At 46.4% G+C, this 110,360-nt stretch carries 131 protein-coding genes, 1 tRNA gene and 2 pseudogenes (2 of these 134 cut by a window edge); 109 read left to right on the top strand and 25 right to left on the bottom strand.

Going from position 1 to position 110,360, the window contains the following annotated elements; genetic code table 11:
* Positions 1 to 1,657, top strand: the 3' portion of a protein-coding gene (locus ACQ4MX_RS12320) for an NAD(P)H-hydrate dehydratase (protein ID WP_431090882.1). Its footprint begins 77 nt before the window's first position; 1,657 of the gene's 1,734 nt are visible here — the last part of the coding sequence; the start codon falls outside the window, past its left edge; it ends in the stop codon at positions 1,655 to 1,657.
* Here the strand turns inward: ACQ4MX_RS12320 and ACQ4MX_RS12315 are convergent.
* The gene (locus ACQ4MX_RS12315) at positions 1,641 to 2,150 is read right to left on the bottom strand and encodes a hypothetical protein (protein WP_431090881.1); all 510 of its coding nucleotides are present in this window, start codon (positions 2,148 to 2,150) and stop codon (positions 1,641 to 1,643) included. The two genes, ACQ4MX_RS12320 and ACQ4MX_RS12315, sit on opposite strands and share 17 nt — an antisense overlap.
* A 177-nt stretch (positions 2,151 to 2,327) precedes the next feature.
* Here ACQ4MX_RS12315 and ACQ4MX_RS12310 point away from each other — a divergent pair, with 177 nt between their 5' ends.
* On the top strand, positions 2,328 to 3,164 hold the full coding sequence (locus tag ACQ4MX_RS12310; RefSeq protein ID WP_044646294.1) for an HAD hydrolase-like protein: 837 nt from the start codon (positions 2,328 to 2,330) through the stop codon (positions 3,162 to 3,164).
* 442 nt (positions 3,165 to 3,606) lie between these two features.
* Here the strand turns inward: ACQ4MX_RS12310 and ACQ4MX_RS12305 are convergent, their stop codons facing one another.
* Positions 3,607 to 4,551 (bottom strand): beta-ketoacyl-ACP synthase III, encoded by a 945-nt coding sequence (locus tag ACQ4MX_RS12305; protein ID WP_431090880.1) that lies wholly within the window; start codon positions 4,549 to 4,551, stop codon positions 3,607 to 3,609.
* Between the two features lie 246 nt (positions 4,552 to 4,797).
* Between ACQ4MX_RS12305 and ACQ4MX_RS12300 the strand changes: the two genes are divergently transcribed.
* Positions 4,798 to 5,478 (top strand): MarR family transcriptional regulator, encoded by a 681-nt coding sequence (locus ACQ4MX_RS12300; RefSeq protein WP_134911420.1) that lies wholly within the window; start codon positions 4,798 to 4,800, stop codon positions 5,476 to 5,478.
* Positions 5,479 to 5,593: 115 nt separating this feature from the next.
* Positions 5,594 to 6,400: a patatin-like phospholipase family protein gene (locus tag ACQ4MX_RS12295; protein ID WP_431090878.1), complete on the top strand. Its 807-nt coding sequence runs from the start codon at positions 5,594 to 5,596 to the stop codon at positions 6,398 to 6,400.
* Between the two features lie 83 nt (positions 6,401 to 6,483).
* On the opposite strand, the gene ACQ4MX_RS12290 is transcribed toward ACQ4MX_RS12295, so the two are convergent.
* A complete protein-coding gene (locus ACQ4MX_RS12290; protein ID WP_431090877.1) occupies positions 6,484 to 7,515 on the bottom strand; it encodes a ribonucleotide-diphosphate reductase subunit beta in 1,032 nt (343 codons plus the stop codon).
* 23 nt (positions 7,516 to 7,538) lie between these two features.
* A complete protein-coding gene (locus tag ACQ4MX_RS12285; protein WP_431090875.1) occupies positions 7,539 to 9,872 on the bottom strand; it encodes a ribonucleoside-diphosphate reductase subunit alpha in 2,334 nt (777 codons plus the stop codon).
* Between the two features lie 471 nt (positions 9,873 to 10,343).
* Between ACQ4MX_RS12285 and ACQ4MX_RS12280 the strand changes: the two genes are divergently transcribed.
* Entirely contained in the window at positions 10,344 to 10,691 is a 348-nt protein-coding gene (locus ACQ4MX_RS12280) for an MTH1187 family thiamine-binding protein (RefSeq protein ID WP_192512528.1), read from the top strand.
* A 73-nt stretch (positions 10,692 to 10,764) separates the two neighbouring features.
* Positions 10,765 to 10,836 (top strand) — tRNA-Thr (locus ACQ4MX_RS12275).
* A 93-nt stretch (positions 10,837 to 10,929) separates the two neighbouring features.
* Here ACQ4MX_RS12275 and ACQ4MX_RS12270 read toward each other — a convergent pair.
* Together ACQ4MX_RS12270 and ACQ4MX_RS12265 are read right to left on the bottom strand one after the other, a co-directional pair.
* Positions 10,930 to 12,093 carry a tyrosine-type recombinase/integrase gene (locus tag ACQ4MX_RS12270; RefSeq protein WP_431090873.1) on the bottom strand — a complete coding sequence of 388 codons (1,164 nt, stop codon included), beginning with the start codon at positions 12,091 to 12,093 and terminating at the stop codon, positions 10,930 to 10,932.
* A 136-nt stretch (positions 12,094 to 12,229) separates the two neighbouring features.
* Positions 12,230 to 12,943: a hypothetical protein gene (locus ACQ4MX_RS12265; protein ID WP_431090872.1), complete on the bottom strand. Its 714-nt coding sequence runs from the start codon at positions 12,941 to 12,943 to the stop codon at positions 12,230 to 12,232.
* Positions 12,944 to 13,054: 111 nt separating this feature from the next.
* Between ACQ4MX_RS12265 and ACQ4MX_RS12260 the strand changes: the two genes are divergently transcribed.
* Positions 13,055 to 13,426 carry a LytTR family transcriptional regulator DNA-binding domain-containing protein gene (locus tag ACQ4MX_RS12260; protein ID WP_431090871.1) on the top strand — a complete coding sequence of 124 codons (372 nt, stop codon included), beginning with the start codon at positions 13,055 to 13,057 and terminating at the stop codon, positions 13,424 to 13,426.
* Positions 13,427 to 13,698: 272 nt separating this feature from the next.
* On the opposite strand, the gene ACQ4MX_RS12255 is transcribed toward ACQ4MX_RS12260, so the two are convergent.
* Positions 13,699 to 13,923 (bottom strand): helix-turn-helix transcriptional regulator, encoded by a 225-nt coding sequence (locus ACQ4MX_RS12255; protein WP_431090870.1) that lies wholly within the window; start codon positions 13,921 to 13,923, stop codon positions 13,699 to 13,701.
* Positions 13,924 to 14,099: 176 nt separating this feature from the next.
* Positions 14,100 to 14,546, bottom strand: coding sequence for a helix-turn-helix domain-containing protein (locus ACQ4MX_RS12250; protein WP_431090869.1), 447 nt, complete (start codon positions 14,544 to 14,546; stop codon positions 14,100 to 14,102).
* A 286-nt stretch (positions 14,547 to 14,832) separates the two neighbouring features.
* Here ACQ4MX_RS12250 and ACQ4MX_RS12245 point away from each other — a divergent pair, with 286 nt between their 5' ends.
* Entirely contained in the window at positions 14,833 to 15,015 is a 183-nt protein-coding gene (locus tag ACQ4MX_RS12245; protein WP_431090868.1) for a helix-turn-helix transcriptional regulator, read from the top strand.
* A 207-nt stretch (positions 15,016 to 15,222) separates the two neighbouring features.
* Here ACQ4MX_RS12245 and ACQ4MX_RS12240 read toward each other — a convergent pair whose 3' ends face one another.
* The 3 genes from ACQ4MX_RS12240 to ACQ4MX_RS12230 all read right to left on the bottom strand — a co-directional run bounded on the left by ACQ4MX_RS12240 (position 15,223) and on the right by ACQ4MX_RS12230 (position 16,300).
* A complete protein-coding gene (locus ACQ4MX_RS12240) occupies positions 15,223 to 15,429 on the bottom strand; it encodes a hypothetical protein (protein WP_431090867.1) in 207 nt (68 codons plus the stop codon).
* Between the two features lie 39 nt (positions 15,430 to 15,468).
* A complete protein-coding gene (locus ACQ4MX_RS12235) occupies positions 15,469 to 15,645 on the bottom strand; it encodes a hypothetical protein (RefSeq protein ID WP_431090866.1) in 177 nt (58 codons plus the stop codon).
* 334 nt (positions 15,646 to 15,979) lie between these two features.
* On the bottom strand, positions 15,980 to 16,300 hold the full coding sequence (locus tag ACQ4MX_RS12230) for a helix-turn-helix domain-containing protein (protein WP_431090864.1): 321 nt from the start codon (positions 16,298 to 16,300) through the stop codon (positions 15,980 to 15,982).
* 112 nt (positions 16,301 to 16,412) lie between these two features.
* Between ACQ4MX_RS12230 and ACQ4MX_RS12225 the strand changes: the two genes are divergently transcribed.
* Positions 16,413 to 16,628 (top strand): helix-turn-helix domain-containing protein, encoded by a 216-nt coding sequence (locus ACQ4MX_RS12225; protein WP_431090862.1) that lies wholly within the window; start codon positions 16,413 to 16,415, stop codon positions 16,626 to 16,628.
* On the top strand, positions 16,629 to 16,856 hold the full coding sequence (locus ACQ4MX_RS12220; protein WP_431090860.1) for a hypothetical protein: 228 nt from the start codon (positions 16,629 to 16,631) through the stop codon (positions 16,854 to 16,856).
* Here ACQ4MX_RS12220 and ACQ4MX_RS12215 read toward each other — a convergent pair.
* Positions 16,840 to 17,103 carry a hypothetical protein gene (locus tag ACQ4MX_RS12215; protein ID WP_431090858.1) on the bottom strand — a complete coding sequence of 88 codons (264 nt, stop codon included), beginning with the start codon at positions 17,101 to 17,103 and terminating at the stop codon, positions 16,840 to 16,842. The genes ACQ4MX_RS12220 and ACQ4MX_RS12215 overlap by 17 nt on opposite strands.
* A 95-nt stretch (positions 17,104 to 17,198) precedes the next feature.
* Here ACQ4MX_RS12215 and ACQ4MX_RS12210 point away from each other — a divergent pair, with 95 nt between their 5' ends.
* From ACQ4MX_RS12210 to ACQ4MX_RS12060, 31 genes are all read left to right on the top strand, one after another.
* Positions 17,199 to 17,393, top strand: a complete 195-nt coding sequence (locus ACQ4MX_RS12210) for a helix-turn-helix transcriptional regulator (RefSeq protein WP_431090857.1) — start codon at positions 17,199 to 17,201, stop codon at positions 17,391 to 17,393.
* Positions 17,394 to 17,526: 133 nt separating this feature from the next.
* Positions 17,527 to 18,042 carry a helix-turn-helix domain-containing protein gene (locus ACQ4MX_RS12205; RefSeq protein ID WP_431090856.1) on the top strand — a complete coding sequence of 172 codons (516 nt, stop codon included), beginning with the start codon at positions 17,527 to 17,529 and terminating at the stop codon, positions 18,040 to 18,042.
* A 9-nt stretch (positions 18,043 to 18,051) separates the two neighbouring features.
* The gene (locus ACQ4MX_RS12200; RefSeq protein ID WP_431090855.1) at positions 18,052 to 18,279 is read left to right on the top strand and encodes a hypothetical protein; all 228 of its coding nucleotides are present in this window, start codon (positions 18,052 to 18,054) and stop codon (positions 18,277 to 18,279) included.
* Positions 18,276 to 18,512 (top strand): hypothetical protein, encoded by a 237-nt coding sequence (locus ACQ4MX_RS12195; protein ID WP_431090854.1) that lies wholly within the window; start codon positions 18,276 to 18,278, stop codon positions 18,510 to 18,512. The genes ACQ4MX_RS12200 and ACQ4MX_RS12195 overlap by 4 nt, the downstream gene beginning before the upstream one ends.
* A gap of 242 nt (positions 18,513 to 18,754) precedes the next feature.
* On the top strand, positions 18,755 to 18,994 hold the full coding sequence (locus tag ACQ4MX_RS12190; protein ID WP_431090852.1) for a hypothetical protein: 240 nt from the start codon (positions 18,755 to 18,757) through the stop codon (positions 18,992 to 18,994).
* Positions 18,995 to 19,094: 100 nt separating this feature from the next.
* Complete coding sequence (locus tag ACQ4MX_RS12185; RefSeq protein ID WP_431090851.1) at positions 19,095 to 20,042, top strand: YqaJ viral recombinase family protein; 948 nt, start codon at positions 19,095 to 19,097, stop codon at positions 20,040 to 20,042.
* Positions 20,043 to 20,052: 10 nt separating this feature from the next.
* Positions 20,053 to 20,934 carry a recombination protein RecT gene (recT, locus tag ACQ4MX_RS12180; protein WP_431090849.1) on the top strand — a complete coding sequence of 294 codons (882 nt, stop codon included), beginning with the start codon at positions 20,053 to 20,055 and terminating at the stop codon, positions 20,932 to 20,934.
* Positions 20,931 to 21,134 (top strand): hypothetical protein, encoded by a 204-nt coding sequence (locus ACQ4MX_RS12175; protein ID WP_431090848.1) that lies wholly within the window; start codon positions 20,931 to 20,933, stop codon positions 21,132 to 21,134. Before recT ends, ACQ4MX_RS12175 begins: the two co-directional genes overlap by 4 nt.
* 62 nt (positions 21,135 to 21,196) lie before the next feature.
* Entirely contained in the window at positions 21,197 to 21,709 is a 513-nt protein-coding gene (locus tag ACQ4MX_RS12170) for a replication protein (protein WP_431090847.1), read from the top strand.
* Positions 21,710 to 21,728: 19 nt separating this feature from the next.
* Positions 21,729 to 22,214: a DnaD domain protein gene (locus ACQ4MX_RS12165; protein WP_431090844.1), complete on the top strand. Its 486-nt coding sequence runs from the start codon at positions 21,729 to 21,731 to the stop codon at positions 22,212 to 22,214.
* Positions 22,180 to 23,466 carry a replicative DNA helicase gene (locus ACQ4MX_RS12160; RefSeq protein WP_431090842.1) on the top strand — a complete coding sequence of 429 codons (1,287 nt, stop codon included), beginning with the start codon at positions 22,180 to 22,182 and terminating at the stop codon, positions 23,464 to 23,466. Before ACQ4MX_RS12165 ends, ACQ4MX_RS12160 begins: the two co-directional genes overlap by 35 nt.
* A gap of 13 nt (positions 23,467 to 23,479) precedes the next feature.
* Positions 23,480 to 23,647 carry a DUF6906 family protein gene (locus tag ACQ4MX_RS12155; protein WP_431090839.1) on the top strand — a complete coding sequence of 56 codons (168 nt, stop codon included), beginning with the start codon at positions 23,480 to 23,482 and terminating at the stop codon, positions 23,645 to 23,647.
* Positions 23,648 to 24,001: 354 nt separating this feature from the next.
* Positions 24,002 to 24,526, top strand: a complete 525-nt coding sequence (locus ACQ4MX_RS12150) for a crossover junction endodeoxyribonuclease RuvC (RefSeq protein WP_431091318.1) — start codon at positions 24,002 to 24,004, stop codon at positions 24,524 to 24,526.
* Between the two features lie 2 nt (positions 24,527 to 24,528).
* Positions 24,529 to 25,506 carry a hypothetical protein gene (locus tag ACQ4MX_RS12145; RefSeq protein WP_431090837.1) on the top strand — a complete coding sequence of 326 codons (978 nt, stop codon included), beginning with the start codon at positions 24,529 to 24,531 and terminating at the stop codon, positions 25,504 to 25,506.
* A 110-nt stretch (positions 25,507 to 25,616) separates the two neighbouring features.
* Positions 25,617 to 26,000, top strand: a complete 384-nt coding sequence (locus tag ACQ4MX_RS12140; protein ID WP_431090835.1) for a DUF5348 domain-containing protein — start codon at positions 25,617 to 25,619, stop codon at positions 25,998 to 26,000.
* A gap of 73 nt (positions 26,001 to 26,073) precedes the next feature.
* Complete coding sequence (locus ACQ4MX_RS12135) at positions 26,074 to 26,637, top strand: hypothetical protein (protein WP_431090834.1); 564 nt, start codon at positions 26,074 to 26,076, stop codon at positions 26,635 to 26,637.
* A gap of 25 nt (positions 26,638 to 26,662) precedes the next feature.
* Complete coding sequence (locus ACQ4MX_RS12130) at positions 26,663 to 27,223, top strand: hypothetical protein (protein ID WP_431090832.1); 561 nt, start codon at positions 26,663 to 26,665, stop codon at positions 27,221 to 27,223.
* Entirely contained in the window at positions 27,220 to 28,023 is an 804-nt protein-coding gene (locus ACQ4MX_RS12125) for a DNA adenine methylase (RefSeq protein ID WP_431090830.1), read from the top strand. Before ACQ4MX_RS12130 ends, ACQ4MX_RS12125 begins: the two co-directional genes overlap by 4 nt.
* A 28-nt stretch (positions 28,024 to 28,051) precedes the next feature.
* On the top strand, positions 28,052 to 28,288 hold the full coding sequence (locus ACQ4MX_RS12120) for a hypothetical protein (RefSeq protein ID WP_431090828.1): 237 nt from the start codon (positions 28,052 to 28,054) through the stop codon (positions 28,286 to 28,288).
* Between the two features lie 25 nt (positions 28,289 to 28,313).
* Entirely contained in the window at positions 28,314 to 28,637 is a 324-nt protein-coding gene (locus ACQ4MX_RS12115) for a VVA0879 family protein (protein WP_431090826.1), read from the top strand.
* Positions 28,634 to 28,840: a hypothetical protein gene (locus tag ACQ4MX_RS12110; protein ID WP_431090825.1), complete on the top strand. Its 207-nt coding sequence runs from the start codon at positions 28,634 to 28,636 to the stop codon at positions 28,838 to 28,840. The genes ACQ4MX_RS12115 and ACQ4MX_RS12110 overlap by 4 nt, the downstream gene beginning before the upstream one ends.
* Positions 28,821 to 29,108: a DUF3850 domain-containing protein gene (locus ACQ4MX_RS12105; protein ID WP_431090823.1), complete on the top strand. Its 288-nt coding sequence runs from the start codon at positions 28,821 to 28,823 to the stop codon at positions 29,106 to 29,108. The genes ACQ4MX_RS12110 and ACQ4MX_RS12105 overlap by 20 nt, the downstream gene beginning before the upstream one ends.
* Positions 29,101 to 29,400 carry a hypothetical protein gene (locus ACQ4MX_RS12100; RefSeq protein ID WP_431090822.1) on the top strand — a complete coding sequence of 100 codons (300 nt, stop codon included), beginning with the start codon at positions 29,101 to 29,103 and terminating at the stop codon, positions 29,398 to 29,400. Before ACQ4MX_RS12105 ends, ACQ4MX_RS12100 begins: the two co-directional genes overlap by 8 nt.
* Positions 29,401 to 29,714: 314 nt before the next feature.
* Complete coding sequence (locus tag ACQ4MX_RS12095; protein ID WP_431090820.1) at positions 29,715 to 30,206, top strand: hypothetical protein; 492 nt, start codon at positions 29,715 to 29,717, stop codon at positions 30,204 to 30,206.
* A gap of 173 nt (positions 30,207 to 30,379) precedes the next feature.
* Entirely contained in the window at positions 30,380 to 30,637 is a 258-nt protein-coding gene (locus ACQ4MX_RS12090; RefSeq protein WP_431090819.1) for a hypothetical protein, read from the top strand.
* A 330-nt stretch (positions 30,638 to 30,967) separates the two neighbouring features.
* Positions 30,968 to 31,480, top strand: a complete 513-nt coding sequence (locus ACQ4MX_RS12085) for a hypothetical protein (RefSeq protein WP_431090818.1) — start codon at positions 30,968 to 30,970, stop codon at positions 31,478 to 31,480.
* Positions 31,481 to 32,088: 608 nt separating this feature from the next.
* Complete coding sequence (locus tag ACQ4MX_RS12080) at positions 32,089 to 32,274, top strand: hypothetical protein (protein WP_431090817.1); 186 nt, start codon at positions 32,089 to 32,091, stop codon at positions 32,272 to 32,274.
* A 275-nt stretch (positions 32,275 to 32,549) separates the two neighbouring features.
* Positions 32,550 to 33,299 carry a hypothetical protein gene (locus ACQ4MX_RS12075; RefSeq protein ID WP_431090815.1) on the top strand — a complete coding sequence of 250 codons (750 nt, stop codon included), beginning with the start codon at positions 32,550 to 32,552 and terminating at the stop codon, positions 33,297 to 33,299.
* 35 nt (positions 33,300 to 33,334) lie between these two features.
* Positions 33,335 to 34,087, top strand: a complete 753-nt coding sequence (locus ACQ4MX_RS12070) for a ParB N-terminal domain-containing protein (RefSeq protein WP_431090813.1) — start codon at positions 33,335 to 33,337, stop codon at positions 34,085 to 34,087.
* Positions 34,087 to 34,638: a DNA-methyltransferase gene (locus tag ACQ4MX_RS12065; RefSeq protein WP_431090811.1), complete on the top strand. Its 552-nt coding sequence runs from the start codon at positions 34,087 to 34,089 to the stop codon at positions 34,636 to 34,638. The genes ACQ4MX_RS12070 and ACQ4MX_RS12065 overlap by 1 nt, the downstream gene beginning before the upstream one ends.
* A gap of 137 nt (positions 34,639 to 34,775) precedes the next feature.
* Positions 34,776 to 34,994 (top strand): hypothetical protein, encoded by a 219-nt coding sequence (locus ACQ4MX_RS12060; RefSeq protein ID WP_431090809.1) that lies wholly within the window; start codon positions 34,776 to 34,778, stop codon positions 34,992 to 34,994.
* Here ACQ4MX_RS12060 and ACQ4MX_RS12055 read toward each other — a convergent pair.
* On the bottom strand, positions 34,991 to 35,575 hold the full coding sequence (locus ACQ4MX_RS12055; RefSeq protein ID WP_431090808.1) for a hypothetical protein: 585 nt from the start codon (positions 35,573 to 35,575) through the stop codon (positions 34,991 to 34,993). The genes ACQ4MX_RS12060 and ACQ4MX_RS12055 overlap by 4 nt on opposite strands.
* Positions 35,576 to 35,668: 93 nt before the next feature.
* On the opposite strand from ACQ4MX_RS12055, the gene ACQ4MX_RS12050 reads away from it, so the two are divergent.
* From ACQ4MX_RS12050 to ACQ4MX_RS11910, 29 genes are all read left to right on the top strand, one after another.
* Positions 35,669 to 36,553, top strand: coding sequence for a phage terminase small subunit-related protein (locus tag ACQ4MX_RS12050; RefSeq protein ID WP_431091317.1), 885 nt, complete (start codon positions 35,669 to 35,671; stop codon positions 36,551 to 36,553).
* Positions 36,547 to 38,235 (top strand): DNA packaging protein, encoded by a 1,689-nt coding sequence (locus ACQ4MX_RS12045; RefSeq protein ID WP_431090806.1) that lies wholly within the window; start codon positions 36,547 to 36,549, stop codon positions 38,233 to 38,235. The genes ACQ4MX_RS12050 and ACQ4MX_RS12045 overlap by 7 nt, the downstream gene beginning before the upstream one ends.
* A gap of 3 nt (positions 38,236 to 38,238) precedes the next feature.
* Positions 38,239 to 39,735: a phage portal protein gene (locus ACQ4MX_RS12040; RefSeq protein ID WP_431090805.1), complete on the top strand. Its 1,497-nt coding sequence runs from the start codon at positions 38,239 to 38,241 to the stop codon at positions 39,733 to 39,735.
* Entirely contained in the window at positions 39,728 to 40,558 is an 831-nt protein-coding gene (locus ACQ4MX_RS12035; RefSeq protein ID WP_431090804.1) for a phage minor head protein, read from the top strand. Before ACQ4MX_RS12040 ends, ACQ4MX_RS12035 begins: the two co-directional genes overlap by 8 nt.
* A 25-nt stretch (positions 40,559 to 40,583) precedes the next feature.
* Positions 40,584 to 41,822 carry an XkdF-like putative serine protease domain-containing protein gene (locus ACQ4MX_RS12030; protein WP_431090803.1) on the top strand — a complete coding sequence of 413 codons (1,239 nt, stop codon included), beginning with the start codon at positions 40,584 to 40,586 and terminating at the stop codon, positions 41,820 to 41,822.
* 21 nt (positions 41,823 to 41,843) lie between these two features.
* Positions 41,844 to 42,776, top strand: coding sequence for a major capsid protein (locus ACQ4MX_RS12025; protein ID WP_431090802.1), 933 nt, complete (start codon positions 41,844 to 41,846; stop codon positions 42,774 to 42,776).
* On the top strand, positions 42,776 to 43,138 hold the full coding sequence (locus tag ACQ4MX_RS12020; RefSeq protein ID WP_431090801.1) for a Rho termination factor N-terminal domain-containing protein: 363 nt from the start codon (positions 42,776 to 42,778) through the stop codon (positions 43,136 to 43,138). Before ACQ4MX_RS12025 ends, ACQ4MX_RS12020 begins: the two co-directional genes overlap by 1 nt.
* The gene (locus tag ACQ4MX_RS12015; protein ID WP_431090799.1) at positions 43,107 to 43,493 is read left to right on the top strand and encodes a hypothetical protein; all 387 of its coding nucleotides are present in this window, start codon (positions 43,107 to 43,109) and stop codon (positions 43,491 to 43,493) included. Before ACQ4MX_RS12020 ends, ACQ4MX_RS12015 begins: the two co-directional genes overlap by 32 nt.
* Positions 43,490 to 43,816 (top strand): hypothetical protein, encoded by a 327-nt coding sequence (locus tag ACQ4MX_RS12010; protein WP_431090797.1) that lies wholly within the window; start codon positions 43,490 to 43,492, stop codon positions 43,814 to 43,816. The genes ACQ4MX_RS12015 and ACQ4MX_RS12010 overlap by 4 nt, the downstream gene beginning before the upstream one ends.
* Positions 43,803 to 44,297 (top strand): HK97 gp10 family phage protein, encoded by a 495-nt coding sequence (locus ACQ4MX_RS12005; protein WP_431090796.1) that lies wholly within the window; start codon positions 43,803 to 43,805, stop codon positions 44,295 to 44,297. The genes ACQ4MX_RS12010 and ACQ4MX_RS12005 overlap by 14 nt, the downstream gene beginning before the upstream one ends.
* Positions 44,297 to 44,791, top strand: a complete 495-nt coding sequence (locus ACQ4MX_RS12000) for a hypothetical protein (RefSeq protein ID WP_431090795.1) — start codon at positions 44,297 to 44,299, stop codon at positions 44,789 to 44,791. The genes ACQ4MX_RS12005 and ACQ4MX_RS12000 overlap by 1 nt, the downstream gene beginning before the upstream one ends.
* Entirely contained in the window at positions 44,788 to 45,036 is a 249-nt protein-coding gene (locus ACQ4MX_RS11995) for a hypothetical protein (RefSeq protein WP_431090794.1), read from the top strand. Before ACQ4MX_RS12000 ends, ACQ4MX_RS11995 begins: the two co-directional genes overlap by 4 nt.
* Positions 45,017 to 46,369: a phage tail sheath subtilisin-like domain-containing protein gene (locus tag ACQ4MX_RS11990; protein ID WP_431090792.1), complete on the top strand. Its 1,353-nt coding sequence runs from the start codon at positions 45,017 to 45,019 to the stop codon at positions 46,367 to 46,369. The genes ACQ4MX_RS11995 and ACQ4MX_RS11990 overlap by 20 nt, the downstream gene beginning before the upstream one ends.
* 3 nt (positions 46,370 to 46,372) lie before the next feature.
* Complete coding sequence (locus ACQ4MX_RS11985; RefSeq protein WP_431090791.1) at positions 46,373 to 46,819, top strand: phage tail tube protein; 447 nt, start codon at positions 46,373 to 46,375, stop codon at positions 46,817 to 46,819.
* A 66-nt stretch (positions 46,820 to 46,885) separates the two neighbouring features.
* The gene (locus ACQ4MX_RS11980; protein ID WP_431090790.1) at positions 46,886 to 47,305 is read left to right on the top strand and encodes a hypothetical protein; all 420 of its coding nucleotides are present in this window, start codon (positions 46,886 to 46,888) and stop codon (positions 47,303 to 47,305) included.
* 11 nt (positions 47,306 to 47,316) lie between these two features.
* Entirely contained in the window at positions 47,317 to 47,442 is a 126-nt protein-coding gene (locus ACQ4MX_RS11975; protein ID WP_431090789.1) for a hypothetical protein, read from the top strand.
* Between the two features lie 72 nt (positions 47,443 to 47,514).
* On the top strand, positions 47,515 to 51,717 hold the full coding sequence (locus tag ACQ4MX_RS11970) for a tail tape measure protein (protein ID WP_431091316.1): 4,203 nt from the start codon (positions 47,515 to 47,517) through the stop codon (positions 51,715 to 51,717).
* A 3-nt stretch (positions 51,718 to 51,720) separates the two neighbouring features.
* A complete protein-coding gene (locus tag ACQ4MX_RS11965) occupies positions 51,721 to 52,368 on the top strand; it encodes a hypothetical protein (RefSeq protein WP_431090788.1) in 648 nt (215 codons plus the stop codon).
* A gap of 5 nt (positions 52,369 to 52,373) precedes the next feature.
* Positions 52,374 to 53,354, top strand: a complete 981-nt coding sequence (locus ACQ4MX_RS11960; protein ID WP_431090785.1) for an XkdQ/YqbQ family protein — start codon at positions 52,374 to 52,376, stop codon at positions 53,352 to 53,354.
* Between the two features lies 1 nt (position 53,355).
* Entirely contained in the window at positions 53,356 to 53,781 is a 426-nt protein-coding gene (locus ACQ4MX_RS11955) for a hypothetical protein (protein WP_431090784.1), read from the top strand.
* Positions 53,774 to 54,217: a DUF2634 domain-containing protein gene (locus ACQ4MX_RS11950; protein ID WP_431090783.1), complete on the top strand. Its 444-nt coding sequence runs from the start codon at positions 53,774 to 53,776 to the stop codon at positions 54,215 to 54,217. Before ACQ4MX_RS11955 ends, ACQ4MX_RS11950 begins: the two co-directional genes overlap by 8 nt.
* Positions 54,214 to 55,038 (top strand): baseplate J/gp47 family protein, encoded by an 825-nt coding sequence (locus ACQ4MX_RS11945; RefSeq protein WP_431090782.1) that lies wholly within the window; start codon positions 54,214 to 54,216, stop codon positions 55,036 to 55,038. The genes ACQ4MX_RS11950 and ACQ4MX_RS11945 overlap by 4 nt, the downstream gene beginning before the upstream one ends.
* A complete protein-coding gene (locus ACQ4MX_RS11940; protein ID WP_431090781.1) occupies positions 55,035 to 55,787 on the top strand; it encodes a putative phage tail protein in 753 nt (250 codons plus the stop codon). The genes ACQ4MX_RS11945 and ACQ4MX_RS11940 overlap by 4 nt, the downstream gene beginning before the upstream one ends.
* A gap of 10 nt (positions 55,788 to 55,797) precedes the next feature.
* On the top strand, positions 55,798 to 56,187 hold the full coding sequence (locus ACQ4MX_RS11935) for a phage tail protein (RefSeq protein ID WP_431090780.1): 390 nt from the start codon (positions 55,798 to 55,800) through the stop codon (positions 56,185 to 56,187).
* Between the two features lie 17 nt (positions 56,188 to 56,204).
* Positions 56,205 to 57,023 carry a phage tail protein gene (locus ACQ4MX_RS11930; RefSeq protein ID WP_431090779.1) on the top strand — a complete coding sequence of 273 codons (819 nt, stop codon included), beginning with the start codon at positions 56,205 to 56,207 and terminating at the stop codon, positions 57,021 to 57,023.
* A 124-nt stretch (positions 57,024 to 57,147) separates the two neighbouring features.
* The gene (locus ACQ4MX_RS11925; protein ID WP_431090777.1) at positions 57,148 to 57,525 is read left to right on the top strand and encodes a hypothetical protein; all 378 of its coding nucleotides are present in this window, start codon (positions 57,148 to 57,150) and stop codon (positions 57,523 to 57,525) included.
* Between the two features lie 225 nt (positions 57,526 to 57,750).
* On the top strand, positions 57,751 to 58,239 hold the full coding sequence (locus ACQ4MX_RS11920; protein ID WP_431090776.1) for a phage holin family protein: 489 nt from the start codon (positions 57,751 to 57,753) through the stop codon (positions 58,237 to 58,239).
* On the top strand, positions 58,196 to 58,960 hold the full coding sequence (locus tag ACQ4MX_RS11915) for a M15 family metallopeptidase (RefSeq protein WP_431090775.1): 765 nt from the start codon (positions 58,196 to 58,198) through the stop codon (positions 58,958 to 58,960). Before ACQ4MX_RS11920 ends, ACQ4MX_RS11915 begins: the two co-directional genes overlap by 44 nt.
* The gene (locus ACQ4MX_RS11910; RefSeq protein ID WP_431090774.1) at positions 58,960 to 59,166 is read left to right on the top strand and encodes a hypothetical protein; all 207 of its coding nucleotides are present in this window, start codon (positions 58,960 to 58,962) and stop codon (positions 59,164 to 59,166) included. Before ACQ4MX_RS11915 ends, ACQ4MX_RS11910 begins: the two co-directional genes overlap by 1 nt.
* 205 nt (positions 59,167 to 59,371) lie before the next feature.
* Here the strand turns inward: ACQ4MX_RS11910 and ACQ4MX_RS11905 are convergent, their stop codons facing one another.
* Both ACQ4MX_RS11905 and ACQ4MX_RS11900 read right to left on the bottom strand, forming a co-directional pair.
* Positions 59,372 to 61,744: a S8 family peptidase gene (locus ACQ4MX_RS11905; protein ID WP_431090773.1), complete on the bottom strand. Its 2,373-nt coding sequence runs from the start codon at positions 61,742 to 61,744 to the stop codon at positions 59,372 to 59,374.
* Positions 61,737 to 62,843 carry an AAA family ATPase gene (locus ACQ4MX_RS11900; protein WP_431090772.1) on the bottom strand — a complete coding sequence of 369 codons (1,107 nt, stop codon included), beginning with the start codon at positions 62,841 to 62,843 and terminating at the stop codon, positions 61,737 to 61,739. Before ACQ4MX_RS11900 ends, ACQ4MX_RS11905 begins: the two co-directional genes overlap by 8 nt.
* Positions 62,844 to 63,095: 252 nt before the next feature.
* Here ACQ4MX_RS11900 and ACQ4MX_RS11895 point away from each other — a divergent pair.
* Together ACQ4MX_RS11895 and ACQ4MX_RS11890 are read left to right on the top strand one after the other, a co-directional pair.
* Positions 63,096 to 63,350 (top strand): annotated as a pseudogene (locus tag ACQ4MX_RS11895) (aminotransferase class V-fold PLP-dependent enzyme); the annotation flags it as partial.
* 423 nt (positions 63,351 to 63,773) lie between these two features.
* Positions 63,774 to 64,256: a hypothetical protein gene (locus tag ACQ4MX_RS11890; protein WP_431090771.1), complete on the top strand. Its 483-nt coding sequence runs from the start codon at positions 63,774 to 63,776 to the stop codon at positions 64,254 to 64,256.
* A 257-nt stretch (positions 64,257 to 64,513) separates the two neighbouring features.
* On the opposite strand, the gene ACQ4MX_RS11885 is transcribed toward ACQ4MX_RS11890, so the two are convergent.
* Positions 64,514 to 64,717: a hypothetical protein gene (locus tag ACQ4MX_RS11885; RefSeq protein WP_431090770.1), complete on the bottom strand. Its 204-nt coding sequence runs from the start codon at positions 64,715 to 64,717 to the stop codon at positions 64,514 to 64,516.
* Between the two features lie 264 nt (positions 64,718 to 64,981).
* Here ACQ4MX_RS11885 and ACQ4MX_RS11880 point away from each other — a divergent pair, with 264 nt between their 5' ends.
* The 4 genes from ACQ4MX_RS11880 (at position 64,982) to ACQ4MX_RS11865 (ending at position 67,073) form a co-directional block, all read left to right on the top strand.
* Positions 64,982 to 65,170: a DUF3850 domain-containing protein gene (locus ACQ4MX_RS11880; protein WP_431091315.1), complete on the top strand. Its 189-nt coding sequence runs from the start codon at positions 64,982 to 64,984 to the stop codon at positions 65,168 to 65,170.
* Positions 65,167 to 65,457: a hypothetical protein gene (locus tag ACQ4MX_RS11875; protein ID WP_431090768.1), complete on the top strand. Its 291-nt coding sequence runs from the start codon at positions 65,167 to 65,169 to the stop codon at positions 65,455 to 65,457. Before ACQ4MX_RS11880 ends, ACQ4MX_RS11875 begins: the two co-directional genes overlap by 4 nt.
* A 47-nt stretch (positions 65,458 to 65,504) precedes the next feature.
* Entirely contained in the window at positions 65,505 to 65,969 is a 465-nt protein-coding gene (locus ACQ4MX_RS11870; RefSeq protein ID WP_431090767.1) for a hypothetical protein, read from the top strand.
* A gap of 1,020 nt (positions 65,970 to 66,989) precedes the next feature.
* Positions 66,990 to 67,073 (top strand): phage terminase small subunit-related protein, encoded by an 84-nt coding sequence (locus tag ACQ4MX_RS11865; protein WP_431091314.1) that lies wholly within the window; start codon positions 66,990 to 66,992, stop codon positions 67,071 to 67,073.
* An 80-nt stretch (positions 67,074 to 67,153) separates the two neighbouring features.
* Here the strand turns inward: ACQ4MX_RS11865 and ACQ4MX_RS11860 are convergent, their stop codons facing one another.
* Positions 67,154 to 68,170 (bottom strand): SPRY domain-containing protein, encoded by a 1,017-nt coding sequence (locus ACQ4MX_RS11860; RefSeq protein WP_431090766.1) that lies wholly within the window; start codon positions 68,168 to 68,170, stop codon positions 67,154 to 67,156.
* A 487-nt stretch (positions 68,171 to 68,657) separates the two neighbouring features.
* Between ACQ4MX_RS11860 and ACQ4MX_RS11855 the strand changes: the two genes are divergently transcribed.
* Positions 68,658 to 68,876, top strand: coding sequence for a hypothetical protein (locus ACQ4MX_RS11855; protein ID WP_431090765.1), 219 nt, complete (start codon positions 68,658 to 68,660; stop codon positions 68,874 to 68,876).
* Positions 68,877 to 68,966: 90 nt separating this feature from the next.
* Positions 68,967 to 69,179: a hypothetical protein gene (locus ACQ4MX_RS11850; RefSeq protein ID WP_431091313.1), complete on the top strand. Its 213-nt coding sequence runs from the start codon at positions 68,967 to 68,969 to the stop codon at positions 69,177 to 69,179.
* 289 nt (positions 69,180 to 69,468) lie between these two features.
* Here ACQ4MX_RS11850 and ACQ4MX_RS11845 read toward each other — a convergent pair whose 3' ends face one another.
* The gene (locus ACQ4MX_RS11845) at positions 69,469 to 70,122 is read right to left on the bottom strand and encodes an acetylglutamate kinase (RefSeq protein ID WP_431090763.1); all 654 of its coding nucleotides are present in this window, start codon (positions 70,120 to 70,122) and stop codon (positions 69,469 to 69,471) included.
* Between the two features lie 238 nt (positions 70,123 to 70,360).
* Between ACQ4MX_RS11845 and ACQ4MX_RS11840 the strand changes: the two genes are divergently transcribed.
* Positions 70,361 to 71,176 (top strand): DUF2935 domain-containing protein, encoded by an 816-nt coding sequence (locus tag ACQ4MX_RS11840; RefSeq protein ID WP_431090761.1) that lies wholly within the window; start codon positions 70,361 to 70,363, stop codon positions 71,174 to 71,176.
* 162 nt (positions 71,177 to 71,338) lie between these two features.
* Here the strand turns inward: ACQ4MX_RS11840 and ACQ4MX_RS11835 are convergent, their stop codons facing one another.
* On the bottom strand, positions 71,339 to 72,031 hold the full coding sequence (locus tag ACQ4MX_RS11835) for a DUF2278 family protein (protein ID WP_431090760.1): 693 nt from the start codon (positions 72,029 to 72,031) through the stop codon (positions 71,339 to 71,341).
* Between the two features lie 145 nt (positions 72,032 to 72,176).
* Between ACQ4MX_RS11835 and ACQ4MX_RS11830 the strand changes: the two genes are divergently transcribed.
* The 12 genes from ACQ4MX_RS11830 to ACQ4MX_RS11775 all read left to right on the top strand — a co-directional run bounded on the left by ACQ4MX_RS11830 (position 72,177) and on the right by ACQ4MX_RS11775 (position 85,146).
* Entirely contained in the window at positions 72,177 to 73,061 is an 885-nt protein-coding gene (locus tag ACQ4MX_RS11830) for a C1 family peptidase (protein ID WP_431090758.1), read from the top strand.
* Between the two features lie 16 nt (positions 73,062 to 73,077).
* A complete protein-coding gene (locus ACQ4MX_RS11825; RefSeq protein ID WP_044646518.1) occupies positions 73,078 to 73,392 on the top strand; it encodes a protease inhibitor I42 family protein in 315 nt (104 codons plus the stop codon).
* Positions 73,393 to 73,916: 524 nt separating this feature from the next.
* Positions 73,917 to 75,656, top strand: a complete 1,740-nt coding sequence (locus ACQ4MX_RS11820; protein WP_431090756.1) for a PrpR N-terminal domain-containing protein — start codon at positions 73,917 to 73,919, stop codon at positions 75,654 to 75,656.
* A 248-nt stretch (positions 75,657 to 75,904) separates the two neighbouring features.
* Positions 75,905 to 76,792: a 4-hydroxy-tetrahydrodipicolinate synthase gene (gene dapA / locus ACQ4MX_RS11815; RefSeq protein WP_431090754.1), complete on the top strand. Its 888-nt coding sequence runs from the start codon at positions 75,905 to 75,907 to the stop codon at positions 76,790 to 76,792.
* Positions 76,793 to 76,802: 10 nt separating this feature from the next.
* A complete protein-coding gene (locus ACQ4MX_RS11810) occupies positions 76,803 to 77,972 on the top strand; it encodes an iron-containing alcohol dehydrogenase (RefSeq protein WP_431090752.1) in 1,170 nt (389 codons plus the stop codon).
* Between the two features lie 13 nt (positions 77,973 to 77,985).
* Entirely contained in the window at positions 77,986 to 79,263 is a 1,278-nt protein-coding gene (locus ACQ4MX_RS11805) for a four-carbon acid sugar kinase family protein (protein WP_431090750.1), read from the top strand.
* 2 nt (positions 79,264 to 79,265) lie between these two features.
* On the top strand, positions 79,266 to 80,261 hold the full coding sequence (gene pdxA, locus ACQ4MX_RS11800) for a 4-hydroxythreonine-4-phosphate dehydrogenase PdxA (RefSeq protein WP_431090749.1): 996 nt from the start codon (positions 79,266 to 79,268) through the stop codon (positions 80,259 to 80,261).
* 120 nt (positions 80,262 to 80,381) lie between these two features.
* Positions 80,382 to 81,800 carry a sodium:solute symporter family protein gene (locus tag ACQ4MX_RS11795; protein ID WP_431090747.1) on the top strand — a complete coding sequence of 473 codons (1,419 nt, stop codon included), beginning with the start codon at positions 80,382 to 80,384 and terminating at the stop codon, positions 81,798 to 81,800.
* 18 nt (positions 81,801 to 81,818) lie between these two features.
* Entirely contained in the window at positions 81,819 to 83,006 is a 1,188-nt protein-coding gene (locus tag ACQ4MX_RS11790; protein WP_431090746.1) for a sialidase family protein, read from the top strand.
* A 29-nt stretch (positions 83,007 to 83,035) separates the two neighbouring features.
* A complete protein-coding gene (locus ACQ4MX_RS11785; protein ID WP_431090744.1) occupies positions 83,036 to 83,494 on the top strand; it encodes a YhcH/YjgK/YiaL family protein in 459 nt (152 codons plus the stop codon).
* A 39-nt stretch (positions 83,495 to 83,533) separates the two neighbouring features.
* Positions 83,534 to 84,283: an SDR family NAD(P)-dependent oxidoreductase gene (locus ACQ4MX_RS11780; RefSeq protein ID WP_431090742.1), complete on the top strand. Its 750-nt coding sequence runs from the start codon at positions 83,534 to 83,536 to the stop codon at positions 84,281 to 84,283.
* A gap of 89 nt (positions 84,284 to 84,372) precedes the next feature.
* Positions 84,373 to 85,146 (top strand): hypothetical protein, encoded by a 774-nt coding sequence (locus tag ACQ4MX_RS11775; protein WP_431090740.1) that lies wholly within the window; start codon positions 84,373 to 84,375, stop codon positions 85,144 to 85,146.
* A gap of 4 nt (positions 85,147 to 85,150) precedes the next feature.
* Here the strand turns inward: ACQ4MX_RS11775 and ACQ4MX_RS11770 are convergent, their stop codons facing one another.
* The gene (locus ACQ4MX_RS11770; protein WP_431090738.1) at positions 85,151 to 85,858 is read right to left on the bottom strand and encodes an ArsR/SmtB family transcription factor; all 708 of its coding nucleotides are present in this window, start codon (positions 85,856 to 85,858) and stop codon (positions 85,151 to 85,153) included.
* A gap of 143 nt (positions 85,859 to 86,001) precedes the next feature.
* On the opposite strand from ACQ4MX_RS11770, the gene ACQ4MX_RS11765 reads away from it, so the two are divergent.
* The 3 genes and pseudogenes from ACQ4MX_RS11765 to ACQ4MX_RS11755 all read left to right on the top strand — a co-directional run.
* Positions 86,002 to 86,613: a flavin reductase family protein gene (locus ACQ4MX_RS11765; RefSeq protein WP_431091312.1), complete on the top strand. Its 612-nt coding sequence runs from the start codon at positions 86,002 to 86,004 to the stop codon at positions 86,611 to 86,613.
* Between the two features lie 152 nt (positions 86,614 to 86,765).
* Complete coding sequence (locus ACQ4MX_RS11760; RefSeq protein ID WP_431090737.1) at positions 86,766 to 88,058, top strand: homocysteine synthase; 1,293 nt, start codon at positions 86,766 to 86,768, stop codon at positions 88,056 to 88,058.
* 227 nt (positions 88,059 to 88,285) lie between these two features.
* Positions 88,286 to 90,258 (top strand): annotated as a pseudogene (locus ACQ4MX_RS11755) (CoA-disulfide reductase); the annotation flags it as partial.
* 165 nt (positions 90,259 to 90,423) lie between these two features.
* Here the strand turns inward: ACQ4MX_RS11755 and ACQ4MX_RS11750 are convergent.
* Positions 90,424 to 90,801 (bottom strand): VOC family protein, encoded by a 378-nt coding sequence (locus ACQ4MX_RS11750; protein WP_431090736.1) that lies wholly within the window; start codon positions 90,799 to 90,801, stop codon positions 90,424 to 90,426.
* 170 nt (positions 90,802 to 90,971) lie between these two features.
* Here ACQ4MX_RS11750 and ACQ4MX_RS11745 point away from each other — a divergent pair, with 170 nt between their 5' ends.
* The 7 genes from ACQ4MX_RS11745 to ACQ4MX_RS11715 all read left to right on the top strand — a co-directional run bounded on the left by ACQ4MX_RS11745 (position 90,972) and on the right by ACQ4MX_RS11715 (position 97,450).
* Positions 90,972 to 91,265, top strand: a complete 294-nt coding sequence (locus ACQ4MX_RS11745) for a hypothetical protein (protein WP_431090735.1) — start codon at positions 90,972 to 90,974, stop codon at positions 91,263 to 91,265.
* Positions 91,266 to 91,604: 339 nt separating this feature from the next.
* On the top strand, positions 91,605 to 91,727 hold the full coding sequence (locus tag ACQ4MX_RS11740) for a hypothetical protein (protein WP_262384859.1): 123 nt from the start codon (positions 91,605 to 91,607) through the stop codon (positions 91,725 to 91,727).
* A gap of 103 nt (positions 91,728 to 91,830) precedes the next feature.
* Positions 91,831 to 92,139: a hypothetical protein gene (locus ACQ4MX_RS11735; protein WP_431090734.1), complete on the top strand. Its 309-nt coding sequence runs from the start codon at positions 91,831 to 91,833 to the stop codon at positions 92,137 to 92,139.
* 901 nt (positions 92,140 to 93,040) lie between these two features.
* Positions 93,041 to 94,543 carry an HD-GYP domain-containing protein gene (locus tag ACQ4MX_RS11730; protein ID WP_431090732.1) on the top strand — a complete coding sequence of 501 codons (1,503 nt, stop codon included), beginning with the start codon at positions 93,041 to 93,043 and terminating at the stop codon, positions 94,541 to 94,543.
* 174 nt (positions 94,544 to 94,717) lie between these two features.
* Positions 94,718 to 96,163, top strand: a complete 1,446-nt coding sequence (locus tag ACQ4MX_RS11725; protein WP_431090730.1) for an ATP-binding protein — start codon at positions 94,718 to 94,720, stop codon at positions 96,161 to 96,163.
* 54 nt (positions 96,164 to 96,217) lie between these two features.
* A complete protein-coding gene (locus ACQ4MX_RS11720) occupies positions 96,218 to 96,937 on the top strand; it encodes an NAD(P)H-binding protein (protein ID WP_431090729.1) in 720 nt (239 codons plus the stop codon).
* A 132-nt stretch (positions 96,938 to 97,069) separates the two neighbouring features.
* Entirely contained in the window at positions 97,070 to 97,450 is a 381-nt protein-coding gene (locus ACQ4MX_RS11715; protein WP_014279543.1) for a RidA family protein, read from the top strand.
* An 84-nt stretch (positions 97,451 to 97,534) separates the two neighbouring features.
* On the opposite strand, the gene ACQ4MX_RS11710 is transcribed toward ACQ4MX_RS11715, so the two are convergent.
* On the bottom strand, positions 97,535 to 98,296 hold the full coding sequence (locus tag ACQ4MX_RS11710) for a tryptophan-rich sensory protein (RefSeq protein WP_431090727.1): 762 nt from the start codon (positions 98,294 to 98,296) through the stop codon (positions 97,535 to 97,537).
* Positions 98,297 to 98,506: 210 nt separating this feature from the next.
* On the opposite strand from ACQ4MX_RS11710, the gene ACQ4MX_RS11705 reads away from it, so the two are divergent.
* The 3 genes from ACQ4MX_RS11705 to ACQ4MX_RS11695 all read left to right on the top strand — a co-directional run bounded on the left by ACQ4MX_RS11705 (position 98,507) and on the right by ACQ4MX_RS11695 (position 101,521).
* Positions 98,507 to 99,454, top strand: coding sequence for a bile acid:sodium symporter family protein (locus ACQ4MX_RS11705; protein ID WP_431090726.1), 948 nt, complete (start codon positions 98,507 to 98,509; stop codon positions 99,452 to 99,454).
* Between the two features lie 244 nt (positions 99,455 to 99,698).
* Positions 99,699 to 100,823 (top strand): NADH-dependent flavin oxidoreductase, encoded by a 1,125-nt coding sequence (locus ACQ4MX_RS11700; RefSeq protein ID WP_431090724.1) that lies wholly within the window; start codon positions 99,699 to 99,701, stop codon positions 100,821 to 100,823.
* 110 nt (positions 100,824 to 100,933) lie between these two features.
* Positions 100,934 to 101,521 (top strand): GNAT family N-acetyltransferase, encoded by a 588-nt coding sequence (locus ACQ4MX_RS11695; RefSeq protein WP_431090723.1) that lies wholly within the window; start codon positions 100,934 to 100,936, stop codon positions 101,519 to 101,521.
* Here ACQ4MX_RS11695 and ACQ4MX_RS11690 read toward each other — a convergent pair.
* Both ACQ4MX_RS11690 and ACQ4MX_RS11685 read right to left on the bottom strand, forming a co-directional pair.
* A complete protein-coding gene (locus ACQ4MX_RS11690; protein WP_431090721.1) occupies positions 101,451 to 103,112 on the bottom strand; it encodes a response regulator in 1,662 nt (553 codons plus the stop codon). The genes ACQ4MX_RS11695 and ACQ4MX_RS11690 overlap by 71 nt on opposite strands.
* Before the next feature lie 6 nt (positions 103,113 to 103,118).
* Entirely contained in the window at positions 103,119 to 104,933 is a 1,815-nt protein-coding gene (locus ACQ4MX_RS11685; protein WP_431090720.1) for a sensor histidine kinase, read from the bottom strand.
* Positions 104,934 to 105,140: 207 nt separating this feature from the next.
* On the opposite strand from ACQ4MX_RS11685, the gene ACQ4MX_RS11680 reads away from it, so the two are divergent.
* The 3 genes from ACQ4MX_RS11680 to ACQ4MX_RS11670 all read left to right on the top strand — a co-directional run bounded on the left by ACQ4MX_RS11680 (position 105,141) and on the right by ACQ4MX_RS11670 (position 108,380).
* Positions 105,141 to 106,022, top strand: a complete 882-nt coding sequence (locus ACQ4MX_RS11680; RefSeq protein ID WP_431090718.1) for a carbohydrate ABC transporter permease — start codon at positions 105,141 to 105,143, stop codon at positions 106,020 to 106,022.
* A complete protein-coding gene (locus tag ACQ4MX_RS11675; protein WP_431090716.1) occupies positions 106,023 to 106,859 on the top strand; it encodes a carbohydrate ABC transporter permease in 837 nt (278 codons plus the stop codon).
* Between the two features lie 222 nt (positions 106,860 to 107,081).
* Complete coding sequence (locus tag ACQ4MX_RS11670) at positions 107,082 to 108,380, top strand: ABC transporter substrate-binding protein (protein ID WP_431090715.1); 1,299 nt, start codon at positions 107,082 to 107,084, stop codon at positions 108,378 to 108,380.
* Between the two features lie 82 nt (positions 108,381 to 108,462).
* Here ACQ4MX_RS11670 and ACQ4MX_RS11665 read toward each other — a convergent pair whose 3' ends face one another.
* Positions 108,463 to 109,005: a dihydrofolate reductase family protein gene (locus ACQ4MX_RS11665; RefSeq protein ID WP_431091311.1), complete on the bottom strand. Its 543-nt coding sequence runs from the start codon at positions 109,003 to 109,005 to the stop codon at positions 108,463 to 108,465.
* A 104-nt stretch (positions 109,006 to 109,109) separates the two neighbouring features.
* Between ACQ4MX_RS11665 and ACQ4MX_RS11660 the strand changes: the two genes are divergently transcribed.
* Both ACQ4MX_RS11660 and ACQ4MX_RS11655 read left to right on the top strand, forming a co-directional pair.
* The gene (locus ACQ4MX_RS11660; protein WP_431090713.1) at positions 109,110 to 110,060 is read left to right on the top strand and encodes a helix-turn-helix transcriptional regulator; all 951 of its coding nucleotides are present in this window, start codon (positions 109,110 to 109,112) and stop codon (positions 110,058 to 110,060) included.
* A gap of 144 nt (positions 110,061 to 110,204) precedes the next feature.
* Positions 110,205 to 110,360, top strand: the 5' end (the start) of a protein-coding gene (locus tag ACQ4MX_RS11655; protein WP_431090712.1) for a DEAD/DEAH box helicase. The gene runs 2,970 nt beyond the window's last position; only the first 156 of its 3,126 coding nucleotides appear in the window; the start codon lies at positions 110,205 to 110,207; the stop codon falls past the right edge of the window.

Below are 110,360 nucleotides of genomic sequence, written 5' to 3'. Positions count from 1 at the left end.
CTTGATGGAAAATGCCGGGCGTGCGGTAGCTGACGAGGTATTGAAGCTCTACGCTGTGGAAAGTGGATGGAGCCATAAGAGCTTCTCGGAAAGCCACGTGGATTCAGCATACGGTACGGAACGCAGATATATAGTGGGGCAAGATGCTGCCAAGCAAGGATATGATGAGGGTCCAGCCTATGGTGAACAGGTTGGGGATACACCGGGACATGGCGGTGTTATTCGGACGGAGCCTTGGAGCCACGGGCGACATGCCGTGTGGGAACGGGAGCATTGGTATATTCTCATCGGCAAAGGCAACAACGGCGGCGACGGTCTGGTGGCGGCCCGTCATCTAACGGATGCGGGCCTGCGCGTCACCGTTGTGTACGCTGAGTCGCCGGACTCGCTGCGCGGCGAAGCAGCGGTGCAACGCGATACCATCGCGGCTCTGCACATCCCGACCCAGGTCTACGGCCGGGATGCTCTCGACCTGCGCGGCGCCTCCGGCATCGTAGATGCCCTGCTGGGCACGGGCACACAAGGCCCGCCGCGCGAACCCTACGCCTCGCTGATTCGCGAGGCCAATACCAGCGGCGTGCCGCTTGTGTCGGTAGATGTGCCTAGCGGCCTCGATGCCGACACAGGTGCGCTGCACGAGCCGTGCATTCGCGCACGCGTCACCGTATGCCTCGCCTACTTGAAGTGTGGGCTCGTCCAATACCCGGGCGCGGGGAATGCAGGCGATGTAGTGGTACGCTACATCGGCATCCCGCCCGGGCTTGCCCGTGAGCACGGCGTGCAGCTACGGCTCCTGACCCGCGACACGCTGCGCGAAGCGCTGGGCGTGGACGTGAGCCGCAGCCGTGTTCCGGATGGGCACAAGGGCACCTACGGCCACGTCCTCGTCGCCGCGGGAAGCCTGCGCATGAGCGGCGCGGGCTTGCTGGCCGCACGTGCTGCCCTGCGCATCGGCAGCGGCCTTGTGACGTGGGCGGTGCCCGAAGCGCTGCTGCCGCGCCTCATCGGAGCCGCGCCGGAGCTGATGCTCGCTGCCGTAGCCGCAGGTGGAGACGGCGAGTGGAACGCCGACTCCGCGGACGAGCTGCTTCAGCTCGCGCAGGCGCGCGATGTGCTGGCCGTCGGCCCTGGCCTCGGCCGTTTCGCAGGAGACACCGGCTGGCTGCGCCGCCTGTGGGAAGAATACGGCGGCCCGCTCGTACTCGATGCGGACGCTCTGAACATCCTCGCTGCAGCGGGGCCAGAGCTTGATGCCTGGAAGCCGAGAAGCGCGGCGGTTGTACTGACGCCGCACCCCGGCGAGATGGCCCGTCTGCTGGGCATATCGACGGCCGAGGTGCAGCGTGACCGCATCGCTCATGCCCGGCAGTACGCCCGAACACGCGGGGTGACGCTGGTGCTCAAGGGAGCGCGTACCGTCATTGCGTGCCCGGACGGAACGGCTTATGTCAACACGACAGGCCACGCCGGGATGGCGACAGGCGGTGCAGGTGATGTGCTGACAGGCATCATTGCAGGCTTGCTGGCGCAGGGCTTGAGTGCTTCGCAGGCAGCAGCCTTTGGAGTATACCTGCACGGCAGGGCTGGAGAAACAGCCGCGCGTCATCGCCAGCATGCCGCCTCGGTCATTGCGGGTGACATTATTGAAGCCCTATAGCCCATAATAGTAAGGGCAGGAGGAAGGCCAAGATGATCTGTACCCCAAATTCACGGCTCTGCCAGGGTCTTCCTGCATAATGCCTTCCCCGGTAATATAGTAATGTGATCACTGTACCCGCGATGCCGTTACTCCATGAGACTCCCGTTCCTTCGGGCGATATAAAAGAACCGAGCAGGAGGAAGATACTGAATCCTGCGGCAAGGTACAGGGTGAGCAGCTCCGGCTTTCGCAGCCAGGGCAAGAGATCGTGCAGTGCATCGGCGACAAGAGCGGCCGGTAGGGCAAAACCATATGCCCATAGCTGCGCGGTCAGCTCACCGCTATTACCTGCTATGGTTACAGGAATTCCCGTAATTGCCTCTGCTATATAGCAATAGGCCCATAACAGGCCGAACACCAGTCCTCCGCAAGCCAGTTTGTTCAGCGCATAACAACCCAGCTCCATTCGCCAAGGCATCTTGGGATTATATTCATTCCATGGATGTCTCATGTTGCGATTCCTCCTTAGCACACTTCATCACAATCAGTAATCCGCAACCAATCAAGGAATTTATTTTCAATTACACTCCGCTGATGCTTTACGGCACTTCATTTTACGTTAGCTGTGTATCATGGTCCTAAGAAATAATGACAGCGGATAGCCGCGTTACGGAGAGGCGGGGATTGCATGATACAAGCGGTTATTTTTAATCTCGAAAGTACATTGTTGGACCCCGGAGGACGAGGCTTAATCCAGGGAATACGTGATATTTTCAGATGGAAGGGTGTACAGGTAACCGAAGAACAAGCATCTCATGGGCGAGGATTACCGATCCGTGATCATATTGCGAATGTGCTGGCACTTTCAGAGGTTCGGAAAAAATGGCTGGATTGCTTCGGTACGCATCCTGGGAGAACGGATATTGAGCATATTTATCTTGAGCTTGTGCCTGTTCTCCGTTCTTTGATTCAAGGAGCTGAGCCCACCTTCGGTATCGATAAAGCACTGAATGAGTTGCAGGATCGTCGGATTCAGTCAGGCGCTACCGCATCTTGCCCAATGGAGATGCTGGGCAACGTTTTTACGCCTGCACAGTCCCCATATGCACTGGATTGTACAGTAGCTCCCTGTGAAGTTTCGCAAGGGCGCCCTTATCCATGGATGATCTATGAGATTGCACACCGCTTACAGGTTTTCCCGCTTAGCGATATTGTGAAAGTAGGAGATACGGCAGCTGATATGCAAGAGGGCAGAAATGCCGGTGTGTGGACAATAGGTGTACTGAATCATAGCGAAGGTGCGCTGACCACGTCGCAAGCAACTAGCCGTGAATCCGACGACAGAGTGGCTGAGGAACGGCGCAGACAGAGCGTATACGGATTAAAAAGAGCAGGAGCCCACATTGTCATGAACTCGGTCGCTGACTTGCCGCGTATTTTGCGTGAAATCGAAATGCTCCAGCATACGGGCGGCTATCCTTCCTATACAAAGCAAGTAAAAACAGCGTTAATGCCTCCATCGTGAGCAGCGTTGATACACTGTGGGGCTATGGATTGGATTACACGGTTCTAGGGTATATGTATGCACCACATCGGACGAAGGTGAACTTCTCAGGTTCTGGGCATGCGACTATTTTAAAATTGTCAGATAGGATCGTCAGATTGTGGGATACTTCGGACAACTATCTTATTTTCATCAGCTTGGCGGTGTTGGTCACGAGAGCTTCGTTATTTTGCTGCAAGGTGGATAAGGATGCGTTCTCGATGGAATGTTTGGTGGTCCATAAAATAAAGCCGCTGATGACAATCAAAGGGATAAGCAGAATGATATAAGAATGAATAGATAATCATATATTTGATTGATTTTTTATGCAAAAAGGCCTTAGCCTGTTTCTGTTGAACCCATCCCTAAAGGGCAAAGCTGGTTCATAGAACTGGACCAAGGCCTTTTCTGTCAAGTAGAGAATTCATGCGATCTGAATGACTTGTACGCCCCATGCCAAACCCGCGCCGAATCCGACCAGCATCACAATATCACCGGCATGAACGCGCTGTTGTTCCATGGCTTCCGCAAGCGCAATGGGAATAGAAGCCGCTGACGTATTTCCGTAATTTTCGATATTCACAAAAAATTTATCCATATTCATCTTGCCAGCGGCACTCTCGATGATTCGAATATTGGCTTGATGTGGAATGATTAAAGCAATATCATCAATGCTTAATTTCAATGTTTCCAGAGCTTTAGTTAGCATAGATTCCACAATACGCACCCCAAACTTGAAAACCTCTCGACCTTGCATGGTGATAGGGCCTGTGACCGGGGATGTCAGCGCTTCTGCCCCACGTTCTTCCGAGCCTAGCAAGGAGAAACACGGGAAAGCACCAGGACGAGATTGAAGGACGACAGCGCCTGCCCCATCTCCAAACAGGACAGCAGTATTACGGTCCTGCCAATCTATGATTTTGGAGAACTTGTCCGCTCCAATCACCAGAACGTTGTGGTAGGCACCTGATTTCATCATGTCGCTGCTGACCGAAAGGGCGTACACAAAACCGGAGCAGGCTGCCGATAAGTCGAATGCAGGTGCGCGGCTTCCGAGCTTTTGCTTGACCAGCATGGCTGTGGAGGGGAAGGCATAATCAGGAGTTGAAGTCGCCACAACAATGAGATCCACGTCTTCCGGGGATAATTGGGCACGGCTTAAAGCCTGGGTTGCAGCAACGACGGCAAGGTCAGAGGTGTCCGTGGATGCTTCTGCAATATATCGCTGACGGATGCCTGTTCGTTGGCTGATCCATTCATCGGATGTGTCCAGAGATGCGGCTAATTCCAAATTGGTTAACAGGGATGTCGGAACGTAGAATCCGGTACCTGTAATTGTAACCCCGTTCATGTTGAGAGCTGATTGCATTTATGTTTCCCTCCAATGAAATAATCACACAAAAGACCGTAAAGACCAAAAAAACCAAAAAACAGTATGGATAAAAATATAACACAGGCGGATGAAAAAGAAAATATGCAAAGAGCAGCTTGCTGCACGGAGGAATCTGGAGTGAGCCTGCTGCTTGATTATATAGATATTCAGTGCTAAGATTTAGACACAAAAAACCCAAGAACGTATTCGCAGGGGATACACAGGGAGGTATACAACGCTACCGTGTCACTTACTAAACGTCGTCTGCAATTTCTGCATACATTAGTGGATTTGTATCAAAAGACGAATTTACCTATTCATTACGAAGCCTTAGCTAAATCATTAGGCGTTAGCAAATGGACGGCTTATGACATGCTGAAAGAAATTGAAAAGCTCGGTTTTATTACGCGCAGCTACGAGGTGAATGCCAAGGTAACCGGACGATCTCAGGTCGTATTTGTGCCTACGGATAAAGCTTCGGATTTGTTCAACCAGTCCCGGAATGAATTAGTGGATCTGGTGGATTGGAAAAAAACCGTCGAGAACATCTCGGGACTGCTCAAGGATTTGAACAACACAAGTCCCAATGATGCGGTCCGAAAAATTTGGGCTGAAATTCCTGAAGCCAGTGTCAGGATCAATTTTTGCGCCTATATTATAGGGCTGCTTTTGATGTACTTGAAGAAGCTGGGAGATAAAAGAGGTCCCTGGATTCAGCAGATTGTCCTTACAGCGCCAAGCAAGGAAATGGGCATGACCATGTTTGTTGGCACTGTGTTGGGTATGGCCGTACAAACGATGAACGATGAACTGGGCCTTGAAATTACGGAGCTGGTTTCCCGTTTTCTGCAATCCATTTCGGATCTTTCTGACGAGGAAAAAGGGTTGCTTTCCGATTTTCTAAGCGAGGCTTTTTATTTTTGAATATAACAGGAATGAGTCATTCGTGAGGAGAGGAAGCTGGCCTCCTTACGCTTGGTTTTTGGGTCTTTTGTGTGTTTGGACGGATGCAGTAAATACATGTAAAGGGGTTGCGTATATGCCGAAGGTAGGATTGGTTTTGGGTGGGGGAGCAGTCAGAGGACTTGCTCATTTGGGGGTACTGAGAGCGTTCGAAAGACATGGGATTCAGGTCGATTGTATCGTCGGTACGAGTATGGGCGGCATTGTTGGCGGACTTTATGCGGTGGGTGTTCCTGCGGATGCTCTATTGGATTGTATTAAAAAGACACCTAAATACCGCCTGTTGGATATCGGCATACGCCATCGTGGTTTAATTGCCGGTAACAGCATGAATACGGTGGTGAATGAGTTGCTGCAACAGCATGGACAGCATACGCAGAAGATTGAGGATCTTCCTATCCGTTTTAAAGCTGTTTCTGTCGATTTACTGGAAGGCAAGCAATTCATTTTTGAACAAGGTGATTTGGTGACAGCACTGCGGGCTACGATGGCGTTTCCCGGCTTATTCGCTCCTGTGATGCATGAAGGCAAGGTGCTAGTCGACGGAGGGGTATTAAACAATTTGCCTGTAGAAGAGATGAGTCGGGAAGCAGATTGTTTAGTGATTGCTGTTGATGTGGCACGGGGACATGAAAAGAAGCCGCCGCGCAATATGTTGGAAGTTGTATACCGCTCTTACAGCTTGATGACCGCTGAACGAAAGCATAATAGTCTCCGGCTAGCAGACGTCGTCATTCGCCCTGAAGTCGGACATATTGCGGCGTTTGATTTTACAAAATGGCCTGAATGTGTCGAGGCTGGCGAGGAAGCGGCCGAATGCATCATGGATGAGCTGAAGCTGCAAATAGCCAATCATGGGCAACCAGCACAGATGCATGTTTAGTTTGAAAAAGAAAAGAAGTGTCTCTAACCATAGATGGCTTGTGAGACACTTCCGTATTTTATACTTATGATCTGCAGCTATTCTTACAAATCGTCAAATCCGTTGTCGTCTCCGACCTTGCCGTAATTGCGCGATTTTGCTTCAAAAAAGTCTGTTTTTGTCGCGTTCAGCGCTTCATCCGAGAACGGCTTGATCCAAGGCATACAATTTACGTCTACCCCTTCGTAGGCTTTGTCCATACCGAGCAGTCTCAGGCGCATGTTTGCCATGTATTTGATATAATCGCCCAGCTCGTTCAAGTCGATGCCGCGAACCTCTTTGAGTGTGTAATGCGCCCAGTTTGTTTCCAGCTCGACCGCACGGTCGATCATGCGGTATACATAATTTGTATTTTCTTTCGTGTCCAGCTCAGGGAAATCAGACAATAATTGCTTGAACACTTCGGCAAAAAAGTAGCAATGCTGATTTTCATCCCGCTGGATATAGGAGATCATTTGGCTGGTCGCCATCATCTTCTGGTCACGGGCCAAATTATAGAAGAAAGCGAACGTACTATAGAAGAAAATGCCCTCTAAAATCAAGTCCGCCACCATCGCCTGGAAAAAGGTTTGCGGATTTTGCTCATCACGGAACTCCTGATAAATGTCTGAGATGAACGTGTTACGCTCCAGCAGTACAGGATCATTTTTCCAGTATTCAAAAATTTCCTTCTGCTCCTGATCCGATACCAGAGAGGACAACACATAGGAATAGGATTGATTATGCACGACTTCCTGCTGCCCGATAATGGCCGACACCGCTTCCAGTGAAGAATCGGTAAAGTAGCGTTTTACATCCCCGACAAACATCGTTTGCATGGAATCCAGCACGGCCAGCAGGCCGATGTTGATTTTGAACGTGCGCTGTTCTTCGGCATCCAGCGTAGGAAATTGAGATGCGTCCTTGGACATCGGGATTTCATCCGGAATCCAGTGGTTGAGCAGCAGCACCTTGTACAGCTTGTACATATGCGGCATCCGAATATCATTCCAGTTCAGAATGCCGGAGTTTTCGCCTTCAATAATGCGGGTAGAGCGGTTAGGCGCTTCCGTGTTAAAAATCTTTTGTAACTGCATGGGAGATTCTCTCCTTCTTTATATTAGGATGCACAGCTATCGCATTCTTCAATCGTCAGTGCGCGACTGCGTACATAATAGGTTGATTTCATACCTGATTTCCAGGCATGGATGTGCAGTTCCAGGAACTCCGTAGCTTTGATATCCGGGCGCACATACAGGTTAAAGCTTTGGCCTTGATCAATATGGCGCTGACGGGCAGAGGCCATGTTGATCGAAGCATGCTGATCCAGCAGGAAAGCTGTTTTGTAGTACCAGATCGTTTTTTCGTTCAAGTCTGGTGCAGGGTTAGCGATCTTGTAGGTTGTTTTCTCTTCATAGGAAAGCAGCTCATACAATGGATCAATGCTGGCCGTAGAACCTGCGATGATGGAGGTGGAACCGTTAGGCGCAATGGCGAACAGCCATGCGTTGCGAACACCGTTTTGTTTAACTTCTTCCGCAAGTTCACTCCACTCGGACGTGGTGACAAATTGGCCTTCATGCGTACCGTCCGTATAGCCACGGGATGTGAAATAATGCCCGGTAGACCAGTCAGAGCCTTCAAATTTGGCATAACGGCCTTTTTCCTTCGCCAGCTCCATGCTCGATTTTACAGCCAAATAGTTAATTTTTTCGTATAAATGATCGTTATAGGTTACCGCTTCATCGGATTCCCAACGGATGCCTTCGAGTGCGAGCAGATGATGGAGTCCGAACGTACCCAGACCGACTGCGCGATATTGGCTGTTCGTATATTGTGCTTGCAGCACTTCAATATTATTAATATCAATAACGTTATCCAGCATACGTACCTGAATCGGTACGAGACGATCCAGCACACCTGCCGGAACAGCGCGAGCCAGATGGATGGAGTTCAGGTTGCAGACGACAAAGTCGCCAGGAATTTTGGAAATGACAATGCGTGTTTGTCCGTCCTTGGTGACTAATTCTTCTTTTTCCACCACGGTCGCCGATTGGTTTTGCATAATTTCCGTACACAGGTTGGAGGAATATACCATACCATGGGCGCGGTTCGGGTTCGCACGGTTTACTGTATCGCGGTAGAACATGTACGGCGTACCTGTTTCCAGCTGCGATTTCATCAGGCGCTTCATGATGTCGATAGCAGGCACCGTAATGCGGGAGAGAATTGGATGCTGTGACGCTTCCTCATACTTCTCGCGGAAGGAGCCTGTACCAAAGGCTTCATCGTAAAAATCCTCCAGTCCCAGTGGACGGCCGTTGTCATCTTTCCAGCCCATGACCTTCTTCACTTCATGTGGGCAGAACAGGTTCCATTCGCCACGTGCTTCCACCCGCTCCATGAACAGATCGGGCAGACATACGCCGTGGAACACGTCATGCGCACGCATGCGCTCGTCACCGTTGTTCAGCTTCAGATCGAGGAACGCAAGAATATCTTTGTGGAATACATCCAGATAGACGGCAATCGCGCCTTTACGTGTACCCAGTTGGTCTACGCTGACCGCTGTATTGTTCAGCTGGCGAATCCACGGGATGACGCCGGAGCTTGTATTTTTGTGTCCACGGATGTCGGAGCCACGTGCCCGTACTTTACCGAGGTATACGCCAATGCCGCCGCCCATTTTGCTGAGACGGGCTACATCGGTGTTGGAATCGAAAATGCCTTCCAGCGAGTCGTCTACGGTGTCGATGAAGCAGCTGGAGAGCTGTCCGGCGACCTTTTTCCCGGCATTGGACATGGTTGGTGTAGCCGCCGTCATGTACATGTTGCTCATCGCCCAGTAAGCTTCCTTCACCAGCTCCATCCGCTTGTCGGCAGGCTCCTTGTGCATCAGGTACATCGCGATGATCATGTAGCGTTCCTGCGGCAACTCCATTACGCGTCCGTCAAAATCGTTCGCCAAATAGCGCTCGGACAGCGTCAACAGCCCGATGTAATCGAACAGCAGGTCATTTTTCGGCAAAATGGATGCACCCAGCTCGTCAATTTGCTCCTTGGTGTAGTAGTCGAGCAGTTCTTGACGGTAAATTCCTTTTTGGATCAAATCGGTAATCAGTGGATAAAAAGCGCCGTAAGGCTCGTCCGCATAGGATTTGTAACGGCGGTGAGTGGCCGCTTTTTTATATAAGGAAGTGAGCAAAGCGCGCGCAGCGGCGAATTTCCAGTCCGGTTCTTCCTTGCTGACCAGTTCAAGCGCAGCCATCGCAAACGCGTTGCTGATTTCGTCGCCCGTGACTTCGTCCCGGCGCAGCTTGCTGACCACACCGCGAATCAGACGATCTTTATCCAGCTTGTCCAATCCGCTGAGCACACGGTCGGCATATACGGAAATACGTATTTCATCAAAAGCCAACTGGCGGTTATTTGGTTTCGTTACGAGTTGTGGCATGGGATTAATTCCTCGCTTTCCTGATTTGGAATTTATACTCTGGGAATAGGCATGAAGATGATCATGATGAGAAGATAATGGTGAAAAAAGCGATGGTCAGACAGCATTTGGGGGCTGTATGTAATCCAATAACATAGAAATAGCGATGCATCTGCCAATGAAGGGGGAAAAGATGGTTCCCGTACGATTTATCGGCTACATCACTATATTTAGACGTGTTATGAATATTTAACCCAACATATTGTGTTTATAAACTTAAAATTTCAAATAAGTGCAAGGAGTATTATAGCAACATTCGAAGCCATACGTAAAGGAAAAGGAATGGAAAATCAAAATATGCAGAGAAGTCGCGGGCTGTATTTGAATTGAGGCTGTTTGAACGGTACAATGATTGATGAAGATGTTTCCTACAGAACCAAGCAGCATACATATGAACTTTTTTTGTGAAAAAATTAAAGGAGGAACTTGGCGATGGCTATTGCAGAAGTGACAGTGATCCCGATTGGAACGGGGAGTACAAGCCTGAGCGACTACGTTGCCCAGATGCAAAAAGTGTTGAAGACGCAAAAAGGAATTACCTATGAGCTTACCTCCATGAGTACGATTATTGAAGGTTCGTTGGACGATGTGTTCACCGCCATTGCTGCGCTGCACGAAGCGCCATTCCTGTCTGGAGCCAAGCGCGTTTCCACCTCGGTCAAAATTGATGATCGCCGTGACAAGCCTTCCTCCAGTCACCAAAAGCTCCGTTCCGTCGCAGATAAACTATCTGGTACCGCGACAGGAAATGTTACCGAACTAAATCCAAATCCTAGTTGAAAAAGTTGATGTAAGTGATTGATTTTTATGTAACTAAGAGTATAATAGTTTTTGTTGTCAGTTACACTGACCTGCTGGTGTAGCTCAGGGGTAGAGCAACGCACTCGTAATGCGTAGGCCGGGGGTTCAATTCCCTTCACCAGCATCCTTACAAACACAAGCACAGCGCGGCTTCCAAGCTTTTTGGAGGTCGCGCTTTTTTGTTGGAGTGAGCATTTTTCTAACATTCTTCTAACCTTTAGTCTAGTAAAGTGGGTTCTTTAGTGCTAATGCTCTCTCCTGTAATTGAATCGCCAATGTTTTTTAACACTGCTTCTTGGAGATTCGGAAGAACATGTGAATAGGTATCCAGAGTTACATTGATAGACGAATGTCCGAGTCGTTCTTGAACGATCTTTGGATGGATACCAGCTTTGAGAAGTAGGGTTGCATGAGTGTGTCGCAGATCGTGGAAACGGATCCGAGGAAAATCGGGATGTTCCTTTACAATTCTGTCCAAAATACGATAGTAATGTCTCATTAGATTTCGGGGTCCGAGAGGCGTTCCCACACTCGTTTGAATTACTAGACCTGAATCATTATATAGCTTATTTCTGGCTTGCTCATGCTCTTGCTTTCTAAAGTGATTCTCCAAAAATCTAGTGGTATTAGCAAACAGTGCGATGGAGCGAATGCTGCTATCATTTTTAGTATCATCAAGATCATGTCCTATTTCAGAAATGGTATAAGCTTGTCGAACCGAAGCCGTTTTCCTCTGTAAATCTACCTCTGCTCGCGGTAGTGCAAGTATCTCACTTTGACGCATGCCAGTAGAGGCAGCGAGCTCGAACGCCAGGAAGTATTGATCTTCAGATGCAGCATCGAGGAATATTTTTAATTGATGTTCATTCCAGACCTCGAATTTTTTCTTTTTTCCTTGGGGCAGGGCAACAGAAGAAGCCACATTTTGAGATATAATCCCCCAAGTCACTGCTCGATTCAATGCATCTAAAATTAAAACATGGGCTTTCTTTATTGACCCAACAGACAATTTGGGTAACAGAGTTCTATGGTACAGATCATGAAAATGTTGTGGTTTTAATTTTGTTATTTGTATTTTTCCTAGATTGGGAACAATATGAGTGTTAACGAGCCATTCATATGATTTCCATGTACCATGCTTTACTGATGTCTTCTTATCACGCAACCAAGTCTCCATAATCTCACCGAATGTTTTCTTTGTAGGTTCTACAAAGGTTCCCTTTTGAAAATTGGTTAAAACCCCAGGCAGCGCCTTCTCAGCATCTTTTTTTCGATCATATCCTGATAACCACTTCTGTTTTCTTTTGTTGGTCACTTCATCTTTATCCAAGTCGATCACTATATAATACTTCTTACCTTTTTTGGCTATATGCCCTCTCATGATGAACCTCCTGATTGGATTTGAGAATGTATGTTCTATTTTTGTTTTAAAATAAAAGCCCAGAAAAGGGCTTTAGGTTTATATGAGTGGTAAATGTTATTGTATCTAAAATCCAAGCGTTTGGAAATTTATTCTGTTATTCTCTCTCTTTTAAGTCATCAGGCAACCCTGTTTTTCCAAATAGCATAGTTACATACATCTTATACTGTCTTGAAAAATCTTTGGCATACATCAGTTGCTGGTTCACTGTATCTATGTGTGTTTCATCCGACTCTTTAACGTACTTTGAGAGATATCCATTTGCTAAAGATCGGGAAGTGTAGTATCCATTTAAACTTTTCAAGATATTTTCCAAGTCGTCCTTTAGATCACTATGTAACCCGTCAGGAATTTTTATGGAATTAATGTTTGTTTTGGTTTCTTTATATTTATCGTTGACTTGTTGAATTTCTTTATAAATGGCAGAATCATCGATTTCATCAGCCTTTATCATGTCAAAAACCTCAGCGCCACGCCGCTCATAAGGGTCCATTTCTTTTTGATATTTATAAATGACGCTTTCAATTTGAAGGGCAGTTTTTTTATCAGTATCACTGTATGAAGGTGTGCTTTCACCATCCTCAGTGCTTACTTTAGAAGATACATCATCCTGTGATTGAGATAAGTCCCCCTTAGATACTGGTTTAGACTCATCGCTAGGTGTAACTATGAAGAGTATTACTAAACTCAAAAGAGAGATTAAAAAACTCCACCTAGCTTTTTTAGTACGTCTGACTAGAGAAATTATTCCCCAAAGGAGAAAAAGAACAAAGGAAGCTGAACTGACTGCAATTAATAATGAATAGAACATCTTTCTTTACATCCTTTTATGACCCCATCGGCTGGGAATTTGCTCATTTTATCTTGTTAAATTTATTATCGAATTATGAATTTAATTTTGTAATACTTTGTAGGTTTTTACATGCTGTTCTATCATGAAGTAAAAACAACAGGAGTAGTCAGCATGATAGTAACGTGTGTAAAAATTCACGATAGAGATGGCACAAACGCGGATTTTGTCGAAATTTCGCTATACGATGTGAATTATATTGATTTGTGGCAGCCAACAAAGAGTAAGGAATTATGTCCTGCCTACCATACCTCAACAGGCTCATACATAGGCTTAAGAACGTTAAAGGACGTTTCAAAGGCGTATGCCAAGTATGGTTTCAAGTCGTATGATCGCTCAACAGTTGTAAACGAGAACCTGATTAGACGTACTGAAACGGATGCTCATGGTAGCAAAATAATCTTTGATGATGGGAGTTTTGTACGAATAAGAACTAAACTATAGGCTTGTCAATCCCCCTTAAACATGGTTTAAGCCCCTTTGAAATTGGCTTGATCGCACTAAAATTCGACAGACTCCGACCAATTGATCATGCTACAGTTAGTTTTGTAATGCAATGTACAACATAATCTCCATCAATTCGACAATATATGTTTCATTTCACGTTCCTGTAAGAGGAGCGTACAAAATGTAAATATATATGAACCTGCACGGTAAGATCGGCATGAATAGTTCGCTATAACGCGAACTATTGCCCGGTCAAGAGTGACGTAGGGTCACTCAGAGCTGCTGAATTCGATTCGCTCATAAAGATCGTCAATATGGCAACCAATGGCCGCTGCGATGTTCATAGCGGTTGTTAGGGACATCAAGCGCCTGTTGTTGGCGTACTCGGATACTTGAGATTTGGTAATCCCGGTCACTTCACTTAACCATTGTTGATCTTTTCGAATTTCGCGCAATCTTTGCTTCAGCAGGCAACGACCAGGTTTAATGGCCATGATCATGCCTCGCAGAGTTATTTTTGGTTATGAGGTTGTCATTATCTAATCGATTAGTAAATTAGAGAGCAAAAAAAATTAGACACTGGAAGTGTTAACTTTGAACGATAAAAAAATTGAAGTTAAGGCGGAAGAAATCCTAAAAATTCTGCAAATACCTATTGATGAATTAAAGCCTATTTTAGAGAACGTTTTGAACGAACAAAAGCAATAAAATCTTTTGCTTCGTCGTGCGTTAATGTCTTGCCATCAACAGTAATATTATACTTATTCAACAGTTCCTGATCAGTTAGCTCCATATCTTTAACAAAAAGATTTTCTTTAGCTGAAGGTGGAGAAAGGGAAGAATCTGAACTGGGATCATTTGAACGGCCGTATAGATAATCAACTTTCACATTAAAAGTATCAGCAATCTTAGCTAAGGTATTCATAGAAGGTTGCTTTGTACCATTCTCGTAAGCCGTATAAGTAGACCTCGCCACACCTAAAAGATTAGCTACATACTCTTGAGTCCATTTAGGGTCAATTAATTTACATCGTTCTCTTTCAGCCTTCAGCCTTTTTCCAAAAACTTGCACGTTCACACCAACTTTGTATTCATATTTTGAACGAGAACGTAACATAAACAGATATATCAAAAGGAAAAGTAAGTTATTCGAGTTATTATTATATTTGTATATACAACTCCATCCTCGTTACATGAAGCGAAAAGCGGATATTGCTACTTGGATGGTGGTAGATTAATTATTTGATTATATTTGTTTATACCACATTATATCGTTCCTAAAAGAAACTTAAAATGAATGTTCCTATCAGTATAAATAAGTGTTGACTTGTTCTTTTTAGTAACATATAATCACATTATTAAGTTTCCTAAAGGAACAAGTCGAGGGGGGGGGGGGGGATACAGTGAGAACATGGCTCAAGACATACCGTGAGATTGCACAATTGACACATGAACAAGTAGCTTGCGCGGCAAGGATCTCACGTAGTTATTACACCAATATTGAAAATGGTAATAAAACACCTTCGGTATTAGCGGCAAAATCTATTGCTGAAGTATTAAATTTTTCATGGAGTAAATTTTTTTGAAGATAAATGTTCCTTTAAAGAACAAAATGGTAAATTCATAAACAAAGAGGTGGGGTAGGTGGACAATTTTGATCAATAGCAGGCCACTCTTGAAGTTTTGAACACGCTAGCTAAACGTAGTCTCACGATAGAGGAAGCCGAGTGTGTTCTCGAAGATGCTAAGAACAAGTTCAAACACACTCGACTACGTGTGGAGGAGAATAGTCTTTAACGGTAAATTGTTATTTTCTTATTAGCATCATCAATGATGACGCTTATTGAACCGTTTTGGATCACGATGTTTTCTCCACCTTGTTTTATAAAGGCAACATCGTCTTGTTCATCTTTAATCAAAAACCTATCTCCTTTTTCAGAGGTGAAGATTTCTGAACGGTTCCCGCTGGTGGCGATGGTCCAGTCCTTAATCTGTGCCATGAACGATCACATCCTTTTTTCATGTTTTGATGGTGGTGTTTACTGAGCTGCATGGAAACAAAGTGTTGTTTTACCGCTGTCTGCTGTATCGCCTAAGAATGAAGCGGATTTAGTAGAAACAATGCCGTCGAAGAAAGTAGCTGTCTTTTTACTTAAGAGACCAGCTTGCTCCATAGATTCTTGGATACGATTCGTTTGTCCCATCAAATCCTTCATGGCCGAATCACCCCCAAGAATACTTATTGCGTCTTTAGCTGCTTTACCGGCAGAGAAGATCAAGGTTGTTATCGTATCGGCTTTTTATCCGACACCTCTACATGTTTCCATGCAGTTCAGCATACATCATCATCCGCAAGGGATGTCGGGCGCTCGTGGGCGGATTATTGGTAATCGTCCTCACCGTCTATGCGTTGCACCTTCCGAGGTACACAAGCGAAATTCCCTCGGCTTGGCTCAAGATTGCCATATTCTATAGAACTTAGGTTTCCTTGAGTTCACCCGATACTCACTCACGAATTGCTTCGTGAGGGGGCAATAAACACTTTGTTGATCAATTGTGAAGAAAAGATTGCAAAAGGTCGTTAAGGGATTTTCGTTGCTCCGGAGTAAGTTTCTTGGCTGTTTCAATCAGTTGGAGCAGATCAGGAGAAAGTGAGTCATCTTCGGACTCTTGAAGAAATTGTATAACAGTAATGCCTAATGCTTGGCACAGACGTTCAATAACATCTAAGGTGGGTTGCCGTTGTCCTAACTCAATATAGCTGATGAAGGATTGCGAAACGCCGGATCGCTTGGCAAGTTGGTTTTTACTCAACTTCAAAGATTCACGTAATTGGGTCAAGCGCTGGGAAACATCCATGGAATCACTCATTTCAAAAACATATCTTAATAGTGATAATACCACATTTTTTTACGAGGATTTATCAATATAGTGTTGAATAATTATCATATTAGTGATAGATTCTAATCACGGAGGTGAAGAGATGAACATGCTCAAAAAATTGCGGATGGAAAAAGAGTGGTCACAACAGGAATTAGCTAATCGCTCAGGAGTGTCGCAATCCCATATTCATTATCTGGAGTCTGGAACGAAGCAACCTACGCTCACGATATTGAATAAGCTGGCATCAGCTCTTGATGTACCCGTTGTCGAATTTTTGAGTGAAGGAAGTAATTCTGTAGCAAAGGAGGTGGGATAGGTGGACATCCGCCAAGTTTTGGACACGTTCTTAGCGGCCCAATACAAGGAGGAACTGGGCAACGATGAGGAAAAGTCCCAATTCCTCTGTGAACTGTTACTTGAAGAGTTTAAACAAATGACACCAGAAGACTTACGCAAACACTTCAAAAATATTGTGTTGCATAAACAGAAACTTGAGTGTGTTTTGACACTTTCGTTTCCGGTGAAGCTTAATTCTCCCACTTAGTGAATGCATGTTGTAATCCAAGTTCAGTAAGCTCATAACGTATGACAGAGTTAAAAAGATCAATGCTGTCATAGCCAATGTTGTTGGAAAGAGGAGTAATGAAGTCTTGTTCAACTAAGAATTCAGCAGCATTGAAATAGTACGCAATCTCTTCAACATTGCTTCCGCGTACATCAGCACGAGCTATACCTGACTGTCGGTAATTCTTATATGCGGTTTCTAACAATTTAAGTGCATATTTATTCACAGCTTTTTCACTTCCTTTCTTCTTCTAAATGTGATCTGGACAATCCCATTTTATCAGAAGTTTGGGAGAGAGAGGCTACAAAGGAGTTGAACTAATTGAATCAAACCAATGGTGAGATCATCACGGTTCCTGAAATGGCAAGACGAATGAAAATTCGGAAGCAGGCGGCTTATGACATGGTCGAAGAGCCGGGCTTTCCTGTATATAACATCGGCGGTGCTCGCGGCAAACGAGTTCTCTGGCCGGAGCCATTGGAATGGATTAAGCAAAACAAATCAGGAGCGGTATGAATAGAAGAAACCCGCCGGGCTGTACCGGCTCCAGCGGGCTGAGGGGATATGGGGGAAGAACTTACAACTTAATACTACATCAGCCCTCTGTCCGTAATAAACGTGAGAATCGGACAAAGGAGAGGATTTGTAAGTGTCAATCGGACAATTTGGTTCTAATCTTCAAGAAGTTTTGAAACGACGGGGTGAAACGCGCAACGCAGCCGGACAAGCTACCCACGTAGATGCTTCACTAATTGGAAAGATCATCAATGGTTCCCGAAAGCCATCGAAGGAGGTCATGCAGCAAGCAGCAGAGCATTATGACGACGGCCAACTCTTCATTGCAGCAGCCGGGGAAGTGACAGGCGGAGCCTTTGCACCCTGGCTGGACAATGTAGACCTACATAGGGCAAGCGTACTGTTCAAGACGGTTGAAGAAATGAGGGAGGTTCTTACATTATCTGCTGAGGTTCCAATTAGCAAAACGGCTGACCAGCTTACTGATTCTGAGCGCCAGAGCATGAAGCGTCTGCTAATGGAGACGGTTGAAGCTATTACAGCTCTTACTCATTTTGCTGCGGTTCTATGTAAGGAGTATTCATTTTCGTGGCTGGCGACGTGGAAAGAACACCGCGCTGATCTGAAGGCTAAAAAATATATGAAATGAGGGGATCGAATGGAAATTGTACAGCAGCGGATTATTGAGCTCGAAGCAATGCGAAATCGCTTGGAAGTCAACCAGTTAGTGGATGGTACGTGGGATTGGTTTTTGGAAAGAGAAATCTGTGAAATGAAAAATGCCCGCCGGCTAGGGCGGACACTCGACTTGAGAACTCGCTTAAAGTCTCTTGTGCTGCTCATTTTATCTCCTTCTGTGGAAGAAAGCAAGGGTGAGCGTATATGACACAGCAATTGTCTGAACGTCTCATTCAAAATTTTATGGACAAGAAGGCCGGAACACAAGCCAATACGGATGCAATAGATGCTTTTTTGCAGGCGGGCGGTTCCGTGGTATCACCTGAATTTCAGAAGCTACAACAGGAACGAGTCGAAGCATACTTTCAATGGAATAATGCTTTGCTAAGCTTAAAGATTCTACCAGCAGAGGAACGATTGAAGGTTTTCGGAAACATGTAGCCAGCAATTTATGACAAGCTGGCAACGGACAGGCCATGTCGGCCTTGTCTTCCGGCGTCGGACGGTTTCATAACCAACTCCCGTACGGCGTCGGAAGATGCGGCTGACGCATCTCAAAGCAGAGGCACGATGGTACGTGTACACGCGATGGTGAGAGTATCAGGCGGAAAACGACGGAGCGCGCCTGGCTACTGGTTCGAATCCAGTCTGCTTTGAAAGTACATATGAAGGGAGGGGACCTTGTGCAAGTTATTCAACGTTTGACCGTTGTCTCTAATCCAACAAGAATTTTTGAAGTTGGGACGGAGCAAAACGGCTGCGAAGTCATTGAGATTAAGCAAGTCGGTACGGAGTATGAAAATAATGTCCATTCTGAATTTCATATTTTAGATGAAGATGATGAGCTTATCGTCAGCATTGAGAATGCACCTGTGATCGTCGAGTACCGACAGATCGCGGAACATGATGAAAATGAAAAATGACCCGCTGCAACGGGTCATCTCAGTACATTGAAAACAAAATATTTGCTTGCCCCTATCGTAGCAGATGGGGGCTTACCGAACAAGAGGGAGCGATAGGCATATGGCTATGAATGTAGCTGCTGTCACAAAGGGAATTGATCGGGATGAATGGCTGAAACTGCGTAAACGGGGTATCGGCGGTTCTGACGCTTCTGCTGTCGCTGGACTGAATCGGTATAAATCACCTGTTGGTGTGTTTCTTGAGAAAACGGATCAGATTGTACCGGACGAGCCGGGAGAGGCAGCATACTGGGGCAATCAGTTAGAAGATTTGGTCGCCCGTGAGTTTATGAATCAAACCGGATTGCGTGTGCAACGCAGTAACAAGCTTTATCAGCACCCTGAACATAAATTTATGTTGGGTAACGTGGACCGTCTGATTTTGGATAAGGGTGGCCGTGGTATCGGCATTCTGGAATGTAAAACGGCCAGTGCCTATAAGCTGGCCGAATGGGCCGACGATCAGGTTCCTGATGAGTACGCCATTCAGCTTCAACATTACATGGCTGTTCTTGGTGTGGATTATGGGTACTTCGCTGTTTTGATCGGTGGCCAGAAATTCCAATACAAGCTGGTCGAGCGAAATGAGGGCATTATTGATTCTCTCATACAGATCGAGGACGAGTTTTGGAACAATCATGTGATTTCACGTGTTCCACCGATGGTGGATGGTAGTGATGCGTCAACCGATCTGTTGAACCGCTTGTATCCTGCCTCTCGTCCTGCGACAGAAATTACGCTGGAGAAAGAGCAGGCCTTACTGGTGGACAAGCTCATTGCCGCCAAAGAGGACGCACAAGCGGCTACGGAACAGGTCAAGCGGCTTGAAAACGAGTTGAAGGCTACCATTGGCGAAAATGAGGTTGCCACCTACAACGGTGAGCCTTTGGTTACATGGAAATCCAGCAATATGACGCGCCTGGACACTAAACGCTTAAAGCAGGAGCAGCCACACATCTATGAAAAATACGCAAACACCACGTCATCCCGACGTTTCTTGGTGAAATAAGGAGGCCATTATGGCAGGACAACGCAGTACAGGAGCATCACTGGAAAACAAGCTCCAAAATAAAGCGGCTGGGGCGAATAACGCTCCTGCTCCTTCCCCCTCACAAACTATCGCAGCTTATTTGAAAAAGATGGAGTACCAAATTGCTGAGGCCATGCCCAAGCACATGAATATTGAACGTCTCAGTCGAATTGCCCTGACTACAATTCGTACAACACCTAAGTTATTAGAGTGTTCCATCCCTTCATTAATGGGGGCAGTTATGCAGGCTGCGCAACTTGGGCTTGAGCCAGGGTTGATTGGTCATTGCTACATTATTCCATACGGAACGGAAGCAACGTTCATTATTGGATATAAGGGAATGATTGATCTGGCGCGGCGGTCAGGCAATATTCAATCTATTGCCGCTCACGAAGTCTATGAAAATGATTTCATTGAACTGACGTATGGGCTAGAGGAAAACTTAAAACACATCCCTTGGTTTTTGCGCAAGGACGCTCAACCTGCCGAGTCAGGGAAGATCATTGGGGCTTATATGGTTGCCAAGTTTAATGACGGCGGTCATTTTATCCATTACATGCCGATCAGCGAGATTGAGGAGCATAAGAAGCGTTCGAAAGCATCTAGTAAAGGGCCATGGGTAACGGATTACACCGAGATGTGCAAAAAGACGGTTGTTCGGTCTGGATGGAAATGGCTTCCTATCAGTGTGGAAATCGCTTCTGCGGTAACGAAAGATGAGACGGTGCGGAAGGATATCACGCCGAACGATGAACCATTTACTTTTGATATGCCGCAAGTTCCGAATGAAGGTGATGATAATCCGTCGAATGACACTGATCCGAAGCAACCTGATGCTGGATCGGGCCAGGACGAATTAGATCTTGAATGAGCAACATAGATGCGATCACTGGTAAACCGCTGTTGCGCAGCATGATCGGTGAACACATTTGGAGAATCAAGGAATCCGACCCGGAAGCTTTTAAGCGTGAGGTACGAGAATACTTCGCGCGAGGTTATCCAGGTTGGACGACAGTCCGAGCTAAGTACCCTTATATATTTCTGCGGGATGATAGGGAGCAGAGTTTGTAAATGATTCGGGGCGGCGTGAAGAAGCGAACGGTATTTATATAAAAATCGCAAGAGATTAGGTGGTGAAGCCGGTGGATTCCAGTGTCAATCCTCAGCCTACGGACGCGCACATACGAATATCACACGAAATACATCGAGAGCTGATCCGGCGGAAGTTCACTCAGCGGCAGCGAAACATCATTGATTTTATTCTTACGCTGAGTTGGGGGTGTGGGAAGCCATCGGCAATCATTCCACAACTAAAGGACTTTGAATTGTGCGGTGTTCGTCAAAATTATATCCGAGAAGCATTGGACACGTTGGTCGAATGCAAGGTGATATTCAGAGAACCTTCACTAAATGCCTACCAATTTAATAAGCATTTTGACCAGTGGGAGATTGAAACAGTATCTGCGTTCGACTCTCGAAAAATGAATGAATTGGTTCGTTTAAATATCGAAAATACATCACCAAATTTATCAAAAAAACTTCCTGAAAAGGGAAGCGACTTCCCAAAAAGGGAAGTGAATAACGATTCCTTAAATGGGAAGTCAGTTCCTAAAAAGGGAAGTTACTTCCCGAAAAAGGAAGTTTAGACTTCCTAAAAAGGGAAGTGTGAAACGTGATTTCTCCAGTAGTACCAAGGGATTTTGGCTCTCTAAAACAATCTTTAAAGCAATTATTAAAAAAAACACTACTACTTCTTTAGATACTTTACAGGGAATAGGTACAGAGAACGGAGGCGGTGGTCGTCTTCCTTCAGACTATTCCTTTGGCTATATCTACCGTGCTTACGAAAACAATTTTACGGATGCAGGGAAGGTTACCCAGTTTGAAACCGAGGACCTTGGGGTCTTGTTTGACGATTATGGCGGAGAGTGGCTGCTAAAAGCTATGCGTGAATCCGTCCGGCAGAATAAAAAGAGCCTGGCTTATGTCCGGGGTACGCTGGAAGGATACCGTAAACGCGGGGGGCCAGAAACAGACCGCCGGACAGATCGGGCTTCACCATCGGAAGTGAATATTCAGGAAGACGATCCTATTACGATTTTGATGAGAAAGGCAGATGAAAAGCGACTTGCTGAATACGGAGTTACTTGAGGTCGAAATTTTAGGTTCTTTTTTTCTGGACCCTACGCTGGTAGGCGAAGTTGCGGTCACGCTTGAACCAAGCTTATTCACACACCCTTGGCATCGAAACCTATTGAAGATGATCCAAGAACTACACCGGATGGGGCAGGAGCTGTCCATGACCAGATTGGTAACGGTGTTTGAAAAGCATATGGAGAAGGTGGGGGGAGTTTCCTACCTTTCCGAACTAACTAGCTCAGCCTTCTCAATTTCCATATTGGAGCAGAATATCAGGCAGCTCATTGAAACCGATGCTCGTCGTAAAGCACTGGATTTGGTTGGTGAGTACCGTGAAAAATTCATGGATATGTCAGCGGGTGGATTTGAGGAATTGTTGGATCAATTTGAACAGCGCTCTTTGGATATCCGGCCGAAAGCTTTGCGGGAAGATACCACTGTGGACGACATCATCCAGTGGTATGAGGACTTGGTGCTTAAAACACAGGACCCTGCCCGAGCTCTTGGCATTATGACGGGCTGGTCAGCATTGGATCGGCTGACACTAGGGTTCCAGCGTACTAACCTGATTGTCATTGGCGCTCGGACCAGTATGGGTAAATCAGCGGTTGCCAATGAAATCAAGATGCGGGCTACCCAGCGGGGACATAAGGTTGCGGACTTTAGCTTGGAAATGTCCAAAGCACAGATTTATAACAGGATGATCGCTAATTTATGCAGTATTCCTCTGCAGGCGATACGTTCAGGCCATCTGAAGTCAGTACAGATCGAGCGCATTTCTACGCAGATGGAGTTTTTACGAAAAATTCATATCGACGACAGTCGCGGGGTGACTGCTGAGTACATTTGTTCTGAAATGCGCCGATTGAAGCGGCAAGAAGGACTTGATTTGGTCATCGTAGATTACTTGCAAGAAGTGATTGAGCCTGCTGAACGCAACGACAACAGCGGTTCTGGATTGCATCGGGTATGTCAGAAGCTACGGAAAGCTGCAAAGGATTGCGATTGTGCATTGATCGGTTTATCACAGGTCAAGCAGGATGTGGAGAGCCGGCAGAATAAAAGGCCGTTCGTTTCGGACTTATCAGGCAGTGCGGCAATCAGCGCGGTTGCTGACGATATCATGCTGCTGTACAGGGACGAATACTACAATCCTGACACACCGGACCCAGGTATTTTGGAAATCAACCTCGCAAAACAACGTAATGGCCCTACCGGGCTGGTGAAACTCAGATTTGAGAAAGAGACACAACAAATCGCATAGGGGAGGAACGAACATGGGGAAACAGACACGGCCATCGCGGCCGACCCGCCGCCAGAAAGAGGAAATGAAGGCATGGAAGCTAAAGCCTGGCACATGGTTGGTGGTGCTGGACACGGATTTGGAAATGGTGCTAATCAGCAAATCCGGTCTTAAAAAGCGGGTCATTCGGCGGGGGGCTTGATGGGCAGTCCGTGGAGCCGCTGGACAATCTTTGAATACATGAAACACCGCTATTTACGGACTGGACAAGTGCCGAGCGAGTCGGAATTACTCGAGGAGCTGCCAGACATCGATCAGACCGAGCTAGCTGAAGGAATGGCTGAGTTTGGCTTGATTCTTGGTAACTGGCCCATCACAGGAAGGGACAGGTCATGCGACGTCAGATAAAAGACTCACTGTATCAAACTCGGATAAGGCAAACTGTCCGAGACGAAGGCGGCAAGGTGCTGGGTGAAGTGTTTGTCCTTGATCATAGTATGTTGTTGGTCAAGCAGTCACGTAAGCGCAAGAAGAGGGGGAAGCTGCTTTGAAGATTATGGGGATTGACCACGGCACCAATTTTGCTGGTTGGGCCACAATGCGAAACGGTGAGCCGATAGACTTTGGATTGAGGGACTTTTCAGCAATTACAATGCCTGGGGTTCTGGATGCCATTTATCAGGACACATTCCGACTGATCGAGCAGGAAGAACCGGAATTAATTGTACTGGAGCGTCCGGTTCACTTTAAAAATGCCAACAGTGTGTTAGCACTTGTTGGGGCGTATACTTCAGTTTCCTTAGCTGCGATGCATTTGGGTAAGCCGATTGTGGGCATCCGTCCTCCAGAGCTCAAAATTCAGACCGGCAAAGGGAATGCGGATAAAGAAACAGTTGCTCTTGAAATGCAAATGCTCTTTGACCTGGACTATGACGAAATTGCGGTTCCTGTTCTGTACAAGAAGAATGATCCACGGGGCAAGTACAAAATTGGGGACGTGAGGGAGCGCCTTTTTGATCCTTCAGACGCTATCGCACTCTGCTGGGCCTATCATCAAAATTTCATTAAGGGAGTGGCTTAAAGATGAGCTATATAAATTTCAAAGGTACGGTTAAAAAGATCAATCTCAAGTCATCGGAAGAAACGGAAATTACAATCAGTATCCCAGCTTCTGAGCTGGACGGCCAATACAATACGCTTCAAAGCATGCTGGAGCTTAAAGTTATCGGAGGTTTGGATTCACAGATTGTCACATACAAAGTTTTGAAGAATGCCAGAACGGGCAAGCCAATCACGAAATACACCGTGGATGATGGTGGTGTGGTATCAGTAGCGAAGCCGGAAGGAGAGCAGCTCTCCATGGATCTTGGGCTTCCTCCTGAGAAAGTGGAGGTTAAAGCTGATCCAGAGCAAATTGACCTTGAAATTATTCAGGATTTTATACTCAGCGGTCTGGCGCCACGCTTTGACGACATGCCGTATGACTTTTTGGAAATTACAGATCGTTTGGCCAGTGGAGATACCTATCTGAAAATAGCTGCAGATATCGGTATGGGTGTAGGCGTGTTTGTGGTTATGGTGGATGAATACCGCAAGCGGGTCGCGCCAATGGCTGCCAAGTGGGATGAATGGCGCAAAGGCCAAGTCAATACGGTACCGCCGAAAGCTGATGAGTTAGTAGGAGGTCAGCCGGATGATCAACAAAATGACGATCAGCAGGAGGAGCGAGAAGGTGCTAATACTGACTTGTCCGAGCAGACTGGAGAAAATGAATCTAAGGACGACAACAAGCCAGAAGACGACTCAAATCCTGCTACTGACACAGATTCCGAGCCGGTAGTCGATAAGGATGAGCTGGAGAACTACATTTTGAAGGCTCGTCCAACCTTTGAGGACATCACTGTGGATTTCCCTACATTGCTTCAGCAGCGTCGGGAAGAGGGCAAGACATGGATGCAGATTGCAACAAGCATTGGCCTGACCAGCGGCCAGCTCACTACAAAATGGTCTGCTTATAAGAAAAAGGTTGCTAAACAAATGAAAAATGGTGGAGCGGCGTAAGCCGTTCCCTTAATAAAGCAGCGTGGCCCCTACCCTAACGGGCTACGGTGGCCACCTGCATTCTATAAACGGAACATACGATCTTATTTCAGTTGGAGAGGAAGATATTCATGAGTGAATCTATTAAAAATCAGATCCATATGGAGTTGGAAAACCTGCTTTCACGGATCGAGAAGATTACTAGCATGATTGTTCAGGCGGAGGAAAGCTGGACGTCCCATTACGACCGAAATGATCCGGAAGACATGTATTTGCGGGGGATGTTTTATCGCATCGGTGACATGTTGGATGATGCGAACCGATTGCTGGTTCAGACGTTTGCCGAAGTTGTCGATGAAGGCGTGCTGATAAAACAGTCGAACGGACGTTACTCCTTCCATGGACGTGAACTTACTTCCGGCGAGCCTATTGAATATCTTGTCCAGAATGATGATGGTGATCGGTGGGCGCTGTCTCGGATTGGTCATAATGCAGGACTATTGCCTAGAAACTGATCGTAATTTTTCGTTAAAAGATCTGCACGTTCGGATTAAATATATCCCACGTTGAGAAAGGAGGGTGTTGGTCTTGGCACAAATAAGAATTGTTGAATTGAATAAAGCTCTCAAGAACGTATCAGGTGAGCATGTTGGAGTTTCTGCTGAAGAACTTAACAAGGCAGAATACTTGCTTTCGATAAATCCCGAGATGATCAGGATAATTGGAGACTATGAATTTGCTGTAAAGTCCAGCATTTCTCTGAGTAGTTATGAGAGTTCTAAAGGTTATGTTAGGCAAACGAGGGCCACAATCCTTAAATATAAACGTCCAGAGTGGTACTTCCTGTACAAAACGCTCTCTAAAATTATACAGACTACCATCAATAACGTAATTAACCCATACGAGCGAACTATATTGGATCTCCTGTATATCAAGGGTATGAGGTATCTTGCAGCTCAGTCGTATATGGAGAAAGGTTACCGGAGCGACATATATCCAATTAGCGGTAGTACGTTTGCTGACCGCAGAAGGGCAGCGATAAAAAAGATAGCTCATAGCTTTCAGATGCTCGGGTTGTTAGATTTGGTCCAAGCTGAATATCGAATTGGAGAACTGTCTAGCATGCAGTTTCTGGAGTTGAAAACAAGGTGAGCTTTCGGTCAGGAGGAACGATGCCATGTCAGATAAATTAGAGCATGGTCAATATAAAGGAATCCCTGGCTATCCCAATTACGAAATCAATCACCGTGGGGATGTTCGGCGCTTATGGAAATCGTCCAAGCCCACTCCTTTGATACCTACGCTCAAGAAAGGCATATATGTTGTGCGTCTAACTGGTCCTGATGGTAGCCGCAAAGAGGAACGCATTCACAAGCTAATGCAGAGGACATTTTTGTCTCCACCGGCACAGGGTCAGGTAGTGTATCACAAGAATGGTAATCGCTTGGACAATTGGATCAACAATTTAGGCTATATTTCCAGAAAGGAATTAGGCAAGAAGACAGGCGGCGGCTCACGTAAAGCGGTGATGAAGCTTTCTTGCGAGAAGGAAGTCGTGGAGATATACAGGAGCGCAAGATGTGCAGCTCGTGAGAACTTCATGAGTTATCAAACAATCATAGATCGGTGTAACGGAAAGGTGAAAAGTGAGCTTGCTCCAGACGGCTTCATATATCGTTGGGATGATGAAGAGGCTGAGCGAAGGGGTAGGCCGCGAAAGGAGGCGGCTGTAATTTGAAAGCACCACGCATATTGCACTATCCCGGCAGCAAATGGAGCATGGCTGATTGGATTATCAGTAATATGCCACCGCACACAACGTACCTGGAGCCGTTTTTCGGAAGCGGAGCTGTGCTTTTCAATAAAGGAAGGTCTTCACTTGAAACGGTGAATGACCTGGATGGGGAAGTGTCCAATCTTTTTCAGATTATTCGGGACCAGCCGGAAGAACTGGCCAGACTTATTCATTGGACTCCATACGCTAGAGCTGAGTATTACAAAGGTTATGAAAACGAAGGTAGTAACGTTGAACGTGCAAGACGCTTTTTAGTTCGCTGTTGGATGGCACGAGGAGGAAAGACCAGTGACCGGACCGGATGGCGCCACATCATAGATTTGAACGCGCCACATCCTGCTCGGGATTGGCAACTGTTACCGGACAAGATCATGCAGGTTACTGACAGGCTGAGGAATGTTCAAATCGAGTGTCAGCCTGCCGTTAAGCTGCTGGAGCGTTACAAACGTCCCGAAGTCCTTGTTTATGCTGATCCGCCTTATCTCCTTTCTACTCGTAGCAAGCGAATGTACAAAGTTGAAATGAACGATGAGGATCATATCGTGCTGCTGAACGCATTGATCAAGCATCCCGGGCCTGTTCTATTGAGCGGGTATGAGCATCCCCTATATGAAAAATCATTGGGCGGATGGCGGAAAGAGACAAAGGTAGTCAAGGCAGAAGCCGGACGGATCCGGACTGAAGTCCTTTGGATCAACCCGATTGCAGCGGGACAGGTTGGGCAATTGAGTTTGAATATATAGGGACTTCGGCCCTTTGGAGGTGTGAACCTTGGCGAACGTTAACGCTGCGGTGCAGCGGCTAATGGATATGCGTGTTGAGCTGGACGAGGCAATACGGTTACTGGGATATGACCCCGCAGCAGCCGACCGCCAGCAAGCCGGGATAGCGGAGCGTATGTTCCTTCACTTACAAGACATTCAAGCAGTTCTCTATCAGGAGCCACCGAATGTGGACTATGCACAGCGGTTAGTTTCGGAGGCTATAAAATTCTGTAAGACAGGCTAATCAAAAATACGGGGAGTTGAACGGAATGATCAAACAAACATTGGAAGAATGGCGAACGGAAGCTATAGAGTTGTTCGGAGATAAAGCAAGCGAATGGAAATTTGTTTGTCCTGCTTGCAGCGGTGTTCAATCGCCAAAAGATTTTGTTGATGCCGGACTTGAAAAAGACCAGGCTGCCAATACCTCCTATCAAAGATGCATTGGTCGGATCGATAAAAGCAAAGGATGCAATTGGGCGGCATACGGGCTCATGGGCACTCTTGGAAAAGGGCGACTCATTCTTACACCAGAGGGCAACGAAGTTGAAGTATTCGACTTTGCTGCTCCCCAAGGAGGGGACAAGCAATGAAGGCCATAGTAAACCAGCATGTCACCTCTCTGCTGTCGGGAGAAACAATGGAAGAAGGGACCGAAATTATTGTACGTCATGCTTTCTATGAGCCATGTACATTATACGAAGTCACTTCACCAGAACATTTAAAAGGAACGTTTATTACACCGGATTTATTCGATGTAGTGACGGGTGATTCAAATGACCTTACACAATCTTAAAATTCTGCCGGAGCATTATGAAGCTGTGACTCATTTCAATCCATTGAAACGTAAGACTGTTGAAATTCGGAGGGAAGATGATCGTGAGTTTGCTGTTGGAGATGTTCTCCATCTTAATGAGTGGGACGCGGAGGCTAACCGTTTTACATGGCGCTCTAGCAGCTTCGTTGTAACGCATATCTTGCGTGGCGCTCCATTTGTACCGGAAGGATACGCCGCGCTGTCAATTACACCAATGGCACTCAGAAAGGAACTTTCATATGATTAAGCGCCAATATCGTACCGGAGGCACCATAAAAGAAGCTAAGCCCTCAAATTACGATGGTGAGCTAGTAGAGACACCGGATCTGATCATGGCTGATCTGCACATGCGGTTGTCGCCGGAGATCAGCCGCCGCATTTGGGAAATGAATTGGAACGGGGTTCCTCGGTCGGAGATCGCCAAGCAACTGGGTATCCCGAAAATTCGAGTCACCCATGAGTTGGTTATGCGGAGCATAAAAGCGAAGGACCTTAATAAGTACGCACCGAAAAGTCGTGAAAGGAGCAGCACATTATGACTGTGTGGGATTTCATGGATAAGAACATTCTATGGGTAACAATCATGTTTATCGTACTTTGTATGGCATCTACGTATTGGGGGAGACAGTGATGAAAGATTATCGTCAGTTATTGATAGAATACGGTTATCCTGCTGATCTTGTGGCAGGATGGAGCTTGGAAGACTGTCAAGCTGAGTGGCATGATTTTTGTAGGACATGCATCCCGGAGTAATACAAACAACCCCCGCATTCCTTGGCCGGGCTCGCGGGGGTCTACAGTAACTATTCATTCCTCATGACATTATATCATATGACAAAGGGGAATGAGGGGAATGGCGATGGCGTGGGGACAAGGGGAACTTTTCGCTGAAGCATCGAAGGAAGAAATCAAACAGACCGAGTTCTACCTCAGCAAATATAAATTGATGACTCTGTTTATGTCTGACTATGAAAACTATCAACGTGAAATGGCTCAGGTGGCCATTGATGGTGAGGCAGCTCGTCGGATAGATCAGACCGATCTGCATGCGGACAAGACGGCCAACGCCACGATTCTGGATGAAAAGCAGAAATGGGTATATAACCAATACCGTAAATTCACATCAATGATCAGCCGAGCACATTGGTTAATCATTGATTCAGAAGTGAAGGAGGCCATTGATATCCGTTTCATCCAAGGGTATAGCCGCAAGGAAACAATTTTGTTTATGCGTCGAGGGGTTGCTCATAGTACGGTAGATCGCCGGATCGATGACGGGATTGAGTCCATCGCAAACACGCTGAAGGTCATGGGATTCTTTGAAGAGATTCGGAGAGAATTTTGATGACAAACTGGTGTTTTTCGGGGCATATCGGGATATTTTGAAGACCACATGACGATTTTACCGTGGTATATTGATAGCGTGGAAATGAAGGGAACAGACGAAGGGCTGGCGAATGCGTCGGTCCTTTTTTTGTTGCCCATTTTCCTAATAAACTATATCCGGAGGAATAAAACATGTCTACAAAACCACGTTTCGCATTTTTGAGTAAGGACGGTATCCTGCGCTTACACGATGAGGAGCATGCTTCGCAGCACGGCAAGCACGTACAAACAAGCCTGACTGACGACGAGAGCGGCTATCCAGTCGTTGAGGGGCAAGGCGTTGTATATTATGCCTATGAGGACAATGCTTACGTCAAGGGCAACAAAGGTGACGGCCAGCTCATCCCAACGCCGTTGGTTCTCAAGCAGCTCGCAGCAGAGCTCCTGTAATTCAGCAATATCCAGAGTCACTCCCCGGACCACTCCGGGGATTTATGGCACGCGCAGGCGGCAAGGAACCAGTTAACCAGCGGAAACATCATACAGACCCGGACAGAACCCTTGCGCGGTTCAATTCCGCAGCGTGCCTTAAATAACAATATGGAATGTAAATCCATTTTATTGTTGAATAATTACAATAAAAGACTTATAATGTAAACGTAGATAACTACCTGTAAAAAACTTTATTGATCAGGAAGGCATAAATAGATTTTTTACATAATCAATTTGATTGATAAAGTACGCAGGTACAAAAAATTAAAAGGAAGAAGGTTTCTGAACATGAAAAATATTAAAAAAGCTTCTGTAGTATCTGTTTTGTCTTTAGCTCTTGCAATTCCATTAACTGCTTCTGCCGCAGCTACGACCGATGTTGCACCAGCTACAACTGACACAACAGCAGCTTCCCAATCTGCAAACACATCGATCGATGTGAATACACCAACAACAGGGGATCATATTATCACTCCTCAATCCACACAGCCCGCGTTTGATACGACATTGGGCGGTCAACAATCAGAAGCGTCTTTCTCTATCCCTGCGGGAATGGGTTATGTTAAGTTATGGGTGAGGAATACAGGTACCGAAACGATTAAATTCGCCGTACACAAAGACTCATCTAGTGGTTCGGTTATGAGTGGAACTGAGGTAAGGATAGCCCCGGGAGATACTTTTAGTTGGATTAGCAGTTCAGCTTGGCCTACTGGAAGATTCTACGCTACTTTTAACACAAGTAATACTAAAATGTCAGGTCAAGCTTATGGTAAATTAGCTTCGACAAGAAGTGAATTGTAATTCAAATACAAGTGCTGTAAGCTGATCTAGTATTGAATTGTATGCCCCTGCTGCATAGTTTTATATTGTGTAGTAAGGGGCATTTATTGTAAGTATGGGTAACTCTAAAAAAGTGAGCATTTCAAAGAATATACCCTGTTGGCTATTTCATTTGAAGATATTTTCTTAGGTGATCGTTTGACGGACATTTTCAACAATTTGTAAAATGGTCTTGTTCTTCCTCTCTTGTTACTAAGTACAAATGCTTTTATGCAACAGCGCAGCGTGTTGCATCCCGCTTGCGGGAATAGGTTTTATCGTTGTTTATTTTTTCGGGTTTTAAATGAGCGCCTCTGTTACTTTGGTGCTATAAATACATAGGCAGACACAAGTCACTCATTTGGGTGGCTTTTTTTATTGCCTTTTGAAAGGATTTTTGGTTTGAAGAAGAAGCAGAAGAAAGGAATTTTGCTCCCGTTGAAAGGTCCACCAAAACAGCCGAAGAAATGCAAAGGTTGTGCTTGGGGGAGATGGGATGGTGTAAAGCAGTTTTGTTCCCGTACAGCTTGTGTGAAAAAGGATAAGCCCTCCTGAATGTCGAATTTTGATGTCGAAGGGAGGTGGTCAGTTTGTCCTTTGAAATTGAAACCTTTGGCATTGAAATAGAAAGAGTTAAAAACATGTTGAGAAATGCAGGTATTCAAGATGAAATAATCATCAATACTGTGGCAGGTATAATCGATACAAATAATAGGATGATTCATGCACAAGTTGAAGGAATGATCAGCGAGGCTTTAGAACAGCGATTGAAATAATAGTTAAGGCACCCATTGTGGTGCTTTTTCTTTTGCCCATATACGACAAAATGTGAGCTATTCTGAGCTTGTTTCCTGTTGCTCGGACGAATGCCGGAAGGAGCGCAGATGAAAGCAGAGAGAGGGCATACACACGCTCTGACAGCCTGTTAGCCACCTACCCGAATAGTGGAAACCAACTCAACACAAAAGAGCACTAATTTCATCCTTGACCACCGTCATTTATTGTCTGATACTGGAAGATGTTGTGTCAGATATAGATGAGGAGTGGTCAGATGAGAAAGATTTATATTGTATTGATTGCTTTAGGAATTTTTGGAGTGTGGGCAGGTTCAGGATGGGCTATTAATACATGGATAAACGCTAGTTACCGTGGAACGTTTGGAGATATGTTCGGAGCAGTGAATGCACTGTTCTCAGGCCTTGCTTTTGCTGGGCTCATTTACACTATTTCAGTCCAGAGAGATGAACTGCAGGAGCAAAAGAAGGCCATAGAAATGCAAACAGAAGAGTTGTCGCTTCAAAGGCAAGCAATAGAGATGCAGACAGAAGAATTAAGAATGCAGCGTGAAGAAACAGCCCGTTCTGCTGATCAGCTTGAAAGCCAAAGAAATTTAATGAATCTTCAGATAGCTATGACAACAGTGAACGAGTTAATAAAAAGTAAAAATAAAAGGATAGATAATATTCGCTATCAAATAAATGGTCAGGATGAGAAGGGAATACTGGCTCTAACCGTATTAGCCAAGCGGAGTAGGGAAATGAATCGACCTATAGCAAAAGACGATGCGGTTCTTCAAGGCTTTTATCGCTCTTTTTTTTACACATTGCAGTATATAAAAGAATTAGATTTGGATAAAAAACAAAAGAAGGTTCTCAGTAATTTATTGAACATGGATACTAGTGATACGGAAATTTATATCCTCTATACTGCATTTGCTAATGAGCAACACGAATTATTATTACTTAAAGAATTTGATTTTTATGAAAGATACAGAAGTATTAAAGAAAAGTCATCTATCTAAAGATGGCTTTTTTCTATTGGGAAGGAGCAATGAACATGAACCTTCAGATCATTTCGATAGACCGGATCAACGCAGCAGCATACAACCCACGTGCTGACCTTCAGCCAGGCGATGCTGAATACGAGAAGCTGAAAGCTAGCATCGAATCCTTTGGTTATGTGGAGCCCGTCGTCTGGAATGAGCGCACCGGGAACATGGTCGGTGGCCATCAGCGATACAAGATCATGGTTAACGAGATGGGTCATACGGAGCTGACTGTAAGTGTTGTTGACCTGGACGATCAGCAGGAGAAGCTTCTCAACCTAGCGCTTAATAAGGTTAGCGGGAGTTGGGACGACGAAGCTTTATACCGTCTGCTCGATGAGCTGCAGGTGAACGGAGCGGATCTGTCCCTTTCCGGTTTCGATTTAGACGAGATCGAGGATCTGTCGACAGAGTTTGCTGTTCCACAGGATGAAGCTGTCGACCCTCCCGTTACCGACGATGATTTTGATGTTCAGCGTGCTCTGGATGAAATCAAGGAGCCGGAGACCAGGCGCGGGGATGTATGGCGGCTTGGTCGGCACCGCTTGGTGTGTGGAGATGCAACCAATCCTGATGACGTGGCGCTTTTGATGGACGGAGCCAAAGCAGCGCTGGTGGTCACTGATCCGCCTTACAATGTCGCTTTTGAAAGCAGTTCAGCACGCTTGGCCGCTGATGGCCGCAGCAGCATAATGAACGACAACATGCCCGCCGAGGACTTCGCGGGCTTTTTGTATGCCATTTTTTCTAACTATCAGTGGTGATGGAGCCCACAGCAGCAATCTATGTATTTCATCCATCCTCCTATCAACGTGATTTTGAGGATGCCATGAACGCTGCTGGTATTGTCAGTCGGACTCAATGTATTTGGGTTAAGAATGCAGCATCCTTCGGCTGGGCGCAGTACCGTTTTAAGCATGAGCCAGTCTTTTATGCCCACCTGAAGGGGAAAGCTCCTGCCTGGTACGGTGATCGGACACAGACAACGGTATGGAAGGCAGGCATACCTGTTGAGGACCCGCTGCCGGAGACAGTATGGGAGGTTTCGCGTGGCGATGTGAACAAGTATGTTCATCCTACTCAAAAGCCGCTCGATCTGCTGGCTATTCCGATCAGCAACAGCAGCCAGCGTGGTGACGTGATAGTCGATTTCTTTGGCGGCAGCGGCTCCACGCTTATGACGTGCGATCAGATGGACCGGACATGCCGGACATTGGAGCTGGACCCGATCTTTTGCGATGTAATTAAAAAACGATTCCTGGAGAGCACCGGCATCGAGCCGGTCCTGTTGCATCGGGCTGAACCCGTAGCATAGGAAAAAGGAGGACGCGCTAACGTCCCCCTATCCGACCAGGGTATCCCCCGGCTGAGACAGCGGCCCGCCACGCGTGGCATTTTACGAACATCCGCTGTCTCGCATTCCAGTATATAGGAAAGCCGAGGGATACGACAATGGGAACAGACAACGAACAACAAGATGCATTACTACAGCGAGAAATAGAAATCATCGAGGGAATCCTCGAATCCAAGGCGCAATATCGGAAGATTGTTAAGGCTGGCATAGCACAGTGGGTCAAAGACCTACAGGCCGGAAATATAAAAATGCAGACGGTGCAGGACCTGGACCGTCTGATCGAATTGGATATTAAATTGCAGAGGGATGACTTTTAAGATCGTTCTCTCTCTATTTCTTCAATAATAGTAAGATGTTTTTTATGAAGATTCTTTTTCAGTGTGTTTATCAAGATATGATTGGCAGTCAAGATGAATAAGGCTGAGGCAATAATAAATAGCTTCTCATAAGTTTCAAATCCTTCAATATAATTTTTGAAAATGTTATTAACATTGTCTATCCATGCAGTATGATCACTTTGTTGCTCCTCTTTTTTAATATTATTCAAATAAGTTAATAAGGATGTTGAGGTTGTAAGAGCATATCCCATCATAGCAATGGCCATAGTGAATATAAGTTTCGAGAAGAAATCAATTATTTTCTCAACATAATCATTATTTGGATTGTAACTTTTAATATTCATTTTTAATATTTTAAACTTATATTCCGATAGGCGTTTATATGATCTATAAAGAGCATTTGTAGCATTATAACTATTCGATGAATGTTGTTTTCTAACATTTAAGTGTTTATTAAGATTCGATTTAAAGTTTGTACAGTATAAAATCCAATCTACAATACACAAAAGTATAATCACAGAACAGTAAATAATTGCAGAAGTGTTATTAGCAAAACTCATTTATTAATTCCTCCCAGATAATGTTCTTAGTCTTTCATCGGATGGAAAGTAGAATTATATGAGATTTGCTCTAGGGGGTGGTGATTGTGTAGCATGGCAAGAGAGCGCAGTCCCGAACGGGACAAGGCAAAACAGATGTGGCTGGAGAGCGGCGGGACGATGAAGCTAAAAGATATCGCCGCCGCTCTTTCTATTCCAGAGGGTAGGGCCCGCAAATGGAAGTCTATGGACCGGTGGCAGGATGAATTGAAAGGGAACGTTTTTGATTACTCCAATGGGAACGTTCCAAATGGAACGAAAGGGAACGCTCCTAATCCAAGGGGAGCGCCAAAGGGGAACAAGAACGCTGTTGGCAATCGCGGCGGTGCTCCTCCAGGTAACCAAAACGCCAAAGGGAATAGTGGTGGGCCGGGCGGTCCATATCGCAACAAGAAGGCCCTCAAGACAGGGATGTATGAAACCATTTTTCTGGATGCCCTGGAGGAAGACGAGCAGGAACTGTTTGATCAAATCGATACTTCCCCTTTGGCGCAGCTCAACGAACAGCTTATTATGCTGTCCATTCAAGAACGGCGACACATGCGCCGGGTCAAGCAGCTTGAAGCTGGCCTGACCGACGAGGAGAAGAAGATCAAACAGGAGTTACACCAGCGTAAAGACAAGGTTCCTTACACTAGCCCGAAGACAGGTAAGCAGATCAATCTTTCTGTTGAAACCGAAGGCATGAAGGTGACGGAGATTACAACCGTCACTACTTCCAAACTGGACAAGATTCTCAAACAGGAGGAAGCACTCGTTAAAACCCGTGATAAGAAGCTACGGGTTATTAACCTAATTGCCAACTTACAGCAGGAGGAAGAAAAGCTGGAGATTGCCCGTGAACGGCTGGAACTGGAGAAGCGTAAGCTGTTAGGCTATGGCGGCGCGGAGGGGGATGAAGTCGATGACGACGATGAGGAAGATGACGACGAATGGTAATTACTCTTGCTAAGGAGCATCGAAAACGAGCCAAGCGGCGGTTAAAGCAGCGTCCTGAAAAGCTGGCCGAGCTGAAAGAGGTTCTGGCTGACTTCGAGCAATTCTGCTGGCGCATGCTCAAAATAAAGACCAAGGACGGCCGTATTATGCCGCTTACATTGAACGATGCGCAACGTGCATTTGTCCATGAGGTATTCGAGCAGATCAGGGCGGGCAAGGCGGTTCGGATCATCATCCTCAAGGCGCGTCAGATGGGTTTTTCAACCGTCACCGAAGCCGTTATTTATTACCTGACTTCGCTTCAAGAGGCAAAGAATGCTTTTATCGTAGCCCAGGACTCACACGCATCCGGTAACTTGTACGATATGTTCCGGTTGTACTACGAGAAAGTGCCAGAAATCATCAAGCCCATGAGCAAGCGGAATAATACCAAGCGTTTCACCTTCGAGAACCCGTCCGTAAAGCCGTATGAGCACCGCCTGAATCCGGGCCTTAAATCCAAGATCACCGTTCAGTCAGCAGAGAGCCGGGTTCTTGCTCGTTCGGAGACGATTCATTATCTGCATGCTTCGGAGCTGGCTTTCTGGCCAGCGAGTAAAAAGAAGAAACATATGCTATCCGTCTTCGCGGCCTTATCCAAAGAGCCGGGGACATTGGGTGTCGTGGAATCTACCGCCAACGGCATGGACGATTTTAAGCAGATGTGGGATGCAGCATGCGAAGGTGAGAACGACTTTACACCCATGTTCTTCGCTTGGTTCCAAATGCCGGACTATCGTAAGCCAGTACCGCCGGACTTTGTACCAACAGCCGAGGAATTAGAGCTAAAAGCCAAATACAATTTGGACGACGAACAGCTCCAATGGCGTCGATTTACAATCCGAAACGATTGTAACGGGGACCCGAGAGTGTTCCGACAGGAATACCCATCCGAACCGCTGGAAGCTTTCTTATTATCAGGCGAAGGCATATTTGACAATGAATACATCCAGCAATTGCTTGAATCTTTAGGAAAACCGGGAACGCGGTATGAGGTTGACCAAGTAAAAGGTGAGGTGATTCGTGCAGACTCAGGAGAGCTGCGCGTTTTTGTCGCGCCCGAAGAAGGCAAGCGGTACATCATTGGTGCTGATACAGCTAAGGGCAAGGCGGGCGGTGACTATGACGCTGCGTATGTTTTGGAAGAACGTACAGGGGAAATGTGCGCCATGCTACGCGGCAAGTGGGATACCGACCTTTACGGCAAGAAGCTGGACACGTTGGGCCGTTATTACAACACGGCCTTGCTCGGCGTGGAGAACAATAACACAGGTGAATCAGTGTTAAACACTTTGTTTAATACGTGTCATTATCCGCTTCTTTACTTTGCCAAAAAGGGCGATATGGGTTGGAACACGAACAAGGTAACTCGGCCTGTGATGGTCAGCGACTTCAAGGAAGCTATACGGGATCAACTTTACCCGATCTACTGTCGGGAACTATACAAGGAGTGTTTGACCTTCATCGACAACAACGGCAAGGCCGAGGCAGATTCGGGCTGCAATGATGACTGTATCATGGCCTATTCTATTACACTTCAACTGCGACAGGTGGCGGGCAAGTGGTTTGATTGGTACGCAAAGAAACAGAAGAAGCGGGCAGAGTCCCGTGACGACTACAACGAGGGAGTGGGGTGGATTTAAGCAATGAGTGAAGGAAATGCACAGTGGTTCCAGATCAGCAAAGCGGATGATGAACGACATATACCTTCCAGCGCGCAGCTACCGGACAGCTTTGACGATATGTATGATCTTCATAGTCTGCTACCTTACGCAGTAGGCAATGACCCTGCTTCCTGTCGTTTGCTGGTCAAGAATAGCAATATCATCCCGCAGTGTATCGAGGCGTATAAACGTAACATAGCCGGTTATGGCATTGCATTGGAATATCTGCCGGGTGAGAGCGATGAGACGGCTAAGGAAGAATGGGACAAGGCCGAAAAGTTCCTTGAAACCTGTAATCTGGAAAATACACCGGATGAAATTATTGCTCAATTAATTGAGGACATGGAGAGCACAGGAATGGCGTATGTGGAAGTGGCTTGGCCTGTTGGTTCGGAGTTTCCGACTATTTACCGGATGAATCCCAAGTATGTCCGTTGTGCAAAGGAAAGTACCAAGGCAATTATTAAGCGGAAACGGCGAATTAGCTCCACAAAGCAAGTAGAGGAGTTTTCGCAGGAGCTTTATACCCGGCGATACGCGATGAAGCGTAATACATCTGTCGTGTGGTTCCGGCTATTCGGTACGGAAGCGCAGGCAGCAGATGAGGGGAACCAGATCATCCCTCTGCGTATTGGTCATGACGGCCCGTATGGTGAGCCGCGATGGTTCGGTAATGCGCCGGGTGTGGTTGGCAGCCGTGAGGCCGAAGAACTGAACGTGTCCTACTTTAGCAACGGCCGGATGCTCTCCATGCTGCTGACTGTTACCAACGGTAAGTTGACTCAGCAATCAATGGAGTTGCTTAAAAATGTTAAGGGGTCCCAGTCCCAGGGCGGCATCCTGTATCTGGAGGCCAAAGGGGAAGAAACGGGCGGCCCAATCGATGAAAAGGTTGAAAAGGTGCAGATCAAGCTGGACAAGCTCAATGATTTGCTTCAACAGGATGCCCTTTTTCTGGAGTACGGCAAGGAAAAGAAAGGTGATATGCTGTCTGCTTTCCGATTGCCGCCGATCTTGGTCGGTCAAAGTTCCGATTACAACCGGGCGACGGCAGACGCGGCGTTACGGTTCGCTGAGGAGCAAGTCTTTGAACCGGAGCGCAGGATGTATATGAATGAAATATTTAACAAGCGTCTGTTCCCAGCGATGGACATCTTCCGGGTACGGGCTGTGTTGAGGGGGCCGAAGATCATTGACCCTGCGGATCGCAAGGCTATGCTGGACTTTATCGCTGACCGTGGAATTATGTTGGTGCGGGATCTGATTCCGATTGCTGAGGATGTACTCGGCACAACGATTGATGAGACCAAGTTCAGCGAGGAATATCTGGATACGCCGATTGCGCAGCTTGCAGCTAGTCAGCCCGCATTGCTTGAGCCAGAGCCTGACACGGACACAGACGACATGCAAAATCGTATCGCTACAATTGCCAAACGCTTGTTAAAACAGGCTGACAAGGAGGCCGCATTGCATGTGTGAGTCCTGTTGGGCGCTGATCGCCAAAGCTGACGACGATGAATTTCTGGATAGCCTTGAGCTGAGCTACGTTGAGCGCAAGGTACTTGAAGAATTGTACAAGCAGGGTGAGGATCGTATAACCGAGATCCTTGAGCTACAGGGACAGGCGCTGCATGATGCCATTTCGGAGTTAAGTGAGGATGCCCTGGGCGATATCGGGGAGCTGGGTAAGGTGCTTATTGCCTTGCATACCACGGATGTATTCGCGGAGCTATTCGAGCAGGCTGTTCAGGAAGCATTTGAACCGCTGTTTCATTTGGCCGGAGAAACAGAGCTGTCCGCGTTGGACAAGGAAAAGGTCTGGAGCACCAGTAACAAGGCTGCTGGCCGTTTCACGAAGAAGCTCAAGAAGCTGGTTCCCGACATGAACAAAGCTTCTACGGATGTGTTGCTGCGCAGCTTCGGCAAAGCCATTGAGGAAGGAGCTACACCTTCAGAGCGGGCTTTGCTTGTACAGGAAGTCAGCGCGCAGGCTGCCAGCGGGGAAGATGGCCCATTTAGTATGCAGCGTGCGCAGCGGGTATCACGTACCATGAGCACCGCAGCGGCCAATGGCGGCAAGCTGGAGGGCTGGAAGAAATCCGAAATTGCTAAGGGGAAGAAATGGCGCGCTGCTGGCGGTACACGTACCCGTAAGAGCCATCGCAAGGCCAATGGTCAGGTGGTCTCGCTCGATGAGCCTTTTAAAGTCGGTGATAGCAAACTGATGTATCCCGGTGATCCGTCTGGGGAGGCAAAGGAAATTGTAAATTGCCGCTGTACGATGCAGTTGGTACTGGATTAATTGTGAGGGGAGGTGAAAAGAGAATATGACCTTTAAATTGAAAGATGCAAAGATTACACATATTTCGCTGGTTGATAAAGGAGCCAACGGCGTTCCGTTTGCAATCATCAAAGCTGCCGGGAAAAATGCCATCCAGAAGCAAGTACAGATTGCGAAGGTTGACGATGCCAAGAAGGTTGTAATCGGTGTGGTATATCAGCCGGACGTGGCTGACGCTCATGGGGATCAGATGGATGCGGAAGAAATTGAGAAGGCCGCCCATCTCTTCATGGAAAAACAGCATACCTATAACATCGACAAGCAGCATGACCTGGATACGGACAAGGGTTATGTAGTCGAATCCTATATTGCTCCTTGTGACATGGAGATCGGTGAACAAACTATTGTTAAAGGCTCTTGGGTAGCCGGGGTAAAGGTGACTGATGACGACACTTGGGATGACATTCAGAAAGGCGAAATTACTGGCTTCTCTATGTGGGGTGTCGGTAAGCGGGAAGAGATCGATGAAGATGGGGAGGTATCCAAAGGGCTCTTGGGTAAAATCGTTAAAGCGCTCGGTGCAATAGGATTGATTGAGAAAGGCGCAGTCGCTGACAAATACAATAAGAACCGTAAGAACCGCGAATTTTGGGCTGCACAGGATGCCTTAAACGCGGTTCTTTTTCGTTGGGATAGTTGGGAGAGCGGCATGGAGAGCGACCCTGAATTAATCCGCGAAGCCCTTCAGGACTTTGTGGACATCGCTCAGGAAGTGCTCATTCAAGAGGATATTGTGAAGGCAATCGGTAGCCCACCTGAACAGATTGCCAAGGCAGGGAAAAAGATTTCTGCTGGCAACCTGAAACACATTGATGATGCTATTGCTGCACTGACCGAATTAAAAACAAAAACCGCCCCTGAAAAAGATGAGGGGGCCGAGGGGGAAGACGATTTGAACGCTGAAGATATTGCAAAGGCTGTACAGGCTGCCGTGGCTCCAATCGCCAAGCAGGTAGAAACCCTGTCGACGCAGGTTACTGAATTAAAGAAACAAGAAGGGGCAGAGCCTGAACAGCCAGCGGGAACAGAACCGCCTGCTGAACCGCAAGCAAACGCGCTGACTGACGCGATTACTAAGGCACTAGCGCCGCTGACCGAGCAAGTCCAGGCGCTGGCTACTGACGTACAAGTTGTAAAGAACAGCCGTGGTGGTTCCGCTCAAGGTGGTACTAGAGAAGATGATATTCAGAAGTCAGCGGGCGTAAGCTTCGGCGGCCTGCTGTAATCGAAGGGAGAAATAGCAAATATGAGAACAAACGGACAAATTATTAAGTCTACCATCACGACTACGCTGGACCAAACAGCCCTGAACTATGAGCAGGTGGACAAGTTTACCGAAATGGCTTATGAATCTACGGAGTTTCTAAAGGGGATTCGCACGGTTAACAAGATCAGCTCTAAAGGTACAATTGACAAAATCGGTGTGACTGGCCGTAACCTGCGCAGTAAAGTGGAAAATAAGGAGGCCACCAATACGGCTGCACCTACTTTTCCACAGGTCCCTTATGCTGTGGCTCCAGTAGTTCTTCCTTTTGAAATTACGGAGGAGTTCATCCGTCAGACTGAACGTGTACGCGGTCAGAATGCCGAGGAAATCATTATGGCAGCCATGACCAAAAACTATGGTGACAACATGCAGGATATTGGGTTCAACGGGGATACTGCTACGCAGAATACGGACCCTGATTATGCTTTCCTCAGCATCAATGACGGATGGCTCAAGCTGGCGAAGACCAAGGGCAACTTCATTGACTGGACCACGCTTCCTGATGTGAAGAAAAAAGGCGTCTTCTTCGAGATCGAGCGTGCAATCCCTACTCGCTTGCGTACAGGTGGCGTGTTCAAATATTTCATGCACCCAAACACATTTAGTGAGCGTATTCAGGCACTGGCTGAGAAAGACACCAGCGCATCTATTCAGCTGCAAATTACTGGCGGTGTGAAGAAGATCAATGCTTACGATGTGGTTGAAGTCGCACATATGCCAGAGGGTGCAGTGTTGTTCACTTATCACGATAACTTTGCGTTGGTTAACACCTATGACATGCAGATTCGTAAAACTACCGAGGGTAGAGAGGCCATCTATTCAGACAAGCGTTTCTACGCTATCCATTCGGATTATGACTCTATCTTTGAGGAACCGGGCGCAGTTGCATACGTCGAAGGGGTGGAATTTTAATGGCCTATATCACATATCGGGGAGAAAACACCTCTTTGATGCTTTACGGCATCCGCTTCCCGGCCAAAGTCCCGGTGCTGGTTGATAGTGAATCTGTTATTAAAAATTTTCGAGATCGCTCGGATTTTGATGTTCAGGAGGAGAAAGTTATTCCGCTGGAAGACTTGACCCTCGTTCAGCTTAAAGATAAGGCTAAGGCTGCCGGGATTAAGGGATTTAGCAACATGAATACACAGGATCTGATCACTGCGCTACGCGGTGGGGGTAAGCCTACCGACAATACGCCACCTGCAGGTGATCAACCGAAACCTGAAGGGGCTGACGGTAAAAATGCTGACAGCAGCGGTCCTCCAACAGCGTAGTCGGGTAAGTGCCATACAGGAGGCGACGCCGGAGCAGCTTGACCAGTACATTGATGACGCGCAGGTGCGTATTGAGTTGTACTTGCCCGTTCCCTTTCCCAAGGAACCGGACAAGCAGATTATGCTGGCGTGGGTCAAGCTGGCCGAGGGGCTGGCCCTACAAGACAGCGAGGAATATCTCGCATCCGTAGCGCGTAACTATGCGTCCGAAAGCGATGGGGCTTGGACATACACCCGACAGGCTGTAGAGGGTAAAACAACGGGCAATGCTGATGTGGACGCTATCCTGTTCTTGTGGGTCAAGAAGCAGCAGACGGGGCCGAATGATGGAAACATCACGGCCTATTTGCTATGAACCATCGTTTTCATACGCCGCTGGCCGTGTATCGTGTTGGTCAAAAACGGGATGAGGACGACCTGTTCGACGATCGGAAATCCGGTAAGGCCGCTGATCTAAAATGCTTCGTGGTGAAGACACAGACGGAAGCTAAGGCAGACGCTAAACCGGTCATGTACATTGTCAAAAAGACGATAGGAGTCCCGAAGCAGGCTGACGTTAAGCTCAGCGACGAAGTAGTGTTATTCGGACGTAGGTATCTGGTAGTTGATGCGAACCCACACCGCTACTGGAAGGAGCTGCTTGTAACATGTGAGGTGAAGGGAAATGACCGTGCATGATTTTGATGGTTTGGCCCGGCGTTTCAGGCGTATTGCCGATGAAGGGATGGAGCGCATTTTGCGAAACATTTCGGAGGCAGCCGGGGAAACGTTACTCAATCTAATCATTGATGAAATCGACCGGCAGGATCTGATCGACACCGGGGCCATGTGGCAGTCCTTTTCCCGTGGCGACGATAACAACGTGTGGGAATGGGATGTAGACCGCAACGCGATCACGCTGGAGCTTGGTTCCAATCTTCCCTATGCCCAACTTGTGAATGACGGTTATACCGTCGAAAAGAAACATTTTGTGCCGGGATACTGGAATGGTGGCGGCTCATTTGTCTACGATCCGGGAGCCAAAACCGGATTCATGGCAAAGCCGCGCAGCTTCATCGGTCGCCATTACTTTGACATTGCTGTCGAGCACCTGGAAGGCGGCATGAATCACCTCATCATGCATCGACTGGAAGTTGAACTGGAAAGGATGTTGCGCTGATGATGCATGTGGGAGTAAAAGCCTGGGCTGAGATCGTACGGCGGGTGTATCCTGATCTGTCTATCCTGCGAGATCGGTCTAAATGGCTGGCTGGTGATTTCAAGCTGCCTGCTGTGTTCATCGAGACGGACATTGTTTCAGATAAGGTGCATACGCCGCGATCTGACCGGATCATTGAGGATGTGGGCCTAGTCTTTCATTACGATAAGGAGCGAGTAACCGAAGAGGACGAAGGGGAGCCAGTTCCGTTGGACTTGAATCCGTTCTTTATGTACCTTCGGCAGCAGCGGTTTAATGTTGCGTCCAAGCGTTTTGGGGTTTTGCTGGTTATCGAGCCGCCACGAACTAGGAAAAAGGCCGATCAAGTAGAGGTCACCTTTAGGTACTCGTATTTGCTTAGTGTACCTAAGCCACTGGTTAAAGACGATGGCAACCCGATTCAGAAAATTGACAATTTTTATATCGAGCATGAGGGAAAGGAGCTTGATGCATGACTGATTTAAATAAACGAAATAAGCAGGAATGGATAGAGAGCGCGACGATTCTTAGGGCTGAACCCTTTGAGATCGCAGGCGCTCTTTTTGATTGCAAAGCAGATGACTTGCTTTCGCGGGCCGAAGTAGCGCAGAGACTAGATGCGTATTTGCGTCCAACCAAGGAAGCTCCCGCTGCTGTGCCTGTTAAGCCACAAGTAAAAAAAGTGAAGGAGGATGCGCAAAATGACAATTCAGCGGGCTAGACCGTCAGCTTATATTCAATTGCTTGTCAAGGCACGGGCGCGTGTTATGCCTACTACGGGCCGCGTTCTGATTCCGTACCAAGCGGAGTGGGGAGCACCTAACCAAGCAGTGGATATGGCCGATACATCGTATCGGCTTCAGGAGTCCGGTTTGCTGGTGGATGTACTGGAGCTGGCCGCCGAAATCGGGGCAACTGTTATCGGCTACCGGGTTACAAACGGGGAGGAAAAGGCCGCATTGGTAGCTGTAGCTGACAGCTACACCATCGAGGCACGATATCCGGGTTTGCGGGGCAACGACTTAGAATATATGGTGCGTCCGGCACTGATCGATGAAACCAAGAAGGAAATTGTTATACGCGATACCAAGGGTGTATATGACACGGAAACATACTTAGTTGCTGACAAGGCTGCTGCGGTGGAAGCTCTTAAAAAGTCTGTCATGGTTCGTTTTAAAGACACTGGTGCGACTGCGCTGGCCGATACGGACTATACCAAGCTGGCTGGCGGTACTACTGGAACAGCTACGCTTGCGGCTTCCGATTGGAATCGTATCTTCAACCGGGTGTACGGCCTGACGTTTGATACTATTTACCTTTCCGCTACTGATCCGGCTGTACAAGCTGCAGCCAAACAATGGCTGTTGGATCGCCGTGATAAGGGCCATAAGTTGGCGACGTTGGTTATCGCTGGACCTGCTTCTACGGACGGCGATATCGAGGCACATAACGCGCGTAGCCGTGCGATGAATGCCCGTTATGTCATTAACTGTTCTCTTGCTGGTGAACATACCAACGGCAAGACGTACAGTTTTGTGGAATGGGCAGCTTGGGTGGCCGGACTGGTGGCGGGTACGCCTGCCAATAAGTCATTTACAGGTGTCAAAGTTCCGATGACGCAAGCAAAAGTGGACTGGAGCCACAGCGAAGTCTTGAAGGGACTTGCCGAGGGAACATTAATGGCTACCAGAGACGGGTACGACTACGTTATCGAATCGGCTATTAATACGCTGACTTCTCTTGGAGCCAATGAACGTGAGGACTTTGGGAAAATTCGAGTTTCCGCTACGATTGACCAAGTGATGAACGATATCTACGAAGCGGGGAAGAAGTGGAAAGCCAAGCTGGATAACGATAAAGAAGGCCGCGGCATGTTTATTGCTGCTGTCATTGAATATCTTAAAATCCGCGCTCAGCAGAAGGCCATTGTAGACAAATTCAGTTTTACAGAAAACCCCGATAAGACTAGCGAAAATGATTATGCATTTTTCAAACTCGGTGCAAAACCGCTGGATGCTATCGAAATTTTCTACACAGATTGGGAGGTGGAATAATAGATGGAACGCGAACTTATTGGGCGAAATCTCTCGCTCCAAGATGACAACGGCGAGGACATTCATACTGTCAAAGAGGTTGAGGTCAAGCTCACCACGGAAACGCTGGATATTGTCAGAGCACGCCGTATGACGAAAACAAAGCAACTGACGGGTTATGAAATCCCGGTCAAAATCGTCATGTCCAAACTGGAATCCCGGCTGCGCTACCGTTTGCTGGAGGATTTTAAAGCGGGTAAGACTATGTTTTTGGCACGCATTACGGGCGGGTTGGAAGATCGTATTACAGGCAATACGGAGAAAGTATTGATTACTGGTGTTCACATCCACGGTGAAATGGATATTTTGATCGCCAAAATCGACGATAACAATGGTATCAACATCACGCTTGAAGGTACAGCGACGGATTTTGATTTTGTCGAAAAGTTCCCAGATTATATGTGGGAGTAAGAGGGCGATTAGTCGCTCTCTTTTTTATTTCTTATTAAAAAACATAACCAATTGGAGGAATTATACATGAGTAATCAAGATAAATTGCAGAAGTATTTGGCCAAAGCCAAGGAAGTCCGGAAAGACGACATTATTACGGTGCAAGCCGAAGGCGAGGACTGGTCTGTAAAACGCCTGACCACACTAGACGTACGCCGGGCGTATGAGCTTGCTTTTGATGATGAGGGTAAGCCTAAATCACCATATTTTAACGAGATTGACGTTATGGTCGTCAAGGCTACAGAGCATGAGTTTGATTGGAACAACAAGGACTTGCTGAAAGCGTACGGTGCGACAAGTAAATTTGAATTGGCGCCGCGTATCTTGGATAACGTCGACGATTACGCTGTACTCAGCAAGGCCGTTCGCAACTTTAAAGAGACTCAGGATTCGCTTTTGTCTGACGCAAAAAACTCATCCGGCGAGACGAAGAAGCGAGCTGGATAGCCCATTTTTGGGTGAATCAGCGGAAGCTTCCTGCCGAAGTCTTGCCGTTTGAGGTAGATGAACAGCGCCAGTATTATTTTTGCCTCGCGGCCAGCATGATCGCAGAGGAAGAACTGGTGCGTCTGAATAGGAAATAACCATGTCGGAACAGGAAGGGGGTGGGAATTATAGCAACTACATCAGTTACGGTACCATTCGAGGCACGTGATATGATCACCGGGGCTGTCCGAAATATGCGGCGTATGCTTCAGGGGGCGCATTCCGACCTGATTAATTTTCGGCGTGCGTCTGGAGATATGTTCGATGATTTTGTTTCTGGCAGTCGCAGGGCGAGGGAGTCCGCCGACGATTTGGGCCGGAGAATAGGCGATACCTCGGATGAGGTTCGCCGTATGAATCAGATCCAGCTTGACGATATTTTCCGTCGTGCGCGTGCTGGAGCCGATGATCTTCGACGTTCAGCAGATCGGGCAGACGCAGACATCCGTGGCATTCGTGATGCTCATGTTAAATTGCGTGCCTCAGATGCCATAAGTCCGGTTGTGGACAATATCTCCAGCAAGGTTTCTGCTTTGGCAGCACTGGCGGGAGGGATTGTACTTGGTGGCGGTTTGAGTGACTCCATGTTTGGCGGTGTGCAGGATTATAGCCGTGAGGCGGCACGAAGTGCGGCGTTCATGCCGGAGAACATTCGTCAACAGAGCTTAAGTACAGTAGACAATCTGTACAAGCAAGGTATTATCCCAGACCGTGTAGAAGGCACCCGACAACTGGCAGATGGAGCTCCTTTAGTTCAGAACAAGTCTCGAATGATGGATTTCGCCAGTGCTTCTAATAAAATTCAATTCATCCGTCCGGACGCTGGAGCTGAGGAAGTTCAGCGGGCGCTTTCCCAAGCGTCTAACAGTTTTAAAGAAACGTATAGCCAAGTGTCTGACAGCATGATGTATGCCTATAAGGAGGTAGGTGACAAGCAGCAGGATCTATTCGATACGTTTTGGGAATACAGTCCTTACTTCTCTAGCAGCGGCACGGACTCAGAGCAAATGGCGAATTTTTTAACGGAAACTGTCCAGAATGGCGCTTTCAATTTCGACAAGCCTGCTGATTTTTTTAAGGAAACCTTTGGAGTCAAAGCATTAAACACTGGTGACATGGCAAAGTATTTTGAGCACCGAGGAACTGGTAAAGACGAAGCGCAACGTCAGGCAACAGTATTTACCAGTGATATCAATTCAGGAGATAAGCAACGAGCCCAGGGAGCTATCACAGCCTTGGTTGCCGATCTTGCCAGTCAAACGAGGAGTCAGTTAAAAGAATCCCTTGTCACTTTGGGTTCTGGCGCAGGTGAGGACAACGCTGATTCTATCCTGCAGACGTTTGGTACGGCTTTTGAAGAAGCTCCAGATATGAAAGGCACAACTGATAATTTGGTTCGTAAGCAGCAAGCCGCTAATCCGATGACGGAACTGATCCAAACACGCGCCGAAATGAGTCTGCAAATGCAGGAGATCGGCGCGAACATTACAACGGCTGCCCTTCCTGCATTAAAAGAATTTAATGCTTTGCTTGTGGAGAACAAAGACAACATTCAGGCCCTTGGCGTAGGTGTTTCCAATGCAATTACAGGAGCTATCGGGATATACAAAGATAATTTTAGGGCTATAAATACCGCCCTGATCGGGCTTGCAGCCGTACTGGTTTTAAAAGGGGTTGCATCCTTTGCTAAGGGAGTTAAGCAACTTAACGATGATCTTTCTACTGCTGCCAAATGGGTAGGAGAGAAGGGAAAAGCAGGGGCAAATGTGACAGGCAGAGGAGTCAAAGCCGGTTGGAATTGGATTCGACGGAAACCTCCTGAACCTCCAGCTCCACCACCCGAGGAAACGCCAGCCCAGCGTGCCGCCCGTATTCGAGAACGAATGGGCGGTCGCGGTGTCAGAAGACAATTGGCTGGGAACCGTAACCCTACCGATGATCGCCTTGGCGGTTTGCGCTCTGTTGCATCCATGACGGTTAACGCCACTAAAGTTTATATTAATGGCTCTGTATCCGGTGGAGGAGACGGTGGGGCAGGTGACGGAGGCGACCGTGACAGAGATCGCAACTGCAGACGTAACCGGGGCGGTGGGCGCAGAGGAGCTGGCGGAGGTGGTGGGAGACGCCGCATCCGAATAAATGGCCCTCGTCCAACGCCACCTTCACCCAATCCACCAAGTCCGAATCCAAGCCCTCGCGGATCGCGTGACAATCCATATCGTGTCCGTCGTCCTGTTCCTCCAAATCCACCGCCACCACCGAGTCCGCCTTCTGGCGGTGGCCGTCTGAGAGGTTTCCTGAAAGGAGCCAGCAAAGCAGCAAAAGTTGGGGGCATTGTTGGTACGGCTGCAAGTGTGGCAGCGGGGGCTTACGATCTATACCAGGCATCTAAGAAAAAGGGTGTGCGTGAGGCTGTATCTACTCAAGGTGGGGCTATGGTTGGCGGTGTAGCTGGCGGTGCTATTGGCGGGGCTTTTGGGTCTGTTCTTGGGCCGCTCGGTACGATGGCAGGTGCATACATCGGGAATATCGTGGGGGAGAAGATTGGTAAATTTGCTGACGAAAGCGGACTGACTCGTAAAGTGGTGGATGGTGCAGTGGGCATTTTTAATTCGGCAAAGGATACCTGGAGCGGTGTTAAAGGCTGGTTCACGGGAGACAAGAAGGAAGAAAAACCTGGACCGCCGCCTGAGGCCAAAATTACCATTAATGGCCTGACTGAGCAAAAGCAGAAACGCCTTCAACAGATCGGGGATGATGTGCGCAAAAGTATAGTCGATAAAGGTCTTAAAGAAGGACTGAAAACTGTTGCTGAACAGCCAGAAGTCAAGCAACGTCTTAATGCGCTGAAAAGTGCGTGGGGGGTTGTCTGGAAGATGGGCGACAGTACCAAGGCTCAGAAGGATGTCAAGGCTGTGGGAACTGCCACAAAGAGTTCCGCTGACGAGGTAGCCAAAGGTGCGGCTAAAAACAAACAGAGCTTTGATAGTGTGAGCACTGCTGCTAAAGCGGCCGTGGACAAGACTAAGCAGTATCTGCTATCTCTCAAAAATGTTTCGTCCCAAGGTAATAGTTGGGGAAGCGATCTTATGTCCCGGTTTATTGCCGGGATGCGCAGCCAGTTCCCGACACTTTCCTCTGTAATCAGTAGCGTTGCCGTAGTCTTACAGAAAATGAAGGATGCAAAAGACGCTAATTCTGGCGGTGGTGGAGGCGGAGGAACTACGCCTAAATCCAAACCGATAGCCTATGCTCAAGGTGGCTATATCAACCGTCCACATTTGGGACTGGTGGGTGAAGCAGGCCCGGAAGTCATTATTCCGTTATCGGGTAATCGTCGGAATCGGGGTATGGCTTTGTGGGAACAAGCTGGGAAGATGCTAGGCGTTCGTCCTTATGCAGAAGGTGGGATGGTAGGTGCATGGCGCAGCACTCGCCCTTATGTGAGCAAGGCAAAATCGTTTGTTGACGATAATAACGACAGTATAGGTTATGGGGCCGGATATGCAGAGGGGATTCACAGCTCACTGGAACAAACGAAGCGCCAACGATATCGGAGATATCAACGATCTATGAGCCAGGCTACCAATTTTCATGATGCTTATCGCAGAAGGGCAGAGGGGCATAAATTACGTCGTCAAAACATCAAAATAAGGGGCCTCTCTAAATTTACAAAGGTGCTTGGTAAAGTCGCTAGGCCTATCGGTTATGCAATGGATCTTTGGGATATTGTGAATGCCAAAAAGGGTACTCGTGGGCGGCAAGTGGCGAAGGTAGCTGGCGGGATTCTTGGTGGTATGGCAGGCGGAGCAGCCGCAGGCGCCTTACTGGGTACGTTCCTGTTGCCGGGCATCGGAACAGCCGTTGGCGGTGCGATCGGGGGACTGTTGGGAGCCATTGGCGGTGAAAAGATAGGAACGGGTCTTTTTGATTTTTTCAGCCGCAAACGGACAACAAAGAAATATGCATCTGGAGGTTTAATTAGTCGGCCGCACATGGGACTGGTAGGTGAGGCGGGTCCGGAAATGATAATTCCATTGTCTGCCAGCCGCCGCAGCCGTGGCCGGGAGTTATGGGAGCGCGCTGGGATTATTATGGGCGTCCGTCCATATGCAAATGGTGGGCAGGTTGGCCGACCAAGCTTGATCGGTACGGCCAGTATGATGCCAATGGCACAGATGTTTGGTCCATCCGTTTCGGCTGCCCCGAAGTCAGTGAGCATTGAAAATATCAACATTGACTTTGGTGAACTCGCGAAGGGAATAACCGACTTTGTAGAATTTGCGAAAATGTTCAGTAGTCCGCAAGGTCGAGCTTTGATCCGCAAGGTGGTCGGTGAGGAAATGCTTAAAGTATTGGAGAATGGAGGATAAACGATGCTGGCATTATCGCAAGGTAAGATCCGTCTCACCTTCCCGATCACCCCGGCAGAAATTCAAATAACCGGAGGCAATGAAGTTGAAACCTTTACTGTTATTACCGGACAGGAGCGCACAGGGAAACCCGTCTCGAAAGTAAAACGGGTTTCTTTTTCTGCCATTCTGCCGCGTTATTGGGAGGATATCTGGGAGACGGATAGCAAGCAGACGGTCACGTATAAAACGCCAGAAATCACGTGGAAGCTGTTGGAACAATGGAAGGGTAAACCCGTTGTGCTCAATTTTGAGAACCTCTTTAGCCAAACCATGTTATTCGAAGGCATGGATCAGACTTATAAGGACGGCCAGGCCAATCTACATGTAACGTACTCTTTTGTAGAGTACAAGCCCGTTAAAATCGTATCTTACTCCAATTCTAAGCAAGTGCTTAAGCCTGGGACGGTTATTACCAAATCTTCCAAGAGCCGCCCGAACACAACGGGCAAAAAGGACAAAAAGAACGATAAGAAAAAAGATGATAAAAAAAAGAAGGCTGAGGACAAGAGTAAAAAGGCCAAAGATGACTCGAATGCTAAAGGGTCGTTTGATTATACGGGTTCCAAAAAGCGAATATCAGACAAGGTATCCAAGGCAAAAGGGAAGTGATGCAGGTGAGTGCGAATTTTGGAGTCGTATATGGCAAGGAAAATGCTCGGCAGACACTGACAGATGCAATTGAGGAAGTGTCCTGGTCTTCTGGTCGTGATGAGATCGCCCGCAGTGCTACGGTGCGGCTTCGTAATGCAACCAACATTAAGGTAGCCGGTATGCTGATGTGCTTTTCGTTCAAGGTCGGCAAGTCTCTGTTTCACCACAAAAACCAATTTTTTCATGGTCCAATTATCAAGTACGAGCAGGACGAATTTACAAACGCTTGGGAAATTGAGGCGCGGGAAATCGGCTGGTATTTGAGCAAGAACAAGGGTACGAGGCCATATCTTAAAGGCGAAGCCGGAGCGGAGCTGCAACGATACATCAAGAGCACGGGCATTGACTTCCGCTGTCCTGCTCTTGGCTTTAATCTGGACGAGCGTTATGGGACGATGGCACATTCAGAGATTGTTCTGGACGTATTGCAAAAGGCGTATGAGCGTAGCGGCTACAGATATTATGTAGACCTTGTAAGGACAGAAAAGAGCTTTTATCTACGAGTGATGCGAGAAGGGACTAATACCAAGGTCCCTATTTTTGTGCCCGAACAGATGACCTCCAGCACCGCTGGATACAGTATTGAAGATACGTACACGGTTGTTACCGCGCAGAAATGGAAAGATGACAAGATTGCTTCAGCCGTTACGAAGACGGCAGCGGGTGCGGTGAAGGCGATGGGCCGAATGGAAGAGATCATCGAGGTTGGTGAGGATGAAAAGCCAGAGACGATTGCTACACAGCGGCTCAAAGTTTTGTCCGTTGCCAAACAGATCAAGAAAATCACGGTTCGGCACACGGACCATACGTTATCCGGCTTGCGCTCTGGATGGCTGGTTCTCACTAAGACGGATCATACCTCTAAATGGGTTGTCGTCACTGCGGATAGCAGCTACAAAAACGGTACTTACACCGTCAATTTAGAACTGGAAAGGAGGGAGTAACATGCTGCAAGATGCACTGAAGCTGTTGCATGAAAAGACCAAGGGCAAGATCGACGCAAGAGACACGGAACGGGCTACGTTGCTGAGTTGGCCGAGCAGCCCATCAATACAGGTCGATGGTGACCCTGAGCCGTACCCATCCGAAAAGCTGGCGTTTGCTGAGTATCTTCTGGATCGGGAGATCAAAGCCGACTTTGTGGTGGCTGAGTACCTGGAGGGCGATGAAGCCAAAGGTAGTGTGACGGGCGTATTGGCTAACGGTACGGTCTACGAAACAGGTGAGCCTTACAAGCAGATCCCACGTACATCGTTACGAGGAAAGTTGCTTATTCCGAGCCCTTTGCAGGTCGGTGATCGCTTAATCGTCTCCCGCCTAAGTGGTCAGCGTTACTACGTCCATGGAAAGGATGTGGACGCTGGTGGATGACGATGAAACGTTATTCCCCGATCTTGATCTTTCCGTATTAGACGAGGTGGAACTGACCGAGACGGTTGCGTCCGAAACCAAGTGGACGTATGTGATCGACTATCGCACACGGCAGATGGCCACCACAGATGATGGCCGTCCCAAGAAGACAGCCACGTATGCCGAATATTTAGTGCAGACTGCGCTCAAAATCTTGAATACGGAACGATTCCAGTACGTGGTGTACGACGCTGATATTGGTGTAGAACGGTCTGAGTGGTCCAACTGGGAGGATGTCGAGATCAAACGAGACGTCGAGGAAGCATTGACCGCGCATGCTGAAATTTCACAAGCTGAGGTGTTGTCTATGGATCGAGACGGCCAGAACATGTATTTGCGAATCAAATTAACAGGCTTGGCCGGAGAAACGGAGCTGGAGGAGGCGATTGAACTGTGAGTGTTAAGTTAACGGATCTGCCGGCGCTTCCTCCAATGGCAATTTTGGAGGAAACTCCCGAGGAAATTTATCGTCGCTGGGTCAACCGGGCGATTACATTGGCACAAGAACGCGGTCTGCTCCCGCCCCCGACGGACCCAGGAGAGTATTTTTATGATCTGTGGTATCCAATTGCTATGGAAGTGTCAGAACAACAGGAGCTGCTAACGTACGCCTTCCTTCAGGCGTTTCCGGTCTGGGCGGATAGTGAGTTTCTGAACGGTCACGGATGGTCGGATGGTATGCCTCGGAAGGTGGGGGAGGACGACGACACGTACCGATTGCGAATGCTTGAGCGTGCGTTTACTGAGGAAGGCAGCGGGCGTCGAAAGGACTATGAGACATGGGCGAAGGAGCTGGAGGGCGTTGGCGGTGCTGTTGCCATAGAAAAGGAGCGGCACGATAACAGCATCGGTCTGTATCTCACCGACCTTCAAGGACAACCGATCACGGAAGAGTTCGCCGCTAAAGTTAAGGCAGATATGTGGGAAAGCAAGCGGATTGCCGGTCATGATCTGGCCGTGCATCCTGCCCCAGTGTTCACTTTGAAAGTAGAGGCGAAGCTAAACACAGCCCTTTCGCTTCCTGAATTGGTTGAACCTATCAGGCACCGAATTGCTGAGTATGCTCTTGGCCGTACAAAGCTTGTTTATAATTACGTTGGTGCTGCTTTGCTGGTCAAGGGCGTGGAGGATTACGAAAGCCTCATTCTTAATGGAACAACTGAGGATATTGAGATTCCGGTAACGTCTGTCCTACGAATTGAGGTGATCCTGGCATGATACCTCTGCGGTACCGGGAAATGCTGCCGCCGCACATGTACGAAATCGACATGGCAGAGCGGCATTTTGGTGTTATGGAGCTGGTGGTGGATGATCGGGAAAAGTCCATTGACGATCTTGGGAATCAGTTCGTTTTAAAGACCGCTACCTGGGCATTGCCCATTTGGGAGTGGATATACTTCCACCAAGTGCAGACTGGGACGTTTGAGCAGCGCCGTGACGCGATACGTCGTAAGCGTTGGGCCAAGCGTCCGTTTACGCTGCCCACGCTGCGGCTAATCGGCGGGAAGTACGGTAATCTGTTGGGTGTACAGGAGGACTTTCTCGCTAAGCAAATTCGTTTTGTTTACTCAGTCGATTCGGCTTTAGATGTTAAAGCCCTAATGGCAGACTTTGAATATATTCGTCCGGTTCATATCAACAAAGCTTTGCCTTCAATTTATATTGACTTTCATCATACATTCCAGATTCAATCCCGCATCCATTTCCGTTCCCGTGTTCAATTTTTCGGTGGTCGTCCTTGGTATCTGGACGGAGTGGAGCTGCTGAATGGTGCTCCTTCGTTGTCTGGCTGGACTGGCGAGCGCCAACGATATCGGAACCAGTTGGAACTGAAGGTACGGCATCCGGTAGATAATCGACAGGAAGGCATTGTAAGGGTCAGGCAGAACTATTGGCTGTTGAACGGCAGCGTTCCACTGGGTGGAAGCCGATTACTAAGTTCTACTGAAAGAATTTCTTCTATATAAGGAGGGTATTATGGCAGATCAGATTTTAACCATCACAACAGCATACGCCAGGGAACAGATGGCCCGCGCACGTGCAGAAGGTGGCGCGTTGACGAAGGTGGTCAAGATGACATTCGGCAGCGGCGGCGTAGACGCAGAGGGCAAGCCGCTGCCATTGGATGGTACTGAGCAGGCTCTAAAAGCGGAACTGTTGCAAAAGGACATTACCAGTTTTGAGTTTATTGCCCCGGCAACGATCCGTTATATTTGCTCACTGGCGGAAACGGAGCTGGCCGGGAAAACGATCAATGAGCTGGCCTTGGTTGATTCAGCGGGTAAGCTGACGGCCATACGTACCATGACCAATAAGATCAAGGACGTGGACATGGAATTTATCTTTGAAATTGATGATATTTACTGATAAGGGGGAAACGGACGATGGCAATTAAAGAGCCGAGAAAGTTTGTCACTACGGACCAGGGGCATGCAGATGTGCTCAACATCCCGATCACCACGCTTTACGAGAATGACCAGGCATTGGCAGCGCAAGTTGAAAGCATAAAGACTGATCCGGCCGGGAACGACATCGCATCCAAGGCAGCACTGGACAATCACATTGCTGATGCCAACTTGCATGTAACTGCTGCCAAGCAAGCGGCATGGAACGCATCGGAGATCAACGCCAAACAGTATACGCGGGATTACGCGGCTCCCAAGGTCCATTCGCACTCAGCGTCCGAATTGCCGTCTGCTTCTACGCAGGCGAGGGGGATTGTGCAGCTCAACACCTCTACCGGGAGTGCAGCCACCGATCAGGCAGCAACACCAAGCGCTGTAAAGGCAGTTAATGATCGAGCAAATGAGGCATACAATTTGGCTCAACAGTCTTTAACGCAAGCCGTTGATCTTAAAAATAAAATCGTGGGCGCGATCAACGGCAAATTTGGAGGCGCCAATAATGACATGAGCAGCGATCAGATAGCAGCAGTAATCACAAATGCACCAGTTAAACGCTTTGCGTCTGGTACGTTCAACGGTCAAAATGCTCAGGCCAGTAGTTGGGGAATGTCCATATCCATGCCTGTTTCTGTTGGGGGTCTTTCTTTCACTCCTTCGAGTGTATTTATAAGGGTTAAGTTGACTGAATCGGACGGCTTTCGACAAGTCGAAGGTTTCGCGCGTACCAGCACATCCGGTGATGACACTATTTACGGATGGAGAGGGAATAATGTATGGGTTTCTATTTTGCGTCAATAAGCCGGAGGATTTAACGCGACCGTCACGGGTAGCAAAATAGATGCATACGCCGGAGGATCACCTGTATCTAAAATATGGGCTTACGAGTGGTGGGCGTTCGAATAAAAACGAGAGGAAGATTAAAATGAAAATCGGGCCAAAGGTATACTATAGAAAAACGACAGGTGAGGTTATTTACATCACATCCCAAGTCGAATCTCCTTGGGCGGTTGAGACAACCAAAGAGGATGATATGGGATTTTACCCGCAACTCAAGGGATTTGACCCGGAAAAGGTTGAGGTGCTCAAGCTTGGCTTCGACGAATACACAGAGGATTTTGCGAGAGCGAAGAGTTACGTGGTGAACCCAGACACTGGCAAGTTGGAGTTTGCTTATGTGGACACTGGAGAGACAAAACCCGAATATCAGGCCCCATTAACGGATCAGGTCAGCGAACTAAAGGCACGCCAAGACAACACAGAGGCTGCATTGCTTGCTCTTATGGACACCACTACAACCTAACAAGGAGGTGAGGCATTATGTATGGATTTCTGCTTAATATGTGGATTATGGGCAGAATTGATGAGGAACGTCTTGACCGTTATAAAATTTATAACGGAAGATGAACAAAAAGAGATCTTAGCAACACCGCAAAATGTTTAACCTGCGTGTCCAATCGGATGCGCTTTTTTTGTGCCCCCGGATGGTCGGGGGCTTTGGTTTTGCTAAAAGACAGGGGGAGCAAGAGTGAGCCAAATTAAAATATTTGGCAGCACCATATGGACCGCAATGGTCGGAGCAACGGAAAAGGAGGCGGCGGCAGGGGGATGGTCTGCGCTTGTTGGACTGCTGGTTACGTTTCTTGGTGGGTGGGATAAACCGCTGAAGGTGCTGCTTATATTGATGTTGTTGGATTATATTTTTGGAGTTGCCGCAGCTATTAAAAACAAAAAAATGGACAGTGATGTGATGTTTTGGGGCGGCATCCGCAAGGCTACGGTTCTGACGGTAGTGGGTTTGTCTGCACAATTGGATGATTGGTTACAACCAGGCGCACCGATTTTCCGGACGGCGGCTATTTACTTCTACGCTGGCCGTGAAGGACTTTCCTTGGCCGAGAACTGGGGAGCAATGGGGATACCATTACCCTTCAAGCTTAAAAGTTTCTTGCAGCAGTTAAAAGACAAGGGAGATGGAAAAGATGCTGACACTGGAGCAAGTAAAGAGAAAATCTGAGAAACGACTGTTTGGGCCCCACCCGGTCATCCGTCAGGCAACTGAATGCCTCATTGATCGATGTTATGACCGAGATGTATGGATCATTATCACACAAGGATTACGAACGCATGCGGAGCAGGATGCTCTGTATGCTCAAGGACGCACTAAGCCAGGACAAGTCGTGACGAAAGCACGCGGAGGCTATTCGATTCATAACTTCGGATACGCAATCGACTTTGCGTTGCTACTTCGGGATGGTCGTACGGTATCGTGGGACACGCTGCGCGACGATGATAAGGATTCGCTACCGGATTGGAGCGAAGTCGTCGAAGAAGCAAAGCGGCTGGGCTTCGAGTGGGGCGGCGACTGGCGCAGTTTTAAAGATATGCCCCACATTCAGATGGTCTTTGGCCTTTCTACGGCAGATTTCCGGGCAGGAAAGCGCCCAACTCAAGCGCAGCTCAACACTGTGCTGGCTAAGATTAACTCACTTAAAACGGGAGATGATGAACCTATGACAGCAGAAGAAAAGGCAGCGTTTAAGGCGCTACAGAAACGTGTGATCGCGCTGGAAGCTGCAAATAAACTCGCGAAAGTGCCGGTTTGGGCCGAGCAAGCCTGTATTAATGCTAAGGCTGCCGGAGTGCTGGACACGGCGAATGACGGTAGCTACGACTTTTATCGCATGGTCACGATGCTTGACCGAGCTGGAGTATTTAAAAGGGGAGGTGTTGCATAATGACAGATTGGAAACGTAAATTGTCCAGCCGTAAGTTTTGGGCGTTGTTGGCCGCACTTATAACGAGCTTACTTACTGCACTTGGAGCCAATAATGACACGGTTATTCAAGTGACTGGCGTGATCGGTACGTTTGGTGCGGTGATCGCGTACATTTTAGCTGAGGCTTATGTAGATGGTAAGGCAGTTAGAAACGAGGAACTTTGAAAAGTAATAGGAAGCGGTAAGGTAATGCTGTTAGCAGTTCGTTTTAAGGGGAGCTTTTTGTTGAGCGACAGGTATAAATTAAAAATACTACTCAAAGTTGTATAAAATAAAAATTGTATTGGACTTAGAGAATTGATATAAACAGAGTCCAATACAATTTTTGGGTGAAGATATTTAAGAAAGAAGCAAAGAGGACAAAATTCTATTACTCTTTGTTATCGATATTAATGTCTTGTCTCAATCTAATATTTCTATGAATAAAGTTATTTGCTGATAGTAATTGAGTCACTTCATCATAGACGAGTTCTTTTCCGAATGGATCTCTTATTGTAATAAGCACACAAAAATCCTGAGCAAGTCCCATTCTTTCAATTTCCTCTTTAGCTTCTATAAAGTCTCTGTAAAGACCTGTCACCTTTAAATACCATTTCTTTGGAGACTGTAACAGCTTTTCCTTCTTACTTGGTGTAAGTTCTGACAAATCAAGAGCATATTTTTTGTTTGGATAAAATTTATCACCATATTGAACTAGTATTTTCTCAGTTTGAGAGAATTTCTTTAGGCTCTCAAGTGACTTCTTTTTACTAAAATTACTGCTGTTGAGAAGGTTTTGTGCACCGACACGACCTATGGGATTCCTAATATTTCTTTTAGTTGTATCTCTTGCAGTTTTCTGATCATAGGTACCAAACTTAACATCGATGTTCGATTGGCAGTATTCTGGACCTTGTCCATCAATTAGGACAGGAGTATTAACGACAGTCACTCTAATTTGTCCATAATAGTTCCCCTCTGAATCTATTAAAGATTCTGGATAAGGGAAGTCTAAAATCTCGATAAACTCTCCTTTGTTAAGACTATCTCGTAGAACAAGAGTGATTTCATGTGGATCATTATAAAGAATATCGGAAGAATTGGTAGGCATTCCAAATCCAAATTGATTTATTTTATTATTTATTGGTGAACTTACTTCGGCCGGAAACTTAGCAGAATGAATAATTAAGGACTTTAGCAAGATTGGATCAAATTCTTCGCTAAGTCTATCATTTAGGTCTGCTGCTAAGGCAGAAATTCTTGGTGTGGAGAAACTGGTTCCTATGTCGGCTTTTACACTTCCATCTGTCTTGAAGGAGCGAACACCGTTTTTAATAAGTTTCCCACTATTATCGACCCCAGCATTTCCACCGTAATGAACTAAATCTGGTTTAATGATATTAGATGGACCAGGTCCAATACGACTAAACGGTGATACATGGTTGTAAGGTGCAATATCGTTAGCTGTCTGGCTGTGGGCTATGGAACCCACAGTAAGAGATCTAACTGAATCAGCGCCTTTTGCAATCTTACTTACAGGATTCCCCTTTAGAAAGTTTGAACAGTTCCCAGCCGATTTAATTATTAAAACTTCATTCTCATCTTGGATATTGTCCAAGGCTATACCAAAGTCTGAGAATTCAGACAGCTTGACCTCGGTCTTGCTTCCCAAAGACATGTTCCATATTTTTATGCTCTCCCCGTATGCCTCAATTACATCTCTAACATTATCAATTAAGTCGGCTTCTGTAATTGTTTCTAAGTTTAAATTAGGGAAGACTCGTGCATCAAATAGTTTAATTCCTTGAGAACCTGTATAGGGGTGATTTTCAAGAAAATCTCCAAAACAAACAATACCAGCAACAAAAGTACCATGAGAAGGATCGATGAAATCTTCAGGATAATTAGTATGCCTTCCGACAATCCAAGGGGCAAGTTGTGGTATGTCAGCAATACCTGAGTCTAAAATTCCAACAACAGGATATTGTTTATCTTTGTCTGGCGCTGGGATTTGAATTGTCTCTTCAATAAAAAAATCGTCATCGACCAAGTCTATGGTGGGCATAGGTTCTATTGATAACACAGCACTGAAATCTTCAAGTTCACTTATAACTTCTAAAGAGTCAGCTATTATTTGGTGGATAGTAAGTTGTTCTGAATATTTCACGGTTTTATCTAGTTCCATATGTGGATTTCCAGATATCAGTTTTATAAATTCATTCAGTACAGTTGAATTTATTTGGTAATTATTATAATTGAATAATTTAACTTTTAATATATTTTTATCTTTTTTAATAGTGGGTTCGCTGTCTACTTCGATAAGTGGTTCAAACACTTCGATACCTTCTATGCCAGATATTGCTTTTGCATTTTTATCAAACTGCTTTAAATTATTACTAATTTGTGATAATTCTGATAATTTATCGATTCTGATCAATAATTCTTGATTATCAGAGAAACCTATAGTTTTCTCGCGTTTTTTAGCGTTAAAGAATTGTGAAAGTTCTGATCGGTGTGATTTTGCGATTGCATCGGTAACTAGCCTTGCTTTTATTACTACTGGGATATTATTATGTTTTTTAAACTTCTCGTTTACTCTAGTTTCAGCAATTTGTAGTTCATCAGTCAATATGTCTGATTTTGATTTCAATTCAACCTCACTCAAAACCCACTTTGGTGGTTGGTCTGAGCCACCGGCTTCTGTTTGGCGGTCATCTACTTCAAACCTTTTTTCAAAAATCTTAATAGGTAAGTTTTTATCCATATATTTTACCTTCCTCATCTTTCAGCATTTTTCTTACTTGCCTTACTGAAATACCCGTTTGTTTAGAAATCTCTGCTTGAGTTACTCCATTCTCATTTAAGTAACGCATAAGTGAAGTTTTATCTTTCTCAGTATGTTTGAATAGATAAATTTGATAAATGAATTGGGGATAGGTAACTGTTTTTCCTTCAGCGATTACTGTTGTCTTTATCGCATTATAACAAAGAACTTTAATATCTGAGGGAGATAATCCCTCTAATAAAGCACTGACTTTGAACAGCTTCTTTTCATCCTGTACGAAATCACAATCTATTGTGCTCAAAAATAATTGGACAAGCTTTTCAATTTCTGTTACAGGAGGTTTAGGTATTTCAATAACGGTTGAGAACCTCCTCCAAATCGCTGGATCTAATAATTTTTCGTGATTAGTAGCTGCAAGCAAAATATTATTTTGATTAAAATTATCAATATTCTGTAAAAGACTGTTTACTACCCTTTTAAGCTCACCGACCTCATGTTCATCATCTCTTGACTTAGCTATTGCATCAAACTCATCTAAAAATAAAATGCAAGGTCGTTCTTTGGCATATTCAAAGATTCTTCGTATGTTTTTTGCTGTACTGCCAAGAAGTGAAGAAACCATTGCATCTAATTTAGCTGTTATCAACGGTAATCCAGTTTGTTGAGAAATATAATGTGCAATACTGGTTTTACCACAACCGGGAGGACCATAAAGTAACAAAGATTCAGGAAGGTCTAGACCTAACTTAACAAATTCACTTCTGTGTTTTAATGAAGCAATGTAATGATCCAATTTTATTTTTGTTAGATCAGGAAGTACAATTTGCTCTGAAGTGTCATTAGCTAATGAGACATCAACCATTTCAAGGCGACTGTCCTGATCAACAGGCTTAGCCATAAACTCATCCAAATAAACAGGATGGGGAATTTTTTTTTCTAATATATTTTTGATTCTGTTCGCAAATTTTTCATCTCCTTCCGCTCTCAATTTATCAATTAGTAATTGAGTATAACTCTGGACTTTGTCACGATTTTTTTCTAAACCGCCTTCAATAATTTTCAAAAGTTCTGTTCTCATTAAATCGACTCCTTCTAAGCTGCCAGACAAAGGTGTTATTCTAGGATTTTGAAAAAACGTTCCTGTGTATAAAATGTACGTTATTTAATAATAATATTCCATTATTCCGTATTTGTGTACCTATTTTTGATAAAAAAGTTCGTTTTTAAAGAAAAAATGTTTTGAATGAGAAGATTGTCGTCCAAACGAGTATTGTATTTTAATGAAACTAATGTTTGCGTTTTTTTGTAAAATGTAAAAAAATACATTTGAACGAGCGAAGGGATAGAAAGCGATAATCTGGCCATGTTTGGGACGGCTAAGGCAGACGGCCGCACTTCCGGGCATATATTACAACTGCGGTTAAACATCACGCAGTGCTTCATGCCTGTGATGAGCTGGAAAAAGCGGGGTATGAGGTGACTTATGTCCCAGTCAACGGTTTTGGACGCGTGAACCCTGCGGATATTTGAGGCTGCCATTCGACCGGACATTTTTTTGATCAGCATGATGTATTCCAACAATGAAGGAACTGGAGATAAAGACAGGTAGGATAGTAACGGACATAAAGTTAGGGCTAGCGGCGCTGGAAGATATCATGGGAAGACAAGACCATCCTGCGGCATATCGTTATTCTGGAGGGCTGGGATCGTAGTCAAAAGATCATCATACCGAAGGGAGACGGAAAGAGGTATTTTAGAGAGCACTAAGGTATCTTTTTCGTCTTGTTGCCTTAATTATTTTCTTCTAACAAAACTTCTAACGGCTTCAAATTATTTATAAATATTTGAGGAACCTTATAGTGAATAAAATTAAATTGTTACAGGCTATGGGAGCGCATGGGTACTTACGGGAAATTTACCGGAACGCACTCGTAATGCGTAGGCCGGGGGTTCAATTCCCTTCACCAGCATTCTATGAAACTCAAGCACAGCGCGGATTCCAAGCTTTTTGGAGGCCGCGCTTTTTTGTGATTTTGGACAATCCTCTACCATTTTCCTACCCTTTAGTCTAGTGAAGTTGGAAACCAAGGCCAAGGACCATACAACCATCGTTAAACAGCTCAAACAGCAGCTCAAGGACGCTCAGACTGCTGGGGATGCAGAAGCAGCGGAAAAGGTGCAAGAACAGCTTCGTCAGTCGAATCTTGAAGTCTTTGCTCACAGCGCCCGGATCAAGGAGCTGGAAGCCGAGCTTAAAAAGAAGCTAGCGAAGGAAGTCGTGGAGAGAGTGCCGGAGTCCATCGAACAGGAGCTTGCTTCTCTGCGTGCTACTGTGGCAAAGCAGGCTCAGAGCAAAGCTGCTGCTAAGTTCACTGTCCACTTCGACGCTTTGGTTAAGTCTTTTACAAGACATTCAAGCAGTTCTCTATCAGGAGCCACCGAATGTGGACTATGCACAGCGGTTAGTTTCGGAGGCTATAAAATTCTGTAAGAAAGGCTGATTAAACATTAAAAGGAGTGTGTATTTTGGCATGTAAGGCATCCGGGGGCTATGATCCCGAAACTAACCGCTTCATTTGTAAAGTGACTGGAGATGACTGTGTGTTTATGCGGCCCGATTCAAAAGCATGTGCGGAATTATACGGAGAAAGGCCCAGACGCTGCTGATGATGGAGAGGCTTAACAGCCTCTTACCCCATACACCCTAGCCTGAAAGAGGAGGGTGACTACTGCAACTACCAATTTGAATCATAACTGAGAGAGATATTTTATACCTTCTACAATAATTATTAATGCGTAAGAGATAAATATAAAGTAAGCAAAAAAAGTTAGAGCTTTTAATGTTGTTTTTGGATATTTCTTTTTTGCCTCTGGATTACGAGTAATTACAAAAGCTCTGAATCCACCATAAAGTCCGATAGACATAAAAATAAATCCGAATACTAAATCCATCTTTTTATCTCCTAATTTTTTGAATTTAATTCTATCAGATTTAATAGAGGTTAACAACATGTTAAATGAAGCGACAGACAAAACGCTCTGTCAGGGCAAGGTGCAGATGTTGCCTACACCCGATCATAGCGTGTAAATAAAAGGAATGATGAAAGGAGCTGGTGATTGTGGCCGTACACAATCTTAAAATATTGCCTGAACATTATGCTGATGTGACTCATTTCAATCCTTTGAGACGTAAGACCGTTGAAATTCGCAAAGAAGATGATCGTGTGTTTTTTTGTTGGGGACTTTCTTCGGCTGAACGAGTGGGACGCCGAAAAGGAACAATTTACACGGCGCTCCAGCAGCTTCGTTGTTACACATATTCTGCGCGGTGCTTCTTATGTGCCAGAGGGATACGCAACGCTGTCAATTAGACCAGCGAATATACATGAGGAGGCGTTCGTATGATCAAACCTCAGTATCGCAGCGGAGGCCAAATCAAGGAGCGTCAACGCAGTATGGGTCCTAAATTACCGGGCTCAAATGCATGGGATGCTCCAACGTCAGTTCCGGATGCACTGCTTGCAGGATTGCACACACCGTTAACCAGACAGCAAACACAAGAGATCCGCGAGCTTGATCAAAATGGTGTACCACGTTCACAAATCCCTAGGCAGCTTGGACTGCCGAAGTTTCGTGTGTTGCATGAGTTGGCTGAGATTCATAAAAATAAGAGGGGAGTCAAACCCATATGAATAAGATTTTCGTCAGCTATTGAAGGAGTACGGATACCCTGCCGATCTTGTGGCAGGCTGGAGCATGGAGGATTGCGAGGCAGAATGGCAAGAGTTCTGTTCAAACATCATCCCGGAGTAATACAAACAACCCCCGCATTCCTTGGTTGGGCTCGCGGGGGTCAACAGTAACTATTCATTCCGCAGCTCGTCGGATAGACCAGACTGATCTGCACGCCGATAAAACGGCGAATGCGACTACTCTTAATGAAAAACAGAAGTGGGTATATAACCAATATCGCAAATTCGCATCAATGATTAGTCGTGCGCATTGGCTGATTATTGATCCAGAAGTTAAGGAAGCCTTCGACATTCGTTTTCTTCAAGGGTATACCCGCAAGGAGACTATTTTGTTTATGCGTCGCGGGGTTGCTCATAGTACAGTAGATCGTCGGATCGCTGACGGGATTGAGTCCATTGCGAACACACTGAAGGTCATGGGATTTTTTGAAGAGATTCAGAGAAAATTCTGACGACAAAGTGGGGTTTTTCGGGACATTTTGAAGACCACATGATGATTTTCTCATGGTATATTGATAACGTGGAAATCAGGCGAGAGTGACACGCACGGCTGCAGCAATGCAACGCTAACCCGGGCGTATCTCATCTCGCCTTAAATTTTTGTTATCCTTTTTTAATATTGTTGTTGAGGACTGCCTTGCTCTCTCGTCATGTGATAGTGGTGATGATGGTGATGATAGTGATGATGGATGTGCTGAATACCTTGAGGGGAACTATAGGGATGATAATGGGGATGATGTGTATGTTCATGGCCGTAAGAATAGGGTTGGGGATCCCTTTGCTGATCTCCTTGAACACAGTTTTCTGGTCTCATTGATTTTCTCCTTTCGTCTTATCATACTGTATCTTATGCCTATGCATGATTAGTGACACTTGACCTAAGTAAATTGGGCTACCTAAAAAAGGGCGGAAATAGTGAGCGATTAAGCGATTAATGGAGCACTATGGGGGATTGTATCTCATAATCGGCATTTGATGCTTTGACATTGTTTTTAGGTGATCGTTAAAATGGTCTTGTCATTCCTCTCTTGTAACTAAGTACAAATGCTTTTATGCAAGTGCGCAGCATTTTGCATCCCGCTTGCAGGAATAGGTTCAATCGCTGTTTCTTTTTTCGGGTTTTAAATAAGCGCCTTTCGACATTAAAGCCAATTATGGTTATGTAAGAATGTACTTGAAAAACACAGGGGATAAAAGGATTTCCTTTACTATTAATCAGGGAAGTCCAGGCGGCAGGCAAAAGGCCTCCGGTTCAGTAGGACCCGGTGAAACATACAACGAAATAGTAAATGAAAATTTCTGGTCCGTGGGCAGTAGGTACGTTCTATGTCAATTTAACATCTGGATCTGCTCCCATGTCTGGGCAGCTCGGAGTTCGTATTAGTACAGATTTGAATTTTTAAAAATTATTGTTTATAGAAAGGCGAGCCAATGCGGCTCGCCTTTTTTATTGGAGGTGGTGATTGTGTAACATGGCCAGAGAACGCAGTCCCGAGCGGGACAAGGCAAAACAGATGTGGCTGGAGAGCGGCGGGATGATGAAGCTATTGGAGTGAGGAGAATGCAAACGTTTAGTCTAGTAAATGTAAAAAAAGGACTCCATGGGCATTTAGCCGGATAGAGTCCTTCTTGTTGTTTATTTAGTTGAATACTCGCTTACTTCAAATGTGAGAATTTTATTGAAGATTACGTAGTCTTTACGGTTGCTGAATGGACCTTTGTTGTTATTATGCTTATCAATGGCAAAGAATGAAGCACCTCTGCCAGCATCTTTTGCGTCATACCAAGTGATGAAGGCATTCAGTTCTTTCTTACTCAGATCGAATTCTTTATCAAATCCATTGTCCATTGTTACAGTCAGAACAGCGCGGTCACCAGTTGGTTGGGAGGACCCATCTGTATCCGACGGATCCGGTGTTGTAGATGGATCAGGCTTTGTAGACGGATCCGGTGTTGTAGACGGATCAGGCTTTGTAGACGGATCCGGTGTTGTAGACGGATCAGGCTTTGTAGACGGATCCGGTGTTGTAGATGGATCAGGCTTTGTAGATGGGTCAGGTTTTGTAGATTCGCCAGTAGCTTGATAAGGTAAAAAACCTTCTGGTACAGAATATTTAAAAGCGCTTGCTCCAAAATTGGCTTCGTAAGTCATTGTTCCAGATGTTCCATTCATGACCATCGGGAAAACCTGAGACCCTTCTAGTTCAGATGGTTTAACGGTGTTGGCTCCCAGGGAAACACCATTCTTGTACCAAACAATTTTATCGCTATCTAAATCCAGTGCAACACCGATAACATCATTAAGTCCAAACGTAGGACCATAAGCTGTTCGTACGTCTGATGTAATGTTATTTATAATTTGACCACTATAACCGTAGTATCCTTGATATTTCGGACCAGATTCACCTGTTATTCCTACTAATGAAATACTGTGGCTAACCTTTACTTCCCAATACCATTTTCCTTTTGTTTTTCCCACTGTCGCTTTGTCGCTTTGTCCTACGCTCCCTAGAGAAGTTACTACAGATCCGTTTTTCCAAGTTACATTTGTAGTCTCAGCTTTTGTAACGGTAGGGAACAATGAGAACACTGAAACCCCAATGATAAGAGCTAACATGATTGTTCCTAGTTTTTTAAACATGATATTTTTCATGACTTCCTCCTAATATATGTAGTGACAACTGGATTATAAAACGGGGTTAGAAGGATTGTCTAAACATTAAAGTCTATATCTATAAATAAATGTTGATTTTTAGGATGTTTATTTCTATGGTGAAGTGTTAGTTCTTCCTTATACTTATGATAGGGCCACCAATGTTCTGTTGAATAACTGTTTCCTGAAGATTTGGGAGTGCGTTAGAGTAGTATCCAACGTAACAGTAATATATGAATGCAGAGGTGTTCTTAAACAATTTTGATGCAAGTGGAATATATAAGCTGAGGTTTTACGGCTCTCAACAAAAAGACTAGAACTGCATTAGAGCTCGTTTCTTATAGTGGCTGATTTTTTAACATTCCCTCTGCACCAATAGAAACTCTGTCCCAACGTAAAAAGGACCCTCAGCAACTCCGGTCCTTTTTGGATTATTCAGTACTCTCTTTGGCATTCAATATGTAATCAATTGCGTCATGTGCGGAGGTTGGAGCATCCCGAACATACACACTTATTCGTCGATGGTGACAGTGGTGGGCTGCAACTGGCAGAAGGCATTCAGCGTGATCTCATGGAGGTTGTTTCAGAAACCATTGACCAGCTACGCTCTATGAATGGCATGACTTTTTTGCTTAATGAACTGCTATGGTTGGAAGGGGAGGGGCGCTGTGACATTCAGTTGAATCTCGTAAGCAACAAGGGATAGCATTTACAGGGATTTTTGTCGTAGAAGGAATCGTTATATTGTTCACCGAATGAAATATTCGAGGTGATCGTCTTGAAGCATACATATAAAATGTTGAAAACAGACATGGAGCTATTTGGAGCGGCTTTAACCCAGGTACATGTATACGTTGTATCCGTCGATGAAGAATTACGTGTGACATTTGAGGATTATGGCGGAGTGGTGGAGGAGATTACACCAGAGTCGGTTAAGATTGCCAGTAAAGATTTTATACGAGAACAGTTTGAATTCCGGGTAGATTTAAAGGACTCCGCTGGCTTATAGCCGGGTACGGCGTCCTTTCGTCTTAGTTTCCCACCCAAGAAATACTTAGGGATTCAGCGCTGCGTTCGGGACTTGCTTTGGACAAAGCTTGGCGGAGACTCGCTGCGTTGTGTTCGCGATAGCTGGGGGTTTCAGGCTGTTGTCGCCAGAATTCATTCAAACCGTCAGCGTCTATAGCGTCGAATCCAAGTTCTTCAATAAGTTAAAAGGTTTTTTTAACTTCTCCGATGTGCAAAGCGCGCCTTTCAAGCCTTTTGAAGGCTGTGCCTTTTTGCTGAAATAAGTGGAATTACATAAATATTCCAGGTAATTGTTTGGCGATTGCGTCAGTGATCGTATCCGCCATCTCTAACGCTTCCGCCTCGATTTTATCATATATCTGAACACTTGTTTTATAATCCTTGGTGATCATTGAGACAGCCTCTGACTTTGTTAAAGCTAAGTGTTCGTAGAACATTTTCCTAAATTTTTCTTTAGGTAGATAGGGATTGATACGGCTTAAAAATTCGGAAATTTCATCGGCGTTGGAATACCACTTTTTCTCTGTTGCTGCAACCAGATTTTGATCTCCTGCTATGGCTGCTTTAACAAGATCCACAGCAAGGATTAAATGTTCCCTAATTAAGTTACTGTATGTTTGAGCAACATGATCACCATAAAAAGGTCGAAGTGAATTCCCCATATCTGTTGCATTTTGAAGAAGCCGGGCGGTAACCACGTCCACATCAGGTAAATGAAAGACCAAGCTAAGGATGGTCATCCTGGTCCAGGCTATATGTTGCTCCCAAAGCATACGCATGAAGCTTTTCAATTCAACCTTCGCTTTGCTTACACATTGAGGGATTTTTGTCATTTGAAGAGCGGTTGTTTCTTGATCTGATCGCCAATAATGATTGTATGGTTGTATTACATAAGGAAATACGCCTGTTGAATAGGGATACATACTTTTTCACTCCTTGTCTCGATAAATTTTATACCACTTGCATCTGCATATGTAGTACTACAGTATTCGAGCTCATATTGTTGGGTGAATGTCCATTAAAGAAGTCGTCTTCTAGCAAATCTTCTAAACAACTTCGGGATTAGATTAGTATTAGGCGTGGGGTTCGATATTCATAATGACATGGCATATTTCATATGACTAAGTAAGTGCTTTTTGCTCACATAGAGGAGGGATATGATTGGATGCATTCGTTGCGCGCTCATTAGATGAGATACGATTTTGGTCCAGGATCATGAAAGAGCATTCATTTTTTCTGGGGTTAGGTTTTAGAGCGGAAGATACTCAACTCATTACAGAAGCCAATCGGTTTCATGCTATTTTTGAGGATATTGAGAGAAGATCACATGATTTTAATATCGATACAGACCCTCACACAATCAAAGAGTTTAATACGGAGGTCCAGAATGCGGCGACTCATATTTGGGCGTTTAAGAGAATGGTATTGGGCCTTATATTGCAATGCAAGCTTCCCGGACAAACCAATCTCCCTTTACTGGTAGATCATATAAGCCGGGAAGCGAATTATTTCAGAAACCGTTTAGAGGAACTCAATTCAGGAAAGCTCGAACCATTACCCGATGCAATTATTGATGAAAATGTATTTTTCCTAAAAATCATGGCCGATCACGCAAAATTTATAGGCCATTTGCTTGATCCATCCGAACGTAAACTGGTTGAACAAGCTAGGGAGTTTAGCAATGATTTTGATACACTGATGTTTCAAGCGATTGATTTAAGTCATATGCGGCCACAGTCGCAGACCGTTCCACTCTTGAGTCAATTTGTTCATGAAAACCGTGTCTCTGTTAAGTCCTTGCGTGATTTTAAGAAAACAGCGCGTGATTTAATCGACGAATGCCGAATAAAGAGCATTATCCATCCTTTATTAGCCGATCATGTATTTCGTGAAGCTGAGCGCTTCCTTTTTATTCTCGATATGTTTGATCAATCTTTATCAGGTGTTAAGGTGAATAAGAAAGAAATCATGCACTGAAAGACCGTATCTTTTAAATCCTAAACAGGTGTCGAAATTTATAAATCATTACGTTGGGCCCTCTTCCTATATCTCAAAAAAAGGAGAAACCCTGCCTTGTGTAAAGCGGGTTTCTCTACTTTGTAGAGATCACTTTATAATGTCGTCAATTCGTGATTCCGACTATGAATGCACAATGTTCTTATGCTCATGTTCTTCATGACTACATACTTTAAGTGTATAACCTGTATCATCGTTAGTACACCATGACTGAGATTGAAAAGCTAAGAATAATGCGACCCAACGGTCTTTAAACTGAATTAGCAGTCCCCCGTCTTGCCAAACTCCATTATCTTTTTCCCATTTGGGATTTCCTGAGTTTCCTTGATTCATATGAATATCGTGAACTCCATTCCCGGGTTTGAAATGAAAGTATTCATCCTCTTTATGTTCAGGGCCAAATCGTTCTCCATAAGCATATATAACAGCTTCTTCATCAATGGCTTTTTGAACATAGTCTGTTAACTTTTCGTACAAATCGTTGTCGGGACCAGGTTTAATATTTGGGAGTGGTGTCATTTGTTTAGGATTAAACAGACCGCCCCTGACATAATCCAATGCAATCTCCCGATTGTTTTTATTGATTCCAGTGAAGCCTTCTGTCATACCTTGCAGATGGGTAATTTGCGAGGAATTAAAATTTTCGCCAATCAAATAAAGAACTTCTGACGGCCAATCTTGTGATTGGATATTAATGGCTAATCTGAACTTTTCTTTGCTATGCGATACTTCCATGAGCACTTCTAGATGCTGGTCATCTTTTCCTAATTTAAATTCTTTAGGAATTGCTTTTAGCACACCGTATTTAATGGGCATTGTTATAGTCTCCTTGCGATTAATTTTTTACATTTTCTAGCGTGTCTTATATTTGTGTTTTTATGTTGGGTAATTTAGGGATTATAAATTTTTTTGAAAAATGGAACAATAACTCAGTATTTAATAAACAAAGGAGGAAACAAAAATGTCAGAGGTTAAGGGATTGGGTTTAACCCCATCTCCAATAGATAAAAGGGATATTCTTATGTCTTCTATTTTGCCGCCTTTTATTATTCCATCAAAATTTGAAGTTAAAGAATTAACTCCCGTAAGAGATCAGGGACACGAAGGAACGTGCGTTGGATTCTCCTGCGCTGTAGGTATGAAAGAGTGGCAAGAGAGAGATAAACATGTCGGACTCTCACCTAGATACCTTTACGAGAAGGCAAAAGCAGCAGATTCAGCCCCAGATAATACACCTCGATGTACTCCTGATGGAGACGGGACATCTATTAGGGTAGCCATGGATATACTGAAAAAACAGGGAGTATGTGAAGAAAGCTTTTGGAAGTATGAAGCCTGTAATCCTGGTAGTCCCCAAGCTGGAGCAGATACAAATGCAGCAAAATATAAAATAAAAGCATATGCAAATCTGGACACGATAAAAGCAATGCAGAGAAGCTTAGTTGTAAATGGCCCTTTTGTAGTCGGGACATCAGTGTACAAAAACTGGATGGATACAAACGTAGCGGTTACAGGTAAAATACCTTTACCGGGAAGTAGTGAATTTATAGGTGGACATGCCATATGTATTGTAGGCTTCGATGATGATACCCAAATGTTCAAATTTAAAAATTCTTGGGGAACTCGTTGGGGAGATAATGGATTTGGTTACTTACCTTATGATTATCGTGTTCAAAACCAAGCGGAACATTTCTTTTTTGAAGCGTATAGCGCAACTGATCTAATCGACAATGTTGACGCCTTAGTCAATGCTAAGGAGAAAATACTGCAGCAACTGGGTGAAGAGTTTAAAGAAGAGATTGAGCTTCATCATTGGGGAGGAGATCAGGTTATTAAATATCACTAGAAAGTCAGGTGATTTAATGATCATTTCCATTGAAGAGAAGGACAATGGTAAAATCCTCCGTCTAAAAAAAGGCGAAGCCTTCCAGATTACCCTACTTGAAAATGCATCTACAGGATATACATGGTTGGAAGAAATCGTTTCAGAGAAAAATGTGGTTCTGCTTGAGAAAGAAGATTATGTTGGTAACCACACTGTAATTGGAGGATCTGGTGTCCGAGCTTGGACGTATACGGCAAATGAAGCAGGTCAGAGAAAGGTGAGATTTCATTACCAAAGGCCGTGGCTACAGGAGGCTGTAAAAAGTTTTGAAATTACGGTTATTGTAATATAGGGACGCTGAAAAGCGTTCCTTTTTTATTTCTGTGTTTTAATAAGGGGATTCCATCCAAAGAATATATACCGCAATTATCGAATTGGATATAATGTTTCTAACTGAAAGGGGCTGCATGGCAATAAGTAATACTTACGAAGTGCTTGAAGAGCGCATATCCCTTTGGGGACTTTCTAATGAAGAATTATTGCGGTTTATATTGTAGGATCGGGGGCAAGAGAGGACAAACCTTATTCTCCCCGATATAACTTACATTCAGTTCAAAAATCATTTAGCCAAATGGTCGATAGAAAGGGGCGCGTCCATGAGTGATGAGGTATCGAAACCAAAGGTCCATCTACTCATCTAATAAGCGATTACCCAAACTTCAAACCATGTATTTGCATGCAGTAGAAGGAATTAGAGAGCAATGATTATCATGTGCTTTATATGAACCCGATTGAACCTCATTGAGGTATAACTTACAATGAAAATAGCAAATATAATCTGTTAGGCGAAGAAGAGAGAGTACTGGAGTGAACCAAATGAAAGTATTGGCAATTGCACCGTATGAAGGATTAAAAGAGCTGATGATCGAACTGGCGGAAAAAGAGCAATTTGACTTGGAGATAGAGGTTGGGGATTTGCAGGCTGGACTGAGACTGGCCAGAGAGGCTGTCGTAGATGGTGTAAACGTGATCATCAGCAGAGGCGGTACGGCTGAAATGATACAAAAGGAAGTCTTGGTGCCGGTAGTAGAGATTGAAATCTCGGGCTACGATATTTTGCGGGTGCTGACACTGACTAAAAATTACAATGAAAAAACAGCAATTGTCGGATTTCCGCCAATTGCGCACGGTGCAGCTGCGGTATGCGATGTCATGGATATGGATATATCCACTTACGTCACAGATAAAGATAGCGTTGAGGGATTACTGGTCCGCCTTAAAGCTGAGGGATACAGAATGATTATCGGTGATGTAGTGACTGTGGGCAAGGCTGAGCAGCTTGGACTAAGTGGTGTGCTCCTGACATCAGGAAGAGAAAGTGTGCTAAAGGCTTTTCAGAATGCTAAGAAGATACATGAACTGATGGAGAGATTGAAGGACGAATTTATAGTTCCGCATCGTATTGTCAAGGAGTCATCTACCGGGTTTGTGGTATTTGACGAGAACGGGAAATCTATATTTGCCAATAATTCTGCTCCGAATCTAGCAGCCTTCGAACAGATGGTCCAGGAAAGGAATGCTTTTTCTGTACTAAAGGAAAAGGGCTTTTTCCGAGGGACATTCAGAACAGATCAGCATAGCTGGCAAGTAGAGGGGGAGCGGCTAGACCAATCGGACCGCATGCTGTACAGCTTCCAGATCAAAAGCAGCAGTGACGTGAAGTTTCGGGAAATACAAGGAGTTACGATGATTCTTCCATTTGAAAAGAATATGACCTATATGAATCATATGGATATGGTGAAGTCAGAGCCCATGAAAAAATTAATCGACGAGTCTCTGAAGCTGTCCGAAATGGATGAACATTTTGAGATTCAAGGGCGAGTAGGCACGGAAAAGGAATTGATAGCTGAATATATCCATTTTAAAAGCCGACGACACCATGCGCCGTTGCTGATCGTGGATGCTTTGCAAATTTCAGATCAGCAATGGAGCTGTTTATTTGAAGAAAATACTATACCACCGGATGGAACTCTATATATTAAAAATATAGATTGCACTACGACGGAACAGCAGAAGATGCTACTGCAATGGTTACTTGACTCTGTGCCCAAAGCCAGGCTGATTACGTCCTGGGCAAAAACCCCTGAGAACGATATTCAGGAAGACAGCGTTCTGTATCAGTTGTATGAACTCTGTGGTCGGCTTCATATCCGTATTCCGGATTTGAAGGAAAGGGGCGAGGATATTATTCGTCTTGCCAGCCTTTTAATCCATGAATGCAATGAAAAATTCGGAAAGCAGATTGTTGGGCTTCGGCCAGAGGCAGAACATCTGCTTAGAGCATCCGCATGGCCGGGCAATGTGGACCAATTACGCAGAACGGTGTACCAGTGTGTCATGCAGACAAATACAGCATATGTGGAAGCACGTGATTTGGAGGCTGAATTATATGCGGCCGACATGACTTATGAGACGGGAATTAATTTACAGGGAACGCTGGAAGAAATTGAACAGGATATTATCCGCAAGGTCTTTATAGAAGAAAACGAAAATCAGACGAATACCGCCAAAAGATTAGGCATTAATCGGACCACCTTATGGCGTAAATTAAAATAGTATACCATGTTATATTTGCGCATGTGCGTGCCCCCTAAAGCTGGAACGAATTCATTTGAAATTCGTCCAATATGGCTTTAGGGGGTATTTTGTTGTGAAAAAGGATCAACAACGCAATAAAATTGTTGCAAAATAAAACAGTTGGAATACATTTCTTAAAAAGATAATAAATTTATGTTGCTAAATGGAACGTGTTGAATTACAATTTCATTGTAAACGCTTAACAAACATTCGTCAGGGGGATAGACATGCTACTTAACTTTGAGGGGATATACCCTGCTTTATTGACTCCTTTTACGAAAGAAGAAGCAGTAAACGAGCCTGTATTGAAGCAACTCGTTAATCGTTTGATTGATGCGAACGTACATGGAATTTTCGCCTTGGGCACCAATGGGGAGTTTCATGTGCTTACGACCGAACAAAAGCTGAAAATAGCTGAGATTGTAGTAAAGGAAGCTGCTGGTAGGGTCCCTGTAATGGTGGGAAGCGGGGGCAATAGTACCGGAGAAGTGATTGAGCTTTCGCAGGCCATGGAGCAGTTGGGTGTTGATGCGTTGTCGGTCATTACACCTTACTTCATACCGCCGACGCAGGAGGAGGTTGAGGAACACTACAGAAAAGTAGCGGCTTCGGTCTCCATTCCGGTACTGCTGTATAACATCCCTTCCAAGACAGGTTTTTCCTTTACGCCGGAAACGGTAGCCCGTTTGGCCAAGGTTCCGAACATTATTGGTATCAAGGACAGCAGCGGCGATTTTAACAAAATCGAGCAATACATTCATCATACACGTGATGAAAATTTTGCAGTCATCGCAGGGACGGATTCCCTTATTCTGCAGACGCTCCAAGCGGGCGGCACTGGTGCCGTGGCGGCAACTGCCAACCTGCTCCCTGAGACGGTCGTGGCGATCTACGAACACTGGAAGGCCGGAGATAACCATAAGGCACAGGCCGCACAGCAGGAACTGCAACCCTTGCGTGACACGTTCGGGCTGACGAGCATACCCGCTTCATTGAAGAAGGCGGTCGAATTATCCGGCATTCCGGTAGGCCCGCCCAAAGCACCTATTCAGGAGGCCAAAGGAGAGGCACTAAAACAAATAGAAGCGGCTGTGAGATATTATCAATCCAAATAGGAGGTTCTCAATGCTAACAACTTACCAATTTCAGACAGCGGCCCGTATTCTGGCTGGTGAAAATACATTATTGCAACTGACAGATCATCTGGCAGCGATTCATCCTCATATTCAAAGAGCGCTCATCCTGACGCAGCCTGCACTCCAGGAAATGGGCTACACCGGCAGCATAGAGCAGCAATTGACGGACAAGGGCATTTTGTTCGATGTATGCACCTCCATTTTACCGGAGCCGACGGAGCAGAATATTGAAGAAACCTTTGCGGCTTTTTCGGAGCACAAATATGAACTTCTCATCGGTTTGGGCGGCGGCAGTGTACTGGATGCGACCAAAATTTTATCCGTGCTTATGACCAATGACAAAAGGATCAAAGACATGCTGGGCACGAATCTGGTCGAGCATCCCGGCATCCCGACGGTCTTGATTCCAACCACATCGGGTACAGGGTCCGAGGTGACACCCAATGCGATTGTTACCATCCCGGATCAGGAATTGAAAATCGGGATTGTCAGCTCCTATCTGCTTCCGCAGCTGGTGATTCTCGATCCGGTGCTGACACTGGGACTGCCCAAGCCGATCACCGCTGCGACCGGAATGGACGCCTTTACCCATTCGATTGAGTCATTTATATCGAATAAAGCCAACTATTTCAGCGATATGTTCGCTTTGGAATCCATCCGGCTGATTTCCTCCAGCATTATTGAAGCCTATGAGAATGGTGCTTCTATCTCAGCTCGTGAAAAAATGCTGCTGGGATCAACCTATGGGGGAATGGCGCTTACTGCAGCAGGCACAGCGGCTGTTCATGCTCTGGCTTACCCGCTGGGTGGCAAGTATGGTATTCCTCACGGGGTAGCCAATTCGATGCTGCTGCCGCATGTGATGGAATTTAATATGGACCATTGTGTGGAAAGGCTCACACTCGTTGCCGAGCCGATGGGAATTGAGACAGCAGGACTATCACCAGAAGACGCAGCCCTACGCGTTATCGAACAAATCCGCGAATGGACAGCAAAACTGAATATTCCACAGGATCTAAAAGAGTACGGCGTGCAGGAGAAGGATCTGAAAGCCTTGGCACAGTCGGCTTCCGAGGTTACCCGGCTGTTAAACAACAATCCAAAGGTGCTAAGTCTTGAGGATATGGAGAATATTTATCGGAAGCTGATTGTCGTATAAAGGGAGGATTAATGTGAGAATTGCCATTGTCGCCGACGATCTTACAGGTGCAAATGATTGCGGGGGACAGTTGGTTCGCTACGGAATGAACGTTTCCGTTCAAATTAATCCGGTCATTTCTGAAGAAACGGATTATGATGCCGTCGTGTTTAATACGGTCAGTCGTTCTCTTCCCGCAGATCAGGCATCAGCCATTGTGAAAAAAATCAGTACGTACATTAAGAGTCAACCCTTTGACATTATTTACAAAAAGATTGATAGCACGATGCGTGGCAATATCGGTATTGAACTGAACGCCATGGATGAGGTTATACGTCCTGATTTTGTCATGATCGCTCCCGGGTATCCCAAAAATGGGCGTCAAATTATTGAACGAATACACCACTTGAACGGTCGGAAGCTGCATCATACCGAAGTAAGCCGGGACCCTAAAACCCCCGTTTTGAAGTCCGACGTCGTTGACCTGATTGCAGAGCAAACAGGTCACAGTGTAGGCCATCTATCGAAAGCCGATCTGGATCAAGGGGAGGCTTATATTTCGCAGAAATTGCTTTCGTATAAAGAGCAGGGGGTCACATATATCGTCTCCGATTCTGTGATCGAGAAGGACCTGGAGATGCTGGTTAACTCGATCACTGCCCTGCCATACAAAATTGTCTGGGTCGGTTCGGCTGGTATGATGAACCATCTGCCCAAAGCTTATCAGGTTCAGGAGAAGTCTGTGACCAAACCGATTCAGCTTACAGCACAGCCTATTCTGTTGGTTATGGGAAGCGTTAGTGAAATGGGACGTGCTCAACTCCAACACCTGATGGATAGCGGACGTGCAAGCCGAGTGGAGGTTCAATCGGAAAAGGTGCTGACAGATGGCGTCGAAAGACGACAAGAGATGGAACGTGTACACAGGGAAGCGTCCAGGTGCCTGTCCAGTGGTAAAAATGTTGTCATTGTAGCGTCCGATAACATGGAAGAAACCAGAGAGACGGGAGCACAGTTAGGTATGGTTCCTCTCCAAATCAGTGATGCGATTTCCAGCATCCTGGGTATGTTAACCGAAAATCTGGTAGAAGAGCTTGAAATTAAGAAATTATTTCTTACAGGTGGTGATACAGCATATCAGGTACTGGAACATTTGGATATCCAGGAGATGGAATTGGTGGAGGAACTGGAACCGGGTGTGTTGCTGGGTAAATCCAATACCAAGGAAATGTATATTGTCACCAAAGCAGGTAACTTTGGTTCAGATAAGACCATGGAAAATGTCATCGTCAAACTTCAAGGAGGCGTGTAAACGTGGGCAAGCCAATTATCGGTATTACCATGGGGGATGCAGCAGGAGTGGGGCCGGAGATCATTGTCAAGGCACTCCTGCATGAGCAGGTCTATGACGAATGCAGACCGGTTGTGATTGGAGACGCAAAAAGCATGAGACGGGCCATTGATCAAACCGGTGCGGTTCTTGTGCTCAACAAGGTGAACAGTATAGAAGAGTGCCGATTTACCCGGGGTGTCGTGGATTGCTATGATCTCGACTTGCTGCCGGATAACCTGAAGCAAGGGGAGGTTTCGGCAGAAGCGGGAGACGCGGCTTTTCAATTTATTCAGAAGGCTGTTACACTGGCGCTGTCCAATCAACTGCAGGCGGTATGTACGGCTCCATTGAATAAAGAGGCTTTGCATAAAGGAGGCCATTTATATCCGGGACACACTGAGATTTTTGCCGAACTGACGGATACCCAAAATTACTCCATGATGTTGTCGTCTCCCAAGCTCAAGGTCATTCATCTGACAACTCACGTGGGTTTAAAAAAGGCGATTGATACCATCACACCGGAGCGAACCTACAATGTCATTCGACTGGCGCATGATACGCTGGTACGGGCCGGCTATGAAAGTCCTCGTATTGCTGTATGCGGCATTAATCCGCATGCCGGGGAGAACGGCCTGTTCGGTGAAGGGGAAGAAGAAGAAAAACTGATTCCGGGAATTGAAAGAGCATTACAGGAAGGAATCAATGCCAGTGGGCCACATCCGGCAGATACACTGTTCTTCCGTGCTGTACGTGGAGATTTTGATATTGTTATCGCTTGTTATCATGACCAGGGGCACGTCCCGATCAAGGTGCTGGGACTGGAAGAAGGCGTCAATATCACAGTCGGGCTAAAAGGCGGTTTCATCCGCACTTCGGTGGATCATGGTACGGCATTTGATATTGCCGGCAAAAATGTTGCTGACGAAAGAAGTATGCTGGCTGCCATAGCGTCGGCTGTAGAGCTATCTCCCAAATAATATGAGTGCGAGAGATGCGAATAGGACCCGATGATCCGGCTGATGCCGGTTCATTTCAGAAAATGTAAGCGCTTATAAGTTCATTTTTTAAGTATTTTGGAGCATAAGGGGAGCCGTCAGATGGAAAATTTAAGCGCAGGTACAGTACTATTTATATTGATTGTAATTGCTGTCTATATCGTTTTTACAACAATATTGACTTTTAAAATGCGTAGTAAATCCAGTTCTGAGTTTAATAATGCAGCCAAATCCTTACCTGCTATTGTCGTTGGTGTCTTGATGATGTCCGAGTTTATCGGAACCAAATCGACGATAGGCACTGCAGAATCCGCATTTACACACGGTATAGCTTCTTCATGGTCACTTTTGGCGGGATCTATCGGCTTTTTTCTATTCGCTTTCTTTCTAGTTAGCAAGTTTTATAATACAGGTCATTACACCATTTCCGGGATCGTGCGTGAGAAGTTTGGTCCATCCACCAAAACGGTCGTATCTATTATTATGATTGTGTCTCTGCTGGTCGTTAATCTGGGGAATTATCTGAGCGGGGCAGCGGCTATTTCTTCTATTTTGGGAATCCCGATTATGACTTGTGCCATCATTACCATGATTATCAGCACCATCTACTTTACGTTTGGCGGGATGAAAGGCGTGGCATGGATCACCATGATCCACTCGACCTTCAAATATGCGGGCATTTTGCTTACCGCGTTTATTGCATTGTATATGACTGGCGGTTTAAAGCCAATGCAAATGGCGCTTCCTGAACATTACTTCACATGGGATGGTAGCATCGGAACGAGTAAAATTATTGCATGGATCATCGGTACGATGGGGGCGATCTTTTCAACCCAATTTATTATTCAGGCCGTTACGTCTGCCAAAAATGCCAAAGCGGCCAAGCGTGCTACCATCTATGCCGGCCTGCTGTTTCTTCCACTCGGTTTGGCTGTAGCCATCATCGGTGTATGTGCGCGCTATTTGTACCCGGATATTGATCCGATTTACGCGTTTCCCGTGTTCTTACAGCATATGAATCCGATACTCAGTGCGATTGTTGCCACTTCACTGGTAGCTTCCATTTTTGTAGGCGTGTCTACAGTAGCTCTTTCAACGACAACGTTGTTAATGGATGATTTTGTACTCCCGAGAATGAAGCAGGTTACTCCGGAAAAGCAATTGAAAATGACGCGGATCATCTGTATTTTGGTAGGAATCATTCCGTTACTGGGTGTAGCTTTTGCCCCGGAATTGCTGTCCCTTTCCTTTTTCACCCGCGCGTTGCGCGCATCAATTTCAGTTGTTGCGGGAATGGGCTTCTTCCTGCCAATGTTCAGCTCCAATCGTGGGGCAACCATCGGGCTTTCCATGTCAGCTTTAGGTACAACCATATGGTACTTGCTGGGTGATCCTTATGGAATCGATAATATGTACATTGCTGTTGTCACACCGCTGATTGTGATGTTGATTGATCGGTTCATCGGTAAACCCCGGCCAAGCGAAAAGTCTCCTAAGACGGAAATCATAAACGAGAATTAGAAACAGGGAGGATTCAAAATGAATAACAAGCAGGAAACAGCTACCTTTCATTATAAAGTTACGCAGGCGGCCAACGAAAAACATCGGAAAGACGCTTTTATTCCTTCGGATGCCATACAAAATCATGCGGCCAACCTGCTACCTCTGGATAACGGCGACTTGTTATGCGTATGGTTTGCCGGTACCCAGGAAGGGATCCCTGATATTTCTATCTATCTTTCCAGATTGAATAAAGGAGCGGAGGAGTGGACGGAGCCTGTTAAATTATCTGACGATCCGACTCGTTCGGAGCAGAATCCAATTCTCTTTGCTGCTCCTGGCGGTAAGTTGTGGCTGTTATACACAGCACAAAAATCCGGCAACCAGGACACGGCAATTATCCGTTACCGGATCTCCGAGGACGAAGGTTACACTTGGGGAGATATCGGTACGTTGTTCGATACGCCTGGTACTTTTATTAGACAGCCGATCACAGTGCTGGATAATGGAGACTGGCTGTTGCCTATCTGGTATTGCTACACGAATCCCGGTGAGAAGTGGACGGGAAATAAAGATGTAAGCGCGGTGGAAATTTCCTCTGATCAAGGTCGAACCTGGACAGAGGTCAGTGTGCCGGATAGCTTGGGTTGTGTCCATATGAATATCGAAAAATTGGATGACGGCAGGCTGATTGCACTTTTCCGCAGCCGCTGGGCTGATTATATCTACCAAAGTGAGTCTGTGGATCACGGAAGAACATGGAGCAGTCCGCAGCCGACCTCACTGCCCAACAACAATTCGTCAATTCAATTTACTAAACTGGACAACGGCCATCTGGCACTAGTTTTTAATAACATCAATGCGAATGAATCCATGGAGCGCAGAGCTTCGTTGTATGATGAAATTGAAGATGAGGAGGAAGAAGCAGTCGTTGAATCTGCCACTGTCCCGGTTGCCGAGGAGCGTCAGGCCTTCTGGGGAGCACCGAGAGCCCCAATGACCATCGCCATCTCCAAAGATAATGGGCTCACCTGGTCGGAAGTCAAAAATATCGAGGTGGGGGACGGATATGCCATGACGAATAACTCCAAGGAAAAGCTGAACCGGGAGTATTCCTACCCTTCCATTAAACAATCCAGAGACGGAAAAATTCATATCGCATTCACTTACTTCCGGCAGGCAATCAAGTACGTTGTCATTACAGAGCCATTTGTAGAAAATAATTGATCACGCACAAAAAACAGGAGGTAGGTTCCATGATCGTGGCTGCATTGGAACAGGAGGAGCGATACCGTCATATCCATCTGAATTTTAAGCAGGCCTTCTTATTTTTACAACAAACACCGTTTTCAGAGCTTACCACAGGGAAATATGAGATAGACGGTCAGAGGGTCTTTGCCCTTGTGCAAGAGTATGATACCAAACCCGAGGCCGAATGTGGCTGGGAAAGCCACCGTGAATATATCGATATCCAATATATAGTGTCAGGCAGGGAACAAATTAATTATGTATCGCTCGACCAGCTCACAGGGGGTTCTGATTATGTAGCGGATAAGGATAAGATCAGCTACGAATCCTCAGTGAGTCCGGGCAGCTCATTGCAGCTAGGTGCAGGTCAGTTTGCTGTGTTTTTCCCCGAAGATGGCCATCAGGCATGCATACGTTCCGGCCAGACAGAGCACGTCAAAAAAATTGTAGTTAAGGTGAAAATTTAACCTTGTTAAAACATAGAGACGAAAAGGGAGGAGTGAGCCATGATGCTCTTGGAGGGGCGTGTAGCAGTAGTGACCGGAGCCAGCAGAGGGATCGGCAGATCTATAGCACTCACACTAGCCGAGCAGGGAGCATTCCTGGTTATTAACGGGACCCGTGAGGACCTGCTGCTTGATCTGGCGGCGGAAGTGAATGCGCTGGGTCAGACATGCGTCGTCTGTGCAGGAGATGTCTCGGATAAAGAAATTGCCCAACAAGTGGTCCATACCGCTATTGAACATTTTGGTTGTATAGACATCCTTGTGAATAATGCCGGGATCAACATGCGTACCTCAACCTTGGAAATGGACACTAAGGATTGGGAAAAGGTGCTGGATGTGAATCTGAACGGTACGTTATATTTGTGCATGGCTGTATTACCCCACATGATTGAAAAAAATTATGGAAAAATCGTAAATGTGACTTCTACGACCGCCAAAACTCCCCATCGGAATGCAGCACCATCGTACGGGGCATCTAAAGCTGGAGTGAATTATTTAACACAGCATTTGGCACTGGAGATGGCTAAGCACAATATCTACGTAAATGCCGTATGCCCTGGCCCGATTGATACCGATATGAGTAAACAATGGACACAGGAATATCGTCAGGAAGCCATCGCCCGCATACCGCTTGGAAAATTGGGTGCGCCCGAAAACGTAGCTGATACAGTATTATTTTTAGCTTCGAAGATGTCGGACTTTATAACCGGGGAATCGATAAATATTAACGGTGGGACTTATATGAATTGATAGCTCTCCATAAAAAGGACTCTCCCTGCATCAGCAGATGGTAACCATTCAGGATGTAAACCCGTCTGAGTATGCAGGGGGGATGATCAATGAACAGCTTCACGTTGTTTAGACGAACTATAGCAGTAGCTTGTACCGCAGTGTTACTATTATCTGGCTGCACGCCAGCGAAGGACGAGGAGCATGAAAAATCGTCTGTAGAATCCACACAAGTGGGGCGGTCGAATAGGCACGAAAAAGAATGTTCAAATGTAACTATTGATTACGCGTCTTTAGCAAAATGGAATGGCGTTACCTACTGGGCGAGCTATGAGAACGACAATAGTAACTTGCACAAAGGGGAGAAAGTTGGCGCAATTTCATATCGTATGGCAGATCATGCTTGCCCGGGGTATGTGATGAAGGACGGGGATGCGACGTTGCTGGAGATCGGTACAGAACTGTATGAAGTGAATGGGTATGCCCAATCTGCCAGATTATTTGCGGGGAATACACTGTATGAAGCAACGCATAACCCTTTTGCCAAGACTATTAATGATTTGCTGGATATCTCGGGAAAAATAGCAGTCGTTCGCTTTGTAAGCGGCAATGACGGGACTCGTTTGAAAGATTTCACACCCCAAGCGACTGCCCTATTTGCCGAAACATATCCCAAACTAAATTATGTTCCTTTTGACCAAATGTACAAACAGACCAAGGGATTGGTCGGGAACAGCTACTATCTCCAAATTGAAATGAAAGACGGATCAACGAGAAACCTTGCCTATCATATCCAATCTAAAGCCTTCTATCCTGCCGGATATGCTTCTCCTAAACTGGCTCAGCTTGTGGAAGAACAACGTAAACGAATATACGCTAAATAAAGGACTACAGCTCAGAATTATCCTTCCCGATCTCTATCGAAAATACTTCTTTAAAACCTCTCTCACCATCTGCTGTAATGTATATTGCCCGGGTTTTGGGCAGGCGTTGAATCCAGTTTAATTCTAATAATCTGCCCAAAAGAGCATTCCCCAAGGCTCCGGCTAGATGGTGGCGTCGTTCACTCCAATCCATGCATTTATGTGAGAAGGAGCGCCGCTTTTTTTTCGTTGCTTCAAGGTCAATTTGAAAGTCTGCAAAGAACGCCCTCCCTTTTTCAGTAACAGAGAACCCGTCCCGATCCTGCGAAATGTAATCTTTTTGAATGAGAGAAGCCGTTAGCTGTACACCTAAATGACCTGCCAGATGATCGTAGCAGGTTCTTGTCTGACGTATGGCTTTGTCTTCGGAAGCATGCTGGAATGACTTGATTGGAACAGGTGGAGCTATGGATAAAAATGACTCCATTACCCGGGCAACTTCGGGATTTTGAATGCCGTAGTAACGGTGACGCCCTTGTTTCTCCACAGTAACGACTTGAGCCTCGGTCATTTTAGCCAAATGGAAGCTGGCGGTTTGCGGTTTGATGCGTGCCATATGGGCCAGCTCGCTTGCAGGATGGAATCTGCCGTCTAATAAGGCGGTTAAGATGGCTGCGCGGGAAGGCTCGCTGACGAGAGAAGCAATCATGGCTACATTTGATTTGGCGCTCATGGCACAGTTATCCTCCTTTGTAATCCATACTTCGATGAAAATTGAAGTATTTATATTCTACAATAAGGAGGCAGATCTGAACAGAAGGAGAAGAGATAATGGACCAAATAAATCAAATAAATCAAATAAATCAAATAAATCAGATGAATTTCAGCCCAGACATCAAAACGATTAAACCTAGCATTTTATATTATGGAACCCCTGTGATTTTACTCAACACGCTGAATGAGGATGGAACGACCAATATCAGCCCTATTTCCTCCTCATGGGCATTGGGAGATTGTGTCGTACTGGGTATTGGAATAGGTGGGAAAGCATTTGAAAATATGAAGCGGCATCCCGAATGTGTGATTAATATTCCGGGACCTGCCTTATGGGAGCATGTGGAGCGGTTGGCCCCCTACACGGGCAAAAATCCCGTACCCGAGGATAAGCAACAAAATGGCTTTACCTATCAGAAAGACAAGTATGAGATTAGCGGACTAACTTCGATTGACTCTAATGTGGTCAAGCCCGCTCGAATTAGGGATTCCCCTATTCAAATTGAAGCCAAGGTGAAGGATGTACGGATTCCTGATCATTCTCCTTATTTTGCAATCGTTGAAACCCAAGCTGTACAGGTGCACGTTCATCAGGATATGATCCTCGGTGATAACCACATTGATCCGGCAAAGTGGAGCCCACTCATCTATAACTTCCGCCATTATTTCGGCCTTGGTGAGCAGTTGGGCAAAACCTTCCGGTCTGAAACCTGATGTTTTAGAAAATTTATGATTTCCTACCTGAATAATGAGAATTATCTTCCCAAATCGTTCTTTTTGTGCGAGAATGATTGAAAAATCATTCATGATTGCGCATACAGAAAGAGAAGATTCATACAGCACGTATAACAAGGGAGGAAATAACCATGTCAGAAGATCGCAAGCTGTCATTCGAAACTCTCGCTGTCCATGCCGGACAACAAATTGATCCTACTACTTTTGCCCGCGCCGTTCCGTTATACCAAACCACCTCGTATGGATTTCGGGATGCCGAGCATGCGGCTGATTTGTTTTCGCTAAAAGAGTTCGGCAACATTTATACGCGCCTGATGAATCCGACCACGGATGTGTTCGAGCAGCGGATCGCAGCTCTGGAGGGAGGGGCTGGCGCGTTGGCAACGGCTTCGGGAGCAGCAGCCATTTCCTTTTCCATCCTGAACATTGCGGGAGCAGGGGATGAAATTGTGTCGGCATCCAGTCTATATGGCGGTACATATAATTTGTTTTCCACGACGCTGCCGAAGCTGGGCATTAAGGTGCATTTTGTGGATTCGGATGACCCGGAGAACTTCCGCAAAGCCATTACGGATAAAACGAAGGCGTTATTTGCCGAAACGATTGGCAATCCACAGGGCAATGTGCTGGATGTGGAAGCTGTAGCAGCGACTGCGCATGAATACGGTATTCCGTTAATTGTAGATAACACGTTCCCAAGCCCGTACTTATTGCGTCCCATTGAATACGGAGCGGATATTGTCGTGCATTCTGCGACGAAATTCATTGGCGGACACGGAACGTCCATTGGTGGGGTGATCGTAGACAGCGGCAAGTTTGACTGGAAAGCAAGCGGCCGTTTCCCGGGACTGACCGAGCCAGACCCGAGCTATCACGGGGTTGTATACACCGAGGCGGTGGGGCCTATTGCATATATTATCAAGGCGCGGTTACAACTGCTGCGTGATCTGGGGGCAGCTATTTCACCGTTCAACTCATGGTTGCTGCTTCAGGGCTTGGAGACACTCCATCTGCGGCTGGAAAGACATAGCCAGAATGCTTTGAAGGTAGCGCAATATCTCGAAAGCCACAAGGATGTGGAGTGGGTCAGCTACACTGGATTGCCAAGCCATCCATCCTACGAATTAGCCCAAAAATACTTGCCGAAAGGGCAAGGGGCGATCCTGACTTTCGGCATTAAGGGCGGCAGTCAGGCGGGAAGCAAGCTGATTGAAAATGTGAAGCTATTTTCGCATCTGGCGAATGTAGGTGATTCCAAATCTCTAATCATTCATCCGGCTAGCACAACACATCAGCAGTTAAATGCGGAGGAACAGGTTGCTGCTGGAGTCAAGCCAGAGCTGTTGCGTTTGTCTGTCGGGACGGAAGCGATAGACGATATTTTGTACGATTTGGAGCAGGCGATCGCGGCCAGCCAGCAGTAGTTAAGTTAGCAGAGTCCAGAGTCGTGGGCTTGTTCAGCAAAGTGTGACAGAGCATTCGTGCAGGATTCCGTAAGTGGTTTTTCAATCCAGATTGGTTTTCGATCTGTGGTTAATCGGGTGGGGGGCAACCTCCACTTTTTTGCGTCCATGTCATGAATAAATAGCGTTGACAACATACCCCCTCAGGTATATATTATACCCCATAGGGTATATGAGGAGGGGAAGAAATGAGCAGAAAAATAGTTATTATTGGCGGGGTAGCAGGTGGAGCTTCTGCGGCGGCAAGATTGCGTAGATGGAATGAGGAAGACGAGATTATAATGTTTGAACGCGGAGAGCATGTTTCTTTTGCAAACTGTGGACTTCCTTACTATATTGGCGAGACGATCCGTGCGCGGGAGAAGCTGTTCCTCCAGACACCTCAAGGGATTCGAGAACGTTTTAATATAGATGTACGGGTATTTACCGAAGTTATAGAAATAGACCGGGAGCAGAAGCTCATCCGCTTCCGTGATGTAATAACAGGAACAATGGGGGAGCAACCGTACGACTTGGTGGTTTTGTCCCCAGGGGCCAAACCGATGATACCGGATATTCCCGGATTAAACGAAGCTACTAATCTATTCACGCTAAGAAATATTCCTGATACGGACGTGATTAAGGCATATGTAGATGAAAAGCACCCGCGACATGCTACTGTAATCGGCGGTGGATTTATCGGGCTGGAAATGGCTGAGAATCTGCGGGAGCGTGGACTTGCGGTAACGATTATCGACCAGGGAGAACAATTGCTTAATCCGCTAGATCCTGAAATGGCTAAACTGGTAGAACAGCATATGAAGCTGAACGGAGTGGAGGTGCGCTTAAAGGAAGGGGTCGCGGCTTTTGCAGATCAGGGTACACGGCTCCTTTTAGCTTCGGGAGATGTGCTTCAGACGGATTTGGTTATTCTGGCGATTGGTGTTGTTCCCGAAAATGAACTGGCCAAGCAAAGTGGATTGGAGCTTGGTTTTCGCGGGGCTATTCAAGTGAACGCCCAACTGCAAACTAGTGATCCGGCCATTTATGCGGTAGGAGACGCCATTCAGGTCAAAGACCGCAATCACGGTTTTGCGACCATGGTATCGATGGCTTGGGGAGCCAATCGGCAGGGGCGCCTGGTGGCGGATCATATGAATGGTCAGGCCATTTCTTATGATGGCGCGCTCGGAACGTCCGTGATTAAGACCTTTGCCTTGACAGCAGCATCGACAGGCAATAACGAAAAAACATTGCTACGGCTGGGCGTTCCCTATAAGGCTATTCATATTCATCCCGGTTCGCATGCGGGTTATTATCCCGGGGCATCGCCAATCTCTATGAAGCTGCTCTTTAGCCCGGAGACGGGAATGATATACGGGGCACAGGCCGTTGGAGCCGACGGAGTAGACAAAAGGATTGATGTGATTGCGACGGCCATGCGTGGGCATTTGGAGGTGCGTGAGCTGGCTGATATCGAACTTGCCTATGCTCCCCCATATTCTTCGGCTAAAGATCCTGTCAATATGGCTGGTTATGTGGCTTCGAATATAATAGATGGGCTGGTCCAAACGATGCAATGGCATGAAGTCGATGACTTTTACCACAACGGTGGTGTCATTATTGATGTAAGGGATGAGGTGGAGCTGCAAGCAGGAGTCATTCCGGGTTCTATCCATATTCCTTTGCCGGAGCTGAGAGAACGGATGTCAGAAATCCCTCGTGATCTGGAGATCGCGGTATCCTGCCAGGTCGGTTTGCGGGGTTATATTGCGGCCAGAATACTGACCCAATATGTTATCAGGTGAGAAACGTTGATGGTGGCTACAAGACGTATTCAGTTATGGCTGAACGGGATTCTGATTATGATCTGCCTACAGGGGGTGAACTGGACGAGGAAGCTAAAGACGGGTCCGGCGTTCCTTCGAGAGTTGCGGAAGAAGCCGTAAGCCCCGACACAGAAATTACTCTGCTGGATGCCTGTGGGTTGCAATGTCCGGGTCCTATTCTCAAGGTATATGAAGCTGTTAAGACACTGGAAGAAGGGCAAAAGCTGGAGGTTACCGCAACCGATTTCGGTTTTGCGAGAGATATTGAAGCGTGGTGCCTCAAAACCGGGAATACGTTGGAATCTTTGGGAGTGTCCCAAGACAAGGTTAAGGCTGTGGTACGCAAAGGTTCTGGCAAGCCATCTGCTATTAACGGTCGTTAGTGGTGGTAGAAGAATACAAGCAGGACAGCGCCGATGCTGTCCTTTTTTGCTTGGAATCTGCCAGGTTTTGTGTCCTACAATGGCTCGTTTTCAGCCGTGCAAATGAAAGAGACTTGTGGTTATTTGTACAACAGATCAAGGACGGCGGTTTTTAAAATAGTTCATAACCCAACCAATGTGATTGAGATGGTCTGTCACTTCGCCATGCAGGGCACCAAAAAAAGTATCTTGAAGCTCTACGTCAACGGTACCTTTTTCCGCCAGTGCATGGTAAGCCTGCTTAAGCTCCTCTTCGCTGTCAAAATCGAGAATGATTTGTACATGTTGCGCTTTTAGCGGTTTACCGTAGGAATCGGAAAAATGGATGTGACTGCTGCCCAAGTGAAGCTCAGCGTGTAAAAGCTTGTCTTCCTGCTTGTTCAGTACTTTAATTTCTCCGCCCAAAACAGACTGATAGTAATCCACCGTTTGCTGGACATCGTTCACAATGACAAAGGGACTTGCACTTCTCATGGGTTCATCTCCTTTGGGGCCTTTATGTAGTTACTATACATTATTTACGTTGCCGGCAGGATTTACCCCTTTTCATTTCAAATTATGGCTTGGTTCACTGTGTGACGTCTGTTACAATAGAAGTGACATTTACAAATGGATAGAAAAAAGATCGGACGGTGAGCACTTCTATGCTGTGGGAAGCGACTATATATTTTGTGATTTTGGTAATTTCCGCTCTAAGCGTGATTGCGGTATCAGGTAACCGGAGGACTGCGAGTACAATTCTTTTGGTGCCCATCGTTTTATTTTGTACGATATTTATGGTGCAAGGTTCAGTATTTACAGCGATGAAGCACCCGACGATGGGAGCTAATGTTGGTTCGCACATGGCATTTTTAACAACTTGGGTAGTTACTGGAATATTGTTTGCCGTGACGATTGTGATTGCTTTCATTAAATATAGCAAGAAAAACAAGGCGTAATTCAGCCTTAACCTCAGATGAAAAAGGGCTTTTGGTCTTTGGCCGAAAGCCCTTTTTGTATCCTTTTTTCAACAATGCGGGATGTCTCCGTTTATCTGCGTCTTCTCATGAACAATACAACAACCAGCACGACGATGATGACGATCAATAGAAATTTCATATTCGATACCCTCCTTGGTCTGTCTCTTATTTGGTATTAACCATATTTAATTAGCATGTACCGATTTACCTCAAGAAGATACCTGTTGTGGAGTGTTTGGAAAAAATAGAGCTGGGCTCCAAAAAGAGGTTTACAGGATTAGTTGGGAAGTGTATACATATAGTAAGGAGGCGATTGCCATGAGTGATCGTGGATTTCATCTGTTCTATATTATTTTCCTGACGGTTCTTGCACTAGGAAGCGTGGGTGGAATTGTTTGGTGGCTGCGTTCTGTTGGTCGTCAGGAGAAAGAAAAAAACTGAATTTGAAACGGACGTAAAAGTCCAAAATGCAGCTTCCAGTAGGAGGGTGCATTTTTATGTGTTATAATGGGAACATATGTTCTTTATAGTGGGAGGAAAGACGATGTTGCCTGATTTGGAACGAAAGCTGTTACGGATTTTGTATAACTATTTTGCCCAGCATCGCCATATGCCGACGATGACGGAATTGACCGTCAAAACGGGGAAGAGGGACAGCGAGATTACAGCCGCTTTGCGGCATATGGAACAGGAGCGTTATATTACATGGGAAAATAACTCCAGTACTCAGCATGTGGTTTTGCTGGAAGGGTGGGAGCGTCCTTCAACGGATAGGTTCACCCGCCCGGAAACAGGGCGCACAACTACTCCAACCACGCCGCAGGGCGGCACAGAATACTGGACGAATTATTAAAGTAGAACTCAAAGCTGGAAAAAAATTAATGAGTTTTTAAGGTGCATATCATTTAGTTTTAAGAAAGAGTGACTATAATGACCTTATTAACCCCTTTTTGATCAAGCTATAGACCCTGCCGATGTATTGGCAGGGTCATTTTTTTGGCTATAGATGCTTTCGATGGTGCTTAACAGAATACCTATGTACATTAAAAATCCCCCGGGGATCATCCGGAGGATGGGTGCAGCTTGCGTGAACTGCACGGCCTGCTCGAACTTCATGGTTCGACGGCATAATATATATTCAACCCCTGCTGCCTTGCATAATATGGTCAGCATGTTCATAAGGGGCAGTCCGATTCCACTGCTCATTTTCCAAACGACAAAAGCCCTACCTCTCTTTCGTCCTTGCGGCTCCGATGACCGCGCCAGTGTGAATGTGAAAATCTTCGGCAAAAGCTCAAAATTCTACATTAGGGTTATACATAAAATTTGGAGAAGCTCCATGCGGTGATTAGGAGTATAGCTTGTTGCGCGGAATCCTATGGGGTTTAATACATACTTTAATAGTATAGCAAGAACGATTCTAAAATGCAAGGAATTTTTGGTTTTTTTGATGACAGATTAGAAAAAAATGCAGGATGAAAGTGTATTAGTGCTCCAGAAAGCCGATTAATATGGGTAAAAACTATGAAAAGGTCATCCTATTTAAAAGATATTGCGAAGGGTATAATAAGAGGGAGTATAGGGTGAAATATATAGACGAATTAAGTTTTTCAGTCTATATATGGTTGATTAAAATTTGCTTATAGGATTTGTGCAGATTGCTCAAGCAAGAAGGTTAACTTTTGCCCACTGGACTCCGATATTGAATAAACAAGATGTTTTGTGAGTGTACGGATGAAAAGAGGGGTAGCATTTTGCCGATCTATAAGCGTTTTATTCAGCATGTTATCCTGAACTATATTATAGGTTCGTTTATAGCTGTTCTGTTGGTAGGCGCGATCTTTATATTTTCCACGTTAAATGTAGCCCATTATGAATTTTTAGGTCTTATGAAGATCATTGCTTTTTCCAGTATTATTATGATTGTTTGCGAAACGCTGGTATTTAGGATGCATCTGGGACCAGTTCGTCACTTTTTTCTGAATAAGCGGACGACGTTCGAGGATGTAGAAGCGATGTATATACGGATTCACCGTCTGCCTATTCTGTCTGTGTTACGTATTATGGGACCGCATTTGCTCGGTTTTTCCATCCCGGCAGCTGGTATGGCCATATGGATGATTCATACCAGACAGCTCACCCTGCCCTTCTATTATGTGGGAATTGCCTGTATAGGGGCTTGTCTGGTTGCTTCGATGCACGCGATGATTGAATTTTTCCTGACGATGAGGGCGATCCGTCCGTTGCTGATAGAAATTAGAGACCGAACTTATCAGAAATATGGAATTAACATATCGCTTCGGGGACGGGTATTACTATCGCTCCGGCACAAATTTCAGCTGAGTGCAACGTTGATTGGTGCTTTTCCGCTGTTTTTGTTTTGCCTGGCTACGCAGATTCGGCTGGAACGTCTGGATGAGACGCTTTCCAGCTCCTATTGGGTATGGGCGGGCACGATTTTACTATTTGGTGTGGCCTTTGCTTATCTGGGAGGATGGCTGTTAACCCGTGAGATTGAGCAGCCAATTCACCATTTGCTGGAAAAGATGAATGAAGTAAGGGAAGGCCGCCTGAACGATAAGGCTAGCGATTTGTACTCTGACGAATTTGCGAAGCTGGTTGAAGGCTTTAACATCATGGTCGAGGGATTGAAGGAACGGGAAGACAAAAACAGTCAGCTACAGGAAAGTTATTTCGCCACCTTGGCGGCAGCACTGGATGCGAGGGACGCTTATACCGCAGGACATTCTTTGCGTGTGGCTGAATACTCGGTGATTATTGGGCGAAGGGGCGGCTTGAACGAGACGGAGCTCGACCTTTTGCGCAAAACGGCATTACTGCATGATATCGGCAAAATCGGCGTAGCCGATGCCGTGCTGCTCAAGGATGGCAAGCTGACGGACGAGGAATTTGACCAGATTAAAATGCACCCGGTCATGGGAGAAAGCATTCTCCGCCAGGTGGAGCCGGCCGATGCCATGGCTCCTTATTTGCCCGGCGTGCGTTCGCACCATGAACGTTATGATGGCAAAGGATATCCAGATCAGCTCTGCGGGGAGGATATCCCGCTATTTGGACGGATCATTGCGGTAGCGGATGCGTATGATGCGATGACGTCTGACCGCCCATACCGGAAGGGTATGCAGAAAGAAAAAGCGGTTATGATATTGGAAGACGGAAAAGGAACCCAGTGGGACCCTTACTTTGCCGAATTATTTGTCGATGAATGGCGCCGGAACAAAGGCATCATGAGTTGACCCTATACTGTATATCCACCAGGCGAGCCGTTGCGGTTCGCTTTTTTTATATAGGGATGTACGTATCTTTTGACATGTCGAAAGCTGAAGCTTCATGTTATGATATACGAGAAAAGCAAAAGCGGTCAGCATAGGCCTGGCATCCAATTTTTCGCGCTATGGGAGTGTGAGTCCATGCAGTTTTCAATGATGTTTCTAATGAATCTGGGGATGCTGATTGCCGTTGCCTATGTGGCGAACGTGATTTATAAATATGGGTTGAGTCGTACCTCTTCGCGATTTAAATATATCAGCTCGGTACTGCTGGTGGTATTTGGCGGATGGGTTAGCTCTTGCTTCGGTTTTAACTTTAGTGAGACGGTTATTTTTGACCTGCGCTTTGTTCCGTTGATTATCGCGGCGTTGGTGTATCCCCGTTCCTATACGCTTATTATTATCGGGGTAGCGATTGGGCTTACAAGGTTTACCTTCGGGGTGAATATGGCGGCGTGGGTCGGCTTTCTGAATATGAGCATTCTGGGCGTGCTATGCGCCGGATTGAACTACTGGATGCGCCGTTCCACCTGCCGTCTGATTATTAAGGCATCGTTGACTATTTTAGCGGTTAATATCGTAAATACGTTGAATATTGCCTTTCTGGGCGTCATTCCATGGCGCTATTATGTGGCGGAGGTTGTTCCTCTCACTCTGCCTATTGGCATTGTACTCAGCTTTTTATTTGCGCTGATTTTACGTGATTTTCAGATGGAGCAGATGCGTAATTATCAGATTATACAGGCGAATCAGCTATTATCGGAACAACGCGATGAGTTACAGAAGACGAAAATCATTTTGGAAGAACGGGCCAGACAGTTAATGGTGGCTTCCCAATATAAATCGGATTTTATGGCAACGATGTCGCATGAGCTGCGTACACCACTTAATAGCATTATTAATCTGGCGCAGATCATCAACGAGCAGGGAAAAGAACTGGATGAGGACGAGCTTTACCAGTATAGCGAGCTGATTTATGCCTCGGGGCATGATTTACTCCAGTTGATCAATGACATTCTGGACTTGTCCAAAGTCGAGGCGGGGCGGATGGAAATCGTCAGTGAGCCGGTCAGCGTGCGCGAGATTGCGCAGGTGATGATGATGCATTTTGAAGTCACTGCCAAGGACAAGAAGCTTGAATTCAGCTTGAACGAGCATGGCGATATACCGGATGAAATTCGATCCGATCCCAAACGTGTACAGCAAATTTTGCGCAACTTGTTATCTAATGCTTTTAAGTTCACTCATGAGGGACGTGTATTGCTGGAAATCAGCAGTCAGCATCTGGAACGAAAGGGGCAGGAGGGAGATTGGGTTGTAATCGCGGTAAAAGATACGGGCATCGGTATTTCCAAGCTTCAGCAGCATGTTATTTTTGAGGCATTCCAGCAGGCGAACGGTTCCATTAACCGCAAATATGGAGGAACCGGGCTGGGACTATCGATCAGCCGTGATTTATCCCGCTTGTTGGGCGGTTTTATACGTTTGGAGAGTGAGGAGGGCAAGGGAAGCATCTTTTCCCTGTACCTGCCCATGTGTCCGTCTGAAAGCAGGGAGGCGGGCGAACAGCCGTTTAAATTAGCCTAGTAAACAAGTGCAGGAGCAGGTGCGTTACAGGTGACAGGCATAAGGAGGTCTATCGTGGAGCGTAAAGCGGTCGTTGTGGGTGCAACGGGGCTTGTCGGGGGTTATGTTGTACGGGAGCTGCTGGTGCAAAAGGAATACAGCCGCGTCATGGTTGTGGGCAGACGTGCGCTGGAAATCAAGCATCCCAAGCTGGAGCAGGCACTCATCGACTGGGAGCAGCCGCAGGAAGCGGCATCCGCCTTCGAGGGGGTTGGTGATGTTTTTTGCTGCCTCGGGACGACGATGAAAAAGGCTGGCTCCAAGGAGCAGTTTCGTCAGGTGGATCTGGACTATCCGGTTCTGACCGCCCGGTTGGGCAAAGAGGCCGGTGCGGTGCAGATGCTCGCCATCTCCTCGATGGGGGCGGACCCGGATTCGCGCGTGTTTTACAATCGTACAAAGGGAGAGGCTGAGGAGGCGCTTGCCGCTATTGGATTGCCTGCGTTGCATTTGTTTCGTCCGTCGCTGATTTTGGGCACGAGGCCGGAACGTCGTTTTGGCGAAGCCGCTGCTGCTGTCGTCATGAAGGCACTGGATGGCGTGATGACAGGCAAACTGGCTTCCTACCGCGCCATCCCGGCTTCGGTGATCGCGCGGGCTATGGTACGAATCGCTCTCGCGCATGCGAGCGGTGTACATATTTATCCGAATGATATCATTCGCGTCATCGGAGCTGAGCTGACACCCGGTGAGGATGAACCCGAAACAAAAACGGGTGCCGATAAAAATGTGTAAAATTAAAGCACAACCATAACAGGGTACCTTGGGGGGCCTGTTATGCGGTAATCCATTCATGCGTAATAGTGGCTTTGGACTTCCCGTGCTATAATACGGAGAACCAGTATCAGGAAGGAGCATCCAACCCATATGAAAAAAACAATTGCTACTGAAAAAGCGCCTGGCGCTATCGGACCCTATAGCCAGGCTGTAGAGGCGGGTGGTTTTATTTACACTTCAGGACAGCTTGGACTGAATCCGGCAACAGGTGAGTTCGGTAAAGATGTACAGGAGCAGGCTCGTCTGTCCTTGAGCAACGTACAAGCTATTCTGGAAGCAGCTGGAAGCAGCCTGAACCAAGTCGTGAAAGCGACCGTATTCCTGAAAGATATGAACGACTTTGTCAGCGTAAATGAAGTATACAGCTCTTTCTTCGAGCAACCGTATCCGGCTCGTAGTGCGGTGGAGGTAGCTCGTCTGCCGAAGGATGCACTGGTGGAGATTGAAGTTATCGCCTTGAAGGGCGAATAGGCTAAGGAATACAAAAGAACTTCCAAAATCCACACTTGATGTGGAAATGGAAGTTCTTTTATGCGTGTGGTATATGTGATTCCTTTAGTCCCGGTCCCGGTTACGGGCAAAGAACAGCCAAAGCGAGTACACCAGGATGATTGCGGCCAGAATGAATGCAGCCAGCCGCACGTTTTCATTGTCCGGATGCTTGATGGCGATGGCGATGGCGACATAAGCCCACACGAACACAAGTGGATAAATGCTGTCACGATATGGAAAGCTGACCATGATAGCAAGCACGGTGCCAATGAACAGGACGATGACCGCCCATGTGGTATCGCTGAGTCCCCAGCCGTTCCACTCGTTCTTTTCCAGTGCCACCGTGATGTTGATGATGGTAGCGACGGATACCCAGCCAAGGTTCAGACTGAACGGCAGCTTGACGAACCACATTTCCCCGAGGGTTGGTTGCGGCGTACGAGTACGCACATATACGACAGCCAGAGAGAGCAAGTACAGGATAATGACGATCACACACAACTCTACATATACATACTGCCACAAAAAAATCCAGATCATGTTGAAGATACAGCTTAAAATAAAGAAAAAACCGTTAGACTGAACGCTCGTCTTGGTTTGTCCTGCCGATGTGGCCTGATACACAACAAAGCAGGCAAGCAGCAAGTAGATAACCGACCAGATGGAAAAGGCATAACCCGCAGGTGTCAGCAGGGTAGGATACATATTGGATACGGCAGCAGTGCTTCTTCCGCCGATGGGAAGTGTGGAAGCCAGAATGTTAACAACGATGACAGCAATAAATGCAATGGTATTCCACCACTTGAATGGATGGGTTCGTGACATAGGGGCATCTCCTTCTCTATAAATGATGAACCGTGGAATGACCGACTGGTCACCATCTTTTACTATGAATATACCCACTTTTCTACCAAATATGTCCTTGCCGGGAAAAGTTTCATGCTACAAATATTTTATTAAAAGGTGTATGTATATGATGTCATATGTAGTCCAATGATAAAAATTTTAACCACTAGAAGTAAGGAGACAAGAGGGATGAATGGTTTGGAAAAAGCGGGAAAGTTCGTAGGAGGAACCTTTTCGATCTGGGTACTTTTATTTGCATGTCTGGGATTTTTCTATCCTGCGGCGTTTACAGGACTGAAAGGATACATACAGCTATTCCTTGGCATCGTGATGTTCGGTATGGGGATGACGCTGTCCTCGGCTGATTTTCGTGAAGTATTCCGGCGTCCGGTTGATGTGGCTATTGGTGTAGTCGGGCATTATCTGATCATGCCGTTTTTGGCTTTTGCGTTAGCGCTGGTATTGCAGCTACCGCCAGATATTGCTGTTGGTGTTATTTTGGTAGGGTGTTGCCCAAGCGGCACCGCGTCCAACGTGATGACCCTTTTATCAAAAGGCGACGTGGCGCTGGGAGTATCCATTGCTTCGGTGTCGACGCTGATCGCGCCACTGGCAACCCCGGCCATGATCAGCCTGCTTGCTGGACGGTGGATGAATATTGATGCAAAGTCGCTAATTATGGATATTCTCGTCGTGGTTATTGTACCGATTGTGCTAGGGGTTATCGTCAAATCGCTGTTCCGTAAACAGGCTGAAGCAAGTGTCAAGGCACTGCCGCTCGTATCGACGCTGGCTATTGTGCTGATCGTGGCTATTGTAGTCGCAGGCAGCAGAGGCAAGATTTTGGAAACCGGCCCGATTATTTTTGCTGTGGTGATTTTGCATAACGGCATCGGGTTCCTGCTCGGTTATTGGTTTGCCAAGCTGTTCGGAATGAATCTGTCTAAACGCAAAGCCGTTACACTGGAAACAGGGATGCAAAATTCCGGGTTGGGCGCTGCGCTGGCAGCGGCTCATTTTAATCCGATTGCCGCTGTGCCGAGTGCAATTTTCAGCGTGTGGCACAATATTTCCGGCTCGCTTCTTGCGACCTGGTTTTCCCGTCGGGAAGAAAAGGACAGCACAGCAGGGAGATAGCTAAAATGCTGTCAGGCACTTGGAATTGTACAGGCTCACCGAATGGTTTAGGGAGGATCAGAAGGGTTTTATTTGACTTTATATGAGCGGATCATTATACTGTGGTTATTATAACCACTGTATTTAAGTAAGCAATATTACACATGCTTCATAAGAGTAAAGTTGCCTTGAATTCGTTTTCGGCATCATGGTAACAGCCCATATTCGTTTTGATCTGACTTACATTAAAGGAGAGAGTACCGAAATGAATCCGAAATATAAACCGTTATTTGAAGCTTTTACTCTGCCATCCGGCGTTACGTTGAAAAACCGTATTACGATGGCACCGATGACCAACTTTGCGTCTCATGAAAATGGTGCGGTCAGTGACGAGGAGTTGGCTTACTACCGTGAACGTTCCGGCGGTGTAGGTGCGGTCATTACCGCTTGCGTGTACGTGACTCCAGATGGTAAAGGCTTTGTAAATGAGTTTGGTGCGGACAAGGATGAAATGATTCCGAGCCTGCGCCGTCTAGCTGACACGATTCATCAGGAGGGCGCAAAAGCGATTCTGCAAATTTATCATGGCGGTCGTTCGTGCCCACCGGATCAAATACCGGACGGACAGCCGATCAGCGCAAGCGCGGTTGCTGAGGAAAAAGAAGGCGCACCTGTTCCGCGTGAAATGACCACCGATGATATTCACCGCGTTATCCGTGCCTATGGCGAAGCTACTCGCCGCGCGATTGAAGCGGGCTATGACGGTGTGGAGCTTCACGGAGCGAATGGATATCTGGTACAGCAGTTCTTCTCTCCGCATTCCAATCTTCGTACCGATGAGTGGGGAGGCAGCCTTGAGAAGCGTTTGACCTTCCCGCTGGCGATTGTTCATGAAGTGAAGAAAGTGATCGCAGAGTATGCGAAGCAGCCTTTCATTTTTGGATATCGCTTGTCTCCCGAAGAAGGAACCACGCCGGGCATTACAATAGACGATACGTTGGTACTCGTTGACCGCTTGGCAGATCAAGGTCTGGATTACCTGCACATTTCCGTCAATCATTTCTTCGGCGGGTCCATTCGTGATCGTAGTGCAGAACAATCCCGTACCGTTATCATTCATGAAAAGGTGGGCGACCGTGTGCCTGTCATGGGCGTTGGCTCGCTGAATACGCCTGACGAAGCTCTCGGCGCACTGGAGACAGGTGTACCGCTGGTTTCACTGGGACGTCCGCTTTTGATGGAACCGCAATGGGTTCAGAAGGTGCAACACGGTACTGAAGATACGATCCGCACGACATTGTCCAAGCAAGCTCAACAGGAGCTGGTCATTCCGGACTACCTGTGGGGTGCGTTGACGACGATGCCTGGCTGGATGCCTGTTACGGACTAAATCTCGAATGAAATGGATGAGGATACCCTGGGTTGCTTTCATGCACCTGGGGTATTTTTCTGCCCTGTAAATACATGCATACGAAAAACAGAGAAAGAAGGGAAATGACAATGTTAAATGAATCCAATGGCGCAAGTTTGATCACTTCCACCCATCCGGGGCTACAGATTCGGCTTTTACAAGTAAGTGATGCAGAACGATTATTAGAGATTAGACGCGAAAATTTTGATTTTCTTAAGCCATTTGAGCCGGAACGGCCTGAAATTTACTTTACGCTGGAGGAACAGGCCCGCCTGATCTCCATTGGCCTTGAGGCTGCTCAAGCCGGGCAGGGATATACGTTTGGACTTTTTTTGCCGGAAAATGATAAACTGATCGGCAGAATGGAGCTATCGGGCGTAGCCAGAGGCCCTTTTCAAAATGCGAATCTGGGATACTTCGTAGATCCTGCACATCACGGACAAGGCTACGCCACCTCAGCAGTAAAGGATGTTGTACGTTACGCCATCAATGAATTGGGATTGCACCGTATACAGGCCGGGGTTATGCCGAGAAATACGCCATCCAATCGAGTGATGGAAAAGGCCGGATTTCGCCGGGAAGGGCTGGCTATAAACTATTTGAAGATTAATGGTGTCTGGGAAGATCATGTGCTGTATGCGTTAACGGCTGAGGATCTACAGAATGTCGTTTTCTGAACTCGCCGGGCGTGATGCCCTCCAGTTTTTTGAATACCTTGCCAAAATATTTTTCGTCCTGATAACCAACCATACCGGCAATATGATGAAGGCGTAGCTTGTCGTTTAACAGCAGCAGCTTCGCTTTGTCCATCCTGATCCGACATAGATACTCGGACAGATTAACGCCGTATTCCTGCTTGAATTTACGAGAGATATATTCCCGACTGAGGTAAAAACGGCTCGCCATATCCTGTAGGGAAATGTCCTCATCGTAATGAGCGTCCAGATAGCGGGCGATATCACGGATAACAGGATTGCTTGGGCTATGGCTTGGTGTAAGGGCCTGCCCGGCTGCAAGCAGTCGGTTTTCAACCTGCTTCTGCCATAGGGGCAGGGATAGCAAGCCCCGGTTGTCGATCGGCAGGGCAGGGATGGAGCTGTGCTCGTCTGCCAGTTCCTCGCCTGCGGCATCTCCGGGTCTGTCATTCAGCCAGCGAGCCAGCATCCAGTCCAGCTCCTGATTCCAGCCGACTAGTTGCTCTGCCGTAACCGAAGGTAGCTCGGCTACGGCTGCTATCCAGCCTCCTGCCGCCGCAGCTATACGACTGGCGTTGCAGCTAAGCGCACTAAGCCGCAGCTCCTCCTCCATCTCGGGAAGCTGGGGAAGACGTACGGCTTGCCGTGCAAGAGAGCTATGGTGCAGCCAGTCGGCGGCTTGCAGCACATCCCGTTTCCACAATGCTTGCCGCGCTTCCTGGTAGGCTGTGGCCGCCGCCACGGGAAAGGCACCGAAAGAGCCAATTCCAATATGCATATAGCACCGCAACGCCGTTCTTATCCCTGTGTGTATATCCTGCAAGAGCAGCGGCCAGCGGGACGGTTCGCCCCAATACAGCAGAATAATTTCGTCCATACGCTCCAGATGGCGGAACGCAATCCCGGTCTGGGAATTCCCGAGAAACTCGTTGCAGATGTTAATCAGGGAAAAGCCCAGAAGCGTGTGCCGCGTTTTGTATTTGTCCAGTATATCGGCATCCAGTTGAGTGGTGCTCATCACCGCTGCATTGCACATATGAATAGCCGCAGGAAGATGCAGTTCCTCTCGTAAAGGCGTGATGGAAAGATGGGTATTCGCCGTGCCGGACACCAGCTCGGTCAGGAGCTTGTCGGCATAGTGCGGCCTCATCCGGTTCACCTCAATGGCCTGCATCGTGTGTCTGTTCCGGTCTTGCTCCGCTGTCTGCCAGGCTTGAGTGGCTTTGGTTAAAGCCTCGTTAATCTCCACCGGGTCCACAGGCTTGAGAATATAGTCCATGCCTCCCCGACGGATGACCTGCCGGACCAGCTCAAAATCGTCATAGCCGCTGACCACCACGACTCTGGTCGCGGGGGAATTCACCTGAATCCACTCCATCAGGGCCACCCCGTCCTTGCCTGGCATCCGCATATCCGTGAGTACAACAGGTGGTGAAAAGGCGGTGATGACCTCAATCGCCTGATCGCCCGACTCAGCTTCAATGACCTCAGTCACGCCACAAGCTTCCCAATGTACAAGCATTCGAATGGCATGGCGCACATGCTTTTCATCATCCACAATCAGCACTTTCATGACAGGTCACTCTCCCTTAATATGAATTTCGGTATGAGCTTCGGTACGAATTTCGAGAGTATAACGAACGCCATGAGGCAGAATATTGTCTACATACAGGGTATTAGAGCCATCCTCGGAGTGAAGCTGGATGCGCAGCAGCACATTACGGAGTCCGATGGAATCCGACTCGCCAGTGTTCGGTTCCTCACAGGTTTTCAGTGGACGTTTCAGCATATGCTGGAGCTGCTCCAACTCAGCCTGCGGAATGGAAGTTCCGTTATTTTCCACTGTTATCTTCACGATTCCTTCCCGAATCCGGCAGCCTGCAATTCGAATCTCACCATGTCCCAGCCGCGGATCAGCACCGTGTTTAAAGTAATTTTCCACTAATGGCTGGAGAATCATTTTGGGCACTTGATCATCCAGGACCCCATCATCCCACTGGTAAGTAACCTCTAATTGCTCGCCAAAGCGTTCTTTTTGCAAATCGAGATATTGCTTTACGTGCTCGGCTTCTTCCTTGAGTGTAACGACTGTATGATCCCGCATGTTATAGCGCAGCATTTTGGCAAGGGAAGAGAGCAGAGAATAGATTCGCGGCACCTCATGCTGTAGAGCCAGCGTTCCGATAGATTGTAGCGTATTGTATAAAAAATGAGGATTAATCTGTGCTTGAAGCGCTTTCAGTTGATGTGTCTTGTTCGCCAGTTCGAGCTTGTATTCCCGTAAAATGAGGTTGTTGATGGTATCCATCATCTGTCTGAAACGGCGTGACAGCACTCCGATCTCATCATTGCTCATGGCCCGGATGTCTACATCCAGTTGACCGGACTGAATCTGGTTTATGTAGCGGGTCAGTCGCTTGATGGGCTCTGTGATTTTGATGGAAATCCACAAGGTGGCGACAATGACGAGCAGCAATGCAGCGCCTGTAATGACTGCATTGATCTGGGTCAGGCGGGTGGCTCGTAAATAAAGCGTGCGATTAGGAATTTTCTTAACGAGCGTCCAGCCTGACAGGCTGGCATCCAGCTTGCCGTACACCTGCAATGCCGTATCGTCTTCAATAACACCGTGCTCGCCTTCTTTAGAAATTCGATTAAGTAGGCCGGATTCCTTCCAGTGTGTTCCAATCGCCTCTTCCTGTCCACTATATATGATCGTTCCGTTCCGGTCGACCAGAAACAGCTCCTCTGTATCTGCATCGTACAATTGACGGCAAATGCTGCGCAGCGGCTCCAAACGAACATCCATAGCAAGTACCCCAAGCGTCTCTGAGGAAGGAATGTTCCGAATCGCCCGATGGAGTGTAAATACCTGCCGCTGTGTGTCGTGCTCCGCATAGGAAACCGCCGAAAAGCCGTACAAATGCTCCGTATGTGAAGGCTGGATGAACAATCCGGAAGAACCGTAATGAATAGAGCCGGGAAAGGGGGCGAGCCGGAATTCCCGTAGAGGGACCGTGCTGGTAATCAGCGTAGATTGCCTGGCCTCAAAAGAGTGCAAATACACCTGGTCGATGCCTGACGAAGCATTCATCATCGTTTGCAGCGTGGTGTAAATTTCGGCGACGGCCCGGTAATCATCCGGAATTTTAGCCAGGTTGCGCAGGAAATGAGGATCATTATAGACTCCAATGGACGCGCGGTTCAATCCCTGTAAATAGTTATCCAGATTCGTAATTCCCTGAAAAATAAGCCGTTCATTTTCTTGTGTGGCCTGCTCTCGCAAGGATTGCTTGGTAAGAATGAAGGTCATGGTCATCGACAGCAGCAGCGGCAGGGTGACCGCAATGAGCAAAAACCAGATCAAGCGGGAACGAATGCTATGGAATTTCATGCGGATAGCTCCTTTCACGATTCAAGGCAAGCAGGAGGTCAATATTTTCCCCCTGAATGGTTCACGATCTTGCGTGTTCTCCAGAGCGCTTATTCGACATAATGAACATGTGAACCGCAAATCGTATGGTCAAAGCGTCCATGCTGCTTGATGAGGAAGCCGTAAGGAGCGCTCCAGACACTAACAGACAACAAAGGGGGGATCGGCTTGAACCGTGCCAAATCGTCGCAATGGCTCCAGCAATGGATTTTCGTAGGGCCGTCGACGTTATTTTTCGTTATCATTATTGTAATCCCTTTCATGCTGGGAATGTACTATTCTTTTACTGAGTGGAATGGAGTTGCTAACCAGGCGAAGTGGGTCGGATTGGATAATTTCAGTCACATTTTACTGGATGATGACAAGTTTAGGACAGCGTTCTGGTTTACGGTCCGTTTTACGGTGATTGGAGTGGTGGCTGCAAATATGATTGGTTTTCTGCTGGCGTATTTTTTAACCAAGCCGCTGAAAACAAAAAATGTGCTGAGGACTATTTTTTTTATGCCCAATGTGATTGGAGGGCTGTTGCTGGGATTTATCTGGCAGTTTATTTTCGTCAAAGGATTTGCAGCGATCGGAGAGAGTACGAGCTTGTCCTTCTTCAATCTGCCCTGGCTGGGAGATGAGATCACGGCTTTCTGGGGTATAGTGATCGTATTTATCTGGCAAACCGCCGGATATTTGATGGTCATTTACATTTCTTCCCTGACCAATGTGCCACGGGATATGCTGGAGGCAGCCGAAATTGACGGAGCGAGCCGGATGCAAATATTGCGGTCGATTATTCTTCCTTTGATCATGCCTGCCGTTACGGTATGTCTTTTCCTGGCGATATCATGGTCATTCAAAATGTTCGATCTCAATTTGTCACTGACCAAAGGGGGCCCCTTCGGTTCCACGGAGTCGGTCGCACTTAATATTTACAACGAAGCCTTTGTGAATAATCGTTATGGGCTGGGAACGGCCAAAGCACTCATATTCTTTATCATTGTTGCGCTTGTTACGAGCCTTCAGGTGCGTTTGACGAAAAGCCGGGAGGTGGAGGCGTAAATGGAAACGAGCAAGCGTTACCGTGCCGGAACATGGGTGACCGAGCTGGTCATGATTCTCGTCGCTTTGGTATTCCTCGTTCCGTTTTATTTTTTATTCGTCAATTCGGTCAAAAGCTTTGGTGATCTGCTCACCGATTCGGCGGCCTGGCCGCAAACGTTTGTATGGAGTAACTATGCCAGAGCATGGAGCATCACGCGTTTTCCCGAGGCCTTATGGAATTCACTCGTGGTTACGGTGGTCAGTAATCTGTCGCTCGCACTGATCAGCTCGATGGCTGCTTACCGGATGGTCCGGCATCCGACGCGTTATAACCGGGTGTTGTTCACCCTGTTCGTAGCTGCCATGGTCATTCCTTTTCAATCCGTGATGATTCCTTTGGTCAAGGTGGTCAGTACACTGGGTTTAATGAACAGCATCGGTGGTCTGGTTATCTGTTATTTGGGATTCGGGGCGCCTATGTCCATCTTTCTCTTTCACGGGTTTGTTAAAGGCGTACCGGTTGAGGTGGAGGAGGCGGCTACGGTAGACGGCTGTACGCCTTACGGTGTGTTTTTCCGCATTGTATATCCGTTGATGCTGCCGATGATGGTAACGGTTATTATTTTGAATACGCTCTGGATTTGGAATGACTATCTGCTGCCTTCTCTTGTGCTGCAAAAGGCGGAGCTGCGAACGATTCCAATTGCGACCTATGCCTTTTTCGGGCAATACACCAAGCAGTGGGATTTGGCATTGCCTGCACTGGTACTAGGCATCTTGCCAGTGATCGTATTCTTTCTGGCCATGCAAAAATATATTATTCAAGGTATTATGGCTGGCTCAGTCAAGGGCTGAGTGTGGGATGAACTGAAAATGCACACGGTGTGCCACTCCGTAAACGGATGGTGCTTACCATCGCTGTTGCCTCCAGATTCCCCTGAATAAACGAATAAAGGTGGGAATCTAGAGACAAAGGCGAGCGCTATCGCTTGTTCAGCACCATTCCGTTTGCTCCGTTTCCATATGAATTTTTCGAGTTCATCTTATTTGAAATTTAATATAGAAGGGAACATGAAAATGAAAACGCATACTTTTAAAAGAAAAGCCCAAGCTCTGATTCTGCTTCTCGCTGCTTTTGCACTTGTTCTGGCAGGTTGTAACAGTAGCGGCGGTGAACAAAGTGCAGGAAAAGAGGAAGCCAAGGAAAAGACGATTCATATTTTTCAGTTCAAAGTGGAAATTGCAGAAGCACTCAATCGCATGAAGGCGGAATATGAAGCGTCCCATCCGGGAATCAAGCTCGATATTCAGACAGTGGGCGGAGGTAGCGACTATGGGGCTGCCTTGAAGGCGAAGTTTGCCTCCGGGGAGCAACCGGATATTTTTAACGTAGGAGGCTACCGGGAGCTGGATACGTGGCTGGAGTATTTGGAGGACCTGTCTGACCAGCCTTGGGTCGGTGACGTGGTCGATGTCGCCAAGGAGCCCATGAGCAAGGACGGCAAGCTGTACGGTCAGCCGATGAATCTGGAGGGCTACGGCTTTATTTATAACAAGGATTTATTCAAGAAAGCGGGCATTACCGAGACACCCAAAACGCTGTCCGAGCTGGAAGGGGCTGCCCAAAAGCTCCAAGCCGCAGGCATTACCCCTTTTTCTAATGGATATCAGGAGTTTTGGGTGCTGGGGAATCATTTGCTGAACGTGGCATTTGCCAATCAACCGGACCCTTCAGTTTTCGTGAAAGGGCTGAATGATGGAACAGCGAAAATCCCGGGCAACGCTGTATTCGCCGAGTGGATCAAGCTGTTCGATCTGACGCTCAAGTATGGCAGTTCCAAGCCGCTGACGACTGATTACAATACTCAGGTAACGAATTTTGCTACTGGCAAGGCAGCCATGATGCAGCAAGGGAACTGGACCCAGGTACAAATTGACGGGATTAATCCAAAGCTGAATCTGGGTATTCTGCCTATGCCGATTGGTGAAGACGCCGCAGCCGGAGATAAGCTGTTTGTAGGAGTCGCCAACAACTGGGTAGTTAACAAAAATTCATCTGTCAAAGCCGAGGCGAAGGAGTTTTTAAACTGGATGGTGACATCCGAGCAGGGTAAAAAATATATTACCAAGGAATTCAAATTCATTCCGGCGTTCAAGAGCATCAAAGGGTCAGAGGCCGATATGGGCCAATTGGGTGCCGAAGTGGTGAAATACAGTCAGGAAAACAAGCTGCTGGGCTGGTTCTTTAGCCGCTATCCTGAAGGAGCGCAGCAGGAATTCGGCAGTCAGATGCAAGCCTATGTGGCGGGTAAATCAGATGCCGGGAAGCTGTTGGAGGATTTCCAGAGCACGTGGGATAATTTGAAGACCAAATAATGAACAAAAGCACGCGATAAAGCCTTCATATTTCAGGGAGATTGCATGATCCTGAAATATGAAGGCTTTTCTGTAAACAGAGTTATATATGATAATGAAGCATAACGATATCCCCGCGACGTTCTATTTCTTTGAGTTCAAACGTACTTGGCGGTGTTCCTTCCGGAAATAATGGTATTCCTTGTCCGAGCACCTTGGGAATGACCGCAATGATAGCCTCCTCCAGCAGTCCCTCTCGCATGAAGGCCTGAACTAACTGGCCTCCACCCACTAGCCATACTGCACCTTCCGATTGTTCTTGTAGATGCGGAACAAGCTCAGACAGAGCTTCGTCTGTAAACGTAACATGCGGTGCTTGCTGATGCTTCGTTAATGACCGGGTGAGTACATAACACGGCTTGCTTGCATAAAGGAAATCATCTGAAAGCTTCAATACCTCCTCATACGTTAACCTGCCCATCAGCACCGTGCCTACGGTGTCGTAAAAGTCGGCATATCCATTGTCCCCGCCATCCCCTTTGACATCAAATAGCCAGTCCACCGAGCCATCCGGCAGCGCTATATACCCGTCGAGACTCATGGCAATATACAGCACGACTTTGTTGCGAGGCTTTGTATCCTTCATCATTCATCACTCCTTTCTATCTCCTATGTTACAATGTATTTATGACATATCATGTCGTAGTTAAATTGCGTACCCGATTGAATTTTTAATAAAAGGAGTCCCTGATGAACGAACGCCGAATTGCCCTTATGAGGATACTGGATTCCCGAAAAAAATATACGGCACGTGAGCTTGCCGAGCGTTTTGACGTTTCCGTCAGGACGATACAAAGAGATCTCGACTATTTGCAGCAGACTGGGTTACCCCTTTATACCGAAACTGGCCCTCATGGCGGGTACCGGGCGCTTCCCAATCGACTTCTTCCGCCTCTTCATCTTGCCCGCGACGAGGCCCTCGGTCTTTTTCTCATGCTGCAACTGCTGGAAGACATTCCGGATATTCCTTTTGGATCGGTTCGTGGGCATGTATCCGAGCAATATTATGCCGAGCTTCCACAGGATGTGCAGGATAGCATTGATCAATTGAAGGACTATATCTCTTTTCGCATGATGCCTACTCACGCAGAGTCGCCCTACACCTCGCTCATTTTGGAGGCTGCGTTGAATAAGCGACAGGTGAAGATGCATTACCGCTCCGCTTCCGGGGAAAAGTGGACTGAAGTATATCCGGTTGGGCTATATTTTGATCACGGATATTGGTACATGCCAGCGCATAGCAAAGACCGGATTATCCTGTACCGTTCAGATCGGGTAATCGCAATGACCATGCTGGAACAAACCTTACCCAGCCTTCCCACACTTCGGGAATGGATGGCTTCGGATGATTCTCGTACGGGAATTCCGTCAAAAATAAAGTTTACCGCGTTTGGTGCCCGGCTGGCGGAATCAGATCCCCTCTTCCAGAATGTCTCCCATCTGGAATGGCAGGGATATATTCCGTTCGAAGAATTTAAATATGTATCCAGACTCCTGCTAAAGTATGGGCCAGAGGCCGAGGTCATATATCCGGAAGAGCTGCGTATGCGAGTCAAGCAACTGCTTCAAGATAGCCTAAATCCTTATCTGAAGGATGCTCAAGCAGATGATGAAGAAAAAAGACTTGATCCTATAGATTGAGTCTCTTTTGTATAGTTAATCACATGAATATTTAAGGTTATTAACTTATGAGTTTCCATTTATTTTTGCGATAAAGTTTTGAAAAGAGCCCATTTTCGTATATGATGAAGAGTAATAATTCAAAAGGCTGGACGGGAGACAGATATGAATCAACCGCTTTATGGAATATGGCTCGGAGATGTGTTTTTTTGCTTTTCTGGTGAGACGTCGGAACCACGTATTGATGCGTGGAGCAGTGTGGTCCGCAGGCTGACGCTGAAGGGAGACCTTCGGCCGTTTCGGCAGGCTGCGTTGCGTCTT

Origin of the sequence: Paenibacillus sp. 8b26 (genome assembly GCF_050626875.1) — a bacterium.
In the GTDB taxonomy this organism is placed as follows: domain Bacteria; phylum Bacillota; class Bacilli; order Paenibacillales; family Paenibacillaceae; genus Paenibacillus.
The sequence above is the reverse complement of the archived record's forward strand: the minus strand, read 5'-3'. Positions and strand labels throughout refer to the sequence as shown.

What these genes read in the sequence shown, in the direction of transcription:
- ACQ4MX_RS12315 (WP_431090881.1), bottom strand. Translation starts at nt 2,150, where the DNA reads ATGAGACATCCATGGAATGAATATAATCCCAAGATGCCTTGGCGAATG.
- ACQ4MX_RS12310 (WP_044646294.1), top strand. Translation starts at nt 2,328, where the DNA reads ATGATACAAGCGGTTATTTTTAATCTCGAAAGTACATTGTTGGACCCC.
- ACQ4MX_RS12305 (WP_431090880.1), bottom strand. Translation starts at nt 4,551, where the DNA reads ATGCAATCAGCTCTCAACATGAACGGGGTTACAATTACAGGTACCGGA.
- ACQ4MX_RS12295 (WP_431090878.1), top strand. Translation starts at nt 5,594, where the DNA reads ATGCCGAAGGTAGGATTGGTTTTGGGTGGGGGAGCAGTCAGAGGACTT.
- ACQ4MX_RS12290 (WP_431090877.1), bottom strand. Translation starts at nt 7,515, where the DNA reads ATGCAGTTACAAAAGATTTTTAACACGGAAGCGCCTAACCGCTCTACC.
- ACQ4MX_RS12285 (WP_431090875.1), bottom strand. Translation starts at nt 9,872, where the DNA reads ATGCCACAACTCGTAACGAAACCAAATAACCGCCAGTTGGCTTTTGAT.
- ACQ4MX_RS12280 (WP_192512528.1), top strand. Translation starts at nt 10,344, where the DNA reads ATGGCTATTGCAGAAGTGACAGTGATCCCGATTGGAACGGGGAGTACA.
- ACQ4MX_RS12270 (WP_431090873.1), bottom strand. Translation starts at nt 12,093, where the DNA reads ATGAGAGGGCATATAGCCAAAAAAGGTAAGAAGTATTATATAGTGATC.
- ACQ4MX_RS12265 (WP_431090872.1), bottom strand. Translation starts at nt 12,943, where the DNA reads ATGTTCTATTCATTATTAATTGCAGTCAGTTCAGCTTCCTTTGTTCTT.
- ACQ4MX_RS12260 (WP_431090871.1), top strand. Translation starts at nt 13,055, where the DNA reads ATGCTGTTCTATCATGAAGTAAAAACAACAGGAGTAGTCAGCATGATA.
- ACQ4MX_RS12255 (WP_431090870.1), bottom strand. Translation starts at nt 13,923, where the DNA reads ATGGCCATTAAACCTGGTCGTTGCCTGCTGAAGCAAAGATTGCGCGAA.
- ACQ4MX_RS12250 (WP_431090869.1), bottom strand. Translation starts at nt 14,546, where the DNA reads ATGTTACGTTCTCGTTCAAAATATGAATACAAAGTTGGTGTGAACGTG.
- ACQ4MX_RS12240 (WP_431090867.1), bottom strand. Translation starts at nt 15,429, where the DNA reads ATGGCACAGATTAAGGACTGGACCATCGCCACCAGCGGGAACCGTTCA.
- ACQ4MX_RS12235 (WP_431090866.1), bottom strand. Translation starts at nt 15,645, where the DNA reads ATGAAGGATTTGATGGGACAAACGAATCGTATCCAAGAATCTATGGAG.
- ACQ4MX_RS12230 (WP_431090864.1), bottom strand. Translation starts at nt 16,300, where the DNA reads ATGAGTGATTCCATGGATGTTTCCCAGCGCTTGACCCAATTACGTGAA.
- ACQ4MX_RS12225 (WP_431090862.1), top strand. Translation starts at nt 16,413, where the DNA reads ATGAACATGCTCAAAAAATTGCGGATGGAAAAAGAGTGGTCACAACAG.
- ACQ4MX_RS12200 (WP_431090855.1), top strand. Translation starts at nt 18,052, where the DNA reads ATGGAAATTGTACAGCAGCGGATTATTGAGCTCGAAGCAATGCGAAAT.
- ACQ4MX_RS12195 (WP_431090854.1), top strand. Translation starts at nt 18,276, where the DNA reads ATGACACAGCAATTGTCTGAACGTCTCATTCAAAATTTTATGGACAAG.
- ACQ4MX_RS12185 (WP_431090851.1), top strand. Translation starts at nt 19,095, where the DNA reads ATGGCTATGAATGTAGCTGCTGTCACAAAGGGAATTGATCGGGATGAA.
- recT (WP_431090849.1), top strand. Translation starts at nt 20,053, where the DNA reads ATGGCAGGACAACGCAGTACAGGAGCATCACTGGAAAACAAGCTCCAA.
- ACQ4MX_RS12175 (WP_431090848.1), top strand. Translation starts at nt 20,931, where the DNA reads ATGAGCAACATAGATGCGATCACTGGTAAACCGCTGTTGCGCAGCATG.
- ACQ4MX_RS12160 (WP_431090842.1), top strand. Translation starts at nt 22,180, where the DNA reads ATGAAAAGCGACTTGCTGAATACGGAGTTACTTGAGGTCGAAATTTTA.
- ACQ4MX_RS12155 (WP_431090839.1), top strand. Translation starts at nt 23,480, where the DNA reads ATGGGGAAACAGACACGGCCATCGCGGCCGACCCGCCGCCAGAAAGAG.
- ACQ4MX_RS12150 (WP_431091318.1), top strand. Translation starts at nt 24,002, where the DNA reads ATGGGGATTGACCACGGCACCAATTTTGCTGGTTGGGCCACAATGCGA.
- ACQ4MX_RS12145 (WP_431090837.1), top strand. Translation starts at nt 24,529, where the DNA reads ATGAGCTATATAAATTTCAAAGGTACGGTTAAAAAGATCAATCTCAAG.
- ACQ4MX_RS12140 (WP_431090835.1), top strand. Translation starts at nt 25,617, where the DNA reads ATGAGTGAATCTATTAAAAATCAGATCCATATGGAGTTGGAAAACCTG.
- ACQ4MX_RS12130 (WP_431090832.1), top strand. Translation starts at nt 26,663, where the DNA reads ATGTCAGATAAATTAGAGCATGGTCAATATAAAGGAATCCCTGGCTAT.
- ACQ4MX_RS12115 (WP_431090826.1), top strand. Translation starts at nt 28,314, where the DNA reads ATGATCAAACAAACATTGGAAGAATGGCGAACGGAAGCTATAGAGTTG.
- ACQ4MX_RS12110 (WP_431090825.1), top strand. Translation starts at nt 28,634, where the DNA reads ATGAAGGCCATAGTAAACCAGCATGTCACCTCTCTGCTGTCGGGAGAA.
- ACQ4MX_RS12105 (WP_431090823.1), top strand. Translation starts at nt 28,821, where the DNA reads ATGACCTTACACAATCTTAAAATTCTGCCGGAGCATTATGAAGCTGTG.
- ACQ4MX_RS12100 (WP_431090822.1), top strand. Translation starts at nt 29,101, where the DNA reads ATGATTAAGCGCCAATATCGTACCGGAGGCACCATAAAAGAAGCTAAG.
- ACQ4MX_RS12095 (WP_431090820.1), top strand. Translation starts at nt 29,715, where the DNA reads ATGGCGATGGCGTGGGGACAAGGGGAACTTTTCGCTGAAGCATCGAAG.
- ACQ4MX_RS12090 (WP_431090819.1), top strand. Translation starts at nt 30,380, where the DNA reads ATGTCTACAAAACCACGTTTCGCATTTTTGAGTAAGGACGGTATCCTG.
- ACQ4MX_RS12085 (WP_431090818.1), top strand. Translation starts at nt 30,968, where the DNA reads ATGAAAAATATTAAAAAAGCTTCTGTAGTATCTGTTTTGTCTTTAGCT.
- ACQ4MX_RS12075 (WP_431090815.1), top strand. Translation starts at nt 32,550, where the DNA reads ATGAGAAAGATTTATATTGTATTGATTGCTTTAGGAATTTTTGGAGTG.
- ACQ4MX_RS12070 (WP_431090813.1), top strand. Translation starts at nt 33,335, where the DNA reads ATGAACCTTCAGATCATTTCGATAGACCGGATCAACGCAGCAGCATAC.
- ACQ4MX_RS12065 (WP_431090811.1), top strand. Translation starts at nt 34,087, where the DNA reads ATGGAGCCCACAGCAGCAATCTATGTATTTCATCCATCCTCCTATCAA.
- ACQ4MX_RS12060 (WP_431090809.1), top strand. Translation starts at nt 34,776, where the DNA reads ATGGGAACAGACAACGAACAACAAGATGCATTACTACAGCGAGAAATA.
- ACQ4MX_RS12055 (WP_431090808.1), bottom strand. Translation starts at nt 35,575, where the DNA reads ATGAGTTTTGCTAATAACACTTCTGCAATTATTTACTGTTCTGTGATT.
- ACQ4MX_RS12050 (WP_431091317.1), top strand. Translation starts at nt 35,669, where the DNA reads ATGGCAAGAGAGCGCAGTCCCGAACGGGACAAGGCAAAACAGATGTGG.
- ACQ4MX_RS12045 (WP_431090806.1), top strand. Translation starts at nt 36,547, where the DNA reads ATGGTAATTACTCTTGCTAAGGAGCATCGAAAACGAGCCAAGCGGCGG.
- ACQ4MX_RS12040 (WP_431090805.1), top strand. Translation starts at nt 38,239, where the DNA reads ATGAGTGAAGGAAATGCACAGTGGTTCCAGATCAGCAAAGCGGATGAT.
- ACQ4MX_RS12035 (WP_431090804.1), top strand. Translation starts at nt 39,728, where the DNA reads ATGTGTGAGTCCTGTTGGGCGCTGATCGCCAAAGCTGACGACGATGAA.
- ACQ4MX_RS12030 (WP_431090803.1), top strand. Translation starts at nt 40,584, where the DNA reads ATGACCTTTAAATTGAAAGATGCAAAGATTACACATATTTCGCTGGTT.
- ACQ4MX_RS12025 (WP_431090802.1), top strand. Translation starts at nt 41,844, where the DNA reads ATGAGAACAAACGGACAAATTATTAAGTCTACCATCACGACTACGCTG.
- ACQ4MX_RS12020 (WP_431090801.1), top strand. Translation starts at nt 42,776, where the DNA reads ATGGCCTATATCACATATCGGGGAGAAAACACCTCTTTGATGCTTTAC.
- ACQ4MX_RS12015 (WP_431090799.1), top strand. Translation starts at nt 43,107, where the DNA reads ATGCTGACAGCAGCGGTCCTCCAACAGCGTAGTCGGGTAAGTGCCATA.
- ACQ4MX_RS12010 (WP_431090797.1), top strand. Translation starts at nt 43,490, where the DNA reads ATGAACCATCGTTTTCATACGCCGCTGGCCGTGTATCGTGTTGGTCAA.
- ACQ4MX_RS12005 (WP_431090796.1), top strand. Translation starts at nt 43,803, where the DNA reads ATGACCGTGCATGATTTTGATGGTTTGGCCCGGCGTTTCAGGCGTATT.
- ACQ4MX_RS12000 (WP_431090795.1), top strand. Translation starts at nt 44,297, where the DNA reads ATGATGCATGTGGGAGTAAAAGCCTGGGCTGAGATCGTACGGCGGGTG.
- ACQ4MX_RS11995 (WP_431090794.1), top strand. Translation starts at nt 44,788, where the DNA reads ATGACTGATTTAAATAAACGAAATAAGCAGGAATGGATAGAGAGCGCG.
- ACQ4MX_RS11990 (WP_431090792.1), top strand. Translation starts at nt 45,017, where the DNA reads ATGACAATTCAGCGGGCTAGACCGTCAGCTTATATTCAATTGCTTGTC.
- ACQ4MX_RS11985 (WP_431090791.1), top strand. Translation starts at nt 46,373, where the DNA reads ATGGAACGCGAACTTATTGGGCGAAATCTCTCGCTCCAAGATGACAAC.
- ACQ4MX_RS11980 (WP_431090790.1), top strand. Translation starts at nt 46,886, where the DNA reads ATGAGTAATCAAGATAAATTGCAGAAGTATTTGGCCAAAGCCAAGGAA.
- ACQ4MX_RS11970 (WP_431091316.1), top strand. Translation starts at nt 47,515, where the DNA reads ATGATCACCGGGGCTGTCCGAAATATGCGGCGTATGCTTCAGGGGGCG.
- ACQ4MX_RS11965 (WP_431090788.1), top strand. Translation starts at nt 51,721, where the DNA reads ATGCTGGCATTATCGCAAGGTAAGATCCGTCTCACCTTCCCGATCACC.
- ACQ4MX_RS11955 (WP_431090784.1), top strand. Translation starts at nt 53,356, where the DNA reads ATGCTGCAAGATGCACTGAAGCTGTTGCATGAAAAGACCAAGGGCAAG.
- ACQ4MX_RS11940 (WP_431090781.1), top strand. Translation starts at nt 55,035, where the DNA reads ATGATACCTCTGCGGTACCGGGAAATGCTGCCGCCGCACATGTACGAA.
- ACQ4MX_RS11935 (WP_431090780.1), top strand. Translation starts at nt 55,798, where the DNA reads ATGGCAGATCAGATTTTAACCATCACAACAGCATACGCCAGGGAACAG.
- ACQ4MX_RS11930 (WP_431090779.1), top strand. Translation starts at nt 56,205, where the DNA reads ATGGCAATTAAAGAGCCGAGAAAGTTTGTCACTACGGACCAGGGGCAT.
- ACQ4MX_RS11925 (WP_431090777.1), top strand. Translation starts at nt 57,148, where the DNA reads ATGAAAATCGGGCCAAAGGTATACTATAGAAAAACGACAGGTGAGGTT.
- ACQ4MX_RS11915 (WP_431090775.1), top strand. Translation starts at nt 58,196, where the DNA reads ATGGAAAAGATGCTGACACTGGAGCAAGTAAAGAGAAAATCTGAGAAA.
- ACQ4MX_RS11910 (WP_431090774.1), top strand. Translation starts at nt 58,960, where the DNA reads ATGACAGATTGGAAACGTAAATTGTCCAGCCGTAAGTTTTGGGCGTTG.
- ACQ4MX_RS11905 (WP_431090773.1), bottom strand. Translation starts at nt 61,744, where the DNA reads ATGGATAAAAACTTACCTATTAAGATTTTTGAAAAAAGGTTTGAAGTA.
- ACQ4MX_RS11900 (WP_431090772.1), bottom strand. Translation starts at nt 62,843, where the DNA reads ATGAGAACAGAACTTTTGAAAATTATTGAAGGCGGTTTAGAAAAAAAT.
- ACQ4MX_RS11885 (WP_431090770.1), bottom strand. Translation starts at nt 64,717, where the DNA reads ATGGATTTAGTATTCGGATTTATTTTTATGTCTATCGGACTTTATGGT.
- ACQ4MX_RS11880 (WP_431091315.1), top strand. Translation starts at nt 64,982, where the DNA reads ATGATCGTGTGTTTTTTTGTTGGGGACTTTCTTCGGCTGAACGAGTGG.
- ACQ4MX_RS11875 (WP_431090768.1), top strand. Translation starts at nt 65,167, where the DNA reads ATGATCAAACCTCAGTATCGCAGCGGAGGCCAAATCAAGGAGCGTCAA.
- ACQ4MX_RS11865 (WP_431091314.1), top strand. Translation starts at nt 66,990, where the DNA reads ATGGCCAGAGAACGCAGTCCCGAGCGGGACAAGGCAAAACAGATGTGG.
- ACQ4MX_RS11860 (WP_431090766.1), bottom strand. Translation starts at nt 68,170, where the DNA reads ATGAAAAATATCATGTTTAAAAAACTAGGAACAATCATGTTAGCTCTT.
- ACQ4MX_RS11850 (WP_431091313.1), top strand. Translation starts at nt 68,967, where the DNA reads ATGTTGAAAACAGACATGGAGCTATTTGGAGCGGCTTTAACCCAGGTA.
- ACQ4MX_RS11845 (WP_431090763.1), bottom strand. Translation starts at nt 70,122, where the DNA reads ATGTATCCCTATTCAACAGGCGTATTTCCTTATGTAATACAACCATAC.
- ACQ4MX_RS11835 (WP_431090760.1), bottom strand. Translation starts at nt 72,031, where the DNA reads ATGCCCATTAAATACGGTGTGCTAAAAGCAATTCCTAAAGAATTTAAA.
- ACQ4MX_RS11830 (WP_431090758.1), top strand. Translation starts at nt 72,177, where the DNA reads ATGTCAGAGGTTAAGGGATTGGGTTTAACCCCATCTCCAATAGATAAA.
- ACQ4MX_RS11825 (WP_044646518.1), top strand. Translation starts at nt 73,078, where the DNA reads ATGATCATTTCCATTGAAGAGAAGGACAATGGTAAAATCCTCCGTCTA.
- ACQ4MX_RS11820 (WP_431090756.1), top strand. Translation starts at nt 73,917, where the DNA reads ATGAAAGTATTGGCAATTGCACCGTATGAAGGATTAAAAGAGCTGATG.
- dapA (WP_431090754.1), top strand. Translation starts at nt 75,905, where the DNA reads ATGCTACTTAACTTTGAGGGGATATACCCTGCTTTATTGACTCCTTTT.
- ACQ4MX_RS11810 (WP_431090752.1), top strand. Translation starts at nt 76,803, where the DNA reads ATGCTAACAACTTACCAATTTCAGACAGCGGCCCGTATTCTGGCTGGT.
- ACQ4MX_RS11795 (WP_431090747.1), top strand. Translation starts at nt 80,382, where the DNA reads ATGGAAAATTTAAGCGCAGGTACAGTACTATTTATATTGATTGTAATT.
- ACQ4MX_RS11790 (WP_431090746.1), top strand. Translation starts at nt 81,819, where the DNA reads ATGAATAACAAGCAGGAAACAGCTACCTTTCATTATAAAGTTACGCAG.
- ACQ4MX_RS11785 (WP_431090744.1), top strand. Translation starts at nt 83,036, where the DNA reads ATGATCGTGGCTGCATTGGAACAGGAGGAGCGATACCGTCATATCCAT.
- ACQ4MX_RS11780 (WP_431090742.1), top strand. Translation starts at nt 83,534, where the DNA reads ATGATGCTCTTGGAGGGGCGTGTAGCAGTAGTGACCGGAGCCAGCAGA.
- ACQ4MX_RS11775 (WP_431090740.1), top strand. Translation starts at nt 84,373, where the DNA reads ATGAACAGCTTCACGTTGTTTAGACGAACTATAGCAGTAGCTTGTACC.
- ACQ4MX_RS11770 (WP_431090738.1), bottom strand. Translation starts at nt 85,858, where the DNA reads ATGAGCGCCAAATCAAATGTAGCCATGATTGCTTCTCTCGTCAGCGAG.
- ACQ4MX_RS11765 (WP_431091312.1), top strand. Translation starts at nt 86,002, where the DNA reads ATGAATTTCAGCCCAGACATCAAAACGATTAAACCTAGCATTTTATAT.
- ACQ4MX_RS11760 (WP_431090737.1), top strand. Translation starts at nt 86,766, where the DNA reads ATGTCAGAAGATCGCAAGCTGTCATTCGAAACTCTCGCTGTCCATGCC.
- ACQ4MX_RS11750 (WP_431090736.1), bottom strand. Translation starts at nt 90,801, where the DNA reads ATGAGAAGTGCAAGTCCCTTTGTCATTGTGAACGATGTCCAGCAAACG.
- ACQ4MX_RS11745 (WP_431090735.1), top strand. Translation starts at nt 90,972, where the DNA reads ATGCTGTGGGAAGCGACTATATATTTTGTGATTTTGGTAATTTCCGCT.
- ACQ4MX_RS11740 (WP_262384859.1), top strand. Translation starts at nt 91,605, where the DNA reads ATGAGTGATCGTGGATTTCATCTGTTCTATATTATTTTCCTGACGGTT.
- ACQ4MX_RS11735 (WP_431090734.1), top strand. Translation starts at nt 91,831, where the DNA reads ATGTTGCCTGATTTGGAACGAAAGCTGTTACGGATTTTGTATAACTAT.
- ACQ4MX_RS11725 (WP_431090730.1), top strand. Translation starts at nt 94,718, where the DNA reads ATGCAGTTTTCAATGATGTTTCTAATGAATCTGGGGATGCTGATTGCC.
- ACQ4MX_RS11715 (WP_014279543.1), top strand. Translation starts at nt 97,070, where the DNA reads ATGAAAAAAACAATTGCTACTGAAAAAGCGCCTGGCGCTATCGGACCC.
- ACQ4MX_RS11710 (WP_431090727.1), bottom strand. Translation starts at nt 98,296, where the DNA reads ATGTCACGAACCCATCCATTCAAGTGGTGGAATACCATTGCATTTATT.
- ACQ4MX_RS11705 (WP_431090726.1), top strand. Translation starts at nt 98,507, where the DNA reads ATGAATGGTTTGGAAAAAGCGGGAAAGTTCGTAGGAGGAACCTTTTCG.
- ACQ4MX_RS11700 (WP_431090724.1), top strand. Translation starts at nt 99,699, where the DNA reads ATGAATCCGAAATATAAACCGTTATTTGAAGCTTTTACTCTGCCATCC.
- ACQ4MX_RS11695 (WP_431090723.1), top strand. Translation starts at nt 100,934, where the DNA reads ATGTTAAATGAATCCAATGGCGCAAGTTTGATCACTTCCACCCATCCG.
- ACQ4MX_RS11690 (WP_431090721.1), bottom strand. Translation starts at nt 103,112, where the DNA reads ATGAAAGTGCTGATTGTGGATGATGAAAAGCATGTGCGCCATGCCATT.
- ACQ4MX_RS11685 (WP_431090720.1), bottom strand. Translation starts at nt 104,933, where the DNA reads ATGAAATTCCATAGCATTCGTTCCCGCTTGATCTGGTTTTTGCTCATT.
- ACQ4MX_RS11675 (WP_431090716.1), top strand. Translation starts at nt 106,023, where the DNA reads ATGGAAACGAGCAAGCGTTACCGTGCCGGAACATGGGTGACCGAGCTG.
- ACQ4MX_RS11670 (WP_431090715.1), top strand. Translation starts at nt 107,082, where the DNA reads ATGAAAACGCATACTTTTAAAAGAAAAGCCCAAGCTCTGATTCTGCTT.
- ACQ4MX_RS11665 (WP_431091311.1), bottom strand. Translation starts at nt 109,005, where the DNA reads ATGAAGGATACAAAGCCTCGCAACAAAGTCGTGCTGTATATTGCCATG.
- ACQ4MX_RS11660 (WP_431090713.1), top strand. Translation starts at nt 109,110, where the DNA reads ATGAACGAACGCCGAATTGCCCTTATGAGGATACTGGATTCCCGAAAA.